This is a genomic window from Enhydrobacter sp. (genome assembly GCA_025808875.1).
GTDB lineage: Bacteria > Pseudomonadota > Alphaproteobacteria > Reyranellales > Reyranellaceae > Reyranella.
In genome coordinates this window covers 2,820,545-2,932,204 of sequence record CP075528.1, presented here as the reverse complement: position 1 = coordinate 2,932,204, position 111,660 = coordinate 2,820,545, and the positions used below count along the sequence as shown (strand labels likewise).

The 111,660-nt window shown below is 68.0% G+C and carries 106 protein-coding genes and 1 pseudogene (2 of these 107 only partly in view); 62 read left to right on the top strand and 45 right to left on the bottom strand.

Features of this window, described 5'->3' with window-relative positions:
* Window positions 1–788 carry the 3' portion of an L-histidine N(alpha)-methyltransferase gene (egtD, locus tag KIT25_14540; GenBank protein ID UYN93279.1) on the top strand. It extends 184 nt beyond the left edge of the window, so 788 of the gene's 972 nt are visible here — the last part of the coding sequence; the start codon falls outside the window, past its left edge; it ends in the stop codon at window positions 786–788.
* Window positions 789–980: 192 nt separating this feature from the next.
* On the opposite strand, the gene ligD is transcribed toward egtD, so the two are convergent.
* The 7 genes from ligD to KIT25_14505 all read right to left on the bottom strand — a co-directional run bounded on the left by ligD (window position 981) and on the right by KIT25_14505 (window position 9,390).
* Window positions 981–3,551 (bottom strand): DNA ligase D, encoded by a 2,571-nt coding sequence (ligD, locus tag KIT25_14535; protein ID UYN93278.1) that lies wholly within the window; start codon window positions 3,549–3,551, stop codon window positions 981–983.
* A gap of 13 nt (window positions 3,552–3,564) precedes the next feature.
* Window positions 3,565–4,065 carry a hypothetical protein gene (locus tag KIT25_14530; protein UYN93277.1) on the bottom strand — a complete coding sequence of 167 codons (501 nt, stop codon included), beginning with the start codon at window positions 4,063–4,065 and terminating at the stop codon, window positions 3,565–3,567.
* Complete coding sequence (locus KIT25_14525; GenBank protein ID UYN93276.1) at window positions 4,062–5,189, bottom strand: amidohydrolase/deacetylase family metallohydrolase; 1,128 nt, start codon at window positions 5,187–5,189, stop codon at window positions 4,062–4,064. The genes KIT25_14530 and KIT25_14525 overlap by 4 nt, the downstream gene beginning before the upstream one ends.
* Before the next feature lie 541 nt (window positions 5,190–5,730).
* Window positions 5,731–6,936, bottom strand: coding sequence for a YcaQ family DNA glycosylase (locus tag KIT25_14520; GenBank protein UYN93275.1), 1,206 nt, complete (start codon window positions 6,934–6,936; stop codon window positions 5,731–5,733).
* Between the two features lie 18 nt (window positions 6,937–6,954).
* Window positions 6,955–7,686: an adenylate/guanylate cyclase domain-containing protein gene (locus KIT25_14515; protein ID UYN93274.1), complete on the bottom strand. Its 732-nt coding sequence runs from the start codon at window positions 7,684–7,686 to the stop codon at window positions 6,955–6,957.
* 45 nt (window positions 7,687–7,731) lie between these two features.
* A complete protein-coding gene (locus KIT25_14510) occupies window positions 7,732–8,007 on the bottom strand; it encodes a hypothetical protein (GenBank protein UYN93273.1) in 276 nt (91 codons plus the stop codon).
* Between the two features lie 9 nt (window positions 8,008–8,016).
* A complete protein-coding gene (locus tag KIT25_14505; GenBank protein UYN93272.1) occupies window positions 8,017–9,390 on the bottom strand; it encodes an amidase in 1,374 nt (457 codons plus the stop codon).
* A gap of 29 nt (window positions 9,391–9,419) precedes the next feature.
* Here KIT25_14505 and KIT25_14500 point away from each other — a divergent pair, with 29 nt between their 5' ends.
* The gene (locus KIT25_14500) at window positions 9,420–10,088 is read left to right on the top strand and encodes a hypothetical protein (protein ID UYN93271.1); all 669 of its coding nucleotides are present in this window, start codon (window positions 9,420–9,422) and stop codon (window positions 10,086–10,088) included.
* A 6-nt stretch (window positions 10,089–10,094) separates the two neighbouring features.
* On the opposite strand, the gene KIT25_14495 is transcribed toward KIT25_14500, so the two are convergent.
* Both KIT25_14495 and KIT25_14490 read right to left on the bottom strand, forming a co-directional pair.
* On the bottom strand, window positions 10,095–10,409 hold the full coding sequence (locus KIT25_14495; protein UYN93270.1) for a hypothetical protein: 315 nt from the start codon (window positions 10,407–10,409) through the stop codon (window positions 10,095–10,097).
* A gap of 16 nt (window positions 10,410–10,425) precedes the next feature.
* Window positions 10,426–11,508 carry an amidohydrolase gene (locus tag KIT25_14490; protein UYN93269.1) on the bottom strand — a complete coding sequence of 361 codons (1,083 nt, stop codon included), beginning with the start codon at window positions 11,506–11,508 and terminating at the stop codon, window positions 10,426–10,428.
* A 71-nt stretch (window positions 11,509–11,579) separates the two neighbouring features.
* Here KIT25_14490 and KIT25_14485 point away from each other — a divergent pair, with 71 nt between their 5' ends.
* The 16 genes from KIT25_14485 to KIT25_14410 all read left to right on the top strand — a co-directional run bounded on the left by KIT25_14485 (window position 11,580) and on the right by KIT25_14410 (window position 30,613).
* Entirely contained in the window at window positions 11,580–12,506 is a 927-nt protein-coding gene (locus KIT25_14485) for a transglutaminase family protein (GenBank protein UYN93268.1), read from the top strand.
* Between the two features lie 49 nt (window positions 12,507–12,555).
* A complete protein-coding gene (locus KIT25_14480) occupies window positions 12,556–13,269 on the top strand; it encodes a hypothetical protein (protein UYN93267.1) in 714 nt (237 codons plus the stop codon).
* Window positions 13,270–13,331: 62 nt separating this feature from the next.
* Entirely contained in the window at window positions 13,332–14,804 is a 1,473-nt protein-coding gene (locus tag KIT25_14475; GenBank protein ID UYN93266.1) for an O-antigen ligase family protein, read from the top strand.
* A gap of 120 nt (window positions 14,805–14,924) precedes the next feature.
* Window positions 14,925–16,241: a sugar transferase gene (locus tag KIT25_14470; protein UYN93265.1), complete on the top strand. Its 1,317-nt coding sequence runs from the start codon at window positions 14,925–14,927 to the stop codon at window positions 16,239–16,241.
* A 28-nt stretch (window positions 16,242–16,269) separates the two neighbouring features.
* Entirely contained in the window at window positions 16,270–18,102 is a 1,833-nt protein-coding gene (gene asnB, locus KIT25_14465; protein ID UYN93264.1) for an asparagine synthase (glutamine-hydrolyzing), read from the top strand.
* Between the two features lie 7 nt (window positions 18,103–18,109).
* On the top strand, window positions 18,110–19,213 hold the full coding sequence (locus KIT25_14460) for a glycosyltransferase family 4 protein (protein ID UYN93263.1): 1,104 nt from the start codon (window positions 18,110–18,112) through the stop codon (window positions 19,211–19,213).
* Window positions 19,210–20,058 carry an ABC transporter permease gene (locus tag KIT25_14455; protein ID UYN93262.1) on the top strand — a complete coding sequence of 283 codons (849 nt, stop codon included), beginning with the start codon at window positions 19,210–19,212 and terminating at the stop codon, window positions 20,056–20,058. Before KIT25_14460 ends, KIT25_14455 begins: the two co-directional genes overlap by 4 nt.
* 2 nt (window positions 20,059–20,060) lie before the next feature.
* On the top strand, window positions 20,061–21,344 hold the full coding sequence (locus KIT25_14450; GenBank protein ID UYN93261.1) for an ABC transporter ATP-binding protein: 1,284 nt from the start codon (window positions 20,061–20,063) through the stop codon (window positions 21,342–21,344).
* Between the two features lie 7 nt (window positions 21,345–21,351).
* A complete protein-coding gene (locus KIT25_14445; protein ID UYN93260.1) occupies window positions 21,352–22,584 on the top strand; it encodes a hypothetical protein in 1,233 nt (410 codons plus the stop codon).
* The gene (locus tag KIT25_14440) at window positions 22,581–23,300 is read left to right on the top strand and encodes a methyltransferase domain-containing protein (protein ID UYN93259.1); all 720 of its coding nucleotides are present in this window, start codon (window positions 22,581–22,583) and stop codon (window positions 23,298–23,300) included. Before KIT25_14445 ends, KIT25_14440 begins: the two co-directional genes overlap by 4 nt.
* Window positions 23,300–24,346 carry a glycosyltransferase gene (locus KIT25_14435; GenBank protein ID UYN93258.1) on the top strand — a complete coding sequence of 349 codons (1,047 nt, stop codon included), beginning with the start codon at window positions 23,300–23,302 and terminating at the stop codon, window positions 24,344–24,346. Before KIT25_14440 ends, KIT25_14435 begins: the two co-directional genes overlap by 1 nt.
* A complete protein-coding gene (locus KIT25_14430; GenBank protein ID UYN93257.1) occupies window positions 24,343–25,638 on the top strand; it encodes a hypothetical protein in 1,296 nt (431 codons plus the stop codon). Before KIT25_14435 ends, KIT25_14430 begins: the two co-directional genes overlap by 4 nt.
* Window positions 25,635–26,786 (top strand): glycosyltransferase family 4 protein, encoded by a 1,152-nt coding sequence (locus tag KIT25_14425; GenBank protein UYN93256.1) that lies wholly within the window; start codon window positions 25,635–25,637, stop codon window positions 26,784–26,786. Before KIT25_14430 ends, KIT25_14425 begins: the two co-directional genes overlap by 4 nt.
* A complete protein-coding gene (locus KIT25_14420; GenBank protein UYN93255.1) occupies window positions 26,783–28,255 on the top strand; it encodes a hypothetical protein in 1,473 nt (490 codons plus the stop codon). Before KIT25_14425 ends, KIT25_14420 begins: the two co-directional genes overlap by 4 nt.
* Before the next feature lie 37 nt (window positions 28,256–28,292).
* A complete protein-coding gene (locus KIT25_14415) occupies window positions 28,293–29,243 on the top strand; it encodes a glycosyltransferase family 2 protein (GenBank protein UYN93254.1) in 951 nt (316 codons plus the stop codon).
* On the top strand, window positions 29,240–30,613 hold the full coding sequence (locus KIT25_14410; GenBank protein ID UYN93253.1) for a glycosyltransferase: 1,374 nt from the start codon (window positions 29,240–29,242) through the stop codon (window positions 30,611–30,613). Before KIT25_14415 ends, KIT25_14410 begins: the two co-directional genes overlap by 4 nt.
* Here KIT25_14410 and KIT25_14405 read toward each other — a convergent pair.
* Window positions 30,594–31,334: an SDR family NAD(P)-dependent oxidoreductase gene (locus tag KIT25_14405; GenBank protein ID UYN93252.1), complete on the bottom strand. Its 741-nt coding sequence runs from the start codon at window positions 31,332–31,334 to the stop codon at window positions 30,594–30,596. The two genes, KIT25_14410 and KIT25_14405, sit on opposite strands and share 20 nt — an antisense overlap.
* A gap of 120 nt (window positions 31,335–31,454) precedes the next feature.
* On the opposite strand from KIT25_14405, the gene KIT25_14400 reads away from it, so the two are divergent.
* The gene (locus KIT25_14400) at window positions 31,455–32,288 is read left to right on the top strand and encodes a hypothetical protein (protein ID UYN93251.1); all 834 of its coding nucleotides are present in this window, start codon (window positions 31,455–31,457) and stop codon (window positions 32,286–32,288) included.
* Window positions 32,289–32,305: 17 nt separating this feature from the next.
* Window positions 32,306–33,295, top strand: a complete 990-nt coding sequence (locus tag KIT25_14395; protein ID UYN93250.1) for a glycosyltransferase — start codon at window positions 32,306–32,308, stop codon at window positions 33,293–33,295.
* Here the strand turns inward: KIT25_14395 and KIT25_14390 are convergent.
* Both KIT25_14390 and KIT25_14385 read right to left on the bottom strand, forming a co-directional pair.
* A complete protein-coding gene (locus tag KIT25_14390) occupies window positions 33,292–33,939 on the bottom strand; it encodes a methyltransferase domain-containing protein (protein UYN93249.1) in 648 nt (215 codons plus the stop codon). The genes KIT25_14395 and KIT25_14390 overlap by 4 nt on opposite strands.
* Window positions 33,936–35,003 (bottom strand): PIG-L family deacetylase, encoded by a 1,068-nt coding sequence (locus KIT25_14385; GenBank protein UYN93248.1) that lies wholly within the window; start codon window positions 35,001–35,003, stop codon window positions 33,936–33,938. The genes KIT25_14390 and KIT25_14385 overlap by 4 nt, the downstream gene beginning before the upstream one ends.
* 69 nt (window positions 35,004–35,072) lie before the next feature.
* Here KIT25_14385 and KIT25_14380 point away from each other — a divergent pair, with 69 nt between their 5' ends.
* Together KIT25_14380 and KIT25_14375 are read left to right on the top strand one after the other, a co-directional pair.
* Window positions 35,073–36,260 (top strand): glycosyltransferase, encoded by a 1,188-nt coding sequence (locus KIT25_14380; GenBank protein UYN93247.1) that lies wholly within the window; start codon window positions 35,073–35,075, stop codon window positions 36,258–36,260.
* The gene (locus KIT25_14375) at window positions 36,257–37,411 is read left to right on the top strand and encodes a hypothetical protein (GenBank protein ID UYN93246.1); all 1,155 of its coding nucleotides are present in this window, start codon (window positions 36,257–36,259) and stop codon (window positions 37,409–37,411) included. The genes KIT25_14380 and KIT25_14375 overlap by 4 nt, the downstream gene beginning before the upstream one ends.
* An 8-nt stretch (window positions 37,412–37,419) precedes the next feature.
* Here KIT25_14375 and KIT25_14370 read toward each other — a convergent pair whose 3' ends face one another.
* Complete coding sequence (locus tag KIT25_14370; GenBank protein ID UYN93245.1) at window positions 37,420–37,974, bottom strand: hypothetical protein; 555 nt, start codon at window positions 37,972–37,974, stop codon at window positions 37,420–37,422.
* On the opposite strand from KIT25_14370, the gene KIT25_14365 reads away from it, so the two are divergent.
* The 7 genes and pseudogenes from KIT25_14365 (at window position 37,958) to KIT25_14335 (ending at window position 45,041) form a co-directional block, all read left to right on the top strand.
* Window positions 37,958–38,335, top strand: a complete 378-nt coding sequence (locus KIT25_14365; GenBank protein ID UYN93244.1) for a hypothetical protein — start codon at window positions 37,958–37,960, stop codon at window positions 38,333–38,335. The two genes, KIT25_14370 and KIT25_14365, sit on opposite strands and share 17 nt — an antisense overlap.
* A 152-nt stretch (window positions 38,336–38,487) precedes the next feature.
* Window positions 38,488–38,700 (top strand): annotated as a pseudogene (locus KIT25_14360) (hypothetical protein).
* Window positions 38,701–38,803: 103 nt separating this feature from the next.
* Window positions 38,804–40,363: an outer membrane beta-barrel protein gene (locus tag KIT25_14355; protein ID UYN93243.1), complete on the top strand. Its 1,560-nt coding sequence runs from the start codon at window positions 38,804–38,806 to the stop codon at window positions 40,361–40,363.
* A gap of 49 nt (window positions 40,364–40,412) precedes the next feature.
* Entirely contained in the window at window positions 40,413–41,021 is a 609-nt protein-coding gene (locus tag KIT25_14350) for a polysaccharide export protein (protein ID UYN93242.1), read from the top strand.
* A gap of 94 nt (window positions 41,022–41,115) precedes the next feature.
* On the top strand, window positions 41,116–43,575 hold the full coding sequence (locus tag KIT25_14345) for a polysaccharide biosynthesis tyrosine autokinase (GenBank protein UYN93241.1): 2,460 nt from the start codon (window positions 41,116–41,118) through the stop codon (window positions 43,573–43,575).
* Window positions 43,576–43,615: 40 nt separating this feature from the next.
* A complete protein-coding gene (locus tag KIT25_14340) occupies window positions 43,616–44,386 on the top strand; it encodes a serine/threonine protein phosphatase (protein ID UYN93240.1) in 771 nt (256 codons plus the stop codon).
* A 4-nt stretch (window positions 44,387–44,390) separates the two neighbouring features.
* On the top strand, window positions 44,391–45,041 hold the full coding sequence (locus KIT25_14335; protein ID UYN93239.1) for a methyltransferase domain-containing protein: 651 nt from the start codon (window positions 44,391–44,393) through the stop codon (window positions 45,039–45,041).
* Here KIT25_14335 and KIT25_14330 read toward each other — a convergent pair.
* Both KIT25_14330 and KIT25_14325 read right to left on the bottom strand, forming a co-directional pair.
* A complete protein-coding gene (locus KIT25_14330) occupies window positions 45,017–46,516 on the bottom strand; it encodes a hypothetical protein (GenBank protein UYN93238.1) in 1,500 nt (499 codons plus the stop codon). The two genes, KIT25_14335 and KIT25_14330, sit on opposite strands and share 25 nt — an antisense overlap.
* 100 nt (window positions 46,517–46,616) lie before the next feature.
* Window positions 46,617–47,897 (bottom strand): nucleotide sugar dehydrogenase, encoded by a 1,281-nt coding sequence (locus KIT25_14325; GenBank protein UYN93237.1) that lies wholly within the window; start codon window positions 47,895–47,897, stop codon window positions 46,617–46,619.
* A gap of 261 nt (window positions 47,898–48,158) precedes the next feature.
* On the opposite strand from KIT25_14325, the gene KIT25_14320 reads away from it, so the two are divergent.
* Window positions 48,159–49,709 carry a peptidoglycan DD-metalloendopeptidase family protein gene (locus KIT25_14320; GenBank protein ID UYN93236.1) on the top strand — a complete coding sequence of 517 codons (1,551 nt, stop codon included), beginning with the start codon at window positions 48,159–48,161 and terminating at the stop codon, window positions 49,707–49,709.
* A 15-nt stretch (window positions 49,710–49,724) separates the two neighbouring features.
* Here KIT25_14320 and KIT25_14315 read toward each other — a convergent pair whose 3' ends face one another.
* Window positions 49,725–50,111 (bottom strand): hypothetical protein, encoded by a 387-nt coding sequence (locus KIT25_14315; protein UYN93235.1) that lies wholly within the window; start codon window positions 50,109–50,111, stop codon window positions 49,725–49,727.
* 168 nt (window positions 50,112–50,279) lie between these two features.
* On the opposite strand from KIT25_14315, the gene KIT25_14310 reads away from it, so the two are divergent.
* The 4 genes from KIT25_14310 (at window position 50,280) to KIT25_14295 (ending at window position 55,886) form a co-directional block, all read left to right on the top strand.
* Window positions 50,280–51,380, top strand: a complete 1,101-nt coding sequence (locus KIT25_14310; protein ID UYN97942.1) for an acyl-CoA dehydrogenase family protein — start codon at window positions 50,280–50,282, stop codon at window positions 51,378–51,380.
* 19 nt (window positions 51,381–51,399) lie between these two features.
* Entirely contained in the window at window positions 51,400–52,611 is a 1,212-nt protein-coding gene (locus tag KIT25_14305; GenBank protein ID UYN93234.1) for an acetyl-CoA C-acetyltransferase, read from the top strand.
* A gap of 140 nt (window positions 52,612–52,751) precedes the next feature.
* Entirely contained in the window at window positions 52,752–54,998 is a 2,247-nt protein-coding gene (locus tag KIT25_14300) for an enoyl-CoA hydratase/isomerase family protein (protein ID UYN93233.1), read from the top strand.
* A gap of 90 nt (window positions 54,999–55,088) precedes the next feature.
* Entirely contained in the window at window positions 55,089–55,886 is a 798-nt protein-coding gene (locus tag KIT25_14295) for a hypothetical protein (GenBank protein UYN93232.1), read from the top strand.
* Between the two features lie 9 nt (window positions 55,887–55,895).
* Here KIT25_14295 and KIT25_14290 read toward each other — a convergent pair whose 3' ends face one another.
* A complete protein-coding gene (locus KIT25_14290; protein UYN93231.1) occupies window positions 55,896–56,243 on the bottom strand; it encodes a hypothetical protein in 348 nt (115 codons plus the stop codon).
* A gap of 111 nt (window positions 56,244–56,354) precedes the next feature.
* Between KIT25_14290 and KIT25_14285 the strand changes: the two genes are divergently transcribed.
* Together KIT25_14285 and KIT25_14280 are read left to right on the top strand one after the other, a co-directional pair.
* Window positions 56,355–56,837 (top strand): hydroxyquinol 1,2-dioxygenase, encoded by a 483-nt coding sequence (locus KIT25_14285; GenBank protein ID UYN93230.1) that lies wholly within the window; start codon window positions 56,355–56,357, stop codon window positions 56,835–56,837.
* A 15-nt stretch (window positions 56,838–56,852) separates the two neighbouring features.
* Window positions 56,853–57,842: a hydroxyquinol 1,2-dioxygenase gene (locus tag KIT25_14280; GenBank protein ID UYN93229.1), complete on the top strand. Its 990-nt coding sequence runs from the start codon at window positions 56,853–56,855 to the stop codon at window positions 57,840–57,842.
* Between the two features lie 4 nt (window positions 57,843–57,846).
* Here KIT25_14280 and dxs read toward each other — a convergent pair whose 3' ends face one another.
* The 3 genes from dxs to KIT25_14265 are packed head-to-tail and all read right to left on the bottom strand — an operon-like array spanning window position 57,847 to window position 61,122.
* Window positions 57,847–59,763 (bottom strand): 1-deoxy-D-xylulose-5-phosphate synthase, encoded by a 1,917-nt coding sequence (dxs, locus tag KIT25_14275; GenBank protein UYN93228.1) that lies wholly within the window; start codon window positions 59,761–59,763, stop codon window positions 57,847–57,849.
* A 27-nt stretch (window positions 59,764–59,790) separates the two neighbouring features.
* A complete protein-coding gene (locus tag KIT25_14270) occupies window positions 59,791–60,699 on the bottom strand; it encodes a polyprenyl synthetase family protein (GenBank protein ID UYN93227.1) in 909 nt (302 codons plus the stop codon).
* A gap of 18 nt (window positions 60,700–60,717) precedes the next feature.
* On the bottom strand, window positions 60,718–61,122 hold the full coding sequence (locus KIT25_14265; protein UYN93226.1) for an exodeoxyribonuclease VII small subunit: 405 nt from the start codon (window positions 61,120–61,122) through the stop codon (window positions 60,718–60,720).
* A gap of 118 nt (window positions 61,123–61,240) precedes the next feature.
* On the opposite strand from KIT25_14265, the gene KIT25_14260 reads away from it, so the two are divergent.
* Together KIT25_14260 and KIT25_14255 are read left to right on the top strand one after the other, a co-directional pair.
* Window positions 61,241–62,167, top strand: coding sequence for an IclR family transcriptional regulator (locus KIT25_14260; protein UYN93225.1), 927 nt, complete (start codon window positions 61,241–61,243; stop codon window positions 62,165–62,167).
* Window positions 62,168–62,183: 16 nt separating this feature from the next.
* Window positions 62,184–62,660: a PaaI family thioesterase gene (locus KIT25_14255; protein UYN93224.1), complete on the top strand. Its 477-nt coding sequence runs from the start codon at window positions 62,184–62,186 to the stop codon at window positions 62,658–62,660.
* On the opposite strand, the gene KIT25_14250 is transcribed toward KIT25_14255, so the two are convergent.
* From KIT25_14250 to KIT25_14235, 4 genes are all read right to left on the bottom strand, one after another.
* Window positions 62,635–63,357, bottom strand: coding sequence for a dihydrofolate reductase family protein (locus KIT25_14250; protein ID UYN93223.1), 723 nt, complete (start codon window positions 63,355–63,357; stop codon window positions 62,635–62,637). The genes KIT25_14255 and KIT25_14250 overlap by 26 nt on opposite strands.
* 41 nt (window positions 63,358–63,398) lie before the next feature.
* A complete protein-coding gene (locus KIT25_14245; GenBank protein UYN93222.1) occupies window positions 63,399–64,049 on the bottom strand; it encodes a 2'-5' RNA ligase family protein in 651 nt (216 codons plus the stop codon).
* 139 nt (window positions 64,050–64,188) lie between these two features.
* The gene (locus KIT25_14240) at window positions 64,189–64,848 is read right to left on the bottom strand and encodes a peroxiredoxin (GenBank protein ID UYN93221.1); all 660 of its coding nucleotides are present in this window, start codon (window positions 64,846–64,848) and stop codon (window positions 64,189–64,191) included.
* Between the two features lie 57 nt (window positions 64,849–64,905).
* Complete coding sequence (locus tag KIT25_14235; protein UYN93220.1) at window positions 64,906–65,649, bottom strand: SDR family oxidoreductase; 744 nt, start codon at window positions 65,647–65,649, stop codon at window positions 64,906–64,908.
* Between the two features lie 26 nt (window positions 65,650–65,675).
* Here KIT25_14235 and KIT25_14230 point away from each other — a divergent pair, with 26 nt between their 5' ends.
* Window positions 65,676–66,422 carry a TlyA family RNA methyltransferase gene (locus tag KIT25_14230; protein UYN93219.1) on the top strand — a complete coding sequence of 249 codons (747 nt, stop codon included), beginning with the start codon at window positions 65,676–65,678 and terminating at the stop codon, window positions 66,420–66,422.
* Here KIT25_14230 and KIT25_14225 read toward each other — a convergent pair.
* Together KIT25_14225 and KIT25_14220 are read right to left on the bottom strand one after the other, a co-directional pair.
* Complete coding sequence (locus KIT25_14225; protein ID UYN93218.1) at window positions 66,412–67,374, bottom strand: class I SAM-dependent methyltransferase; 963 nt, start codon at window positions 67,372–67,374, stop codon at window positions 66,412–66,414. The genes KIT25_14230 and KIT25_14225 overlap by 11 nt on opposite strands.
* A gap of 9 nt (window positions 67,375–67,383) precedes the next feature.
* Window positions 67,384–68,436 carry an alcohol dehydrogenase catalytic domain-containing protein gene (locus KIT25_14220; protein UYN93217.1) on the bottom strand — a complete coding sequence of 351 codons (1,053 nt, stop codon included), beginning with the start codon at window positions 68,434–68,436 and terminating at the stop codon, window positions 67,384–67,386.
* A 90-nt stretch (window positions 68,437–68,526) separates the two neighbouring features.
* Here KIT25_14220 and KIT25_14215 point away from each other — a divergent pair, with 90 nt between their 5' ends.
* On the top strand, window positions 68,527–70,857 hold the full coding sequence (locus tag KIT25_14215; protein ID UYN93216.1) for a xanthine dehydrogenase family protein molybdopterin-binding subunit: 2,331 nt from the start codon (window positions 68,527–68,529) through the stop codon (window positions 70,855–70,857).
* A gap of 362 nt (window positions 70,858–71,219) precedes the next feature.
* A complete protein-coding gene (locus KIT25_14210) occupies window positions 71,220–71,606 on the top strand; it encodes a hypothetical protein (protein UYN93215.1) in 387 nt (128 codons plus the stop codon).
* 28 nt (window positions 71,607–71,634) lie between these two features.
* Here KIT25_14210 and KIT25_14205 read toward each other — a convergent pair whose 3' ends face one another.
* Together KIT25_14205 and KIT25_14200 are read right to left on the bottom strand one after the other, a co-directional pair.
* A complete protein-coding gene (locus KIT25_14205; protein ID UYN93214.1) occupies window positions 71,635–72,567 on the bottom strand; it encodes a fumarylacetoacetate hydrolase family protein in 933 nt (310 codons plus the stop codon).
* Window positions 72,564–72,893, bottom strand: a complete 330-nt coding sequence (locus KIT25_14200) for a carboxymuconolactone decarboxylase family protein (protein UYN93213.1) — start codon at window positions 72,891–72,893, stop codon at window positions 72,564–72,566. Before KIT25_14200 ends, KIT25_14205 begins: the two co-directional genes overlap by 4 nt.
* Before the next feature lie 64 nt (window positions 72,894–72,957).
* Here KIT25_14200 and KIT25_14195 point away from each other — a divergent pair, with 64 nt between their 5' ends.
* The 3 genes from KIT25_14195 (at window position 72,958) to KIT25_14185 (ending at window position 74,573) form a co-directional block, all read left to right on the top strand.
* Window positions 72,958–73,905 (top strand): VOC family protein, encoded by a 948-nt coding sequence (locus KIT25_14195; protein ID UYN93212.1) that lies wholly within the window; start codon window positions 72,958–72,960, stop codon window positions 73,903–73,905.
* Between the two features lie 10 nt (window positions 73,906–73,915).
* A complete protein-coding gene (locus tag KIT25_14190) occupies window positions 73,916–74,266 on the top strand; it encodes an ArsC family reductase (GenBank protein UYN93211.1) in 351 nt (116 codons plus the stop codon).
* Between the two features lie 88 nt (window positions 74,267–74,354).
* Window positions 74,355–74,573 carry a hypothetical protein gene (locus KIT25_14185; GenBank protein UYN93210.1) on the top strand — a complete coding sequence of 73 codons (219 nt, stop codon included), beginning with the start codon at window positions 74,355–74,357 and terminating at the stop codon, window positions 74,571–74,573.
* A 1-nt stretch (window position 74,574) separates the two neighbouring features.
* Here KIT25_14185 and KIT25_14180 read toward each other — a convergent pair whose 3' ends face one another.
* A complete protein-coding gene (locus tag KIT25_14180) occupies window positions 74,575–74,916 on the bottom strand; it encodes a DUF2794 domain-containing protein (GenBank protein UYN93209.1) in 342 nt (113 codons plus the stop codon).
* 128 nt (window positions 74,917–75,044) lie between these two features.
* Here KIT25_14180 and KIT25_14175 point away from each other — a divergent pair, with 128 nt between their 5' ends.
* Genes KIT25_14175 through der form a run of 3 tightly spaced genes read left to right on the top strand, consistent with a single transcriptional unit; the run spans window position 75,045 to window position 78,444 of the window.
* Window positions 75,045–75,689, top strand: coding sequence for a tetratricopeptide repeat protein (locus tag KIT25_14175; protein ID UYN93208.1), 645 nt, complete (start codon window positions 75,045–75,047; stop codon window positions 75,687–75,689).
* On the top strand, window positions 75,690–77,012 hold the full coding sequence (locus KIT25_14170) for a PQQ-binding-like beta-propeller repeat protein (protein UYN93207.1): 1,323 nt from the start codon (window positions 75,690–75,692) through the stop codon (window positions 77,010–77,012). It begins immediately after the preceding gene.
* The gene (der, locus tag KIT25_14165) at window positions 76,999–78,444 is read left to right on the top strand and encodes a ribosome biogenesis GTPase Der (GenBank protein ID UYN93206.1); all 1,446 of its coding nucleotides are present in this window, start codon (window positions 76,999–77,001) and stop codon (window positions 78,442–78,444) included. Before KIT25_14170 ends, der begins: the two co-directional genes overlap by 14 nt.
* Here der and KIT25_14160 read toward each other — a convergent pair.
* The 9 genes from KIT25_14160 to KIT25_14120 form a co-directional block, all read right to left on the bottom strand.
* On the bottom strand, window positions 78,441–79,157 hold the full coding sequence (locus tag KIT25_14160) for an SDR family NAD(P)-dependent oxidoreductase (GenBank protein ID UYN93205.1): 717 nt from the start codon (window positions 79,155–79,157) through the stop codon (window positions 78,441–78,443). The two genes, der and KIT25_14160, sit on opposite strands and share 4 nt — an antisense overlap.
* 20 nt (window positions 79,158–79,177) lie before the next feature.
* Window positions 79,178–80,638: an amidophosphoribosyltransferase gene (locus KIT25_14155; protein UYN93204.1), complete on the bottom strand. Its 1,461-nt coding sequence runs from the start codon at window positions 80,636–80,638 to the stop codon at window positions 79,178–79,180.
* A gap of 64 nt (window positions 80,639–80,702) precedes the next feature.
* Window positions 80,703–81,275 carry a CvpA family protein gene (locus KIT25_14150; GenBank protein ID UYN93203.1) on the bottom strand — a complete coding sequence of 191 codons (573 nt, stop codon included), beginning with the start codon at window positions 81,273–81,275 and terminating at the stop codon, window positions 80,703–80,705.
* 32 nt (window positions 81,276–81,307) lie between these two features.
* Entirely contained in the window at window positions 81,308–82,750 is a 1,443-nt protein-coding gene (gene radA / locus KIT25_14145; GenBank protein ID UYN93202.1) for a DNA repair protein RadA, read from the bottom strand.
* A 21-nt stretch (window positions 82,751–82,771) separates the two neighbouring features.
* Window positions 82,772–83,545 (bottom strand): ATP-binding cassette domain-containing protein, encoded by a 774-nt coding sequence (locus KIT25_14140; protein ID UYN93201.1) that lies wholly within the window; start codon window positions 83,543–83,545, stop codon window positions 82,772–82,774.
* Window positions 83,542–84,288, bottom strand: coding sequence for an ABC transporter permease (locus KIT25_14135; protein UYN97941.1), 747 nt, complete (start codon window positions 84,286–84,288; stop codon window positions 83,542–83,544). The genes KIT25_14140 and KIT25_14135 overlap by 4 nt, the downstream gene beginning before the upstream one ends.
* Before the next feature lie 29 nt (window positions 84,289–84,317).
* Window positions 84,318–85,460, bottom strand: coding sequence for an alanine racemase (alr, locus tag KIT25_14130; GenBank protein ID UYN97940.1), 1,143 nt, complete (start codon window positions 85,458–85,460; stop codon window positions 84,318–84,320).
* 7 nt (window positions 85,461–85,467) lie between these two features.
* Window positions 85,468–87,000, bottom strand: coding sequence for a replicative DNA helicase (locus tag KIT25_14125; protein ID UYN93200.1), 1,533 nt, complete (start codon window positions 86,998–87,000; stop codon window positions 85,468–85,470).
* Between the two features lie 88 nt (window positions 87,001–87,088).
* A complete protein-coding gene (locus tag KIT25_14120; protein ID UYN93199.1) occupies window positions 87,089–88,327 on the bottom strand; it encodes a class I SAM-dependent methyltransferase in 1,239 nt (412 codons plus the stop codon).
* Window positions 88,328–88,514: 187 nt separating this feature from the next.
* Between KIT25_14120 and KIT25_14115 the strand changes: the two genes are divergently transcribed.
* On the top strand, window positions 88,515–89,531 hold the full coding sequence (locus tag KIT25_14115) for a Fe(3+) ABC transporter substrate-binding protein (protein ID UYN97939.1): 1,017 nt from the start codon (window positions 88,515–88,517) through the stop codon (window positions 89,529–89,531).
* Here KIT25_14115 and KIT25_14110 read toward each other — a convergent pair.
* From KIT25_14110 to rpsF, 4 genes are all read right to left on the bottom strand, one after another.
* Window positions 89,506–91,140 (bottom strand): iron ABC transporter permease, encoded by a 1,635-nt coding sequence (locus tag KIT25_14110; protein ID UYN93198.1) that lies wholly within the window; start codon window positions 91,138–91,140, stop codon window positions 89,506–89,508. The two genes, KIT25_14115 and KIT25_14110, sit on opposite strands and share 26 nt — an antisense overlap.
* An 81-nt stretch (window positions 91,141–91,221) precedes the next feature.
* The gene (rplI, locus tag KIT25_14105) at window positions 91,222–91,857 is read right to left on the bottom strand and encodes a 50S ribosomal protein L9 (protein UYN97938.1); all 636 of its coding nucleotides are present in this window, start codon (window positions 91,855–91,857) and stop codon (window positions 91,222–91,224) included.
* Window positions 91,858–91,879: 22 nt separating this feature from the next.
* Entirely contained in the window at window positions 91,880–92,113 is a 234-nt protein-coding gene (rpsR, locus tag KIT25_14100; GenBank protein UYN93197.1) for a 30S ribosomal protein S18, read from the bottom strand.
* Window positions 92,110–92,556, bottom strand: a complete 447-nt coding sequence (rpsF, locus tag KIT25_14095) for a 30S ribosomal protein S6 (GenBank protein ID UYN93196.1) — start codon at window positions 92,554–92,556, stop codon at window positions 92,110–92,112. The genes rpsR and rpsF overlap by 4 nt, the downstream gene beginning before the upstream one ends.
* 224 nt (window positions 92,557–92,780) lie before the next feature.
* Here rpsF and fabD point away from each other — a divergent pair, with 224 nt between their 5' ends.
* The 10 genes from fabD (at window position 92,781) to KIT25_14045 (ending at window position 102,020) form a co-directional block, all read left to right on the top strand.
* Window positions 92,781–93,722 (top strand): ACP S-malonyltransferase, encoded by a 942-nt coding sequence (gene fabD, locus KIT25_14090; protein ID UYN93195.1) that lies wholly within the window; start codon window positions 92,781–92,783, stop codon window positions 93,720–93,722.
* A gap of 11 nt (window positions 93,723–93,733) precedes the next feature.
* Window positions 93,734–94,471: a 3-oxoacyl-[acyl-carrier-protein] reductase gene (gene fabG, locus KIT25_14085; protein UYN93194.1), complete on the top strand. Its 738-nt coding sequence runs from the start codon at window positions 93,734–93,736 to the stop codon at window positions 94,469–94,471.
* Between the two features lie 136 nt (window positions 94,472–94,607).
* The gene (locus KIT25_14080) at window positions 94,608–94,847 is read left to right on the top strand and encodes an acyl carrier protein (protein UYN93193.1); all 240 of its coding nucleotides are present in this window, start codon (window positions 94,608–94,610) and stop codon (window positions 94,845–94,847) included.
* A 34-nt stretch (window positions 94,848–94,881) separates the two neighbouring features.
* Entirely contained in the window at window positions 94,882–96,138 is a 1,257-nt protein-coding gene (gene fabF, locus KIT25_14075; GenBank protein ID UYN93192.1) for a beta-ketoacyl-ACP synthase II, read from the top strand.
* A 70-nt stretch (window positions 96,139–96,208) separates the two neighbouring features.
* Entirely contained in the window at window positions 96,209–97,192 is a 984-nt protein-coding gene (gene mltG, locus KIT25_14070) for an endolytic transglycosylase MltG (protein UYN97937.1), read from the top strand.
* Between the two features lie 3 nt (window positions 97,193–97,195).
* Window positions 97,196–97,900: a hypothetical protein gene (locus KIT25_14065; GenBank protein ID UYN93191.1), complete on the top strand. Its 705-nt coding sequence runs from the start codon at window positions 97,196–97,198 to the stop codon at window positions 97,898–97,900.
* Window positions 97,901–97,963: 63 nt separating this feature from the next.
* Window positions 97,964–98,839: a UTP--glucose-1-phosphate uridylyltransferase GalU gene (gene galU / locus KIT25_14060; protein ID UYN93190.1), complete on the top strand. Its 876-nt coding sequence runs from the start codon at window positions 97,964–97,966 to the stop codon at window positions 98,837–98,839.
* Between the two features lie 4 nt (window positions 98,840–98,843).
* Entirely contained in the window at window positions 98,844–100,160 is a 1,317-nt protein-coding gene (locus KIT25_14055; GenBank protein ID UYN93189.1) for a UDP-glucose/GDP-mannose dehydrogenase family protein, read from the top strand.
* 25 nt (window positions 100,161–100,185) lie between these two features.
* Window positions 100,186–101,586 carry a phosphomannomutase/phosphoglucomutase gene (locus KIT25_14050; protein UYN93188.1) on the top strand — a complete coding sequence of 467 codons (1,401 nt, stop codon included), beginning with the start codon at window positions 100,186–100,188 and terminating at the stop codon, window positions 101,584–101,586.
* Window positions 101,583–102,020 carry a gamma-glutamylcyclotransferase gene (locus tag KIT25_14045; GenBank protein UYN93187.1) on the top strand — a complete coding sequence of 146 codons (438 nt, stop codon included), beginning with the start codon at window positions 101,583–101,585 and terminating at the stop codon, window positions 102,018–102,020. The genes KIT25_14050 and KIT25_14045 overlap by 4 nt, the downstream gene beginning before the upstream one ends.
* Here the strand turns inward: KIT25_14045 and KIT25_14040 are convergent.
* Window positions 101,989–103,392, bottom strand: a complete 1,404-nt coding sequence (locus KIT25_14040) for a D-alanyl-D-alanine carboxypeptidase (GenBank protein ID UYN93186.1) — start codon at window positions 103,390–103,392, stop codon at window positions 101,989–101,991. The two genes, KIT25_14045 and KIT25_14040, sit on opposite strands and share 32 nt — an antisense overlap.
* Window positions 103,393–103,436: 44 nt before the next feature.
* Here KIT25_14040 and KIT25_14035 point away from each other — a divergent pair, with 44 nt between their 5' ends.
* The 4 genes from KIT25_14035 (at window position 103,437) to KIT25_14020 (ending at window position 107,265) form a co-directional block, all read left to right on the top strand.
* The gene (locus tag KIT25_14035; protein UYN93185.1) at window positions 103,437–104,258 is read left to right on the top strand and encodes a hypothetical protein; all 822 of its coding nucleotides are present in this window, start codon (window positions 103,437–103,439) and stop codon (window positions 104,256–104,258) included.
* Window positions 104,259–104,324: 66 nt separating this feature from the next.
* Entirely contained in the window at window positions 104,325–104,741 is a 417-nt protein-coding gene (clpS, locus tag KIT25_14030; protein ID UYN93184.1) for an ATP-dependent Clp protease adapter ClpS, read from the top strand.
* A 32-nt stretch (window positions 104,742–104,773) separates the two neighbouring features.
* A complete protein-coding gene (gene clpA / locus KIT25_14025; protein ID UYN97936.1) occupies window positions 104,774–107,089 on the top strand; it encodes an ATP-dependent Clp protease ATP-binding subunit ClpA in 2,316 nt (771 codons plus the stop codon).
* Window positions 107,086–107,265 carry a hypothetical protein gene (locus KIT25_14020; GenBank protein UYN93183.1) on the top strand — a complete coding sequence of 60 codons (180 nt, stop codon included), beginning with the start codon at window positions 107,086–107,088 and terminating at the stop codon, window positions 107,263–107,265. Before clpA ends, KIT25_14020 begins: the two co-directional genes overlap by 4 nt.
* A gap of 456 nt (window positions 107,266–107,721) precedes the next feature.
* Here KIT25_14020 and KIT25_14015 read toward each other — a convergent pair whose 3' ends face one another.
* A complete protein-coding gene (locus KIT25_14015; GenBank protein ID UYN93182.1) occupies window positions 107,722–108,897 on the bottom strand; it encodes an N-acetyltransferase in 1,176 nt (391 codons plus the stop codon).
* A 40-nt stretch (window positions 108,898–108,937) separates the two neighbouring features.
* Window positions 108,938–111,660: the 3' portion of an efflux RND transporter permease subunit gene (locus tag KIT25_14010; GenBank protein ID UYN93181.1), read on the bottom strand. Its footprint extends 391 nt past the window's final position; 2,723 of the gene's 3,114 nt are visible here — the last part of the coding sequence; its start codon lies off the right edge, out of view; its stop codon occupies window positions 108,938–108,940.

The following is a 111,660-nucleotide window of genomic DNA, read 5'->3' as shown; positions in this document are numbered from 1 at the left end:
CCGAGACCCGCATCCTTCGCGACAATGCCGCCGAGATCGCCTCCCTCGCCGGCCCCGGCTGCGCGCTGATCGAGTTCGGCGCCGGCTCGAGCGTCAAGTCGCGGCTGCTCCTCGACGCAATGCTCGACCTCGCGCTCTATGCGCCGATCGACATCTCGCGCCAGCATCTCGAGCGCACGGCGGCACGCCTGCGCGCCGACTATCCGGAACTTTCCGTCGACCCGGTGTGTGCCGACTACATGGCGCCGGCGTCCCTGCCCTCGATCGGCGAGGGCGCGCGACGACGAGTCGGCTTCTTCCCGGGCTCGACCATCGGCAACCTGGTGCCCGACGAGGCGACGGCCTTCCTGCGCGCAGTGCGAAGTCTGGTCGGGGCGACGGGCGCGTTGGTGCTTGGCGCCGACCTGAAGAAGGACCCGCGCCTGCTGCACGACGCCTACAACGACTCCGCGGGCGTCACCGCCGCCTTCAGCCTCAACCTGCTGCGTCGCATGAACCGCGAGCTGCAGGCAACATTTGATCTCGCGGGCTTTGCCCACGACGCCTCCTACAATTCCGCCGAGGGACGCATCGAAATCTACCTGCGGAGCCTGCGCCGTCAGTCGGCCCTGATCGCCGGCCACGCCTTTGCCTTCGGCGAGGGCGAGCGCATTCACACTGAATATTCGTACAAGTACGACTGGCCGGCGATCGAAGCGATGGCCCGCAGGGGCGGCTTCGAGTTGGCGCGGCGTTGGACCGACAGGGACGGCCTGTTCGCGGTGGCGTTCCTGAAAGCGGTCCCCTGAATCAGGCCGCCCGCTCCCGAGTTTCCTCGGAAGCGGGCGTTGGAGCCGGGCGGGGAGGGTGGCATCGCTGAGCGGGGGGCAGGGGCGACGCCAGAGTACCCGGCCTGAAGAACCAACTCGCGGCGCGCCGGAAGGTTGCGCGGGCGGTTGAGAAAAGTTGGGGAAGGCCGTAAGTCCCGGAATTCGCGCCATTTATTTCGACTCGGCAAAGCGCTTTATGGCCCTCGAAAGCGGCGTGGCCGCCGCAGCGTAGCCCGTCCAGGGCCCGGTTCGACCCAGGAGTCTTGCCGCCGTCCGTAGGGTGAAGCGCCCGGGATCGAGCCCCCGGCGGACCTGCGACCATTCGATTGGCATGGAGACGGTCGCCCCCGGCCGTGCCCGCGGCGAGAGCGTCGCCACGGCGGTCGAGATCCGGTCGTTGCGCAGGTAGTCGAGGAAGATGCGGCCGGTGCGTTGTTTCTTCGCCATCGCCATCACGTAGCGCTCGGGCTCGTCGTCGGCGAGACGCCGGCAGACCTGGCGGGCGAACTCCTTGGCGATCTTCCAATCGAGGCCGCGCTTCTCGCGCAGGAGAGGCGCGACGACGTGCAGCCCCTTGCCGCCGGTGGTCTTGCAGAAGCAGGCGAGACCGAGCGCCTCGAGGCGCGCGCGCACGTCGTTGGCGGCGCGCACGACCGCATCGAAACCCACGTCCGGCGCGGGGTCGAGGTCGAAGACCAGGCGTCCGGGGACCTCCGGTTCGCCGGGTTGGCAGTTCCAGGGGTGAAGTTCGACGGCGCCCCATTGCGCCATCGCGATCAGGCCCTCGACGCGGTCGACCTGCAGGTAGGGCTTGCGGTCGCCCGACACCCGCACCGTCTCGATGAGATTGGACAGGCCCGGCATGGCATGGCGCTGGAAGAAGGTGCCGCCGTCGATTCCGTCGGGTGCCCGCACGATGGAGCAGGGCCGTCCACGCAGGTGGCCGATCATCCATTCACCGACGCTTTCATAGTAGCGCGCCAGGTCGAGCTTGGTGACCGGCGGGTCCTCGGCGGGCCACAGCGCCTTGTCGGGGTGAGAGATCGCGACGCCCATCACGATCGCCGATCCCGGCTTCGCGGTCGGCGTCGCGAGCGCGGTGCGCGAGGCCGCCCTGGCCGGCATTTCCGTTTCGACCTCCTCCGCGTCCTTGTCGGCGCGCAGCGCCTTGAAGGCAGCCTGACGCACCATGCCCGAGTCGGTCCAGCCCGCGAACTCAACTTCGGCTACCAACTCCGGACGCACCCATCTGACATTCGAGACCTTTCCCGGCGCGGTCGGGCCGCTGAAGGGGTTGTCCTTCGTCTGGATCGCCTTCAGCCGCTTGAGCAAGGGCCGCGCCTTGGCCGCGGCAAAGCCGGTGCCGACGCGACCGGCATAGACGAGCTTGTCGCCGCGATGCGTGCCGACCAGCAGCGACCGCAGTTTCGAACCGTCGGTCGTCCAGCCACCGATCACGACCTCCTGGCCGCCGCGGCACTTGGACTTCACCCAGTCGCCGCCGCGGCCGGACCGGTACGGGGCGTCGAGGCGCTTCGACACGATGCCCTCAAGGTTCATCCGGCACGCCGACTTCAGGACGGCGTCGCCCGCCGTCTCGAGATGGTCGACAGGGCGGATCGTGGGGTGGAGCTTGTGAGGCGCCAGCAGCTCGACCAGCCGCTTCTTGCGTTGCCGCAGCGGCAGCGGCCTGAGATCGACGCCCTCCAGGAAGAGGAGATCGAAGGCGTAGAAGACGAGATCGTCGGTATCGCCGTCCGAGAGCGCGGCCTGCAGCGCGCCGAAGTCGGGGGCGCCGGCGGCGTCGAGCGCCACCGCCTCGCCGTCGATCAGGCAGTCGGGCAGGCGCGCGGCGCGAGCGGCGATGCGATCGAACCTGTCCGTCCAGTCCAGGCCCTTGCGGGTCAGCAGCCGCGCTTCGCCGTTCTCGACGCGAAGCTGCAGGCGATAGCCGTCGAGCTTGACCTCGTGGCCCCATCCGGCACCGCCTGGCGCGCGATCGACCAGCTTGCACAGTTGCGGCTCGACGAAGTCCGGCATCGGCCTGGCGACGATGCGTGCCGCCCTCGGCATCGTCCTGGCGCGCCGCGTCATGAACGGCTGGGGCTTGCGGCCCTTGCCCGTCGCGATCTGTTCGAGCGTGCGGCCCGAGGCGATGGAGCGCGGATCCTTCAGCAGGCGATCTTCGTCGCCCTCGTGCGCGGCCTGGTCGCGGTGCTTGATCAGCAGCCAGTTGTTGCGCTTGGACTTGCCGTCGCGATCGCGCTTCATGCGCACCAGCACCCAGCCGCCCTGCAGGCGCTGGCCGTCGAGCGTGAACTTCAGGTCGCCGTGCTCGAGCCCGTCGTGCGGGTCGCCGTCCGGCGTCCAATAGCCGCGGTCCCACAACTGCACAGTGCCGCCTCCATACTGGCCGGCCGGGATGGTGCCCTCGAAGTCGCCATAGTCGAGCGGATGGTCCTCGACCTCGACGGCCAGTCGCTTGTCCCGGGGATCGAGCGACGGCCCGCGCGTCACCGCCCACGACTTGAAGACGCCATCGAGTTCCAGCCGCAGGTCGTAGTGCAGGCGGGTCGCATCGTGGCGCTGGATCACGAAACGAAGCCGATCGCCCGACCCGACCCGCCGGGCGCCGGATGGTTCGGCCGTCCGGCTGAAGTCGCGCTTGGTTCGATATGCCGCCAATCCCTTCCGGGCCGCCCCCTTCCGGGCCGATCTGGATCTGGTCTTGCGCGCGGCCATCACGACCGAAACGTCAACCGCGAGGCGGCAGTTCCCCGAGCAGGGCGCGGGCGCGGTCGATGTTGACCAGGTGCGCCTCGAGCATCTCCGAAAGGTCGCGATGCAGTTCGTCGTCGCGCACCTTGGGAAGCATCTCGCGGAGCCTGCGGACCACCCAGTCCTGGCCGCGATTCAGGAAGCTTATCCGTTCTTCGAGGTTCGCGATTGCCAGCGCCTTGCCCTCGAATGCGCCGATCCGTGTCGAAGCGGGCTCGCCCAGGCACCTGAGCTGCCGCAGCAGCATCGCGCACCAGCGCGCCTCGTCCTTGTGGACCGCGTTCAGCAGGTTGGCGAAGCGCGTGCCGGCCGCGTCGGCGCCGCTCTTGAGGGCGACGCCGGTGCCGGCGCGCTCCGCCTCCAGCAACTCGTTGAGGAACGTCGCCAGCTCCCGGCGGGTCGCGTAGCCCATGTAGGCATCGTCCGCCTCATGGGCGAGGCACGCGGGCGAGCTGGTTTCGGCCGGTTCACGGCTCATGTCGGATGCCACCATTTGCCGGCGAGCACGACGCCCGCCGAGAGCAAACGCCTGTCGCCCTCCAGACGCTCCCCGATCGAATCCGCATAGTCGAACCGGCCGGCCTTCTCCTCGATGACGGTCGCCTCGCCGACGCTGCCCACCGCGAGCGTGCCGAGATCGGGACGGCCGATCGCCGCCGCCGCATTGCAGGTCGCCAGCCTGACCACGGTCGGCAGGTCGACACCCAGGCACAGGAACTTCGACATGGTGGTCAGCAGGTCGAAGGCCGGACCCTCGATGGAAATGACATGCACGTCGGAGGAGATCACGTCGGGCAGGAAGCCGGCGGCGATCATCCTGCGAGTCGTGCCGAAGCCGAACGAGCCGCCGCCGTGGCCGATATCGAAGATCACCCCGCGCGCCCGGGCGGCCAGCACCTCCTCGTAGACCTTGCCGTCGGCGCGCACCGGTGCGTTGGGGAAGGGGCGGAAGCAATGGGTCAGCACGTCGCCCTTGCGCAGCCGGCGCATGACCTCGTGCCGCGCCGGCGGGCCGGCGTCGAGATGGGCCATCATCGGCAGGCCGGTTTCCTCGGCCACGTCGAGCGCGACGTCGAGCGGCATGATGCCGGAATCGCCGCTCGCCGACTTGCCGACGCGCACCTTGATGCCGATCACCAGATCCTCGTGCTCGCGCGCCACGCGTACCGCCTCGCGCGGATCGAGCAGGCGCATGTCCGAGCTTTCGCCCACCATGACCGCCTTGGAGAAGGCGAAGATGCCCGGGAAGGCGACGTTGAGATAGGGCAGGATGCGCACCGGCGACGGCTCGATGACATGCCGGCGGAAGCCGTGGAAATTCCCCGGACCGGCGCTGCCGGCGTCGATGAAGGTGGTGACGCCGCCGGTGCGTGCCAGCAACTCGGCCTCGACGCCGAGCGAGGTGCCGCCCCAATAGACGTGGGTGTGCAGGTCGATCAGGCCGGGCGTGACGATCTTCCCCCCGACATTGCGCGCGTCGGCGCCGGGGAGATTGTCGCCGATCGCCGCGACCTTGCCGCCGGCGAAGGCGATGTCGGTCACCCTGTCGATGCCTTGCGACGGATCGACGACGCGCCCGCCCTTGAGCACGAGATCGTTCATGGGCCGAGCCTCTTGATCGTCATGAAGAGCTTCTCCGTGCGAATGCGCTGTGAGACCTGCGAGAACCGACAGTACCTTGTCAGGGCGGGCCTGCCGACCTCCCCGACCCCCGTCGCGGAAATCGCGGAAATCGCGGAAATCGATCTCGGAAACCTCGGAAACCTCGCAAACCTCCGGCGGGGTGTCGCCGGACGACCGACGTCGCGGGCAGCCGCCCGAGACGCCCTCAGGGTGGTGTGCCTGCTCTCTGCCGGAATGCGTTGCGCAAACTGCGGGAACTGCGCAAATCCCCGGTCACGGGTCGGGAGGACGGGTCGGCGGGCGATTGGCGAAGCAGAACGTCGATACGGGAAATCCCGCACGGCCCTCGCGGCCGGGTGTGGTCAGGGTGCTCATGCGCGCATTTTACCTCGACGCGCCCTCAAGGACCTAATCGGGTCGATGGATTCCGTCCGATGAAGACGGCATCTGCATCGGACGGCCGTTCGACCCCCTCATTCAGGCCCTGCGCGGAGAGTCAGATTCGCTCCCTGAGGCGACGTTATCCTCTCAGCGCGCGGCCGAGCGCCCCGCCGCGCGGCAAGGCGATCGTCTCGAGACCGAGCCAGTCGGCCATCAGGCGCAGCTCGTCGCGCAGCGGGCCGGCCACCTCTTTCGCGTCGATGCCCGGTTCGACATGCGCGGCGGGCACGACCAGCCGCGAACCGGCACGGTCGGCCTTGAGGTCGACCCGCCCGACGAGGCGATCGCCCAGCAGGAAGGGCAGGACGTAGTAGCCGTGCTTGCGCTGGGCGAGCGGCGTGTAGATCTCGATGCGATAGAAGAAATCGAAGATGCGCTCGGTGCGATCGCGCTCCCAGATCAGCGGATCGAAGGGGGCGAGCAGGGCGCGCGCCTCGATGCGGCGCGGCTGGCGCGCATGGGGATCGAGATAGGCCGCGTGGACCCAGCTCTCGACATCGACCGGGACGAGGTCGCCGGCCTCGACCAGCTCGGCCAGCCGCGCCTTGGTGTCGGCGACGGGCAGGCGGAAATAGTCGCGCAGGTCGAATTCCGTGGCGACGCCCAGGGCGCGCGCGGAAATGCGCAGCAATTCGCGCTGGGCCGCCGCGACGTCCGGCGTCGGCGCCTCGACCACGGACGCCGGCAGGACTCGCTCGGTGAGGTCGTAGACGCGCTCGAAGGTGCCGCGCCGCGTCGCCGTGGTGACGATGCCGGCATAGAACAGCCATTCGACAGCGAGCTTGCCGTCGTTCCAGCCCCACCACGGGCCGCGGCGCTCGCCGCCGTTGGAGAGTTCCGACGCGGCGAGAGGGCCGCGATCCTCGATCTCGCGCCGGACTTCCTCGATGAAGGCCTTCTTGTCGTTGCGGAAGACGTTGAGCTTGCCCTTGGCCTGGCCGGTGAGCGCGCGCGCCATGCGCCAGCGCAGCAAGGGATGCGACTCGAGCGGCAGCAGCGAGGCCTCGTGCGCCCAGAACTCGAACAGCCCGCGCTGGCTCCGGCGGCCCCAGGCGATGCGGTCGAGCTGTGCGCTGTCGTAGTTGCCGAGCCGCGAGAACAGCGGCAGGTAATGCGCGCGCGTGAGCACGTTCACCGAATCGATCTGCAGCAACCCCAGGCGCTCGATGGCGCGGCGCACGTGGCCGGCATTGGTCGCGCCATCGGGGCGGGGCGCGCCGAAGCCTTGGGCGGCAAGGGTGATGCGGCGGGCGGCCGACGCCGACAGTTTCGTGGGACGACTCATTCGGACGAGCCGACGGCCTCACGCACGGTAGAGTGATATCGGAGTATCGAACCCCTTGAGTTGATAGTCGTTCGCCACGTCGGATCGAATCAGCGCCGGTGCGCGGTCATGCACGCCGCGGGTCACCAGAATCTGGCCAGGACTGGCCGCTGCCTGGGCACGCGCCGCGGTGTTGACGACGGTGCCGATGGCCGTGAGATCGCGGTGCGACCGGCCGAATTCACCGAATTTCATGGTGCCGGAGTCGATGCCGATGCCGACGCCGGGCTCGTGCTCCAGTCGATGGGCCTCGGCGAAGGCGGCGAATTTCTCACGACAGGATTTCTGAATCTCGCGCGCTGCCAAGACGGCACGTGCCGCATGGTTCTCTCGCTTGATCGGGAAGTTGAACACCGCCATGACGGCGTCGCCGATCGTCTTGTTGAGCAGGCCGTCCTGCGCCCAGATCGCCTCTCCGCAGGCATCGTAGAACGTGTCGAGCAGCTCCGACATCGCCTCCGGCGCCAGCGTCTCTGTGAGGCTGGTATAGCCGCGCAGATCGGCGAACATCACGGTGGCATCGATGGTGACGTTGCGTGCCCGCATGATCTTCTTGAAGGCGAGTTCGCAGAACGTGCACGTGTTGGGGTTCATGCGGCTTGGCTTGAGTCCGACGGCGCGATAGGGCAACGATGCGACACCGCGCAGCACGACCGGCACGTGCAGCTGTTGCCAGCAACCTATGCAGATCTTCGATTGAACCGCGGGCATTGCCCATTGTCGCCGATGTCCGTGCCGTTGCACATGGAAAATGACCTATCGGGTACTTCGGCCGGGTTTCGGCGTCGCAATGCGTTCCAGCGCATTCTCTATCGCTTCGACCTGCCGCGGGGAAAGATGGCGGTTGGCGCGGTAGTCGCGGCAGGCCTTGCGCAGGAAGGGGCTCTGCTCGGCGAAGGCCTCGGCGCGCTCGATCAGGGCATCGTGCTGGCCGATGGGCTTGCGGTTCTTGCTGGCGCGGTACAACCGGAACGCCAGGGCAAGGGCGAGGCCGGTGCCGACAGCGATCATGAGTTGCGTCGATGTGATCATCGCCCGACCTTACCTCGCCAGCGCGGTCTCCGCCCGCTGCGCCAAGGCGAGCAGCGGGCGGTCGTGCAGGCGGGGCGCCACGATCTGCAGGCCGACCGGCAGGCCGTCGCGGCCCGTGCCGCAGGGGATCGAGATGCCCGGCACCAGCGCGAGGTTGAACAGCGGCGTGAAGGCGGCATGGCCGCGCGGACCGACCTCGCGGTTTCCGATCACCCTGGGATAGACCTGCTCGACCGGCCAGGAGACACAGGCGGTGGTCGGTGTCAGCAGGTAGTCGTACTCGGTGAAGAACTGCGCCACGGCGCGGGCGCAGGAATCGGCGAAGCGGAAAGCGGCGACGACGTCGGTGCCGGCCACCGACCGGCCGCGCTGGATCAGGCCGGCGACGTTGTCGCCGAACAGGTCCTTGTCACGTGCCTCGCGCGCTCCGTAGAGCAGGGCGCTCGCCGCGGCGTTCACGGCGGCGAACGCCGTTTCGTTCGTGCTCTCCGGCCAGGCGACGTCGGCCTCCTCGATGCGCCAGCCGGCCGCCCGGAGCTTCGCGATGGCGGCATCGAAGGCGGACATGACGTCGGCGTCCACGGCGACGCCGAGGCCGAGTCTCGGGCTCACGGCGATGCGGGGATTGGCCGGCGGCGGCACGTCGAGCGTGGCGACCGAATGCGGATCGCGTGGATCGGGACCGGCCATCACCTCGAAGGCGACGCGCGCATCGGCGACGGTGCGGCCCATCGGCGCCGTGACCCCATACAACGGCCCGTAGGCGCCGCCGAAGCCGAACGGCGTCGGAATGGCGCCGGCCGAGGTCTTGAGTCCGACGACGCCGCAATGCGATGCCGGCCGTCGCCCCGATCCGCCGCCATCGGTGCCCAGCGCGATCGGCGTGAAGCCCGCGGCGAGCGCCGCCGCGGCGCCGCCCGACGAGCCACCCGGCGTCAGCGCCGGATTCATCGGATGGCGAGTCGGGCCGTAAACCTTGTTCTCGGTGTGACCCTTGGCGGCCATCTCCGGCGTATTGGTCATGCCGAGGAAGACGCCGCCCGCCTTCTTCAGCCGCTCGACGGCGACGGCGTCGCGCGGTGGCCTGAAATCCTTGTAGAGCAGAGAGCCGTTGGTGACGCGGCGGCCGGCGACCCAGGTGGTGTCCTTGACCGTGTAGGGCACGCCGAGGATCGGCCCGTCGAAGCCCTGCCTGCGCCGCGCATCGACGGCATCGGCGGCGGCCCGCGCCTCGGCAGGATCGAAGTCGACGATCGCGGTGAGCTGGCCGTTCCTCGCCTCGACGCGGGCGATCGCGGCCTCGGCGATGTCGCGTGCCGTGGTTCGCCCCGCGCGCACGGCATCGGCGATGGCGGCGGCACCCTGGTCCAGCAACTCGGTCATTCGTTATCCCCCGATGTCCTTCCGGCGGCATGATACGTTGCCGAGCCATGTCGTTGGAGAGCGACCTCTATGCGCCGGTGAAGGCGCTGCTCGAAGATCAAGGATACCTGGTCAAGGGAGAAGTCCGCGGCTGCGATGTCGTGGCGGTCCGCGGCGACGAGCCTCCGGTCGTGGTAGAGCTGAAGCGCACTTTCGGCCTTGGCCTCGTCCTGCAGGGCGTCGACCGGCTGGCGCTCACCGACGCGGTCTATCTCGCGGTCGGCCAATGGCCCAAGGCGATGAAGAACGTGCGCAAGCTCTGCCGGCGGCTGGGATTGGGCCTCATCGTCGTGACCGGCAGCCACGCCGACGTCGCGCTCGATCCGGGGCCCTATGCGCCGCGCAAGAACAGGCGAAAGGTCGGCCGGCTGCTCGGCGAGCATGCGCGGCGGGTCGGCGATCCCAATCGCGGCGGCTCGTCGACCAGGGTGCCGATGATGACGGCTTATCGCCAGGAGGCGCTGCGCTGTGCCGGCCTGCTGGCGAAGAACGGACCGATGAAGGTGGCGGCGCTGCGTCTCGCCGCGGAGGCGCCGCGCGCGGCCCGCATCGTGCGCGACGACGTCTACGGCTGGTTCGAGAGGGTCGAGCGCGGCATCTATGCCGTGACTCCCAAGGGCAGGCAGGGCCTCGAACTGTTCGACCGGACGGGCGGGTAGCCGCGACTATCCATCCGACGGCTCTTCGGCGGCGCCCATCGCCGCCGGCCGCTCCGGCACCGGCAGGCGGGCGTTTCGCACAAGCCGCTCCAGATCGACGATGCCGCGAGCGGTGTCGCCCTTCTCGCATCCGGCGCGCGCGACCTCGGCGCGCAGTCGCACGCTGCTTGGGCTTGAGGAGGTGGGCTTGAGCACGTAGTGCGACAGTGACTGGTAGAGCCGTGCGCAATGCGACTCGATTTCGTCCGCGGCGGAGGCCGGGCCCGTCGCGGCCAGGACGCACAGCGAAGCGAGAGAGACGACGGTCGGGAACGATTTCATCACGCCGAGAGAACGCTCAGCGGCGGCGGCGGCTCCCGTGCGACCCGAGTTTCAGCAGGCGTGCGGCATTGCCGCCGAGGACCGCCTGCCGCCCGGCGGCGGAAAGCTTCGTGCGCCCGAGAAACTCGACGGGCTCGTACATTCCCATGTCGTAGGGATAATCCGTGCCCATCAGGACGTGATCGACGCCGTAGGTGTCGACCAGATAGTCGAGCTGGCCGGGTTCGAAGACGATGGTGTCGAAGTACATCTTCTTCAGGTAGTGGCTCGGCTTCTTCGCGATGCAGAGCCGGCAGTCGCTGCGCGCGCCGTGCGCATGGTCCATGCGGCCGGCATAGGCCGGCAGGAAGCCGCCGCCATGGGCGACGCAGATTTTGAGCTGGGGATGGCGTTCGAGCACGCCGCCGAAGATCAGATGGCTGACCGCAACGGTCGAATCGAGCGGGTTGCCGATCACGTTGCTGAAATAGTGGTCGCTGAGGCGGCGGCCCTCGGTGAAGCCGCTGGGATGCAGGAAGACGAGGATGCCGAGCTCCTCGGCCTTGGCGAAGACCGGGCGGAACTTCTCGTCGCTCAGCTCGGCGCCGTCGACGTTGGTGCAGAGCTCGACACCGCGCAGCCCGAGCTGTCCGACCAGGCGCTCCAGCTCGGTGACGGCGTATTGCGGCGCCTGCATCGGCACCGTGCCCATGCCGACCAGGCGGTCGGGATGGGCGGCCACCGTCTCGGCGATGTTGTCGTTGACCAGCCGCGCCACCTCGCGGCCGACCTCGGGCGGTGTCCAATAGTAATACTGTGTGGGGGCGGGCGAGATCGCCTGGATGTCGACGCCCATCCTGTCCATGTCGGCGAGGCGGCGCTCGACGGAGGTGAGCTGTGGTCTCACCGATTCGGTCTGGGCGCGGTTCACGGCGCGCGTAGCCTCGTTGGAAAAGGCCATCATCGGCTCGCGCGGCGCGATGCCCAGTCCCTGGACCAGTTCGGCCGCCTGCGGCGCCACGATGTGGCAATGGATGTCGACGACGGGCCCCGCGGCTTTGCGCGGAGAAGGGCGCCTGGCGGCGAGCCTGGGTCCGGTCGGGCCGCAGGTGTAGAGCATGGCTTCTCCCCAACGGTTCGAGACCTCGACTCTACTGCAACCTCGGCCCGTGTCAGGCATTATCGGCCGGCATGTACAGGCTCGAGATCGCGCACCGGACTCGCTACAGCTATTCCGAGCCGGTGACGCTCGGCGAGTATCGCCTGATGTTCCGGCCGCGCGACAGCCACGACTTGCGCCTGCTCGACACCGCGCTCGCCATCGAGCCGGCGGCGCAGGTGCGATGGATCCACGATCCGTTCGGCAACTCGATCGCCATCGCGTCCTTCGAGGGCGCAACGCAGGTGCTCGAGTTCGTCAGCACGATCCAGGTCGAGCACTACGGCGTGCCGCCGGAGGCGCCGGTGATCGAGGACTATGCGCGCCAGCTGCCCTTCAGCTACCGGGCGGAGGAGGCGCCCGACCTGGCGCGCTATCTCGAGCGGCACTATCCCGATCCCAACGCCCAGGTGAGCAACTGGGTGAAGCAGTTCCTCGAGGGCGAACAGGGCACCGACACCTTTTCCGTGCTGATCCGGCTGTGCAAAGGCATCCAGGAGCAGCTCGAGTACAACATGCGCTTCGAGCCCGGCACCCAGTCGCCGGCGGTCACGCTCGAAACCGGCGGCGGCACCTGCCGCGACTACGCCCTGCTGATGATGGAGGGTGTACGGGCGCTCGGGCTCGCGGCGCGCTTCGTCACCGGCTACCTCTACGATCCGGCGCTCGACCCGGGCGACGGCAAAGCGGCGCCGACCTCGGCCCATCCCCATGCCTGGATGGAGGCCTACCTGCCGGGCGCCGGCTGGATCGAGTTCGATCCGACCAACGGCATGGTCGGCAGCGAGCGGTTGATCCGCGTCGCCGTCGGCCGCAGCCCCGAGCAGGCGATGCCGATCAAGGGCAGCTTCACCGGCTCGACCGGAGTCGCGATCGAGGCGCTGGTCGATGTGCAGGTCCGGCAGCTCGACGCGCAAGCTCCATCAATTTGCAGTAAGCCCGGAGCGGAAGCCCTTTGACATCGGACGGCGTCGGCTGGACAAGTGGCATCGTTGATCCGGCTGTCGTTTGGGGGAACGCCTGTCGACTTTCCTGACTTGGCTGTTGCGCGGGCTGATGGCGCTGGGCGGCGTCGCCCTCGTCGTGGTCGCCTGGCCGGTGATGCGTGGCGCGCTCGAAGCGCAGCGCGCCGATACCGTGGTCAACCAGATTCGCAATTCCCGGCAACTGTCCCTGCCCAATGTCGTGCGCGCGGTCGATGCGCTCGACCGCGCCGTGGCGGCCGATCCGGTCGCTGGCCGGCGACTGCAGCGCGCCGAGGTGACGATCAACGCGGCACTGTCCACCAGGCTGCAGGCATCGCCCGAGCAGCGGCTGGCGTGGATGAAGCAGGCCAAGGACGATCTTGATCGCGGCCTCGCCGAGGCGCCGGCACGCGGCATGGATTGGCTGAGGCTGGCAATCGCGCGCCAGGGGCTCGACGGCGTGTCGCGCGACGTGGTGCCGCCGCTGATGATGTCGATCGAGACGGCGCCGATGTTCGCGCCGATCTGGGAGCCGCGGCTGAGGGTGATCCTCGACAACTGGGGATATTTCACCGAGGAGCAGCGCCTCGAGATCCGGCGCTACATCCTGAAGACGTGGCGTCACACCGACGACCGGCTGTGGTTCGGCCGCGTCGTGCGCAATCCGATCGACGAGCTGATCCTGCGCCATGTGTTGCGCGACGAGCCCGGCGCCCTGGAGGAACTGGCGAAATGGATTCGGCATCTCCGGAACTGAGGCGCAGCTCGCGCCGTCGGCGTCGCCGTCACCGCCACGACGACCACGAAGGCGGCGAGCGGATGACGCGGGGCCTGCTGTCGGCGTCGGGCGGAATCCTGAGCGCCGCCGCCGTCGGGCTGTTCCTGCTGCTGATCGTGCTGGCGCCGCTGCCGATGGGGGGCAATCGCGACTGGGCGTGGTCGCCGATGGTGGTCGTCGTCGGCGGGATGTCGATGTTGTTCGCCGCCGGCATCGGCACGCGCGGCGGCTTCGAGGTGAGCGCGGAGGAGCGGGGGCCGCTGATGGTCCTGCTGGCGGCCTTCACCTTCTTCTTCCTGGAATCGCTCCTGCAGATGTCGACCCTGGCGCCCACCACGCCGAGCGCGTGGCTCTACGAGCGGGCGCGCGCGATCCTCGGCAAGGCGCACGATCCGGTGCCGACGCTGGCGATCGACGCCTCGCGCAACGTCCTGCTGAAGAGCATGGCGTGCGGCCTTCTGTTCCTGACCGCGCGCGCGTTGTTCGTCGATCCGCGCCGCGCCCGCTGGCTGCTGGGCGCGCTGGCGCTGAGCGCGCTCCTCGTGATGACATACGCCCTGATTTCGCAGGTCTCGACCAATTCGTGCCTGGTCGGCAGCTTCCTCAAGAAGCAGGGCGAGTACACCGTCGGCTATCGCTGCCTGATGTCCGGCACCTTCGTGAACAGCAACTCCTTCGCCTGTTTCATGGGCATGGGGCTGGTCGCCGTGCTCGCCCTGCTGCTCGGCCACCAGCCGCCGCGCCGGCGCCGCCATCACGACGACGGGGACGAGGATTTCGGCGGCGAGGAGAGCGTGCTCGACCGCATCACCGGCCCGCGCGTGGCCCTGCTGGCGCTCGGTTTCCTCTTCCTGGGCGGCCTGCTGATCTCGGGCTCGCGCGCCGGCCTGGCGGCGAGCGTGCTCGGCATCCTGATCCTGCTGTCGCTGTTCATGCGCGGACGCTGGGCATCGCGGTCGCAGATGGGGCGGGCGCTGCTGATCGGCGGCGCCGTCGTCGTGGTGATCGGCATCATCGCCGGCGGCGCCATGCTGCAGAAGCTGGCGCGCTTCTCCGAAGGCAGCTCGACCAATCGCATCTACATCTGGGAATCGACGCTCGAGGCGATCGCGCAGTCGCCGTGGTGGGGATGGGGGCGCGGCGCCTATCCCGACATCTATTCGATCCTCCAGCCGCTCGAGATTCCCCAGCCCAACGATCTTGCCCATTCGACGCCGCTGGAGACTATCGTCGAACTCGGCATCCCCGGCGCTGTCGTCGCCTTCCTGATCGTTCTCGTTCCCTGGGGCGTCTGTCTGCTCGGCGGCCTGCGGTCGGAAAGGGAACGGCTTCTGCCGGCAACGGCGTTCGCGCTGACGAGCGTGCCCATCCTCCATTCGTCGGTCGATTTCAGCCTTCAGATGCCGGCGATCGCCTTTGTCAGCAGCGCCGTTCTCGGCATGGGATGGGCCCAGGTTTTCGCCCGGCGAGCGGAATCGTCATCCGAGCGCCATCGGGGGCCGCACGACGAGTGAAAAGGCTTTGCAAATAAAGGGAATTTCAACTATATTCATCGCGGGTGTAATAATTGAGGGCGCCGTCCTTTGGGTGAGGCGGCGTCCTTGCTATCTTCACGCATCCGGAGGGTGATCGGCTTGCGCAGGGCAGTTTCCGCTGACGCGGACAATCCGCCGCTCGACTCGTCGCGGCCGGCGCCCGCCATCCGTTCCGCGCCCCAGCGTTTCTTCGAGACGTGGGCCGATTTCCTCGGTGGCTTCCTGTTTTGCGTGATCCTCCCGATCACGGTCTATGCGACAGGCGAGCCCTTCGCCATGGGCATCGGCGCCACGGAGCAGACGATTCTGGCGACGGCCGGCGCCTATGTCCTGGTCTGGTATGCCGGTCGCCGGCTCGACGCCTTCCCACGCGGCACCATCCAGGGAAACGTCGCCTACATCGCGCCGGTCGCCGCCCTGGCCTACGCCACGATCGCCGTCGTGCTGCTGCTGTTGCGGTCCGACTATTCGCGCGTCCAGCTCTTCGGCAGCGGCACGCTGGCCATCCTGTGGATGGCCTTCGCCGCCCAGATGCGTGCCCGCTATCTCATCCGCAACTACGCGGTGGTGCCGATGTCCTCGGTCGGCAGCATGCCGGCCGTGCGCACCTGCCGCTGGTTGTCGCTCGACGACGTCGAGAGCCAGGGCCTGCGCGTCGATGCCATCGTCGCCGACCTCGACGCCGACCTGACGGACCGCCAGGTGGCGGCCCTCGCCAACGGCGCCATCGCCGGGGTCCCGGTGCTCGATCGCCGCTTCATCGTCGAAACCCTGACGGGTCGAACGCCGCTCAACGGCCTGACGCCGAACGAGTTCGGCGCCTTGCTGCCGTCGCGCCAGTATCTCGTCATCCGCCGCGCCATCGAGCTTGCGATGACGGTGCTCGCCTTTCCCCTGTTCCTGCCGGTGCTGGCGGGCATTGCCCTCATCGTGCGTCTCGACAGCCGCGGGCCGATCTTTTTCGTGCAGTCTCGCGTCGGCCGGCGCGGCCGCGTGTTCCGCATGGTCAAGTTCCGCACCATGTTTCACGGCGCAGAGGGACCGAGTTTCACCGCCACCGCCGATCCGCGGGTCACCCGGGTCGGCCGCATCCTGCGGCGCTATCGCCTCGACGAGCTGCCGCAGGTGTTCAACGTGCTGGCCGGAGACATGAGCTGGGTCGGTCCGCGGCCGGAGGCCCTCAACCTCGACCAGAAGTACGTGCGGGACATCCCTCACTTCGCGCTGCGCGGCATCGTCCGGCCGGGTCTGACCGGTTGGGCACAGATCAACCAGGGATACGCGCACGACCCCGACGAAATGCGCTCCAAACTGGAGTATGATCTCTACTATCTGAAGCATTGCTCGTTGTGGCTGGATCTGGTCATCGTCCTGCGCACCTTCGCCGTCATCCTGGGCGGTACGGGCGCGCGCTGAGCGCGCCGCCCGCCCGCGACCCCTGATCATGTGTGGAATAGCCGGCATCTTCGCCTATCTCGACGTCGCCCCGGGCGTCGATCGCGCCGAACTCGCGCGCATGAACCTGCGCATGGCGCCGCGCGGCCCCGACGGCAGCCGTGATTGGTTCAGCCCCGATGGCCGTGTCGGGCTGACGCACCGGCGGCTCGCCATCATCGACCTCAGCGAAGGCGGCGCGCAGCCGATGCATTCGGCGGACGGCACGCTCACCATCACCTTCAACGGCGAGATCTACAATTACCGCGAGCTGCGTGCCGAGCTTCAGCGCAAGGGCTGCGTGTTCCGCTCCGATTCCGACACCGAGGTGATCCTTCAGCTCTACCTCGACCGCGGTCCCGCCATGGTCGAGGACCTCCGCGGCATGTTCGCCTTCGGCCTGTGGGACTCGCGCACGCACCGGCTTCTACTGGCGCGCGACCCGCTGGGCATCAAGCCGCTCTACTACGCCGACGACGGCTGGACCTTCCGCTTCGCCTCGCAAGCCAAGGCGCTGCTGGCCGGCGGCGCCGTCTCGCGCGATCCCGACCCGGCGGGCATCGTCGGCTTCCATCTGATGGGCAGCGTGCCCGAGCCGTTCACCGTCTGGCGGGAGATCCGGTCGGTGCCGGCCGGCGCGATCATGACGGTCGATGCCGCCGGTCCCGATGCGTCTCTGCGCTACTACGACGTGGCGGCCTCGTTGGCGCGGCGCGCGGCGGCGCCCGTCGGCGACCGTGCGGGCGCGCGCCGGGACATCAGGGCGGCCGTTCAGGACTCGGTGCGGCATCATCTGGTGGCCGACGTTCCGGTCGCGGTGTTCCTTTCGGCGGGCCTCGACTCCGGGGCACTGCTCGGCACGATGGCGGAACTCGGCGTGCGCAATGCCACGGCCGTGACACTGGCTTTCGAGGAGTTCCGCGGCGGTCCGCTCGACGAGGCGCCGCTGGCTGCCGAAGTCGCCGCGCGGTACGGCGCGCGCCATGTCGTGCGCACCATCGACCGGGCCGAGTTCGAGCGCGACCTGCCAGCCATCCTCGATGCCATGGACCTGCCGACGACGGACGGCATCAACACGTGGTTCGTCGCCAAGGCCGCGCACGAGGCCGGCGTCAAGGTGGCGCTGAGCGGATTGGGCGCCGACGAATGCTTCGGCGGCTATCCGTCTTTCGTCGACGTGCCGCGCAGCGTGCGCCTGCTGCGCCCGTTGCGCTTCCTGCCCGGCGCCGGGGCGCTCGTGCGTCGCCTGATGTCGTTCGGCATCTCCGCCGGCATCGGCATCCATCCCAAGGCTGCCGGGCTGCTGCAATACGGCGGGAACTGGGCCGGCGCCTACCTCCTGCGCCGCAGCGTCTACATGCCGTGGGAGCTCGATCGGGTGCTCGACCGCGGCTTGCTGGAAGAGGGGCTGAGGCGCCTCGCGCCGCTTGCGCGCATTGCCGGCGAGTTGCGGGCCGGGCGCTCGCTGTGCGACTTCGATCGCGTCGCCGCGCTGGAGACGTCACTTTACATGCGCAACCAGTTGCTGCGCGACGCCGACTGGGCGGGCATGGCGCATTCGATCGAGATCAGGGTGCCCTATGTCGACCCCTTCTTCCTCGCCGCCCTGCCGCCCGGCGACGTGATGGCCGAACTCGACGCCAAGGCGGCGGTCGCCGACATCCCCGTGCCGGCTCTGCCCGAGGCGAGCCGTGCCCGCAGCAAGACCGGCTTCGTCACGCCGGTCGGTCGCTGGATGAGCGAGGCGGCCGGCGGCTCGCCGAACGTGTCCTTTTCCAGCGCCTCGCGTGCTTGGGCGCTGCGGGTGTGGCAGGCGGGCTGGATCGAGCCGACACCTGCATGACGTGCCGATGAGCTCCCGCATCCTCGCCCTCGTCGGCGACTGCTATGGCGCCGGCGGTGGCATCGCCCGCTACAACCAGGACCTGTTCGAAGCCCTGGCGGCGGGGGGCGCAGATCTCGTCGTCCTGCCGCGCCATGGCGATAGCCGGGGCCTGGTGCTGCCGCGCGGCATCCTCCAGCTGCCGGCGGTGCTCGGCCGGTTCCGATACATCGTCTCGGCGCTGTCGGCGGCACGGCGGCATCGTCCATTCGACGTCGTGTTCTGCGGCCACGTCTTCATGGCGCCGCTGGCGTGGGGGATCGCGAGACTGCTGGGCGCGCGCTATTGGCTGCAGGGCCACGGCACCGACATCTGGTCGACGCGCCGCGGCATCGTGCGTCGCGCGATCGAGGCGGCGGACCTCGTGACCACGGTCAGCCGCGCCACCCGCCGATCGCTGCTCGGCTGGGCCGACCTGGCGCCCGAGAGGGCGCGCGTCCTGCCCGACACCGTGCGCGACATGTTCACGCCCGGTCCGAAGAGCGCGGCGCTCGCGGCGCGGCTTCTGCTCGGGTCGGGGCCGATCCTCCTGACGGTCGGCCGCCTCGCCGCCAGCGAACGCTACAAGGGGCATGAGGAGATATTCGCCATCCTGCCGGCCCTGCGCGCTCGCTTTCCCGGGATCGTTCATGTCGTCGCGGGTGATGGCGACGATCGCGCGCACCTCGAGCGCCGGGCGCGCGAGCTCGCCGGCCCCGATGTCGTCCGCTTTCTGGGCTTCGTGCCCGATGAGGACCTGCCCGACCTCTATCGGCTGGCCGACCTCTACGTCATGCCGAGCACGCAGGAAGGCTTCGGCATCGTCTATCTCGAAGCGGCCGCTTGCGGCCTGCGCGTGGTGGGCGGCGTGGGCGGCGGCAGCGCCGACGCCATTCCCGACGAGCGCATCGGCATCACCGTCGATCCCTCGGACGGCAAGGCGCTCGAGCACGCCGTCGTCCGGCTGCTCGACCTCGGCCGGTCCGATGGCTCGGCAGTCGAGCCCTATCGACGCCGCCAGTTCGCTGCCACGGCGAGGCTACTCCTCGCTCGCCTCGGTACGGGTTCGCGTCGTATGAAGGGCGAACCATGAGCTCGACGTCAAACGACACCTCACCGCCTCGGCTGATTCTCGAGGCGGGGCGCGCCGATCGGCAGTATTGGCTCGACATCTGGCGCTATCGCGAGCTGATGTTCATGCTCGCCTGGCGCGACGTCGCGGTGCGCTACAAGCAGACGGTCATCGGCGTCGCCTGGGCGTTCATTCGGCCCTTCCTGACGCTGGTCGTCTTCACCGTCGTGTTCGGCCAGCTCGCCAAGCTGCCGACGGGCAGCGACGTTCCGTACGCCGTCATCGTGATCGGCGGTCTCCTGCCCTGGACACTGGCGTCGACCGTGCTGAACGACGCCTCGTTCAGCGTCGTCGGAAACTCCTCGCTGATCACCAAGGTGTATTTCCCGCGCCTGATCATCCCGCTGTCGACCATCGCGGTCGCGCTGGCGGATTTCGCGGTCTGCCTGTTGATCCTCGCCGGCGTGATGGCGTGGTACGGCCTCGTGCCGGGCTGGCAGATCCTGCTGTTGCCGGTATTCGTCATGCTGGCGCTGCTGGCGAGCTTCGGCCCGGCGCTGTGGGCGGCCGGCCTGGTGGTCAAGTATCGTGACTTTCGATTCGTGATTCCTTTTCTGCTGCAGTTCGGCCTCTACGCCTCGCCCGTCGGCTTCTCCAGCTCGGTGGTCCCGGAGAAGTGGCGCGCCCTTTACAGTCTCAATCCGATGGTCGGTATCATCGACGGCTTTCGTTGGTCGATCGTCGGCGGCGACAGCCCCATCTACCTGCCGGGCTTCATCGTGAGCCTTGGCGTCGTCGCTCTCATGTTGTGGTGGGGCATCCGCCGATTTCGCGGTGCCGAACGACGCTTCGCGGACATGATCTGACCATGAGTGACCCCGTCATCCGCGCCACCGGGCTGGGCAAGAAGTTCCTGATCGGCCGTGCCACCCAGTACGACGAGCTTTTCGTCGACGCGCTGCGCCACCGGGTTGGGTCGCTTTGGCGGCGAACCCGCGACGTGCTCGCTGGACGGACGCCCGAGTTGAGCCATCGCCTCGAGGAATACTGGGCGCTGCGAGAGCTCGACTTCGAGATCAAGAGCGGCGAGTTGGTCAGCATCATCGGGCACAACGGCGCCGGCAAGACGACCTTGCTCAAGATCCTGTCGCGCATCACGGAGCCGACAGAGGGGCGGGTCGAGATCACCGGACGCGTCAACAGCCTGCTCGAGGTCGGCACCGGCTTTCATCCGGAGCTGACCGGCCGCGAGAACATCTTCCTGAACGGCGCTATCCTCGGCATGACGCGGGCCGAGATGCGCCAGCGCTTCGACGAAATCGTCGAGTTCTCGGGCATCGCCAAGTTCCTCGATACGCCCGTGAAGCGATACTCGGTCGGCATGTACATCCGGCTCGCCTTCGCGGTGGCGGCGCACATGGAGGCGGAGATCCTCGTCGTCGACGAGGTGCTCGCCGTCGGCGACGCTGAGTTTCAGGCCAAGTGCCTCAATCGCATGTCCGAGGTGGCGCACAGCGGCCGAACTGTTCTTTTCGTGAGCCACAATTTCGCGGCAATCACCGCGCTCACCAAGCGCAGCATCGTCCTGGAGCGCGGCAGGCTCACGTTCGACGGGCCGGTCGAAGCGGGCCTGGCACACTACACCTCGACGCTCGGCAAGGTCGGCAACGACCAGAAGTGGGAGCGCGGCACGGATGCCACGCTCGTCTCCGCCAAGCTGCTCGACCAGGAAGGCAATGCCACCGAGCGCTTCATGCCGGGCACGCCGTTGCGCCTGCATATCGTCGTCGACACGACCGGGATGCCGGGCATGGCGGTCGAGCTGATCCTGCGCGACCACCACAACCTGCCGATCTCGTTCTACTCGTCGTCGGCGTTCAACAAGATCAACCTGCCGTCGCGTCCGGGCCGCTATGAATGCGTGTTGTCGCTGGATCCCTATTTGCTGGGGGCGGGCGAGTACGGCATCGACATTCAGACGACCTACAGCCAGATCACGATCGACCATCTCGTGAGCAGCGCCGTCCGCTTCTACGTCGACGCCTGCAGCCCGGACGGAGTGTCGTTCGATTTCCGCCAGGATCTCGGCATGGGTCACCTGGCGATGAGGCTCAGCGCGCCGCTGCAGTTCACGCCCGTCGCTTCGACGTGACCCGGCGATGGCGCGCAGCGTGTGCCTCGTGTCGCCGGGCAATCTCGCATCGAACCCGCGCCTCGTGAAGGAAGCGGCGGCGCTCGAGCAGGCGGGATACGACGTGACCACCGTCGTCTGCCGGCAAGCCGGCTCGCTCGCTTCTTACGACGAAGACCTGGCGCGGCGCGCGACGTGGAAGGTGGTGGTGGCGGATCGCGTTCCCACGGAGCGCTTTTGGGGGGCTGCCAGCCGACCGCTGGCGCGGGCGATGGACGGTTTGCGGCTGCCGGTTCCCGTGTCGGTCGCCGCCGCCGCCTACGGAGGACTGGTCCGTACATTGCGCGATGCCGTCGCGCGCGTGCCGGCCGACCTGTACATCGCTCACTATGTTGCCGCCCTGCCGGCCGCGGCGACTGCCGCCGCACGGCATGGCGGCAGGCTCGGCTTCGACGCCGAGGATTTTCATTCGGGCGAGGGTTCCGACGGCGATGAAGACCGGTTTCGCATGCGCATGGTCGAGCGGGTCGAGAGGACCGTGCTGCCGCGCTGCGTCCACCTGACGGCAGCGGCTCCGCTGATCGCAGATGCCTATGCCGACAAGTATGGCGTCGCCGCCGACACGTTGTTGAACGTGTTCCCGCGAGACATGGCGCCGTTCGCTCCGCATCCGGCGTCGACCGGGGCGCTGCGAGCCTATTGGTTTTCGCAGACCATCGGTCCCGATCGGGGGCTTCAGGCCTTCCTTCGGGCAATGGCGCATTGCCGGGCCGACGTGGTGCTCGATGTGCGCGGCGACAATCGGTGGGGACACGGCGATCGCCTGATGGAGCTGGCGCGCGAGCTCGGCGTCGCCGCGCGGGTCAACATCCTGCCCATGGCCGCTCCGGAGGACATGGTCAGGCTGGCCGCCAGCTACGACCTCGGCCTGTCGCTCGAAACCGACGCGACGCTCAACCGGCGCATCTGTCTGACCAACAAGATATTCACCTATCTGCTCGCCGGCGTGCCGGTCCTGTTGAGCGACACGCCGGCGCAGCGCGCGTTGTCGCCCGATCTCGGGCGCGCGGCGCGTCTGATCTCGCTCGACGATCCGCAGGGAACGGCCGGCGTGCTCGACGCGCTGGCGGATCGCACAGCGCTCGAGGCGGCGAAGGCCGAGGCCTGGCAGCTCGGGCAACAGCGGTACAATTGGGACGTCGAGAAGGACGTGCTGTTGCGGTCGGTCGACAGGGCATTCGAGAAGGGCGGTCGGGCATGACGGTCAAGCAGCGCCTCGGTGCGTGGCTGATCCCGCGCTTGCCGGTGAATCCCTGGGTGTTTCGCACGTTCAGGGTCGAGCTCAACGCCATGCTCGTGAGGTTGCTGCATCGCCTTCATCCCGGCTGGGTGAGGCGTCGCCGCGCCCTCGAACGCCAGCGCGGTGCGCTCGTCAACATCGGCTGCGGGCCGTTCGGCCGCGAAGGCTGGCTGAATCTCGATCTGTTCATGGGGCCGGGCGTGACGATGCGCGCCGACTGCCGGCGAAAGTTTCCCCTCGGCGACGCATCCGCCCGCGGCATCCACGTCGAGCACTACTTCGAGCATCTCGAGCCCACGACGGAGCGCCCGCGCTTCCTCGCCGAGTGCCGTCGCTGCCTCGAGCCCGGCGGCATCCTCCGCATCGTCGTACCGGACATGCGCAAATACGCCGAAGCCTACCTCTCGCCAGGGTGGGGCATGCTGAACCGCATAGGCTGCGGCGGTGATGTCCCGGAGAAGACGTTCGCCACCAAGATGGAAGCCTTGAACCACGTCTTCGTGCAGGACGGCGAGCACTATGGCGGCTTCGACGCGGAGTACCTGGGCCGAACGCTGGAGCAGGCGGGGTTCACCGACATCGCGGAGGTGAACTGGCGAGAAGGCCGCTTCCCCGGTGGCGCGATCGATCGCGAACAGCATGCGCCGTACTCGCTCTACATGGAAGCTCGGCGCTGATGCGGATCATCCTGACCGCCGATCCCGAGATCGAGGTTCCGCCCGTCACCTATGGCGGCATCGAGCGGCTGGTCGACGGGCTGGTCAGGGAACTGCGCTCGCGCGGACACCAGGTCTGCCTGATCGCCAAGCCCGGCTCGCAGTGCGAGGCCGACATGTTCTTCGGCTGGCCGGGGCCGCGCTCCCAGTCGGTGCCCGACACGCTGGGCAACACCTGGACGTTGTGGAAGGCGGTGCGCAGGTTCCGACCCGACATCGTCCACAGCTTCTCCCGTGTGGCATATCTGACGCCCCTGCTGCGCGGCCGTGTACCGCTCGTCATGACCTACGAGCGCGAGCCGACGCTGCGGACGGTCGGCATGGCGGTCAAGCTCGCCGCGCGCGGCGTGCTCTACTTCACCGGCTGCAGCGACTACATCGCGAACAACGGGCGCCGCGCCGGCGGGCACTGGGAAGGCATTCCCAACTTCTTCGAAGTCGAGGCCCTCAAGTTCAGCCCGACGGTGGCGCCCGACGCGCCGCTGGTGTTCCTGAGCCGGGTCGAAAGCATCAAGGGCGCGGATTGGGCCATCGAGATCGCGCGGCGCACCGGCAGCCGGCTGATCATCGCCGGCAATCACGCCGAAACGGGGCACGAGGCGGTCTATTGGAAGGAGAAGATCGAGCCCTGGATCGGCCGCGACGGCATAGAATATGTCGGGCCCGTCAACGACGAGCAGAAGAACCGGGTGCTCGGTCAGGCGCGGGCGATGGTGGTGCCCATCCAGTGGAACGAGCCGTTCGGCATCGTCTTTGCGGAAGCACTGGCCTGCGGCACGCCGGTGATCTCCTGCCCGAGGGGATCTCTGCCCGAAATCGTGCGGCAGGGGGTTGAAGGATTCCTGATCCGCTCGATCGACGAGGGATGCGAGGCCGTGGGCAAGCTCCACACGATCGACCGTGCCGCGTGTCGACGCCGCGCCGAGCAGGAATACACGCCGAGAGTCGTCACCGACCGCTACTTCGACCTGTACCGGCGGGCCATCGCCGGCCTGAAGTCGACGTGACGCGGCGCGTGGCGCTCGTTACCGGCCACTTCCCGCCGAGCAATCTCGTCGGTGCCCATCGCGCGCGCCTGTGGTCGCGCTACCTGCCCGAGTTCGGCTGGGAGCCGATCGTGGTGACAGGGGATCCGGACCGCTACGAGGAGCGTCCCGACGCCGACCTAGAGCGGTTGGTAGCGCCCGGCCTGCGTGTCATCCATGCGAAGACCCTGCCGACCCGTCCGCTCAGGCTGGTAGGCGACATCGGCGTGCGCGCCTTCTGGGGATGCTATCGGGCGTTGTCGGATCTGGCGCGCCGCAGAGAGATCGACTTCGTGCTGACGACCATACCGTCGAACTTTCTCGGACCGGTCGGGCGGCTGGTGCGCGCGCGACACGGCATTCCCTACGGCATCGACTACCAGGACCCATGGGTCAATCGCTGGCCGGGGATCGACAAGCCCTTCACGCGCGCCTGGGGGTCCTATCGTCTGGCCTGCCTGCTGGAACCGTGGTCCGTCCGGCACGCGGCATTGATCACGGGCATGGCCCCGGGCTACGCCGCTGGAATGCTCGAGCGCAACCCCGAGGTGGCGAGGCGGGCGGTCACGGCGTTCATGCCGATGGGCCAGGCGCCCGAGGACTACGAGCTCGTGCGCAAGCTCGATCGTCCGACCTTTCTCTTCACCGCCGGCGGCGACCACTTCAACATGATCTACGCTGGCGCGTTGCTGCCGGCCGGACTTCCCGTGCTCGATGCTTTCCTGCGCGGGCTTCGGGCACTTCGTGCCCGGGCGCCCGCGCTCGCCGGGCGCCTTCGGGTTCATTTCGTCGGGACCGGCTCGTCGCCTGACGATCCTCGCGGGCATCAGGTCCTGCCGCGCGCGCGCGAGGTCGGGGTCGCCGACATGGTCAACGAGCATCCGCATCGCATCGGCTATATCGACGCCCTCAACCATGTCGAGCGGAGCGACGCGGTGCTGGTGATCGGCTCGACCGAGCGCCACTACACGCCATCGAAGGTCTTTCAGGCGATGCTGTCGCATCGGCCGGTGTTCGCCATGCTCCATCGTGAGAGCTCCGCCGTCGACATGATCCGCGCGACGGAAGCCGGCAGGGTGCTGACGCTCGACGAGGCGCACTTGCCGGCCGAGGAGGAGGTCGCCGCCGAGCTGGAGACGCTGATCGGCCAACCCGGCCGCTTCGTGTCGCGCCTGGATGCGGCGGCTTTCGAGCCCTATTCGGCGCGGCAGTCGACGCGCCAGCTTGCCGAAGCCCTCGACGCCGCCCATCTTCGGCACTCGCGGATGCCATGAGCCTGCGCATCGGCTTCCTGATCAGTCATCCGATCCAGTACTACGCGCCGATCTTCCGCGAGCTCGCGCGCCGATGTGATCTGGACGTCTTCTTCGCGCACAAGCAAACCGCCTCGCAGCAGGCGAGCGCGGGCTTCGGCGTCGACTTCGAATGGGACGTCGATCTGCTCTCGGGCTATTCGAGCCGCTTCCTCGCGAATGTCGCGCCGACGCCGTCGACGGACCGGTTCGGCGGCTGCAACACGCCGGAGATCGCAGACGCCATCTCGAGAGGAGGCTACGATGCCTTTGTCGTGCCGGGCTGGTCCCTGCGTTCGTACTGGCAGGCCGTTCTGGCCTGCCGTCGGGCGCGCGTGCCGGTGCTGGTGCGCGGCGATTCGCAGCTCGCCGGCCAGCGCGGCGGGCCGATGAGGCTGGCGAAGGCGGCGCTTTTTCCGACCTTGCTGCGCATGTTCGACGGCTATCTCCATGTCGGGAAGCGCAATCGCGAGTATCTGCAACACTATGGCGCGCCTTCCGATCGCCTCTTTTTTTCTCCGGCGTGCGTCGACAACGCCGCCTTCGCCGCCGCCAGCCGAGCCGTCCCGGCGTCGAGGGGCGATGGCGGCCGCATCCTGTTCGTCGGCAAGCTGGTCGGGCGCAAGCATCCGCTCGATCTCGTTCATGCGGCGGCACGGCTCGCCAGCAAGGGGCGGCGAGTGCAGCTCGTCTTCGCCGGATCGGGCGAACTTGCCGCTACGCTCGAGGCGGCGGCACGGTCGAAAGGCGTGCCGGCGCAGTTCCTGGGCTTCGTCAATCAGAGCCGGTTGCCGGCCGTCTATGCCGCCGCCGACGTGATCGTGCTGCCGTCGGACGGGCTGGAGACCTGGGGCCTGGCCGTCAACGAAGCCATGGCCTGCGGCGTGCCGGCGGTCGTGTCGGACATGGTGGGATGTGGCCCCGACCTCGTCGAGCCTGGCCGGACCGGGGAAGTGTTCCCGCTCGGCGACGTCCCCGCCCTGGCCGAGGCGATTTCCCGGGTTCTGGCCTTCGACCGGGCGGCTTGCCGCGACCGATTGGCCGAGCGGATGGAAATCTATTCGCCTAAACGGGCGGCAGAAGGTATCATTGAAGCTGCGAATAGACTTCGCCTGTCCGGAAACCGATGACCATCGCTGCCCTGCCGCGGACCGCTTCGGCGCCGACGCTGGACTACTCGCTGCTGTGCCGCGGCTTCGGTGGCTTCGCGGCCGTGGCCGTGCTGCTCGCGCCGTTTTCCAACGAGCCGTTCGCCATCGCGGTCGGTGGAATCGTGCCGTGGCTGCTGCTGCGGATCGTCGCCACGGACACCATGCCGGCGGCCGTCGCCTACTACTTCATATGGCAATGGGTGCAGGTCTTCGCCCGCGCACTGCAGGCCTGGATCGACGGCCAGCCGATGATCCTGAGCCTGGAGGGGCCGGCCGTGCCCCGCGCCTACTGGTACATGCTGGCGAGCCTCGTCGTCATGGCGTGCGTCGTCCGCCTGATGCTCGGCAGCGTCCGGCGCCCGACTCAATGGGAGCGCACCGCCCACTACTACTGGCAACCGGTCGACCTGATCATCCTCTACGGCGTGGGCTCGGCGGTCGCCATCGTGATGGGCATCGGTGCGCGTTCGGTCGGCTCGCTGGCCCAGCCGCTGATGGCGATCTCGCAGGTGAAGGTCGTGGCGATCTTCATGCTGTTCGTCTACGTCATGTCGACAGGCCGGGGGACGAAGTTCCTGTTCGGCGTCGTGTTGTTCGAGATTGTCATCGGCATCACGGGGTTCTTCTCGAACTTCCGCGGCGTGTTCATCTATCTCGGGATTGCGGCCATCGCCGCGCGGGTGAAGTGGCGCGCGACCACGACGATCGCGGCGGTCACCGGACTGACGGCGCTGGTGGGCCTGGCGCTGTTCTGGACGGCGGTCAAGGTCGACTATCGCATCTACGTCGCGCAGTCCGACGACGCGCAGGCCATCAACGTCCCGCTCAGCGAGCGCCTCGCCTACATCGGAAGCCGGTTTTTCTCGCTCGAGGGACTCAACCTGCAGCAGACCTCGTACACGCTGCTGTCCCGTCTCGCCTATACCGACATCTTCGGCGCGGTGATCGGCGTCCAGGAAGCGCATCCCGAGCCGATTCCCGCGCGGCAGTGGCGCGAAGCCATAGGCCACCTGACGATGCCGCGCTTCCTGTTCCCGGGCAAGGCGCCGCTCTCGGACTCGGAAGTCTACATGCGGCTCGCGCGCACGATATCGCTCGGCGAGGAAATACGGGCCGGCACGTCGATCAGCGTCGGCTACATGGGCGAGAATTTTGCCGATTTCGGATTCCCGGGCATGTTGTTCGGCGTGGCGATGGTCGCCTTCATCGTCGGCGGCGTGGCGCGCATCCTGATGGGCTTCCAGTTGCCCCAGGCGATGCGGGAGGGCGTGCTGATGGCGTTCTTCCACAATGTCTGCCACGACGGAGTCGAGGTCTCGCTGGCCAAGACGCTCGGCGCGACGGTGATGTTCCTGATCGGTTTCCTGCTGTTGAACAAGTTCGTCTTCCCGCGGGTGCTTCAGTGGCTGGAGCTCAGAAGCAGAGCGGCGCGCTACAAGTTGGCGTGATGCGCCTCGCCGTCCGCGTCCCGTAGGCCCAGCGAAGATGGTCGACGTCACGGTGATCGTGCCGACGTTCAACCGGCTGTGGGCGCTGCCGCGTGCGATCGATTCCTGCCGATCGCAGGGGTGCCGCGTCGAGGTGATCGTCGTCGACGATGGCAGCAGTGACGGGACATGGGACTGGTTGCAGTCGCAGGGCGATGTCGTCGGCCGGCGCACCGCCAATTGGGGCAAGGATTGGGCCGTCGTCGAAGCGATGAAGATCGCCACCGGCGAGTATGTGCGCTTCCTCGATTCCGACGACTGGCTCTGCCCCGGCGCCAACGAGGAACAGTTCCAGCTGGGACGGCGGGAAGGCGCGGACGTGGTGCTGGCCGGCTATCAGGATTTCCATGAAGACGCGGACAGGTTGGAACCGCATCCGTGGGTCGACTGCGACGACTTCGTCGCCCAGCAGTTCGGCGAGGCGCCGTTCTCGCACTACTCGGCCTTCCTGTTCCGCCGGGAATTCATCCGGGACATCCCGCATCGTCAGGAGTTCGCGCTGCGCGACGACCGCATGTTCATGCTCGAGGTCGCCATCGCCGGCCCGCGCCTCGCCGTGCACGGCAAGCCCGCTTTCGTGCACCGCCACCATCGCCGCGGCAGGCTTCAGGGCACGCAGGGCTTTCGCCGCACGCTGGCCGACTGGACCACCGTCGCGGTCTATCGCAAGGCGGTCGAGCTGTTGACGGCGAAGGGTGAACTGACGGCACGGCGCAAGCGCGCCGCCGTCCGGTTCATCTGGCCGGTGGTCCGCAGCCTGGCGCAGACCGCGCCGGACGAGGCGGCTGCCGCGGCAGAGTGGATATTTCGGCTCGATCCGGAGTTCGTGCCGCCGGTCCGCCCCAGCATCCGCGCCGGCTATCGGCTGCTGGGTTTCGGGGCGACCGAGCGGTTGATCGGCCTCGGGGGCTTGCTGCGCAAGCCGCCGCCGCGCAGTGTCGAGGGATGAACGAGGCCGTGACGGAAGCCGGCTCGGCCGGCGCGCTGCGGGTGACGCACTGCGTCGGCTTCTATTTCCCCGAGAAGATCGGCGGCACGGAAGTCTACGTGCGCGATCTCGCCACCGCGCTTTCGGGTTTTTCGGTGCACAGCACGGTTATCGCCGCGACCGACCGCAACGCGGAGGAGTACGTCTGGGCGCAGACTCCGGTGGTGCGTTACCCCACCAACTGGGCCGATCTGCGTGGGTATTCGGCCAACGCCGGCCGCGCCGGCCTCACCATGTTCCAGCAGCGCGTGGTCGACGACGCTCCCGACGTCTTCCACCTGCATTCCTGGACCGGCGGCGCCGGCCTGCGGCACCTCGAACAGGTCGCCCAACTCGGCATTCCCTGCGTCGTCACCATGCACGTGCCGTCGGCGCTGTGCCTGCGCGGCACCATGTTGCTCAACGGCGACCGCGCGTGCGACGGCCGCATCCGTGGCCAGCGTTGCACCCAATGCTGGGCGATCTCGCGCGGCCTGCCGGGTCCGCTGGCCTTCGGCGTTTCGCTGCTGCCGCCGATCAACTACATGGGCGGCTCGCTCTCCTCCGTGTGGCACCGCGGCGCGACCATGCTGTCGGGGCGCGCCCTGGCGGCGGAGCAGGCCCACGATCTGCGGGAGATGGCGAGGCACAGCGTGCGCATCGTCGCGCCCAGCCGATGGGTGGCGATGGCGCTGCTCGCCAACGGCATCGACGAGAGGAAGATCGTGGTCTCGCCGCAGGCGGTGGCGGAGGATCTGGCCGCGCGAGGCGCCCGCCGGACGCCGCCGCCGCCGTCGCGCGAGCTCCGTGTCGGCTTCATCGGCCGGATCGAATCGTACAAGGGCGTGCATGTCCTGCTCGACGCGATGAAGCGGCTTCCGCGCGACGTGCCGATCCGCCTGCTGGTCGCGGGCAGCGGCACCGAGCCCGGCTATCTTGCCGAGGTTGCCGAAAAGGGACGGTCGGATGCCCGCGTCGAGTTCCTCGGCTCGATAACGCACGACCAGGTGCCGGCCTTCCTGCAGCGGCTCGACGTCCTCGCGGTGCCGTCGAACTACATGGAAACCGGCCCGCTGGTGGTGCTGGAGGGATTCGCGTTCGGCCTGCCGGTCATGGGGGCCGACCTCGGCGGCATCAGCGAGCGCATTCGCGACGGCGTCGACGGGTGGCTGCTGCCGTTCAACGACAGCTCGGCATGGGCCCGTGCCATGCAGGCGGCGGCGCTCGATCGCTCCGAGATCGCGCGGCGGGTGGCGAACGTGGCGGTGCGGCGGACGATGAAGGATGTCGCCCGCGAGATGACCAATCTCTATCGCGAGATCGCGCAGCCGCTCATATCTCCAGCCGGTTGAACAGCGGCCGGGGGATGTGGCGGACGACGAGCATGATCGCCCGCCAGTACCACGGCGCATAGATCACCGGCCGGCCGCGGTCGATGCCCCGCACGATGGCGCGAGCCACGTCCTGCACCGCGGCGACGCGGCGGCCCTGCGCCTTGGCCGGACCGGCCATCGGCGTGTCGGTGGGCCCGGGCTTGGCGAGCACGACCCTGACGCCGGTGCGGGCGAATCGGTGCTGCATGCCTTCGGCGTAGCGCTCGACGAATCCCTTGGCGGCGCCGTAGCTGTAGTTGGCCTTGCGTCCGCGGTCGCCCGCCACCGAGCCGAGCAGAACGAGCGTGCCGCGCCCGGCGCCCGCGAAGCGGGCGGCGAACGCCTCGGCGAACAGGGCGGGCGAGACGGCGTTGACCTCGATCACGTCGCGGCAGGTCGCGAGATCGTCTTGGCAGTTCGCCTGCGGCGGCAGCCAGCCATGCGCGATCAGGGCGAGGTCGACGGGCGCGGCGTCCCACAGCCGCGCGACGGCGTCATCGATCGCGGCCGGGTCGACGAAACCAGTCTCGGTCACGCCGATGGTCGCGCGCGGATTGCGCGTGCGCAGGTCGGCGGCGATGCGCTCGCCGCGCCCGGCGTCGCGCACCAGCAGCTCGATGTCGACATCCTCGCGCTCGACCCACTGCCGGCAGCAATGCTCGGCGATCGATGAAGTTCCTCCGACGACGACGATTCGCACGCCTCTCTCCACTTCCCGTTCGCCCGGCCCGGCGATTAGCCGTGGTCATCGAGTACAATTCCCAGTATAGGCGAAGCGGGGAATGTCGGTCTCACACAGTTCGATCGGGACGCACTCGAAATGAGGCGGCACACGCAGACGCTCGGCGACGTGGTCGGGCGATCCTTTATCCTTGCCTACCGCGAGGACGTGTCGCCGCTGCAGGCAGCACTCGCCGCCGAAGGCCTCAATCCCATCGTCCAGCGCGCGCGGTACACGGACGAGGAGATGACCTACGCGAGGTGCGCGCGGACGTTCATCAACCATCACATGGCCTGGCAGCGCGCGGCGCAGGAAGACGGCTACACGCTGATCTGCGAATCGGACTTCGTGCCGTGCCGCGGCATGGGCGGGTTCGACGTCTTCTGGCCGACCGCGGATCCGATGGCCTGGGGCTATCTCTACCAGGGCAGCCCGCGCCTCTTCGCGGTGATCGGCACGGAGGCTTTTCTGCGCGGCCATTGCGCGCCGCTCGTCGCCTACGTGGTCAATGCGCCGGTGGCCCGCCTGTTCTGCGAGTTCTTCCAGGACGAGATGGGACGCTACGATCCGCGGAAGTACTTCACGTTCGACGCCCACCTGCAGTGGTTCGCGATGGGGCGGGGCAGCTCCGCCTACATCACGCTCAAGCACTACGGCGAGCATGGCGGTCTGCCCAACCCCGAGCATGCCGAAGCCGGCATGCCGCGCGCCGGCCAGCATCGTGCCGACAACCTTGCCGCACCGCTGCGGTTCCTGCCGCAATACGCGAGAGGCAGCCGGTGGGCCTATGCCGCCGTGCGGGCGCAGTCGCGGTGGCTCGGTCTCGCGCGTCTGCTCGCCAACCGCTGGTTCGTGGCGACCAGGGAGTATCCCGCCTCCCTCGGCGCAAGGCTGCGCATGTTCGGGATTGGCGTGCGACGTCTATGCACCTGAATTGCTGGATCTGACGGTTGAGCAGTCGACGCCCGCTCCCGCTGTTCTACGATGAGCCCGACCCGGACCGATGGTTGCCGGGCGACCGCTATCCGCGACGCCTGGTCCGCCGGATCGTGCGCGGCCCGTGGCAGCCGGGCGGCCCCATGCGGGTGTTCCTCCATCTCATGGCGGGCCTCGACCGGATCGGCGTTCCCTATGTCGTCAACGACTATCGCCACGTGCATGCCGATCCCGGTGGGCTCGTCGGGCTGATCGGCAAGCCGCATATACTGAAGAACTTCGACCGGCAGACGCCGCTGCTGTTCGGATCGTCCATCTACAATCACCCGATCGACGACGAGCACCTGCCGATCCGCCACAACATCCGGCAGGTGCTCGTCCCGAGCGCCTGGGTGCAACGCATGTTCTCGGAGGTATGGCCCGGCCTGGTCACGGTCTGGCCCGCGGGCATCGACGTCGAGCGCTGGCAGCCGGCGCCGGCGGCGAACAAGGACCTCGACATCATCGTTTACGACAAGATCATCCGCGACCGCCCGGAGGTCGAGGATACGTTGATCGATCCGCTGCTCGACGAGCTGCGGCGACGGGGCCTCACGATCGAGCATCTGCGCTACGGCTTCTATCTGGAGGAGCAGTTCCATCGTCTGAGCAGGCGGGCACGGGGCATGATCTACCTCAGTCGCCACGAGACGCAGGGCATCGCCGTCGAACAGATGCTCGCCGCCGATGTCCCGGTGCTCGCCTGGGATCCCGGCGGCGACTGGCAGACGCTCGAATACCTGTTGCGCGGCGTGCGCTACGGACCGGTGACGTCGGTGCCCTACTGGGACGACAGGTGCGGGGTGAAGTTCACCAGCATGAAGGACTTCCAACCGGCCTTCGAGGATTTCTGGACCGGCATCTCGTCGGGACGGTTCTCGCCGCGTCAGATGATCCTCGACAACCACCTGACCCTCGAGGAGAGCGCGGCGGCCTATGTCGCGCTGTTCGACAAGTATTCCTAGGCGCGCCGCACGTAGAAGTCGTTGACGTGAAACTCGCCGGGGAACGTCCGGCGAAAGCCCCACGGCGAATCGCGATCGGGCGCGAAGTGTTCGTCGAGGACGCCGAGTTCCTCGGGTGCGGCGTGCACGTCCGAATTCCAGCCCAGCACCAGCCGACCGCCGGGGCGCAGCGCGGCATGCAGCGCTGCCGCGACGGCGCGCATGGTCGGCGGATCGTCGACCCCGAAGCCGAACACGCCGTTCAGAACGACCGCGTCGAAGTGGCCGTCCGGCCGGTGACGGCCGATCTCCTGCACTTGCGCCACGATGTGGTCGCGTGCGCCCCAGACAGCCACGGCGGGATCGGAATCGATGGTGACGTACTGGTGCGGCGTGCGGGCGAACAGCTTCTCGTAGTGAACTGTGTAGGGCCCCGTGCCGACGAACAGGATCCGCGGGCAGGTCTCGCGCAGCCACGGCAGCACGTCGTGCTCGAGGAAGCGGCGGCTGGCGAGATCGGCGAAGGATTCGTAGTCGCGGTTGACCTCCAGCACCCGCAGGAGGATCCAGCGCTTCACCGGCTTGGGCAGAAGGCTCCGCAGACCGGGCAGCGCCCGGTTGAGCGCATGGCCGAGGCGCGCGAGAACGCCGCCCCCCGTGCTCATCGGAGCGGATCCGATGGCGCGTGGGTCCATTCCTCGCGCCAGTCGGTGACCCGCCCCTCGCGCCCGATCGTGCCGTCGTCGGCCGGCACCAGGAGCGCGGCCAGCCGCCGCGGCAGGAAACGGCGGCACGCCCAGGCGACGGCGAGGTAGGAGCCGCGAAGCGCGAACGGCTGTCGCCGGTCGGCGCGGCGCTGCCAGGGCACGAGGCGGTCGGGATAGCCGCGCGTGGCCGCAAGCCAGGCGCCGTTCTGGCTGACGAACGCGGCCAGCATGCGCTTCTTGCCGGCGATCTCGTCGGGGGCGAGGCGGTACTTGCGCACCCTGCGCCCGTCCATGCCGTCGGCGGGACCGTGATAGACAACGACGCCGAACAGCCAGCGCGCGAGCAACGCGATGGCGCGGTGGGGCGTGAAATGGAGCGACACGTAGGGGCTGTATTCCGGTGCCTCGAGGACCTCGAACCGGTCGTGCTCGGTGACGACCCGATCGAGCAAGCCGACGAGCTGGTCGTGATGCACGTGTCCGCCCTCGAACATCGGCACGACGACCACCGTCGGCTCGAACTCGTCGATGATCGAGCGCAGGCGCGCGACCGCCGCGTGCAGCTTGGCGGGATCGCGCTGGCGCAGCCGCGGCAGCAGGTCGAGATGCAGGAGCGCGTCGGCGGCGACGTCCGCGTCGCGCCACGCCGCGCGTGCCTCCGCGGCCCGGCGTTCCGCCATGCCGGGCAGTTCGTCGGGTGCGAGATAGACGACGCGCGTCGCGCCGCCCAGCCGTCGATTGCGCAGGGCGACGCCGCCGGCGGAGATCGCGCAGTCATCCTCGTGCGGCGCGAGGATGAGAAGACGGGCGGGATGGTCCCAGTCGGCCCAGCGTTCGAGCGCCGGGATGCGCGCCAGGGCGTAGAGGCCGGCGGCGAACAGCACGGAGTAGAGCAGGGCCAGGGCCAGGACGACGAACCACAACCACCCGCTGGCCGCAGCCGCGGCCATCCAGAACAGCGCCGTGACGCCGCCCAGCATCGCCGCGACGATCCACGGCCTGAAGTAGATGCGGATTTTCATTCGTCGCCCCTGACCGGGTCACCTATGCTATGGGAGTTCGACGAACTGCAAGCCCTCGGGCCGTTTCATTTGCGCCTTCTCCACGTCGTCCCCACCTACCTGCCCGCCGTTCGATATGGCGGACCGATCCGCACCGTCCATGCCCTGTGCCGCGCGCTCGTCGAGCGAGGCCACGACGTCCGGGTCTTGACGACCAATGTCGATGGCGAGGGCGACAGCGACGTGCCGCTCAGCCGCGCGGTCGATGTCGAGGGCGTCCAGGTAAGCTACTTTCCCAGTCGCGTGCTGCGCCGCCTCTACTGGTCGCCGCCGCTCCGCGCGGCCGTCGTCAAGGAAGCCGCGCAGGTCGATCTCGTTCACCTGCACTCGGTGTTCCTGTGGCCGCCGTGGATGGCCGCCCGCGTCGCCCGCGCGCACGGCGTGCCCTACGTCGTGTCGCCGCGCGGCATGCTGGTGCCGGAACTGATCCGCCGGAAGAATCGCTGGATCAAGCGGGCCTGGATCGAATGGGCCGACCGCCCCAATCTCGAACGGGCCGCCGCCATCCACACGACGTCCGCCGTCGAGGCGCAGCATCTCGCCACGTTCGGCTGGTCGCTGCCGCCGGTCTTCACCATACCGCACGGCGTCGACGATCCGCCGCCGCGTTCGTCGGAGCCGCTGTCACCGGATATCGTCGCCGCCCTGGCAGGCGAGCCCGCCGTGCTGGCGCTCGGGCGCATCAGCTGGGAGAAGGGGTTGGACCGGCTCTTGGCCGCGCTGCCCCTGGTGCCGCGGGCGCGCGTGGTGATCGCCGGCGACGACGCCGATGGGCACGCCGCCTACCTCGCCACCGAGGCCGCACGCCTCGGCGTGTCGGCGCGCGTCACCATCCTCGCCCGCCACGTCGCGGGCGACGACAAGGAGGCGCTGTTCGGTGCGGCGCGCCTTTTCGCCATGACCTCGCTGTCGGAGAATTTCGGCCTTGCCGCCTTCGAGGCGATGCGCCGCGGACTGCCCGTGCTGGTCACGCCCGATGTCGGCATGTCCGAGATCGTGCGCGAGGTCGGGGCGGGCGTGGTCGTCGATCCGTCGCCGCAGGCCGTCGCCCGCGGTCTCGCCGAACTCCTCGCCGACCCGGACAGGAGCAGGACGATGGGCGAGACGGGCAGGGCCCATGTCATGGCGCACTACGGCTGGGCCGCCGTTGCCGCGCGCATGGAGGAACTCTATCGCTCGGCGTTGGCGCCTCGATCGCGAATTGCGGCGGCCGCATGAGCGACCTGTTGGCGAACAGTCCGTTCGACCGGGCGACGGAACGTCGGATCGTCATCATGGCCGACTGGCTGCCACCCGATTTCGGTGCTGTCGGGCAGTACATGCAGATGCGGGCGGAGGCCCTGGCGCGACAGGGGCACGACGTGACTCTGATCGGGCTGTCGACCGCGCCGAGCGTAACCCGGGCTCAACCCATAGGAGAAGGTCTCCTCACCGAGATCCGTCTTCAGGCGAGCGAAGTGCCGCGGCGTTCCCTCGTCGTGCGCCTGCTGTGGACGATCTGGACCAATCTGCGTCTGGTCGCGGCGGGTTTCGGCCAGCTGCGTGCCGCCGACGGCATTCTCTTCACGGGATCGCCGCCCTTCCTCATTCACCTGCTGGCGCCGCTCAAGCTCTTGCTGAAGGGGCGGTTGGTCTATCGCATCACCGATTTCCATCCCGAGTGCCTGATCGCCGCACGCGACCACCCGTCCAGGTTGCTGTCGATGCTGCTGGCGTTGACCAACTTCTGGCGACGCCGCGTCGATCGTTTCGAAGTCCTCGGGCTCGACCAGTTAAGGCGCCTGCGCGCGACGGGCATTCCCGAGGAGCGCATCGTGCTGGTGCGCGATGGCTCGCCCGTGACGTTCGAGGCAGGGCAGCTTCCCGAGCCGTTGCCGTCGGACCTCGCGGGATCCTGCGTGCTGCTCTACTCGGGCAATTACGGCGTCGCCCATGAAGTGGAGACGGTCGCCGAAGGCTATCGCCTGCACCATCGGCAAGGTTCAGGCCGCGTGCGTCTGTGGCTGAGTGCGACGGGGGCGGGGGCGGCCGAGCTGACCGACCGGTTCGCCGCGATGGGATTGCCGTTCCACCGATCCGCGCCGGTGCCGCTCGAGCGGCTGCCCGGATTGCTGGTCGCCCCCGACGCTCATCTCGTCACGCTCAAGGATGGCTTCGTCGGCTTCGTGATGCCGTCGAAGATCTATGCGTGCGTCGCCTCGAAACGACCGATTCTGTTCGTCGGCAGCGCCGAATCGGACGTCGATCTGCTGGCGCGAGAGGGTCGCGCGGCCTATTGGCGGGTCGATTGCGGCAACGCGCCCGGATTTGCGGCGGCGCTGGAGGCGATGGCCGACGAAGCTGACAAATTGCGCCGAAACTTGGGCTAAGCGCCTGTCTATGCAGAAACATTTGTGCGCGTTTGCCCCCCAAACACAGCTTGGAATCCTTTCCGGGTTTGGGTATTTTGCGTGCAGATTCGGGTGGGACTGAGCGGGAGTCCGCTTTTGGCCGAGTCGCGAGATTTCGAGATTGCAGGTTTGGTTCGTGAGCCGGACGATCCGGGGACTGGGTGGAACTTATGAATAAAATTGCACTTCGAGCGCAGGGTGTAATCGCCGCCAGCGTGATCTGGTTCGGTGGCGCCGCGCTCGCCCAGGGGCTGCCTGGTCAACAGCAGAACCAGCAGAATCAGCAAGGCCAAGGTCAACAGCAGGGTGCTGGACCGCAGCAGGGACAAGGCGGCCCGTTCCAGGGCGCCGGTCCATTGCAGGGCGGCAATCCGGGGGGCGCAGGCCCGCTTCAGGGCGGCAATCCCGGAGAAGGAGCCGGCCCGCAGGGTGGCAATCCCGGCGGTGCGGGCCCGCAGCAATTCGGCGCGGGCGGCGCACCCGGTGGCGCTCCAGGCGGCGCGCCCGGTGGCGGTGCCTTGCAGGGTGCCGGCCCATTGCAAGGCGGCGCGCCCGGTGGCGCAGGCCCGCTTCAGGGCGGCAACCCGGGCGGTGCCGGCCCGCAGCAGTTCGGTGCGGGTGGTGGTGCGCCGGGAGGCGGCCTGCCAGGTGCCGGTCCTGCTCAGGGTGGCGGTGTCATCCAGGGCGCCGGTCCGCTTCAGGGCGGTGCGCCCGGTGGTGCCGGTCCGCAATTCGGGGCAGCGCCTGCGGGCGGTGCCGGCCCGGCTCCGGGTGGTGGCCCGCTGCAGGGTGCCGGCCCGTTGCAGGGCGCCGGTCCGCTTCAGGGTGCCGGTCCGCTTCAGGGCGCTGGGCCGCTACAAGGCGCCGGCCCGCTTCAGGGTGCCGGCCCACTTCTCGGTGTAGGTCCATTGCAGGGCGCGGGCCCGTTGCTGGGCGCCGGTCCGCTCCAGGGTGCCGGCCCGCTGGTCGGCGCGGGTCCCTTGCAGGGCGCCCCGCCGTTGATCACGGGAAACTCCGCCATCACGAGTGGTCCGGTCTTGACGGCGTTCAATGCGCCGCCACCGCCGCCGCCACCGCCGGTGAGTCTGTTGACGCCGCCGCCGCCCGCGCCGCCGCCGCCGCCTGCACCGCCGCTGCCGCCGATCGTCACGCCGCCGCCGCCCGCTCCTCCGCCGGCGCCCGAGCCCCCGGTGCAACCGGTTTGCGTGACGTGCGGTGGAACGCCGGAACCTCCCGGTCCGCCGCCGCCGCCGCCGATTAGTCCACCGGCGCCGACGTGCTTCAACGCGAGCTGCACGTAACCGACTCTTTGCCGTGCAGTGCTTTTTCCAACCGACGATAGGACCATTGCCGGGATGGCAAGCGGCGCCCATGTGGATTAGCGCGAATCGCTCCCATCTCGTCTGGACGCCGCTGCTTGGTTGGATCCTGCTGTCCTGCGCCGCGGCGTCGGCTCAGGTTCAGATGGCCCAGGCCCCGCCGGCGGCGGCCGGGGCCGCCGCCGGTACGGACGGCGGGGCCGCGACGCCGGCGACCGTCATTCCGCCGGGAGGCGCGGCGCCGGCGCCGCCTTCGACCCTGACCCGGGACGAGACGCCCGGCCGGCGGGACGCCGCGACTCCGGATCAGCAGACGACGCCGACCGGTGCCCGCGCCGGCAGCGTCATCGGCGGTTTCGGTCCGATCGGGATCACGCCGAGCGTGCAGTCGAGCATCTCGTCGTCGGTCGCCAGTTCGATCGCCACGTCGGTGCAAACGCCGTTCGGCGGCGGCGGCGCGCCGCGCGACGACCTCGGCGTCACGCTGGGGTCGTTCCGCCTCTTCCCGCAGATCGAGGTGAATGTCGGTTCCGACAGCAACGTGTTCGCGCAGAACGCCTCGCAGGGCACGGTCGGCTCGCTCTACACGTCCATCCTGCCGAGCCTCGAGCTCAGGTCGCAGTGGCTCAATCACGAACTGCGCGGCGTGCTCAACGGCGGGTTCGGCTTCTATGCCAACGCGCCGTCGCAGAACTACCAGAACTACACGGCCCGCGTGGACGCCAAGCTCGAGATCCAGCAGGATTTCTACGTGCCGGTTTCGGTGGGCTACCGGCGCCAGACCGAACCGCTGGGCACCCCCAACACGACGGCGGTGTCGGCGCCGACCGTGGTCGACATCATTCCCGTCCGGATCGGCCTCTACCAGCGCTTCAACCGCTTCTTCTACGAGGCGAGTGCCTCGGCGACGCGCTACTGGCATCACGACTTCAGCAACCTGGTCTCCGGCGGCCTGCCGGCCTCGAGCCGCGACCGCATCGAGTACGAGGAGAGGATCCGCCTCGGCTACGAGATCACCGACGATTTCGCCATCTTCATCCAGCCGGCGATCAACCAGCGCCGCTACACCAACTTCTTCAATGTCGCCGGGCAGGAGCGCAACTCCGACGGCTTCAACATGGGGGTGGGCTTCACCCAGAAGTTCACGGCGACCAGTTCGATCGAAGGCAACCTGGGCTACCAGACCCAAAACTACATCACCGGGCCGACGTCCGATTACACCTTCGGCCTGTCGGGCAACTGGACCGGATATGCCCCCCTGACCTTGCGGCCGAACATCTCGCGGTCGATCACGGAATCGGCGCTGAGCACCTACAAGAACATCGTCAGCACGGTGCTCGGCCTCGACTTCACCTACGTCATCCACGACGCCTGGACGGCCATCGGCGGGTTCTCGGTCAACAACGCCGAATACAATCCCGTCGACGCAACAGTCACACAGCCTCGCACCGACCGAATCTATCGTGGGCAGCTCGGCGTTCTTTATTCCTTCCGCCCGGAGTTCCAGATCGGCCCAGTGTTCGAGTACACCAAGGGCACGTCGACGGACAACGTGGGCGGGCCGGCCTATGATCGGCGGGTCGTGTTTCTCCGGTTGGTGGGCAAGCGGTGATGTCGTGGTGAACGCGCGCGTTTTCTTTTCCCGGGCCTTGGCGGCTGCCGTGGCGGTTTTCCTGGCCGGCTGCTCGGATCGGACGACCACGGGCATCTACGCACTGCCCCTGGCGCCGGAGACGGTGCCCCAGGTCGGCGTGCCGCCTCAGGTCGGTCCGACGAACGCGCCGGATCGCGAGTGCAAGCAGCAGCAGACCGAGTACAAGCTCGGCTCGGGCGACAAGATCAGGGTCGTGGTGCTGTCCGATCCGCAGTTCTCCGGGGACTACGAGGTCAATTCGGCCGGCACGATCAATGCGCGCATGCTGGGCAACATGTCGGTCACCGGGTCGACGACCGCCGATCTCGAGGAGCAGCTCAAGAGCCGCTATCTCTCGGCGGGCTTCCTGACCGATCCGCGCATCAGCGTCGAACTGGTGAGCTACCGGCCGTTCTTCATCATCGGCGAGGTCAGCCGGCCGGGTTCGTTTCAATACCTGTCCTGCCTGCGGGTCGTGCAGGCGGTGGCGGTGGCAGGCGGCTACACGAGGCGCGCGTCGCGCGCGCGCATCACGATTCGCCGCTTCTTTTCGAATTTCGCCGAGGAAGAGTACGTGACGGAGGACACTCTAGTCGAACCGGGCGATGTCGTCCGGGTGCCGGAGCGGTACTTCTAGTGAGCTGGATCAATGACACTGCCGGCGGATGGTGGGATCCGGTGGCACGTAGTGCAGGGAAACGGCGGCCAATGCGGCCGCGGGATGGTGTGTGATGAGCCTTCTGCCTAGGGTAAACCGTATTGGCGACGATTCCGGCGGCAACCGCCTGCCCGGCATGCTCGACCCCAACGCGCCTCCCGGCATCGCGCCGCCGGAGAGCGCGACCAACGAGCTGTGGGAATGGCTGCGGCTCCTCAACCGGCGCAAGGCGCTGATCGTCAGCTCAGGCCTCGTCGCCGTCGCCCTGATGGCACTGATCATCGCCCAAGCCACGCCGCTCTACAAGGCGTCGTCGCGTATCATGCTCGACACCCGCACCTTCAAGGTGGTGAACACCGAGTCGGCGCTGTCGGGCGTCGACACGCTCAACCTCGGCGCGATCCAGAGCGAACTCGAGGTCATCCAGTCGGAGTTCCTGATCGGCCGGGTCGTGGACCGGCTCGGGCTTGCTTCCAACCCGGATTTCAACGGCAGCCGTCCGCCGGGCTTCCTCGACACCACGCTCGCGCCGATTCGCGAGATCTGGCACTCGGGCATCGCCTCGATCCTCGCACCATCGCCTGAGGCGCCACCGCAGCCGCAACAGGCGGCGCCCGCGCGTCCGCAGCGCGGCGACGACAACGATCCCAACCGGCGCGCCGCCATCGGCGCGGTGTCGGGCGGCCTCAGCGTGTCGCTGCTCGGCCGCAGCTTCGTCATCGTCATCACGGTGGAAAGCCCGGATGGCGCCATGTCGGCGCGCATCGCCAATGCCATGGCGGAGGTCTATCTGGCCGACCAGGTCGACAACAAGAACGAGGCCAACCGGCGCGCCACGGAATGGCTCGAGGAGCGCCTGGCCGAGTTGCGCCGCAACCTGCAGGTCGCGGAAGAGGCCGTGGCCACCTACCGCCGCGACAAGGGCCTGTCGGGCAGTCCGGAGGCGGCCGTCTCGACCCAGACGCTCGCCGAGCTCAACGCCAAGTACATTTCCGCCAAGACCCGCCGCATCGAGAAGGAGGGCCGTCTGGTCGCGCTCGCCAAGGCGAGCCTGAACCCCAACGAGCTCGCCAACATCTCCGAGGTGGCGATGAACGCCTCGCTGACCAGTCTGCGCACCCAGGAACAGGAGCTGACGCGCAAGCTGTCGGAGTACTCGACCCAGTTCGGACCCAATCATCCCAAGGTCCAGCAGGCCAACGCCGAGCTCACGTCGGTGCGCAGCCGCTTCCAGACGCAGACCCAGAGCATCACGCTCGCGATTCGTGCAGAGCTCGACGCCGCCAAGGCCGAAGAGGAGGAGCTCAGGACCCAGGTCGAGCGCGCCTCGGTCCTGTCGGGTGCGACCAGCCAGTACGAGGCCGAGCTCAAGCAGCTCGAGCGCGAGGCGCAGTCGAACCGCGCGCTCTACGAGAGCTTCCTGAACCGCTTCAAGGAGCTGCGCGAGCAGCAGGACATCCAGCGCGCCGACGCGCGCATCCTGGCCTATGCCTGGCCGTCGGGCGTGCCGAGCTCGCCGAACTACAAGACCGGCCTGTTCGCCGCCTTCATCATCGGCTGCCTGCTCGGCGTCGCCGGCTCGATCGCGGCCGAGAAGCTCGACCGCGTGTTCCGCTCGGCCTCGCAGGTCGAGAAGGCGACCGGCGTGGCCGTGCTCGGCATGATCCCGCTGGTGCGCGGCGCGATGGGACAGCGCGCCTCGATCGTCAGCACCGTGCTCGACAAGACGACGTCGTCGGCGGCCGAGGCGATGCGCGCGGTGTTCACCGCGATCAGCCTCAGCAACCTCGACCGTCCGCCGCGCGTGCTCGCCGTGACGTCGTCCACGCCGGGCGAGGGCAAGACGACCTTCGCCGCGGCGCTGGGCGGCCTGCTCACCAAGATGAACGCCTCGCGGCGCGTGCTGCTGGTCGACCTCGACCTCCGGCGCGCCAACCTCGCCGTGGCGTTCGGCGTCAAGGATCGCGGCGGCACCATCGACGAGTACCTGATGGGTACCAAGACGCTCGACCAGTGCGTGCGCCGCCACGACCTGTCCGGCGTCGACTACATCTGCGCCCGGCCCGACACGCCGAATGCCCCGGAAGTGCTCGAATCGCACGCGATGAAGGCGGCGCTCGCCACCTTCGCCGAGCGCTACGACCTGGTGATCCTCGATAGCCCGCCGGTGATGGCGGTGTCCGATGCGCGCATCATCTCGCAGCTCGCCGACTACACGATCTTCGTCGTGCACTGGGCCAAGACCGCGCGCGACGTCGTCACCTCGGCCGTCGCCGCGCTGCGCAACGTCACCGACCGGGTCGGCATCGTCATCAACAAGGTCAACCTCGCCAAGCATGCCATGTACGAGTACGGCGACTACGGCGACTACTACTCGCGCTACCAGGGCTACTACGGTGCGTCGACGGCCACGTCGCCCTCCGGCGGCACCGGCAGCAGCAGGACAGGCGGCGACGCCGGCGAAGGCGGCGGCATTGGCGGCATGAGCGGCCTCGACAAGCTGAAGCGCATCGTGCCGCGGGTCGTGAAGTAGGCAGCGCGCCCCCGGCGGGGCGCGTGTAGTCTGGTTGGGCATGTTTGGACGTTGGTTTGGGCGCGGCACGGCGGCCCGGCCCGGCAAGGTTGCCGATGGCCGGGCGGTATATGCCGTGGGCGATATCCATGGCCGGCTCGATCTGCTCGACGATCTGCTGCGGCGGATCGGCGAGGATGCGGCGCGCCATTCGGGCGACCGCGAGAGGGTTCTCGTCTTCCTCGGCGACTACATCGACCGCGGCCCCGCGAGCCGCGGCGTGGTGGAGCGGCTGCTTGCCGATCCGCTGCCCGGCTTCGCTACCATCCGCCTGCTCGGCAATCACGAGGAGGCGATGCTCGATTTCCTCGACGGCCGCAGCGACGGGCTCGACTGGCTGTCCTACGGCGGGCTCGAGACGCTGCTGTCCTACGAGGTGCCGCTGAGGGCGTTGCCCAACACGCTGGCCGCCGTCACCGAGCTGCGCCGCGCGCTCGCCGCTGCGGTTCCACGGACGCACGAGGCCTTCCTGCGCGGCTGCATGCTCCGCCACGACGAGGGCGATTATCTCTTCGTGCATGCCGGCGTGCGGCCCGGTGTGCCGCTCGACAGGCAATCGCCGACCGACCTGCTGTGGATCCGCGACGACTTCCTGCGCGTGCGGGTGCCGCTGCCCGACCGCGTCGTCGTCCATGGCCATACGATCGTCGATTTGCCTCAGGATCGCAGCCACCGCATCAACCTCGACACCGGCGCGTTCGTCAGCGGCCGTCTGACGGCGCTCGCGCTGCGCGGCACCGGGCGCCGCTTCATTTGCACGCTGGACGCCTGACCCGATGGCGGTGCGCCTCAACATCGGCTGCGGCCAGACGCCGACCGAGGGCTGGATCAACTACGACAATTCGCTGGCGGTCCGCCTCGCCGGGGCGCCGCCGTTCGCCTGGGCGCTGGGCCTGTTCGGACTGCTCGACGCGGGCAACCGGGAGTTCGCCGCCTTCGCCCGCCGCCGCAACATCCGCTGGGCCGACGCGACGCGACGCATCCCGCATGCCGATGGCGCGGTCGACGTCGTCTACTCCTCGCACATGATCGAGCATCTCGACCGGCGCCAGGCGCGCGGGTTCCTGGCGGAATGCCGTCGCGTGCTGAAGTCCGGCGGGCTGTTGCGCCTCGCCGTGCCCGACCTCTGCCTGCCGGTGCGCGAGTACCTCGCCGACGGCAACGCCGACCTCTTTCTCGAGCAGCTCCAGTTCGACCTCGACCGACCGCACGGTTTCGGCGAGCGTCTGCGCCATTTCCTCTCGGGCGGCGGGCGCAATCACCACTGGATGTACGACGAGCGCTCGATCGCCCGGCTGGTGGCGGCGGCGGGCTTCGACGACGTCCGCACGCTGCCGGCCGGCAGCAGCCGCATCGCCGACGCCGGCGACCTCGATCTCGCCGAACGATCCGAGGAGAGCATCTACCTCGAGGCGACGCGCCCCTGACGCCGTGTCGCCCGTTCGTCGAGCCAGCGTAGGCCGACCGGATAGGCGAATTTGATCAGCAACGCATAGACGATCAGGAACATGACGGCGGTGCCGAGAATCTTGGGCAGCGAAAGCTCCACGCCCGTCCCTCCGACGGTGTAGAGGATCGCGGCCGCCGTGGCCTCCCGCACCATCCAGGGCAGCGGCGCGCTCATGACGTATCGCACGACGGCCGCCAGCAGCAGGCCCAGCACGAACACCCCGGCGAACATGGCCGGGACGCCGAAATCGACGTAATTCTCGGCGATGTAGCCGACGCTGATCGACGTGGTGCTGCGGATGGCATCGCTGGCGTCGCCGCGGGTCAGGCGGAGATAGACGTCGATGTCGGACAGCTGCGCCTTGTTGGGGAACAGGAAGCGGGGCTGGAAGACATGCTGGAACGCCTCGTTCCACTGCTGCATGAACGTCTGCTGGCGCGCTTCCTTGTCCACGGCGATCACGGAACCGAAGATGTCGACATAGGCGAGTCGGTGCAGCAGGGCATGGCTCGCCTTGGCCCAGTCGGTCTGGCCGATCGCCAGCGCCTGTCGGGCGACGTAGCCGATGCGTTCGCCGATCGGGATTTGCAGCGCCTGGGTTTCCACTCCCGCGGTGGCGACCCCTCGGTAGTCCTGCTTGATCGACGTCCAGAAGAGCGACATGACGAGCAGGAGGGCGGCCAGCATTCCGGCGACGATGCTCGCGGTGCCCGACCAGGATATTCGTGCCGCCAGCGCCGCCAGTGCGAGCACGATGAAGGGCGCCTTGAAGTCGCTGAGAAGACCGGAAAAGCCGACGACGACCTCAATGGCGATGGCGATCACGAGGAATGGAATCCCCCGCCGCGTCGTCAGGACGACCGCAAAGAGCAAGAAGAGCGCGGCCAGCTTGAACTGCGCGACGGCATTGATCTGCTGGTAGATGGCCGGCAGTACGCCGATCGCGTGGCCGGCCGCCATCGAGAAGCCCAGGGCGGCGAGATAAACCAGGAAGAGGTCGAACGGCCGCCATGTCAGGTGCGCGCGCTCGGTGTCCGGCGGAACGGGGCCGGAAGCCAGGACGAAGCGGAAGGCCAGCGCGAGCACCACGACCGACGCCAGCATGTACCAGTAGGCATCGGCGACCCACGGCCCGTAGATGCTGCTCGACATGCGCTCGCCCTCGACCATCCCGACGAACACCCGGCCGTAGACCTGGAGCCATTGCCAGAGCAGGTAGAAGGGAACGATGGCAGGAAAGCTCGGGCCGGTGGTGACGAGATGCAGCACGATCCAGGGCACAAGCCCACCTGCCACGGCCGCCAACGGGTCGGGCGAAAACGGTGCGATGAGCACGCCAAATACCGCCACTGCGCCCGACAGGCGCTGCAGCCGCGCGAAGTCGAGCGTTTTCGGCGCGTCCGGGCGATAGCGCGGGCCAGCCGCCGCCAAGGCTGCGGAGTAATCTTTCATTAAGAATGCGATTAGTGGGAATGTCTCCTCGACGCAAGAGGCTGGGACCGAGCCTCTTGTCGCAATCCCTCCTGCGCGGGTGGCCGAGTCCGACCGGCCGCTACAGCCGCCACAGGGTGACGCCCGCCGGCGTCGATGCGCGGTCGAGCAGGGCGGGCACGTCGGCGACGAAGCCGCCGTCGGGCTTCAGGAGCTTGCGGACCAGCCGCCATCCGCCCTCGCGGTAAGGTCGGTGCGCCACCGCCAGCACCACGGCGTCGGCGGGCTGCAGCCTGTCGGGCGGCGTGAGCTCGAGCCCGTACTCCTCCCGGAGGAGATCGCCGTCGGCCATCGGGTCGCTCAGCTGGACGGTGATGCCGAACTCGGCGAGCTCGCGGGCGATGTCCACGACCCGGGTGTTGCGGATGTCGGGCACGTTCTCCTTGAAGGTGACCCCCAGCACCGTGACCACGGGCCGCCCGTTGCCCGAGCGCCGCATGATCGAGCGCGCGACGCGGTTGGCGACGTAGAGGCCCATGCCGTCGTTGACGCGGCGGCCGGAATGGATGACGTGCGGATGGTAGCCGACCTCCTCGGCCTTGTGGGCGATGTAGAACGGATCGACGCCGATGCAGTGGCCGCCGACCAGGCCGGGCCGGAAGGGCAGGAAGTTCCACTTGGTGCCGGCCGCCGTCAGCACGTCCTGCGTGTCGACGCCGAGCCGGTCGCAGATCAGCGCGACCTCGTTGACCAGCGCGATGTTGACGTCGCGCTGGGTGTTCTCGAGCACCTTGGCGAATTCGGCGACCCGGATCGACGGCGCGCGATGGGTGCCCGCGCTCACCACCCGGCGATAGACGGCGTCGACGACGTCGAGCGTCTCGGGCGTGTCGGCAGCGACGATCTTCAGGATGCTGTCGAAGCGGCGCTCCTTGTCGCCCGGATTGATGCGCTCCGGCGAGTAGCCGACGTTGAAGTCGGTCTTCCACTCGAGACCGGAACTCTCCTCGAGGACGGGAATGCACACATCCTCGGTCACGCCCGGATAGACCGTCGATTCGTAGACCACGATGTCGCCGCGCTTGAGCACCTGGCCGATGGTGCGCGAGGCGCTGCGCAGCGGCTCGAGATTGGGCTGCTTGCTGGCGTCGATCGGCGTGGGCACCGTGACGATATGGAAGTCGGCCGCTTTCAGGTCCGTGGCCTTCGAGGTGAAGTAGAGCGCCGGCGCCTTGAGGGCGGCCGGATCGACCTCTCCGGTGCGGTCGTGGCCGCGGGTCAGTTCGGTGACGCGGCGCTGGTCGATGTCGAAGGCGACGACCTTGATGCCGGCGCGGGCGAACGTGGCCGCCACCGGCAGGCCGACATAGCCCAGCCCGATGACGGAGAGGCGGCGATTCATGTGAAGGTGGCGGAGCGTGGCGGTTGCAGGTGACCCGAAAGGACGCGTGCAGTCATTCTATCGGGGCGTCGCAAGGTCCGTCGACAAAAATGGCCGCAACGTCGCAGCGGCGTCCTCGGGACTTGCCTTGCACCCGCCTGCTGGGTCAGAGTAAAGCCAACGTCCTGGGGCGGCAGCGCCAGGGAACAAGGCAAGCGCCCGAGCACGGCGTCGCGCCACAAGAATACGCTCTCGATCCTCTTGCCCCCCAGGAATTCGAGGATGCTCGATCAACCTCACGGACGATTCGGCTCGAGATCGCCGGGTTCTCCTGTCGGCAGACCCTACCAGCGCACCGCCGCACTCGTCTGGCCGGACGTCGGCCGGCGTCCCACGTTCGTCGTCATCGAGCAGCCCCGCCGGCTTCGGCACGGCTCTCTGAAGGCGCTGCTCGTCGTCCTGGTCCTGCTTCTGCCGGCAGGCGCTGCGGCCTGGCTGTTCGTCGAAGTCGAGCGGTGGCGCGCCCTTCCCGCGCCGCGAATTGCCTGGGGGCCGGCCGTCTCGCCCTTGCCGGCGGCGGGCATCGAGGCGCCTGCGGCCGAGCCGTTCCGGGCGGAGAATTTCTGGCCGGCGCCGACGGTGGGTCCCGCGGAGTTCAGGGCGCCCGGCGCCCCGCCGGAGCCCGTGCAGGACGAGCCGCAGTCGACCGACAGCTACGAGACGGTCGTGCGGCTGGGCAAGGGCGACACCGTCGCCGGTCTGCTGGGCGATCTCGACTTTGCCCGCGAGGAGATTGCCCGCGCCGTCGCGACGCTCGCCGACCACGTCGAAATGCGCCGATTGCCGGTCGGCCTGTCGATGGCCGTGCAGGTGCGCGCGCCGGGCGAGGGCGAGGAGGCCAAGCCGATCCTGCAGGCCCTCACCATCCGCCCGGAGGCGCGGCGCGAGATCACGCTCGAGCGCGACGACAAGGGCGATTTCGCCGCGCGCGAGAAGGTGTTCGAGACCGAGGCCCGGGTCGAGCGCGTGTCGGGCTCGATCGACGGCTCGTTGATCGGCAGCGCCGCGCAGGCGGGCGTGCCGGCGCGCGCCATGGCCGAGATGCTGCGCGCCTTCTCGTGGGACGTGAACTTCCAGCACGACATCAAGGTCGGCGATCGCTTCGATGTCATGCTCGAGCAGTCCTGGACGAGCGACGGCAAGCCGGTCGATTCTGGGCGCGTGCTGTGGGCCAGCCTGACCACCGAGGGCGGCCGCAAGACCCACACCGTCTATCGCTTCCAGCCGCGCGGCGGCGAGGATTTCTTCTACGACGGCGAGGGCCGCAGCGTCGTCAAGTCGCTGCTGCGCACGCCGCTCAACATGAGCCGCATCTCCTCGACCTTCGGCATGCGCCGCCATCCGCTGCTCGGCTTTACGCGCATGCACACCGGCGTCGATTTCGCCGCGCCGACGGGCACGCCCATCCTCGCCGCCGGCAGCGGGACGGTGGCGCAGGCCGGCCGCAACGGCGGCTACGGGCTGTGGGTCCTGATCCGCCACGAGAACGGCCTGTCGACGGGCTACGCCCACATGCACGGCATCGCGCGCGGCGTCAGGGTCGGCACGCGCGTGCGCCAGGGTCAGGTGATCGGCTTCGTCGGCAGCACCGGCATGTCGACCGGCCCGCACCTTCATTTCGAGCTCCATCGCAACGGCCGCCCGGTGAATCCGCTCGACGTGGCACGCACCGAGATCCGCACGCGCCTGACGGGCGATGAGCTCGCACGCTTCAAGGTCGCGGTGGCGGGCATCGATCGCCAGCGGACGCAGGCGTCGAGCGCGGGGCAATAGAGCGCCGCCCGCCGCTCACTGCGGGCAGGCGGCCCGCTCCCAGACCACCATCGGCTTGCCGGCGCGCAGCAGCATCATCGCTTCGAGGCCGCGATATCCGGCCGGCGTCAGGTCGATGGCGAGACGGCCGCCGTCGAGGAAGAGGATGACGACCGCGCGGTCGGATTCCTCGACCGCGGCCACCACCTTGCCGACCAGTCTGTCCGGCGTCGTCACGGGTGGCGTCAATTGCCGGCGGTTGAAGATCGAGAGGCGAATGAAGGGCCCGAAGGCCAATCGCAGGTCGTCATCCGCCTCTCGCGCTTCGGTGACGGCGAGCCCGCGGAGGGATTGGGCGAGTGGGGTGGTCATGCGATCGCCAGCGTCGCCGGTGACGCCCGGGGTGACGGTGGCGAAACGCACAAAGCGCCGCCGATACAGGTTGACGTTTACGTAAAGGTAAACTACCTAACCGGGGCTGGCGGCGCCCGCCCGGCCGGCCCAAAGTCCCATTCGAATGGATGTTTTTGGCAGAGTTCGGAGGAACCGTTCGTGACCGCGTTGGCCGCCCATTTCACGCCCGAGCACCAGATGTTCCGCGAGACCTGCCGGCGGTTCTTCGAGAAGGAAGTCACGCCGTTCCACATGAAGTGGGAAGAGGAAGGCGTTGTTCCGCGCGAGCTGTGGCGCAAGGCGGGCGCGCAGGGCCTGCTCGGCATGACGATGCCGGAGGAATATGGCGGGGCCGGCGGCGATTTCCTTTACAGTGCCATCCTGATCGAGGAGCAGGGCCGCGCGATCGCCTCGGGGCCGGCCTTCTCGCTGCACAACGACATCGTCGTGCCGTACCTGCTGCACTACGGCACGGAAGAGCAGAAGAAGAAGTGGATCCCCAAGGCCTGCTCGGGCGATCTGGTCACGGCGGTCGCCATGACCGAGCCGGGCACCGGCTCCGACCTGCAGTCGGTCAAGACCAACGCCGTCATGGACGGCAACCAGTGGGTGATCAACGGCTCCAAGACGTTCATCTCCAACGGCCAGCTCGCCGATCTGGTGATCGTGGTCGCCAAGACCGACGCCAAGCTCGGGGCCAAGGGCACGTCGCTGATCGTCGTCGAGACCGATACGCCGGGCTTCAAGCGCGGCCGCAATCTCGAGAAGATCGGCATGAAGGCGCAGGACACGTCGGAGCTGTTCTTCGACAACGTGCGCGTGCCGGCCGATCACCTGCTGGGCGGATCGGGCATGGGCTTCATCCAGCTCATGCAGCAGTTGCCACAGGAACGCCTGGTCATCGCCATCCAGGCGATCGCCGCGATCGAGGCCGCACTGGCGCACACCGTGGCCTACACCAAGGACCGCAAGGCCTTCGGCAAGCCGATCATCGACTTCCAGAACACCCGCTTCAAGCTGGCCGAGGTCAAGACCAAGGCGACGGTGGCGCGGGCCTTCGTCGACGACTGCGTCGCCCGGCATCTCAGGAAGGAGCTGGACGTCGCGACCGCCGCGATGGCCAAGTACTGGACCACCGAGCTGCAGTGCGAGGTGATGGACGAGTGCCTGCAGCTGTTCGGCGGCTACGGCTACATGTGGGAGTATCCCATCGCCCGGCTCTACGCCGACAGCCGCGTGCAGAAGATCTACGGCGGCACCAACGAGATCATGAAAGAGCTCATTGGCCGCACGCTCTAGCGAGTTGAAGGAGAACGCCATGACCGACGCATACATCTACGACGCCGTCCGCACGCCGCGCGGCAAGGGCCGCAAGGACGGTTCGCTGCACGAGGTGACTCCGGTGCGCCTCGCGGTGACGGCCCTGCAGGCGATCCGCGACCGCAACAAGCTCGACACCCACCTGGTCGACGACGTCGTGCTGGGCTGCGTCATGCCGATCGGCGAGCAGGGCGCCGACATCGCCCGCACGGCCGCCGTGGTCGCCGGCTACGCCGAGACCGTGTCGGGCGTGCAGGTCAACCGCTTCTGCGCCTCCGGCCTGGAAGCCACCAACATGGCGGCCGCCCAGGTCATGTCCGGCCAGAGCGAGGCGGCGATCGGCGGCGGCATCGAGAGCATGAGCCGTGTGCCGATGGGCTCGGACGGTGGCGCCTGGCCGACCGACCCGGCCGTCGCTATCCCGATGTACTTCGTGCCGCAGGGCATCTCGGCCGACTTGATCGCCACCAAGTACGGGCTGAGCCGCGACGACGTGGACGCCTATGCCGTCGAATCGCAGAAGCGCGCCAAGCACGCCTGGGACAACGGCTACTTCAAGAAGTCGATCGTGCCGGTGAGGGACCAGAACGGCGTCGAACTGCTGGCCAACGACGAGCTGATGCGGCCCACCACCACCATGCAGACCCTGGCCGCGCTCGAGCCGAGCTTCAAGATGCAGGGCGAGATGATGCCGGGCTTCAATGCCGTCGCCATCCAGCGCTATCCCGAGGTCGAGAAGATCAACCACGTCCATCATGCCGGCAATTCGTCGGGCATCGTCGACGGCGCGGCGGCGATCCTGATCGGCACGAAGGAGTTCGGCCAGAAGGCCGGCCTCAAGCCGCGCGCGCGCATCCGCTCCTTCGCGTCCGTCGGCTCGGAGCCCGCCATCATGCTGACCGGTCCCGCGCCCTCGACCGAGAAGGCGCTGAAGCGGGCCGGCATGGGCGTGAAGGACATCGACCTGTTCGAGCTCAACGAGGCCTTCGCCGCCGTCGTGCTGCGCTACATGCAGATCCTCAAGATGCCGCACGACAAGATCAACGTGAACGGCGGTGCCATCGCCATGGGCCATCCGCTCGGCGCCACCGGAGCCATGATCCTCGGCACGCTGCTCGACGAACTGGAGCGGCGCAACCTCTCGACCGGCCTCGCCACGCTCTGCGTCGGCGCCGGCATGGGTACGGCCACCATCATCGAGCGCGTGTAGCAAGACCTCGCCGCCGCCCACCCGTCGAGACGGCCGCTGCGCGGCCTCCTCAGGGTGAGGCGGCGGTGGTTTCGAAGTAGTCCTCACCCTGAGGAGCGAGCGTCTCGAAGGGTGGCAACGCGAGGAATTCGGAGACCAACATGATCAACTACAACGTCGACGGCGACGGCATCGCCACCATCACTTGGGACATGCCGAACCGCACGATGAACGTGCTGAACGAGGCCTCGATGACGGCCTATGCCGGCGCCCTCGACGAGGCCCTCAAGGACGACAAGGTCAAGGGCATCATCGTCACGTCGGGCAAGGACAGCTTCATCGCCGGCGCCGATCTCGACATGCTGCTGAACGTCGACACGTCGGATGCCGCGAAGCTGATGGACCAGTTCAGCCAGCTGCAGAAGATGTTCCGGCGCCAGGAGACCGGCGGCAAGCCGATCGTCGCCGCCATCAACGGCACGGCGCTGGGCGGCGGCTTCGAGATCTGCCTCGCCTGCCACTATCGCATCGCCGCGGCCAATCCCAAGACCAAGGTCGGCCAGCCCGAGGTGAAGATAGGCCTGCTGCCGGGCGGCGGCGGCACGCAGCGCATCCCGCGCCTGATCGGCGTGATGAACGCGGCTCCCATCCTGCTGGAGGGCAAGGATCTCACGGTCGATGCCGCGAAGGGCCTCGGCCTGATCCACGAGGTCGTTCCCGCCAACGAGCTGCTCGCCAGGGCCAAGGCCTGGCTGACCGCGCCGGCGACCGAGCAGGTCGTTCCGGAATACGCCGGCAAGGGCGCCAAGCCGATCGACGGCCGGGCCGTGCAGCCGTGGGACCGCAAGGGCTTCAAGACGCCGGGCTTTCCCGGCGGCCAGGTATGGAGTCCGCCCGGCGTGCAGACCTTCATCGGCGGCAATGCCATGATCGCCGGCAAGACCAACGGCGTGTATCCGGCGCCCAAGGCGATCATGAGCTGCGTCTACGAGGGCCTGCAGCTGCCGTTCGACACCGGCCTCAAGGTCGAGACGCGCTACTTCGTCTCGCTGCTGCGCGATCCCGTCGCCAAGAGCATGATCCGCACGCTGTTCTTCGGTCTGCAGGAGGCGAACAAGCTCGCCCGCCGCCCCAAGGGCGTGCCGAAGCAGGAGTACAAGAAGATCGGCGTCCTCGGCGCCGGCCTGATGGGCGCCGGCATCGCCACGGTCTCGGTGCAGGCCGGCCTCGACATCGTGCTGGTCGATCGCGACCAGGCCTCGGCCGACAAGGGCAAGGCGCACATCGCCGACGAGCTCGGCAAGCTGGTCAAGCGCGGCCGCCTCGCGCAGGACAAGGCCGACGCCATGCTCGCCAAGGTGACGGCGACGCCGGACTTCGGCGCGCTCAAGGGTTGCCAGATCGTGATTGAGGCGGTGTTCGAGAACCGCGAAGTCAAGGCCGAGGCGACGAAGAAGGCCGAGGCGGCGCTCGCTGCCGACGCGGTGTTCGCTTCCAACACCTCGACCCTGCCGATCACCGGACTGGCCGAGGCCTCGGCGCGGCCGGCCAACTTCATCGGCCTGCATTTCTTCTCGCCCGTCGAGAAGATGCCGCTGGTCGAGATCATCGTCGGCACGAAGACCTCGCAGGAGACGCTCGCCCGCGCGCTCGACTTCGTGCAGAAGATCCGCAAGACGCCGATCGTGGTGAACGACAGCCGCGGTTTCTTCACGAGCCGCGTCTGCGGCGCCTTCATCTCCGAGGGCCATCGCCTGCTGAAGGAAGGCGTGCCGGCGGCGATGATCGAGAACTGCGCCAGGTTCGCCGGCATGCCGGTGGGCCCGCTGTCGCTCAACGACGAGGTGGCGATCGACCTGTCGTGGAAGATCATGGACCAGACGCGGCGTGATGCCGAGGCCGCTGGCCAGAAGTACGAGGGCTCGGGCGCCGACGATATTCTCGAGCTCATGGTCAAGAAGCTGGAGCGCTTCGGCCGCAAGAACGGCAAGGGCTTCTACGATTATCCGGCCGACGGCAAGAAGCGGCTCTGGCCGGACCTGCAGAAGCACTTCCCGGCCGATCCCAAGCTGCTCTACGGCGAGGGCGAGGACAAGCGCGCCAAGGAAACCGAGATCAAGAAGCGGCTGCTCTACGTCCAGGCCGTCGACACGGCGCGTTGCCTGGAGGCCAATGTGCTGACCGATCCGCAGGACGGCGACGTCGGCTCGATCATGGGACTGGGCTTCGCGCCTCAGACCGGAGGCGCGATCAGCCTGATCGACCAGGTCGGCGTCAAGCAGTTCGTCGCCGAGTGCGACGAGCTCGCCGGGAAGTACGGCAAGCAGTTCGAGGTGCCGAAGCTCCTGCGCGACATGGCAGCGAAGGGCCAGAGCTTCTACGGCAAGGCATCGGCAAAGGCGGCCTAGAACGCGCGTTTCGCGCGCGATCCGTAGCGCTTGCGTTGCCGGGGTGCGGCGGCAAATATCTCTCCCGAAATGTATTCGGGAGGGACTGCCGTGGACGCCAGGGAAATCGCCGAACTCGCCGACAGGATCGTCGACGGGCGTCGCAGCCGGAAGGTCATGGATTTTCTCGCCGACGCGACGGCGAGCCTGTCGGAAGCGGACGCTTACAAGGTGCAGTTCGCGGTTCATGACCGATTGGCCGCCGCCGGGGCCGATTGGCAGCAGGCGGGCTGGAAGGTCGCCTTCGCCGTTCCGGCGCAGTACGAGCCGCTCAAGCTCTCCGGTCCGGCGTTCGCCGGCATCTTCAGGAACGGCATTCGCCCCGACGGCGCCGTGTTCGAGAAGGGCTGGCCGCTGAAAGCCGGCGTCGAGTGCGAGATGGTCGCCCGGATCGGGCGCGACGCTCCCAAGGCAGGCGCCGCCTACACCGCCGATTCCATCAAGCCGTTCGTCGCCAACCTCTATTGCGGCATGGAGGTGGTGGAAAACCGCTACGGCGACGTGTCCAGGCTCGGCGGCCCCGGCCGCATCGCCGACGACATCCTCCAGGCGGCCTGCATCGTCGGCACGGAGATCAAGGACTGGCAGAAGCTCGACTTCGCCGGCGTCAAGGGGCGCTCGGAGCACGACGGCAAGGAACTGGCCGCGGGACCCGGCACCAACGTCATGGGCGGTGCGATGATTTCACTCGCCTGGCTGGCCAACAAGCTGATCGAGCACGGCAAGCACCTGAAGGCGGGCGACACGGTGCTCACGGGTTCCGTTCATCCGCCGCAGTTCCTGGCGGGTCCGGGCGGTGCCAAGTCGGAGTTCGTCGGCATTGGCAGCGCCAGCATCACGGTGAAGTAGGGCGATGTCCTAGCGCCCCAGCACCCTGGCGAGGTGCGAGGTCTCGACCGACCAGGCGACCGGGAGCTTCAGCTCCTGGCCGGGGGCGGGCGGCTGTTCGCCGTCGCCGAGGAAAGCGACGTCGACCCTGAAGTCTTCGTCCTGCTCGAAGGCGTGCCAATGGACGAAGTCGACCAAAGCCCGCCGGCCGTCTCGCAGCGTCAGCACGAAGCCGGCGTGGCTGCGATCCATGTCGCCGAATGTCCAGAAACACTCGACGCCGGCGATGTCGGCACGGGCGAAGCCGTGCGTCGCGCCGTCGAGGACGAAGAGGACGTGGCCGAGCTCGTAGACGCCCCGGATGAGTTCATTTGCCATCGGGCCAATGTAGTTCATTTTTCGTGACCTCCGCGCGCGGTTTACGCGGAGGGCCGGCGGGCCCTAGAGTGGAGACCAGGGCCGCGCCAGTCGGTCGGAGGAGGGGGCTCCATGAACACCGTGTTTGGATCGCTCAACGACTATCGCAAGGGTGGCATCGAGATCGTCAGTGGCGATCCCAGGCACTACGTCTTCTCGAACGTCTTCGAGGTCGCGTCGCGCTCGAAGCCGTACGAGCGCGTGGTCGTCGGCAAGAACCTCGAATACGTGCAGGAGGTCATGCGCGCCGAGGGGACGTCGCCCTGGTTCGCCTGCGGGCACGACGAGTTCGCCCTGTGCATGGACGGCGAGGTCGAGGTGACGCTGGTCAAGCTCGACGACCCGCCGCCGGCCGATCGCAACGGCGCCGTAGCGGTCGACGGCGAACCGCGTGGACGGCGCATGGGGCTGATCCGCCTCAAGCGCGGCCATCAGGCCTTGTTGCCCGCCGGGGCGGCCTACCGCTTCGCGGCGTCGAAGCCTGGCGTGGTGCTGCAGCAGACGGTGCTGGGGCCGCTCAGCATCCAGAAGTGGAACGAGATCTGCCTGAAGTAGGCGAGGGAGGGCAGCATGTCGAACGCATCCGCACAGGTCGTCGCCAGCGACCGCAGCAACGAGAGCGGCTATCGCGCCTTCCGGCTCGGAAAGTTCGAGCTGTCGCGCGACGAGTACTTCGTCACCATCCGGTGGCCGGCCAAGGGACAGATGCGTTCGCACCAGATGTCCGCCGACGCCTTCCTGCGGGCCTGCATGCGCGACGTCGCCTGGAACTTCTTCTACGGCTGGGTCAATTTCGACCACGTCGTCGGCACGCGCAATCACTACGGCCAGGTCGATCTCTACGCCGGATCGTTCAACGGCGTCATGAAGGAAGCCGGCGTCGACTACACCGAGCGCTTCGACGCCGAGCACATCATGGCGACCTTCAAGGCGATCCTGCGGGATTGGGTGAACGAGGGCTTCGACCCGTTCGCCGCGCCGGTCGAGACCGGAACGGCGTTCGGCACCAAGCACGGCGAGAACATCGGCGCCATCGAGCGCGTCCGCGTCCAGACGAGGCGCATGCCGGGCTTGCCGGGCGATTCGCCGCTGCGCGACGACCTGCCGGTCAATCGTGCCTTCGCCGACGTGCCGCAGGACGAGCCCGAGATCGTCGCCGAACCCGGCTTCGAGGGCGAACTGCACGCCTTCAGTCTGTTCAAGTATCTCAGCCGGTCGGATGTCACCTGGAACCCATCGGTGACCGCGGTGTGCCGGGCCTCGCTCGCCTGTCCGACGACCGAGGAATACATCCTGCCCGTGTTCCATGGCAACGACCGCGTCGAGTGGTTCATCCAGCTCTCCGACGAGATCGTGTGGGACGTGGCCGACAAGAACACCGGCGCGCCGCGCGCGCGCGTCACGATGCGCGCCGGCGACGTCGCCGCCATGCCGGCCGACATCCGCCATCAGGGTTACTCGCGAAAGCGGTCGATGCTCTACGTCTGGGAGAACGTCACGCCCGACTTGCCGCAGCGCTACGAACGCGGCGAGCTGTCGCCGTATCCCGTCGACTTCTGAACGATCAGCCGCGGGCGCGTTCGGCCTGCCGGCCGAGGGCGGCGAGCGCGGTGTCGACGATGTGCGCCGCGTCGAGGCCCGCCCACTGGTATTGACGTGCGGGCGCGGCGTGATCGATGAAGCGGTCGGGCAGCACCATCGGCCGCACCTTCAGGCCATGGTCGAGCATGCCGGAGGTCGCCAGCTCCTGCAGCACGTGGCTGGCGAAGCCGCCGACCGATCCCTCCTCGATCGTGATCAGCACCTCGTGCTCGCGCGCCAGCCGGCGGATCAGGTCGGTGTCGAGCGGCTTGGCGAAGCGCGCGTCGGCGACGGTGGTGCTGAGGCCCTTGGCGCCGAGATCCTCGGCGGCGGCCAGGCACTCCTGCAGGCGCGCGCCGAAACTCAGCAGGGCGATCTTGGTGCCTTCGCGCACGATCCGGCCCTTGCCGATCTCGAGCGGCGTGCCGCGCGCCGGCAATTCGACACCGTAGCCCTCGCCGCGCGGATAGCGGAACGACGACGGCCGATCGTCGATCGCCGCCGCGGTCGCCACCATGTGCATCAACTCGAGTTCGTCCGATGCCGCCATGACGACGAAGTCGGGCAGGCAGGCGAGATAGGCGACGTCGAAGCTGCCGGCATGCGTGGCACCGTCGGCGCCGACCAGGCCCGCGCGGTCGATGGCGAAGCGGACCGGCAGCTTCTGGATGGCGACGTCGTGCACGACCTGGTCGTAACCGCGCTGCAGGAACGTCGAGTAGATCGCCGCGAACGGCTTGTAGCCCTCGCAGGCCATGCCGGCGGAGAAGGTCACGCCGTGCTGCTCGGCGATGCCGACATCGAAGGTGCGCTCGGGGAAACGCTCGGCGAACTTGTCGATGCTGGTGCCCGACGGCATCGCCGCGGTGACGGCGACGATCCTGGGATCGACCTCGGCCTCGGCGATCAGCGCCTTGGCGAACACCGCCTGGTAGGCGGGCGCGTTGGCGGCGGGCTTGGACTGCTTGCCGGTGATGACGTCGAACTTCACGACGCCGTGGTACTTGTCGGCGCTCGCTTCGGCCGGCGGATAGCCCTTGCCCTTCTTGGTGACGACATGGATCAGGATGGGCTTGTCGAGCTTGCTGTCGCGGGCGTTCTTCAGGACCGGCAGGAGGTGATCGATGTTGTGCCCGTCGACAGGGCCGACGTAGTAAAAACCGAGCTCGTCGAACAGGGTGCCGCCGGCGACGAAGCCGCGCGCGAACTCCTCGGCGCGTCGCGCCGCCATCTCGAGCGGCCTCGGCAACGCCTCGGCGACGGAGCGGCCGAAGTTGCGCAGGGTCACGTAGGGTCGGCCGGAGAGGAGCCGCGACAGGTGCGCCGACATGGCGCCGACCGGCGGCGCGATCGACATGTCGTTGTCGTTGAGGATGACGATCAGGCGACTGCGCAGGTGACCCGCGTTGTTCATCGCCTCGTAGGCCATGCCGGCGCTCATCGCGCCGTCGCCGATCACCGCCACGACATGGTTGCTGCCGCCCGCCAGGTCGCGCGCCACCGCCATGCCAAGTCCGGCGGAAATGGAGGTCGAGGAGTGTGCCGCGCCGAACGGGTCGTACTCGCTCTCGCTGCGCCGGGTGAAGCCGGACAGGCCGCCTTCCTGGCGCAGGGTGCGGATGCGGCCGCGCCGGCCGGTGACGATCTTGTGCGGATAGGCCTGGTGCCCGACATCCCACAAGAGCCGGTCGCGCGGCGTATCGAAGACGTAGTGCAGCGCCACCGTCAGTTCGACGACGCCCAGTCCGGCGCCGAGATGACCGCCCGTCACCGACACCGCCGAGATCGTCTCCTGGCGCAATTCGTCGGCGAGCTGGCGCAGCTGGTCGGCCCGCAGCCGCCGGATGTCGGCGGGCAGGGTCACGGTGTCGAGAAGCGGTGTCGCACTCTGACCGGTCATGGAAACACTATACTCCTCGAAGCCGCGTCATGCGCGTCGCGTGACCACGAAATTGGCGGCCTGCTTCAGCAAGTCCGCGCGATCCCCGAACGGCTCGAGATGCGCGGCGGCCTGCCGCGCCAGCAGCGACGCCTGTGCCCGCGCCCGTTCGCGACCGAGGATCGAAACGAAAGTGGCCTTGCCCGTGGCCTCGTCCTTGCCCGGCGTCTTGCCGATCGTGGCGGCCTCGCCCTCGACGTCGAGCAGGTCGTCGACGATCTGGAAGGCCAGGCCGAGGTCGTGGGCATAGGCCAACAACGCATGGCGCAGGGGATCGGCTGCCTTGCCGAGGATGGCGCCGGCGGAGCAGGAAAACGAGATCAATGCGCCGGTCTTGAGGCGCTGCAGGCGGGTGATGGCGCCGATCGACATCTCGGTCCCTTTGGCTTCAGCCAGCAGGTCGAGCATCTGGCCGCCGACCATGCCGTGCGCGCCGGCGGCATGCGCCAGTTCCGCCACCAGAGCGGCCCGAACCGCGGGATCGCCGTGCGTGTCGGCGTGCGCCAGCACCTCGAAGGCGAGGGCCTGCAGGGCGTCGCCCGCCAGGATCGCGGTCGCCTCGTCGAACTGCCTGTGACAGGACGGGCGTCCCCGCCGCAGATCGTCGTCGTCCATCGCCGGCAGGTCGTCATGGACCAGCGAATAGGCGTGGACGAACTCGATCGCACTCGCCGTGCGCAGGGCCGACAGCGGCGCGACTTTGAAGAGCGTCGCGCCGGCCAGTACGAAAAAGGCACGCAGCCGCTTGCCGCCGCCCAGGCTCGCATAGCGCATCGCCTCGTAGATGCGGGCCTCGTCGGCGCTGCCCTTGGGTAGCAGCCGGTCCATGGTCTGCTCGACGGAGCTGGCCGCCGACGCGAGCGCGGCGTCGAACTGGCGGAACGACGAAAGAGGCATGTCGCCGGTGACGATCGATCAGGTCAGGTCGGCCGGTTGGGTGCCCACCGAACCGTCGGCCTGGAACACGATCTTCTCGACCTTCATCTTGGCCTCGGCCAGCTTCTGCTCGCAGTGCCGCTTCAGCAGGGCGCCGCGCTCGTAGGCCGAAATCGCCTCGTCGAGCTTCACCTGGCCGCGCTCGAGCTGCTGGACGATGGCCTCCAGCTCCTTCAGCGCATCCTCGAACGACAGGCTTGCGATGTCCTTGGGGACGGCGGGTTCCTTGGCCAATTCTACCTCTCGACAAGGGGTTATCGAATGGTACCCGCCTCGGCTCGAAGGTGCCAGCGCGGGCCTGTGGGAACGCGCGAATCTGCCGCGATTCGCGAGGATTTCGAACCCTTTCTCAACCCTTGCGGCTGAAACCCGCGCTCTCGTCATGGCCGCTTTGCATGTTCGCGGGACGAAACCCCGTCTCGCGCGTTGCGGCCACGGCAACCCGATGGCAGCTTCCGCGACACAGAAAATAAACGGCCATTCACACTAGGAGAAGAACGCCATGGGCAATGTCAGTCATCTCGTCACGCGAACTGCCGCTCTGCAAAGCTCGACCGAGAACGGCCTCGCCGAAGGCATGCCGGCCAAGGACCGGCAGTTCGTGACGGCGCTGGCTCGTGGCCTCGACATCCTGCGCGCCTTCCATGCCGGCGAGGGCATGCTGGGCAACCAGGAGATCGCGCATCGCACGGGCCTGCCCAAGCCGACGGTCGCCCGCCTCACGCACACGCTGACCGAGCTCGGCTACCTCAACTACATCCGTCGCTTCCGCAAGTACGAGCTCGGCGCCTCGGTGCTGGCGCTCGGCTACGCGGCGATCTCGAGCATGGACGTGCGTCGCGCCTCGCGTCAGCCGCTCGAGCAGCTCGCCCATGCGCTCAACGCCTCGACCGCGCTCGGCGGCCGCGATCGCCACTCGATGATCTATCTCGAGGCCTGCCGCGGTCCGTCGGTCGTCGCCATCACGCATGACGTCGGCACGCGCGTGCCGATGGCGAGCACGGCGATGGGCCGCGCCTACCTGTTCTCGCTGCCCGATGCCGACCGCAACAAGCACATCGACGCCATCCGCCGCCGCTGGCGCGACGACTGGTCGAAGGTGAAGACCGGCATGGAACGCTCGTTCAAGGAGCTGGCCGAACGCGGCTTCTGCGTCACCTGGGGCGAGTGGCTGCCCGAGCTGTGCGGCGTCGGCGCGCCGCTGCGCAACACCGACGGTACCGCGGCCTACGCCATCAACGCCTCGGCGCCGATCTACCAGATCAGCAAGGATCGGCTCGAGGCCGACTGGGGCCCGCGCCTGGTCAAGGTCGCGCGCGACATCCGCACCGGCATGGCGGCCCAGCCCGCCGCACCGAGCCCGGTGCCGACCGTCCGGCCGAACCTCAACGGCCAGCGGCCGCCGATGGCGGCGATGGCGCGCCGCTAGGGCCCGTTCGTCGGACATGGCGATCCAACGACCGGCCGACGCGCGGCCGGTCGCTCGCTACGCGTTTCGCGGCTTCAACGGGCTGATCGGGCATCGGGTCGTCGCCTGGCGACCGGGCTTCGTCGAGATGACGCTGAAGATCCGGCCCGAGCTCTGCAACGCCAACGGGCTGCTGCACGGCGGCGTGCTGATGACCCTGCTCGATTCGGCGAGCGGCTTCGCCTGCACCTTCAACGAGACCGCCACGGCACGGCGGCTGAGCGTCACGCTCGCCTTCACCACCCAGTTCATCAAGGCGGCGCGCGAAGGCGACACGCTCGCCATCCTCGGTGCCTGGCGGCCGTCGTCCAGCCAGAGCACCTTCGCCGCCGAGACCGAGATCTACGACCAGGCGGGCGACCTGGTGGCGACCGGCGCTGGCACCTTCCGCTACCTCAAGGGCGAGAGGAGCGACGGCGTGCTGACCTTCATCGACCAGAAGGCGGCTGATTGACCAGCCGGTAGCGCAGCCACACCGCGCCCTTCTCCAGCACGTCGTGGCTCACGAGCGTCATGGCCTCGATCGGCGCGGGCCCGAGATCGGCGTCGCCCGAGTTGAAGACGACGGGGCCGCCCGTGCTGCCGTCGATGGCGGCGCAGACGACGAGGCTCACCTCGTCGACCAGGCCGGCGCGCAGCAGGGCGCCGTTCGCGCCGCCGCCGCCTTCGAGCATCAGCCGTTCGATGCCGAGCTCGCGGTTCAGGGTCTCGAGTGCGGCCGCGAGGTCGATTTCGGTCCTGCCGGCGAAGATGTAGGAGACGCCGTCGGCGCGCAGGCCGGCCAGGTGCGAATCGGGGACAGCTTCGGTCAGGATCACCAGGATCGCGTCGCCGCCGATGTCGGAGCGCTCCCATACCGCCTTGCCGTGCGCGTCCAGGAAGATGCCCCACGCCTTGGCGTCGCGCCGCGCGAACCAGTTCTCGCGCGCGAATGTCTCGGCGGTCGGCGGATAGACCTTGCCCTTGCCGCGCGCGAATTCCTGGGCGGTGACCCGCCCGCACAGCCACGACCCGCCGCCGTGCTCGGCGACCAGCCGATCGTGCAGGGTCTCGAAGAGATTGGGGACGACGTTCGACCGGGGCCGCCAGCGGCTGCCCCAGATGCGGCCGTCGACGCTGCTCACCATGTGGCACAGGACGTAGGGCTTCATGCGCGGCATCCTAGCCGAAACCGCGCCCGCCCGCGGCGGGCCTAGTGCAGCGGAAAACGCGCGAGATGACGGTGCGTGGCGAGGCCGAGCATGCTGTGCACCAGCACGAGCTCGCTCGCGGTCCAGCCGATCGGCTCGATCGCCGTTTCCGCCAGCCGCTGCCTGTCGCGCAGCAGGGTCAGGTGCGGCTTGAAGCGGCGGGCCTGGCGCGGCCGCGCATCGAACGCGTCGCTCAGCCGCTGGTGCAGGATCTCGAGGCCGATGACGCTGTCGTCGCCGGCGAGCACCAGCGGGCCGCCCTTGAAGCTCATCACGCGGTCGAACTCGGCGCGAAAGCGCGGCATCGCCACGGCCTCGGTGCGCTCGATGGCCGTTGCAACCAGCCCCGGCGGCAGGCCGATGCCGTCGCCGACATGGAGAAGCGTCACGTGGAGATGTTCGGGCAGGATCGGCGCGCCGGTCAGGCCGTGCCGGGTCCGCAGACGCCGCGCCAGTTCGGCGATGCGCGCGGCGGTGTCGGGATCGGGCAGCACGGCGAAGAAGAGGCGATCGGTCGGCACCGAGCGCGGCCGGCTCATGCCGCCATGAAAGCGCCTGAGACGAGCCGTGGTCAGCGGTGGCGGGCTGCGATGCGACGGCGTGAACGCCAAGGACGGCGTCGTATCGCCACTGCCGGTGACCATGTCTCTCATCGCAGCCCCTCCAACCTGTGGGCGCGAATGTTCTCTATTTGTTCCGAATTGTCAACAGGCCTGAACGACGACCGGCCCGCTCGATCCGGGTCGAGCGGGCCGGCATGGTCTCGGCTCTATGCTTGCGGATGGGCCGTCGTCACTTCGGCATCGGCACGATGCGCAGATAGGGTTTCGGCGCCTTCCAGCCGTTGGGGTACTTGGCCTTGGCAGCCTCGTCGTTGACCGTCGGTACGATGATGACGTCCTCGCCGTGCTTCCAGTTCACCGGCGTGGCGACCTGGTGCCTGGCCGTGAGCTGGCAGCTCTCGAGCAGACGCAGCACCTCGTCGAAGTTGCGGCCGGTGCTCATCGGATAGGTGAGCATCGCCTTGATCTTCTTGTCGGGGCCGACGATGAACACCGAGCGCACGGTGGCGTTGTCGGCGGCGGTGCGGCCTTCCGACGTCGTGCCGGCGCCCTCGGGCAGCATGTCGTACAAGGTCGCCACCTTGAGCTCGGGATCGCCGATCATGGGATAGGTGACCTTGTGGCCCTGGGTCTCCTCGATGTCCTTCGACCACTTCTCGTGGTTGCCGACGGGATCGACCGACAGGCCGATGATCTTGGTGTTCATGGCGTCGAACTTGGGCTTGAGGCCCGCCATGTAGCCGAGCTCGGTGGTGCAGACCGGCGTGAAGTCCTTGGGATGCGAGAACAGGATCGCCCAGCCGTCGCCGATCCACTTGTGGAACTCGATCGGGCCCTGGGTGGTGTCGGCCTTGAAATCCGGCGCGGTGGAGTTGATGCGCAGCGTCATGGTGAATCCTCTCTGGAGCTTTGCGGGGCGTAACTCAGACCCAACGCGGGCCAAGGGTCAAGCCTTGGCCGGGATCCAGCTCAAAAGTCCTATGCCGCCATCGACTTCCACTGTGGTGCCCACCACATAGCGACCAAATCTTTCCGACAGGACGGCGACGGCCGCCTGGGCGATGTCGTCGGGAGTCCCCGCGCGGCCGAGGGGAATTTGGGCCACCAGCGCGTCGAGGTCGTCGGCGACGAAGCCGCCGCCCGGGATGGCGCCGGGCGCGATGGCGTTGACGCGGATGCCGTCGGGCGCCAGCACGCGCGCCAGCTCCTTCATCACCATGGTCATGCCCGACTTCGAGGCGCTGTAGTGCGGCAGGTTGCGGGCCGTCGAACGGTGCTGGCTGGTGATCAGCAGCATGCGGCCCTTGATCTTGTTGTCGCGCATGTGGCGGCCGATCTCGCGTCCGAGGAAGAAGCCCGAGCGCAGGTTGACGTCGACCATCGCGTCCCAGGTCTCCTCGGAGACCGCGAGCGGCGTGTCGACCTCGAGGCGGCGCGGGCTGGCCGAATGGACGAACAGCGAGATCGTGCCGAGACGGGCGACGGCACCGTCGAGCAGCTTCTTCCAGCCGTCGCGTCTGGAAAGATCCGACGGCAGAAAATCGATGCCGTCCTCCGCCGGCGGCGCGTTGATGTCGCTGCCGAGAACGGTGGCGCCTTCGGCCTTCAGCGCGCTCGCGATGCCCCGGCCGATGCCGCCCGAGCAGCCGGTGATCAGGGCGCGCTCGCCCTCCAGAAGTTTCATGCTCATGGGCGCCATGGTAGCAGGGGGGCACGATGGCGAAAGCGAAGACGCGTCTCGACGTGGCGCTGGTCGAGCGGGGGTTGGCGGAAACCCGCGCCGCCGCGCAGCGGCTGGTCATGGCGGGCCTGGTCTTCGCGGGCACGGAGCGGCTCGACAAGCCGGGCCGGAACGTCGCCGACGACGTCGCCCTCGAGGTGCGCGGCCAGCCCCACCCCTATGTCTCGCGCGGCGGGCTGAAGCTCGCCAAGGCGCTCGATCACTTCGGCATTGCCGTCGACGGCCGCGTCGCCCTCGATGTCGGCGCCTCGACCGGCGGCTTTACCGACTGCCTGCTTCAGCGCGGCGCGGCGAAGGTCCATGCCATCGACGTCGGCACCAACCAGCTCGCCTGGAAGCTGCGCTCCGACCCGCGCGTCGTCTCGATGGAGAAGACCAACATCCGCGACGTCACGCGTGCCGAGGTGCCCGAGCCTGTCGACATCGTCGTCTGCGATGCCTCGTTCATCGGCCTGCGCACCGCGCTGCCGGCGGCGCTGGCGCTGGCTGCGCCCGGCGCGCACCTGGTGGCGCTGATCAAGCCGCAGTTCGAGGTCGGCAAGGGCCGCGTCGGCAAGGGCGGCATCGTCCGCGAGCCCGAGCTGCACCAAGAAGTGTGCGACACGATCGCGGCCTGGCTCGCCGCTCAGCCCGGCTGGCGCGTGCTCGGTGTGACCGACAGTCCCATCGAGGGCGCCGACGGCAACAGGGAGTTCCTGATCGCCGCCCAGTTCACCGGATAGCGAGACTGACGCGGAACTTGTTGTTGTCGGCGAGCGTCTCGAAACTCGCGAAGTGCCGCTTCAAGGTCGGCTCGTACGGCAGGCCGCGGTTCGCAACCAAGTAGAGGCGGCCGCCCGGCTTCAGCGCGCGCCCCGCCGCCTCGATGACGCGCTGGCCGAGCTGGGGCTCGGCGGCGCGGCCGGCATGGAAGGGCGGATTGCAGACGATGGCGTCGTAGGTCGCGGGCGCCGGTTCGCTCGCAAGGTCGAGCCAATGGAACGAGGCGCGCGGGTCGGCGACGTTGGCGCGCGCCGCCTCCAGCGCGCGATGCTCGGCGTCGATCAGGTCGATCCTGGCGATCGCCGGCGCGCCGGCGAGAACCGCGCGCGCCAGATAGCCCCAGCCGCAGCCGAAATCGGCGACGTGGCCGGCGAGATCGTCCGGCAGGTGTTTCGCCAGCAGGGCCGAGCCGTCGTCGATGCGGTCCCACGAGAAGATTCCGGGCTGGCTGACGAACGAGCCGTCGCCGGCGGGCTGCAGCGTCGCGAGCTTCCGCCAATGGTCGGGCGGCGCCCGCTCGCCCTTGTCGAACCAGAAGACACGGCCGTGGAACTTGGGCAGCGATCCGGCGAGGCCGAAGGCCTTGCCGACGTTCTTCTCCAGCGTCGCCGCGCCGTCGGCGTTGGCGCCGGCGCAGATCAGCCGGCCACCCGGCGCCAGCAGCGCCCAGCCCCGCGCGATGTTGGCGAAGCTCTCCTCCTTGTGCCTGGTCAGGAGCACGAGCCCCTGTTCGTAGGCGCCCGATTCTAGTCGCGGCACGGCGCGCCGGAGCTTCAGGAAGTCGGGCCGGAACGATTGCTCGCAGTCGATGTCCTGCAGCGGCAGCGGCTCGGCGCGCAGGAAAAACGCCCGCCTCTGGGCGAGCGCTCCCGTCTCGAAGGCGTGGAGGAGGGCGTGGCCCGCCTGGCTCACGGCGGCGGGCTAGGGAACGAGGACGGCCCGCCCCATGATCAGGCCCTTGCGCAGCTCCTGCAGCGTGGCGTCGGCCTCGTCGAGCTTGCGCCTGACGATCGGCACGGGCGCCGCCTTGCCGGCGGTCACCAGGTCCATCATCTCCTTCATCTCGGCCGGCGTGCCGGTGACCGAACCCATCACCGCGTTGCCGGTGAAGGGGAACATCGGCAACGGCGTGGCGAAGGTGCCGCCGAACAGGCCGACCACGATCAACCGTCCGCCGCGGCCGAGCGCGCGCCAGCCGAACTGGGCGCTCGCCTCGGCGCCGACGAAATCGATCGCGGCGCCGACGCCGGCGCCGCCGGTCAGCTCCATGACCTGCTTGCGCGCTTCCTTCTCGCGCGGATCGACGACCGCCGAGGCGCCGTTCTCGAGCGCCAGCTTGCGCTTGTTCTCGTCGATGTCGGCGACGATCGGCTCGCGGCCCAGCACCGCCTTGGCGAAGCGCACGCCCATCAGGCCGACGCCGCCCGCGCCGATCACCAGAATCGGCTTGCCGGCATCCTGGCCGACCGCCTTCTTGACCGCGCCGAAGGCGGTGATGCCGGAGCAGGCGTAGAGGCAGGCGAGCTCCTCCGGCAGGTTGCCGTAGGGATAGAGGTACTTGGCGTGTGGCACCAGCACGTGATCGGCGTAGCCGCCGTCGTTGTTGACGCCGAGCGCGCGCGGCGAGGGGCAGAGGTTTTCCGTGCCGTTGTCGCAATACCAGCACTTGCCGCAGCCGATCCACGGATAGACCACCGCCTTGTCGCCGACTTTGGCGTCTTTCGCGTTCGGACCGAGCGCCTCGACCACGCCGACGATCTCGTGGCCCATGATGCGCGGCGGGTTCATGGTCTTGGCGGTCGAGTACTTGTTGCCGCCGCCCATGTCGAAGAAGCCTTCCCACAGATGGACGTCGGAGTGGCAGACGCCGGCGGCGGTGATGCGCACCAGCACCTCGCCGCCCTGCGGCCGGGGCGTCGGCTCCTCGACCTTCTGCAGCGGCTGTCCGAACTCGACGACCTTGTAGCTCTTCATTGGGCGTACTCCCGTGTCCTGTCGACGCCAGCATAGAGCATCACCCGACCCTTTGTGCTAGTGGTTCGGGCGCCAGGGGAGTGAAAGCGCATGGGCAAGTACGGCATCGGCCAGCCGGTCCTGAGGTTCGAGGATCCGCGTCTGCTGCGCGGACAGGGGCGGTTCATCAACGACGTCAACCTGCCGGGCCAGGCCCATGCCGTGTTCGTGCGCTCGCCGCATGCCCACGCGCGGATCCGCTCGATCGACACGGCCGAGGCCGCGAGGGCGCCCGGCGTGCTGGCGGTCTATACCGGACACGACGTCACGGCGGACGGCCTCGGCATGCCCAAGGCCAACATGCCGCGCAAACGGCCCGACGGTAAGCCGATGTTCGCGCCGCAGCGCCCGCCGCTGGTCACCGACCGGGTGCGCTATGTCGGCGATCCCGTCGCCATGGTGATCGCCGAGACGCTCGCCCAGGCGAAGGACGCCGCCGAGCTGGTCGCCGTCGACTACGAGGCGCTGCCGTCGGTGACGGCGACCGAGGATACGGTGAAGCCGGGCGCGCCCGCCGTGTGGGACGACTGCCCCGACAACATCTCCAACAGCGTCGAGCGCGGCAAGAAGGCGGAGACCGAGGCCGCGTTCGCCGCGGCGGCCAAGATCGTCAAGCGACGTTACGTCATCACGCGCGTGCACGCCCAGTACATGGAGCCGCGCGGCACGCTCGGCGTCTACGACCAGGGCGAGGACCGGCTGATCCTCTACGCCGACGTGCAATATCCCCATCGCGTGCGCAACATGCTGGCGCAGAACGTCTTCAAGGTGCCCGAGAGCAAGATGCGGGTGATCGCGCAGGACGTCGGCGGCGGCTTCGGCACCAAGGGCTGGCAGTATGTCGAGCATCGCCTGACGGTGTGGGCAGCGCGCAAGCTGCTGCGCCCGGTCAAGTGGACCTGCGAGCGCAGCGAGGCGGTGATGGCCGACGAGCACGGCCGCGACAATATCGGCGAGGTCGAGCTGGCTCTCGACAAGGACAACAGGTTCGTGGCGCTGCGCCTCGACATGCTGGCCAACATCGGCGCCTATGTCGGCTCCGACCGCAATCTCCTCTCGCCGTTCGGCCAGATCGGCACGGTGCTGGGCGTCTACCGGATTCCGGTGGCGCACATCAACGTCGTCGGCGTGCTGTCCAACACCAACCCGACGGCGCCCTATCGCGGCGCCGGCCGGCCCGAGGCGATCTATCTCATCGAGCGCCTGATCGACGACGCGGCGCGCGAGCTCGGCATCGACCGCATCGAGCTGCGCCGCAGGAACATGCTGCCCGAATCGGCGCTGCCCTATCAGAGCCCGGTCGGCCCGTTCTACGACTGCGGCAGGTTCGAGGAGAATCTCGACATGGCGCTGAAGCTCGCCGACGTGGGGGGCTATCCGGCGCGCGCGGCGGAGTCGAAGGCGCGCGGCCGGCTGCGTGGGCTCGGCATCGTCAACGCCATCGAGCAGGCGGCCGGCACGGCGCAGCCGGAGTACGCCGAGATCCGCTTCAACCCGGGCGGCACGGCGGCGCTGCTGATGGGCACCAAGGCGCAGGGCCAGGGCCACGAGACCATGTTCAAGCAGATCCTGAACGAGCGGCTGGGCATCGATCCCGCCGACGTGCAGTTCATCGACGGCGACACCGACCGGGTCGCCTTCGGCATGGGCACCAACGGCTCGCGCTCGACGGTGCTGGGCGGCTCGGCGCTGTTCATGGCGGCCGGCAAGGTGATCGAGAAGGGCCGCAAGCTCGCCGGCCACCTGCTCGAGGCGGGCGAGCAGGACATCGAGTTCGCCGACGGCCGGTTCACGGTCACGGGCACCGACAGGTCGGTGACCCTGAAGCAGGTGGCGATGGCGGCCTTCCAGCCCGGCAAGTGGCCCAAGGGCTTCGAGGGCGGGCTCTACGAGAACGCGACCTATCTCGGCCAGAAGGACACGTTTCCCAACGGCTGCCACGTCTGCGAGGTCGAGGTCGATCCCGACACCGGCACGGTGAGGGTCGACCGCTATTTCGTCGTCGACGATGTCGGCACGGTGATGAACCCGATCGGGCTCAAGGGCCAGATCCACGGCGGCGTGGCGCAGGGCATCGGCCAGATCCTGAGCGAGCAGGTGGTGTGGGACCGCGAGAGCGGCCAGCTCTTGACCGCGAGCTTCCTCGACTACGCCATGCCGCGCGCCGACACGGTGCCGAGCATGGAGATCAAGTCGAACCCGGTGCCGACGCAATACAACCCGCTCGGCGCTAAGGGTGCCGGCGAGGCCGGCACGGTCGGTGCCATGCCCGTCGTGATGAACGCCATCGTCGACGCGCTCGCCCCGCTCGGCGTCACGGACGTGGCGATGCCGGCGACGCCGGAGAACGTGTGGCGGGCGATACGGGCGGCGGGACGCTGATCCCTTTCGCGCGTCGCGGCGGCGTGAAAGGGCTGGACGGCGTCGTATGATGATCATACAATTATAGTATGAAACGACTATCCGGAAGCGGCCGCCGAATGGCGTTGCCGAGCGGCGGTGTGTTGGCCGGAAGGTGACGCTGTGCAGGCGGTTAATTTTGGCGATTTTGGCGATTTTGGCGACCCGTTTTGGTTCCGGGGCGGGACTATCCGGCGGGCGAATCGGACTTGTAGGGGAGGATTCCGTTTCGTGTGACGATATTTATACAGTTTGCGCGGTTTCCGCGGTTTCCGCGACGCCTTCCCGCCTCGACGCCCCGCTGCGGCTCAGGGGTGCTAATATCGGGCGAGGGGAGGGAGCCGATGCAAAGACTCGTCATGCTGGTGCTGCTCGCACTGGCGTTGCCGTTCGCCGCCGTGGCCCAGCAACTCAAGCTGCCGGACGGCATCTTCGCCTCGTCGGCCGACTACATCGTCGGCACCTGGAAGTGGGAACGCCAGCAGCCGCGCCAGACCGTGATCATGCGGTTCGACCGCAACGGCGCCTTCTACTTCCACAATTCCACTCTGCGGCTCGAACATCACGGCAGCTACGGCGTGGCGGGCGGCCAGTTCAACCTCAGGGTCAACAGAACTTGCGACAAGGGCCAGTGCGCCGACCGCAAGCCGCCGATGGACGTGAACTACGATTTCACCCCGGTCGGCGCCAGGGTCTTCCTGTCGAACGACGAGAGGTGGGAGCGCCAGTAGGCGCTCCGCACCCGCTCACTTCCCCGAGTCACGCCTTGGCGTACTTGCCGCCGGTCTGCGGCGTGTGCGGGCCGTCGCCGCCCTTGTCCTTGTGCTGGGCGCGCGTGGTACGCGCCCAGCTGCGTTTCAGCTCGTCCTTCACGCCGATGCGCAGCGTGCCCACCTTCTCGATGGTGAGCTCGATCCGGTCGCCGTCCATGAAGGAGTGCAGGCCGCGATGATTGGTCCCCGTCGCGACGATGTCGCCCGGCTCCAGCGTGTGGATCGAGCTCAGCCACTCGATGACGCGCGGGATCTGGTGCGCCATGTCGTCGGTGTTGAACTTCTGCATGGTCGTGCCGTTGTTCTTCAGTTCGACGGCGAGCTTCTGCGGGTTGGCGATCTCGTCGGCAGTGACGATCCACGGCCCGATCGGCGCGAAGGTCGCGCGCGACTTCATCTGGAAGAACACGTTGCCGGGCGGCGGCAGGCCGCGCGCCGAGCCGTCGATGAAGCAGGTGTAGCCGAAGATGTGCTTGAAGGCGTCGGCCTGGCTGACGTTGCTGGCGCGCTTGCCGATCACCAGCGCGAGTTCGGCCTCGCCCTCGAAGATGGTCGCCGGCACGTCGGGCAGCACCATGGTGTCGCCGTCGCCGATCACCGCCGTCGCCGCTTTGTGGAAGGCGTTGATGGCGGGCTTCTCCTTGAGCGTGCCGTCCTCCATGTAGTTGACGGCCATGCAGTCGATGTTGCCGGGTCGCGGCACCGGCGGGCGCAGCCGCACGCCGCCGAGCGCGACGCCGGCGCGGCCTTCGATCGCCTTGGCGATCCTGTCCCGCCAGCTTTCCCAGCCGTCGATCAGCGGCACGATCAGGTCGCGCGTGTCGCGATGGGGCAGGCTCTTCACGTCGTCGGTGACGTCGACGACCCGGTCGTCCCTGACGACGCCGAGGCGCCAGTCGTCGAAGTAGCAGAGCTTCACTTGGGTTCTCCCTCGAACACGCGCTTGGCGACGTTTGCCGCCGACATCGCCGTCGGCCAGCCCGAATAGAAGGCGAGGTGGGTGATGAGCTCGATCAGCTCCTCCTTCTTGACGCCGTTGTTGATGGCGCGCTGGAAGTGGCCGACCTGCTGCTCGGTCCTGTTGAGCGCGACCAGGGCGGCGCAGGTGATCAGGCTGCGGTCGCGCTTGGAGAGGCCGGACCGCTCCCACACGTCGGCGAACAGCACGTTGTCGGTGAGGTCGATCAGCTTGGGCGCGAAGGCGCGCAGGGCATCGCGTGGATTCGGCGGTGGCGGCTTGGACATTCATTCCCTCCTTTTCAACGCCCGGGCGGAACGCTAGCGTTTCGCCGCAGTTTGGGAGGAAGCCATGCCCGCGATCAAGGTTGCCGACTTCGCCTATCCGCGCATGGAGGCGCCGGACCTCGACGCGATGGAGGAATTCCTCACGCATTTCGGCCTCGTGCGCGCCGAGCGCACGCCTGATGCGCTCTACATGCGGGGCGCCGACGACCATCATCACCTGCATGTCACGCACAAGGGCGGCACCAGGTTCATCGGCTTCGCCTATCACGTGCGCGACGAGGACGACCTCGCGCGGGCCGCCAGGCTGCCCGGCGCGTCGGGCATCGAGACGCTGAACGAGCCGGGCGGCGGCAAGCGCGTGCGGCTGACCGAGCCCAACGGCTATCAGGTCGAGCTCGTCGCCGGCCTCGGCAGGGTCGAGCCGATCAGGCTCGGGCGCGACCTGCTGAACTCGGGAAGCGAACCCTTGCGCCGCGCCGGCCGGCTGATGCGGTTGACCAGGTCGCCCACCACCATCCAGCGCATCGGGCACGGCGTGCTGGCGACACCCAGGGTGAAGGAGACGGTGCGCTGGTTTCGCGAGACACTGGGCATGATCTGCTCCGACGACGTCTATGCCGGCGAGAAGGACAATCTGATCGGCGCGTTCAGCCGGCTCGACCGCGGCGACGACTATGTCGACCATCACGTGCTGTTCTGCGTGCACAACGAGAAGACCGGCCTCAACCACGTCTCGTTCGAGGCGCACGACATCGACGCCGTCTTCCAGGATCACGAGTACCTGAAGAAGCTCGGCAAGTACGAGCACATGTGGGGCATCGGCCGGCACCTGCTGGGCAGCCAGGTCTTCGACTACTGGGCCGATCCGTGGGGCCGCGTGCACGAGCGCTGGGCCGACACCGACCGGCTCAACGCCTCGACGCCGGGCAACCTGTTGAGCGCGGAGGAGGGCCTGCAGTCGCAATGGGGCGAACGGCCGCCCGACCGCTTCATCGGCCACGCCAGCCCGTGAGGCGCCGCGCATGGCGGCCAAGGTCACGATCTACGGCATCCGGAACTGCGACACGATGAAGAAGGCGCGCGCCTGGCTCGACGCCAGGGGAGTGGACTACCGGTTCCACGACTACAAGGAGTCGGGCATCGGTCGCGACAGGCTCGAGGCATGGGCGGCGCGGCTCGGCTGGGAACGGCTGCTCAACCGCGCCGGCACGACCTTCCGCAAGCTGCCGGACGGCGAGCGCGAGGGGCTGACGGAGAAGAAGGCGCTCGCCCTGATGCTGGCCCAGCCGTCGATGATCAAGCGGCCCGTGCTCGAGGCGGGCGGTGCGGTCGTGGTCGGCTTCAAGCCCGAAGACTATCAGAAGATACTGTAATTATTATATATAAATCATATAGTTATAAGAATTTATTGACGTAATCTCTGAAATTTTACAAGGTGCCTCATCCCTCTGAGGTACCAACATGAAAATCAGGTTCGTTGCACTTGCTCTCATTCCCGTGGCCCTGACGCTGTCCGCCTGCGGCGAGACCTGGGGCGAGCGGGCCGCGACTGGTGGTGCCATCGGCGCCGGCACGGGACTGGCGGTCGGTGCTATCGCCGGCTGGCCGCTGCTGGCGCCGACGCTGATCGGCGGCGCCGTTGGCGCCGGCATCGGCGCGGCCACGACCGAGAAGAAATAGGTCAGCTCAGCAGCAGGCGGAGCTTGCGGTCGAAGACGCTGAGCACGTCTTCGAGATTGTCGCCGTGGGCCAGTTTGCGCGGTCCGTTGTAGACCATGTAGCCGCCCGACCCGCCGGCGGTGGAGCCGGGCACCTTGGCGATGGCGAACAGCGGCTGTTCGGCGGTGTGGCGGAAAATCGAGAAGATCGCCATGCCGGGACGGAAGTCGATGGCATAGTCGCGCCACTCGCCGGTGGCGACCCTCATGCTGTAGAGGTTGAGCAACCGGCTGAGCTCGCGCCGGTCGAATGAGACGATCCGGCGGCGGGCCCGCTGGTCGGCCAACCGGTACAAGTTGCTCATGCGGCCGTGAATCGGGTCATGGCGGACGCGAATTGTTGCAGATGGCTGGCGGTTTGCCAAACCCCCATTGGGGGGCTATGAACCGCCGCGCAGCCCCTTGAAATTCCGTGCAAATCCGGGAGCCACGCGTGTCCGATCCGGCCGCCTTTCAGGAAATCGAAGATGCCGTCCGGCAGGACGATCTCAAGATATGGTGGAAGCGCTGGGGAAGCTGGGTGATCGGCGGTGCAGTGCTCGTCGTCGTCGGCGTCACCGCGCTGGTCGGCTGGCGCCATTATGACGCGAACCGGCGCGCCGCCGCGGGCACCGCCTATTCGGCAGCGCTGGCGATGATCGGCAGCGACAACGCCGCCGCCCGCGCGGTGCTCGACGAGCAGGCGACCAACGCCCCCGAGCCCTACCGTTCGCTCGCCGCGCTCATCGCCGCGCAGATGCGCGAGACTCCGGCCGAGCAGGTCGCGGCGCTGCGCGAGCTCGCGCCCAAGCTGCCGTCGGAGCTCGCCGATCTGGCGCTGGTGATCGCCGGCTATCGCGGGGTCGATGCCGGCAAGACGGAAGAAATGACCGGTCAGCTCGAGACCCTCGCCGCGGGCGACCGGCCGTTCCGGGTGAGCGCGCGCGAGGTCCAGGCGATCGTGGCCACCCGGAAGGGCGAGACCAGGCGCGCCCGCGAACTGTGGCAGGAGATCGCCAACGACCGCGCCGGTCCCGCCGGCGCCCAGCAGCGCGCCCAGATCATGCTCGCCTTCCTCGGGCCGGCGGAGGCGAAGTAGATGCGTCTGCGCGCCCGCGTCCTTCTCGCCGGCGGACTGCTCGCCCTGTCGCTGGGCGGCTGCGGCATCTTCGACAAGAGCAAGCCGCCGCTGCCCGGCGAGCGCGTCCCGGTGTTCACCAATCGCGGCGACCTCGAGCCTGACAAGGAGACGGCCGGGCAGCAGGTCATCCTGCCGGCGCCGGTGGTCAACGATTCCTGGCCTCAGTCGGGCGGCTTCGCCAACTACGCCATGCAGCACCTGCAGGTGGGCGACGCGCCGCAGATCATATGGAGCGCCGATGTCGGCGCGGGCTCGTCGAGCTCGCGCGTGCTGACGACGCCGCCGATCGTCGCCGACGGCAAGGTCTTCGCCAAGGACGCCCAGAGCACCGTCTCGGCCTTCGATGCCGAGACGGGCAGGCTGCTGTGGCGGGTCACGCTCAAGCCCGGCAAGGCGCGCGACACCGACGAGTTCGGCGGCGGACTGGCCTGGTACGGTGGCCGGCTGTTCGTCACCACCGGCTTCGCCGAGGTCTTCTCGCTCGATCCCAACGACGGCAAGGAGGTCTGGATGTCGACGGTGAGCGCGCCGGTGCGCGGCGCGCCGCTGGTGTTCGGCGACCGTGTCTTCGCCGTCAGCATCGACAACAAGCTGCATGCCCTGGCGGCGGTCGACGGCGCCGACCTGTGGTCCTTCTCCGGGCTGCAGGAGACGGCCGGCTTCATCGGCGGCAACAGCCCGGCCGGGTCCGGCAACTTCATCGTCGCGCCCTTCACCTCGGGCGAGCTGGTCGGGCTCCGCATCGACAACGGCCGCGCCGTCTGGAACGAGTCGCTGGTCGGCCCGCGCGGCGAGCTGCGCGCCTTCGGCAACCTCGCCGACATCCGCGGCCGCCCGGTGATCGACCGCGGCCTGGTGCTCGCGATGGGATCGGCCGGCACGCTCACCGCCATCGACCTCGACACCGGCCAGCGCCTGTGGGAGCGCAACATCGGCGGCAACCAGACGCCCTGGGTGGCCGGCCGCTACGTCTTCGTCATCACCGGATCGGCAGACGTCGCCGCCATCGAGCGCGAGACCGGCAAGATCAAGTGGGTGACGCCGCTCACCCAGTACGAGGACGACAAGCGCCGCCGTCCCATCCTGTGGGCCGGGCCGGTGCTGGCGAGCGACCGCCTGCTGGTCGGCGGCTCGACCGGCGACCTGCTCGCGCTCTCGCCCTATACCGGCGAGGTGCTGGGCAAGCTCGAGGTGCGCCAGCCGATCCGGCTCGGGCCGGTGGTCGCCAACCGCACCGTCTACGTCCTGACCGACGCGGGCAGGCTCATTGCCCTCCGCTGACACGCCGCCTCGGGTCGTCCCCAGGGTGGCCATCGTCGGCCGCCCCAACGTCGGAAAATCGACGCTGTTCAATCGCCTGGTCGGCAGCCGTCACGCCATCGTCGACGACACGCCGGGCGTGACCCGCGACGTGCGCGAGGCGCCGGCGCAGCTCGGCGATCTCAAGTTCACCCTGCTCGACACCGCCGGCTGGGAAACCGCGGACATCGCGCGCCTCGAGGGGCGCATGCGCCGCTTCACCGAGCGCGCCGTCGACAGCGTCGACGCCGTGCTGTTCCTGATCGACGCGCGCGCCGGCGTGCTGCCGCTCGACGAGGCCTTCGCCAACTGGCTGCGCAAGCGCCACGAGAAGGTGATCGTCGTCGCCAACAAGTGCGAAGGCCGGGCCGGGCAGACCGGGCTCGCCGAGGCACACGCGCTGGGTTTCGGCCAGCCGATCCCGGTGTCGGCCGAGCACGGCGAGGGGCTGAGCGATCTGCATGAAGCGATGGCGCGCCTCGTCCCGGCGGTCGAGCCGGAGGAAGAGGAGTCGGAAGACGCGATTCCCGACGAGGTGAGCGAGAAGCACGCCGAGGCGGCGGCCGCCGCGGCCGCCCGGCGGCCGCTGATGCTGGCCATCGTCGGCCGGCCCAATGTCGGCAAGTCGACGCTGCTCAACCGCCTGGTCGGCGAGGAGCGTGTGCTGACGGGTCCCGAGGCGGGCATCACGCGCGACGCCATCCGCGTCGAATGGCAATGGCGCGGCCGCAAGATCAGGCTGATCGACACCGCCGGCATGCGGCGCCAGAGCCGCATCGACCATCGCCTGGAGGCCGCCTCGGTCGCCGACACGCTCGACGCGGTGCGGCTGGCCGACGTGGTGGTGGTCGTGCTCGACGCCGCGAACATGGCTGAGAAGCAAGACCTCGCCGTGGCCGGTCGCGTCATCGACGAGGGGCGCGCGCTGGTGGTCGCGGTCAACAAGACCGACCTTCTCGCCGAGGACCGCGCCGACGCCACGCGCGCCTGGCGCAAGCTCAACGACCGCCTCGAGGCATCGTTCGCCCAGGTCAAGGACGTGCCGATCGTCGGCTTCTCGGCGCTGAACGGGCGCGGCGTCGAACGGCTGATGCCCAAGGTGTTCGAGACCTACGACATCTGGAACAAGCGCGTCGCCACGCCCAGGCTGAACCGCTGGCTGCGCGAGATGGAGACGCTGCACCCGCCGCCGCTTGCCAGGGGCCGGCGCATCCGGCTGCGCTTCATGACGCAGATCAAGACGCGGCCGCCGACCTTCGTGCTCTCGGTCAGCCAGCCCGACGAGCTGGGCGACGACTACCTGCGCTTCCTCACCAACCGCCTGCGCGACGATTTCGGCCTGCCCGGCGTGCCGATCCGGCTCGCCATGCGCAAGCCGAAGAACCCCTACGCCGGCCGGGCCAGGAAGCGTTAGGCGCCGAGCGCCTCGTCGCCCGCCACCCACTGGCCGTTCATCGTGCACTCGGGCAGGGCGAGCCCGATGAGGTTCTCGTCGTGCGCCTCGGGCGGCGGCAGCGACGCCGGATCCTCGCCGGGAAAGGCGAGCGCGCGCATGGCCGTTCGCATGGGGCCGGGATTGTAGAGGTTGACGCGCAGCCTGGTGTGGGCGCTCTCGGCGGCGTAGATCGACGCCAGCATGTCGAGCGCGGCCTTGCTCGCGGCGTAGGCGCCCCAGTAGGGCACGGCGCGGCGCGAGATGCCCGAGGTGACGAAGATCGCCCGGCCGGCGTCGGACTGGCGTAGCAGCGGATCGAGCGAACGCATCAGGCGCCAGTTCGCGGTCACGTTCACCGCCATGACCTGCTCGAAGATGCGCGGCTCGAAATGGCCGACCGGCGAGAGCGTGCCGAGCACGCCGGCGCAGGCGAGCAGCACGTCGAGCCTGCCGTAGCGCTCGTGGAGCGCCGCCCCCAGCCGGTCGATGCCGGGTCCGTCGGTGACGTCGAGCGGCACCAGTGTGGCGCTGCCGCCGATCGACTTGATCCGGTCGTCGACTGCCTCGAGCCCGCCCACGGTGCGGGCGACCAGGATGCAGTGTGCGCCTTCGCGGGCATAGGCGAAGGCCGCCGCCGCGCCGAGACCGCGCGAGGCGCCGGTGATCAGGGCGATCCGGCCTTGGAGTCTCATGCGCGTTCCGTCGGAGGGGCTTACGCCGTTTCGGCGAGCAGCGAGAGCTGGCGGTCCTCGCTGCCCATCAGGTCGTCGAGGGGGATCGGGTAGTCGCCTGTGAAGCAGGCGTCGCAAAAGCCGGGCGCCTGAGGGTCGCGGCCGGGCAGGCCCATGGCGCGATAGAGGCCGTCGATCGACAGGAAGGCCAGAGAATCGACCTTGATGAACTTGGCCATGCCGTCGACGTCGTAGTGCGAGGCGAGCAGCTTGTCGCGCTCGGGCGTGTCGATGCCGTAGAAGCAGGAGTGGGTGGTCGGCGGGGCGGCGATGCGCATGTGGACCTCGCGGGCGCCGGCGTTGCGCACCATCTCGACGATCTTCATCGAGGTCGTGCCGCGCACGATCGAATCGTCGACCAGGATCACCCGCCTGCCCTCGATCATGGCGCGGTTGGCGTTGTGCTTCAGCCGCACGCCGAGATGGCGGATGTGATCGGCCGGCTCGATGAAGGTACGGCCGACATAGTGGTTGCGGATGATGCCGAGCTCGAACGGCAGGCCGGACTCATGAGCATAGCCGATTGCCGCCGGCACGCCCGAATCGGGCACCGGCACGACCAGGTCGGCCGCCACGGGGCTCTCCTTGGCGAGTTCCATGCCGATGCGCTTGCGCGCCTCGTAGACGCCGACGCCCTCGATCCTGCTGTCGGGGCGGGCGAAGTAGATGTGCTCGAAGACGCAGAACCGACGCTGTTGCCTGCCGAACGGCTTGATCGAGCGCAACCCGCTGCCGTCGACGATGACGATCTCGCCGGGCTCGACGTCGCGCACGTAGCGCGCGCCGATGATGTCGAGCCCGCAGGTCTCCGAGGCGATGATCCAGGAATCCTCGAGGCGGCCGATCACCAGCGGGCGCACGCCCATCGGGTCGCGCACGCCGATCAGCGCCTCGTTGGTGAGAATGAGCAGCGAGTAGGCGCCCTTGACCCGTCCGAGCGCGTCTATCAGCCGGTCGACGACGGTCGAGTAGTTGGAACGGGCGATCAGGTGGTTGATGACCTCGGTGTCGGTGGTGGACTGGAACAGGCAGCCCATGCGCACCAGTTCGCGGCGCAGCAGGTAGGCGTTGGTGAGGTTGCCGTTGTGGCAGAGCGCCAGGCCGCCGAAATCGTAGTCGGCGAAGATCGGCTGGATGTTGCGGTCGTTGGTGCCGCCTGTCGTGGCGTAGCGGTTGTGACCGATGGCGCTGTAGCCCTGGAGGGTGGCCATCACGGCCTGCTCGCCAAAAACATCTCCCACCAGGCCGGGGGCGCGGTGGGAGTGGAAATGGCGTCCGTCGAAGGTGACGATGCCGGTGGCTTCCTGCCCTCGGTGCTGCTGGGCATGCAGCCCGAGCGCGGTATGGGCGGCGGCGTCCGACGTGCCGTAGATGCCGAACAGCGCGCATTCCTCGTGGAACTTGTCGCTGTCGCGATCCAGGGGGGCGGGGGCGTTCAGCACGGCGGGGTTATATCTGGGGCGGGGCCGCCATGCATCAAGGATAAGTGCCTGCGACCCTTTGTGGTCATTCGGTCTTCTTGATGATCTCCGCCGGCGAGGGGATCGGGATATCGGCCGGGTCGAGCGGTCCCCTGTTCTGCATCCGGGTCCGGAAGCCAGGCGGCAGGTGTGGCTCGACGAACATGGCCATTTCCTTGATCAGGGGAAACGTCGCGCCGGCCTCGACCGGAGGCGGCAGCTGCTTGGGGCCGAGATAGGTGTAGAACAGGAAGGCCGTGCCCAGCGCCGCCCAGGCGCAAAGCACGCCGAAGCCGGCGCCCAGGATGCGGTCCGGCCGTCCCAGCGGGCTGGCGCGGACCGAGCGCGAAACCGCGTTGGTGAGCATCACCAGGACGATCAGCGCGCCGACGAAAACCACCAGCAGGGAGATGAAATAGGCGAGCTCGGTGCTGCCCACGAGCGTCTCGATCTCGGGCTGGACGACCTTGGCGAACCGCCAGGCGACCCAGCCGGCGCCGATCCAGGAGGCGATGAAGAGGACGGCATGGGCGAAACCCGCCGACATGCCGATGGCGGCGCCGAACACGGCGACGGCAATGACCGCGACGTCGAAAACGGTGATGCCGAGCTGGTCCATCAGCGATTGCCCTCTAACCCGATGCGTGCGGTTCAGTCACGCCTGCGATCCGCTGCGCCCTCCCGCCGCGGTCGCTTGAGGGGTCGGTCTGCCGGCTGGAATCGCGCGACAAGGTCGGACAGATGCTCGATTTCGTCAATGGCGATGCCCTCGGCCGTCCGTGCCGGCGCCGGCCCCGTGCCGGCGCGGCCACGCGGCACCAGCGCGCTGCGAAATCCGAGCTTGGCCGCTTCGCGCAGCCGCGCCTCGCGCTGGCCCACCGGCCGCACCTCGCCGCCGAGGCCGATTTCGCCGAACACCGCCATGTCGGGCGGCACCGGCTCGTCGGCAAGCGACGACACCACGGCCGCGGCAACGGCGAGATCGGCGGCCGGCTCGCCGATGCGCAGGCCGCCGGCGACATTCAGGTAGACGTCGTTGGCGCCGATCGACACGCCGCAGCGGGCTTCCAGCACCGCCAGTACCATGGCGAGGCGGTTGGAATCCCAACCGACGACCGCGTGGCGCGGCGTGGCGAAGGACGACGGCGCCACCAGCGCCTGGATTTCGACCAGCACCGGCCGCGTGCCCTCGATGCCGGCGAAGACGCAGGCGCCGGACACCTGGCCGCGCCGCTCGGCAAGGAACAGCGCCGAGGGATTGGCGACGTCGGCCAGTCCGCGATCGGACATCTCGAAGACGCCGATCTCGTCGGTCGGACCGAAGCGGTTCTTGACGGTGCGCAGGATGCGGAACTGATGGCCGCGCTCGCCCTCGAAATAGAGGACGGTGTCGACCATGTGCTCGAGCACGCGCGGGCCGGCGATGGCGCCGTCCTTGGTGACGTGTCCGACCAGCAGCACGGCGATGCCGCGCCGCTTGGCGAGCTCGACCAGTGCCTGCGCCGAGGCGCGCACCTGGGTCACGGTGCCCGGCGTGCTGTCGACGGTGTCGAGCCACATGGTCTGGATCGAATCGATCACCGCGACCTTTGGCGCATCGGGCCGCTCGAGCGTGGCGACGATGTCGCGCACCGACGTCGCGGCCGTGAGCTGCACCGGCGCCGCGCCGAGGCCGAGCCGCTCGGCGCGCAGCCGCACCTGGTCGAGCGCTTCCTCGCCCGAGATGTAGGCGCAGGCGGTGCTTTGCCTGGCGAGCGCCGCCGCGACCTGCAGCAACAGGGTCGACTTGCCGATCCCGGGGTCGCCGCCAATCAGCAGTGCGGAGCCCACCACCAGCCCGCCGCCGCAGACACGGTCGAATTCGGCGATGCCGCTGCGGTGGCGCGGCGGCTGTGGTGTCGAGCCGGTGAGGCCGGCGAACTCGAGCAGGCGCCCCTTGCCGGCGCGGGTCAGCCCGCTGCCCGCCGGCCCCGGCGTGGCGCCGGCTTCCTCCGCGATGGTGTTCCACTCGCCGCAGCTCTCGCAGCGCCCACTCCACTTGGTGGTCACGGCGCCGCACGACTGGCAGACGAAGCGTTTGGTGACGCGGGCCACCTCAGTTCCCCGGCCGACGGGTCACAGCTTCCGCACCTGCATCTGGATCGGCCCCTCGGCGCGGCCGTGGATGAACTGGTCGACATGGGCGTTGCCTGAACGGTCGATATCGGCGACCGGGCCCTGCCAGATCAGCTTGCCGTCGTAGAGCATGCCGATGCGATGGCCGATCTTGCGAGCGCTCGCCATGTCGTGGGTGATCGAGATCGCGGTGGCGCCGAGGTCGCTGACGCACTTGACGATCAGGTCATTGATGACGTCGGCCATGATCGGGTCGAGGCCCGTGGTCGGCTCGTCGAAGAAGATGATCTCCGGTTCGCGGGCGATGGCGCGGGCGAGCGCCACGCGCTTCTGCATGCCGCCCGACAGCTCGGCCGGGCGCAGCTGGCCGATTTCCGGTGTGAGCCCGACCGCGCCCAGCTTGGCGATCGCGACCTCGCGCGCCCGGGCGGGATCCATGCCGTCGCTCTGGATCGGGCCGAACGCGACGTTCTCCCAGACGCGCAGCGAGTCGAAGAGCGCGCCGCCCTGGAACAGCATGCCGAACTTGCGCATGACCCGGGCGCGTTCGCGGTCGCTGAGCCCGGTGACCTCTTCGCCGTCTATGCGGATCGAGCCCTCGTCGGGTTGCAGCAGCCCCAGGATGCACTTCAGCAGGACCGACTTGCCGCTGCCCGAGCCGCCGATGACGACCACGGATTCCTGCGGCTGGACGTCGAGGTCGATGCCCTGCAGGACCTTCTTCGGCCCGAACGACTTGGTGACGCCGCGCAAGGAGATCTTGGGCGTCGTCATCGCGCGAAGAACGCTTCGGTGATGAAGTAGTTGGAGGTCAGGATCAGGATCGAGGCCGAGACCACGGCGTTGGTGGTCGCCATGCCGACACCCTGGGCGCCGCCCTTCGAGGTGTAGCCGTGGTAGCAGCCCATCAAGGTGATCAGGAAGCCGAACACGGCCGCCTTCACCAGGCCCGAGAAGACGTCCTGGAACTCGAGGAAATCGATCGTGTTGCGAAGATAGGCGATGTCGTTGAAGTCGAGCTTGTAGACGCCGACGATGTAGCCTCCCAGGACGCCGATGATGTCGGCCACCAGGACCAGTATCGGCAGGGTGACGACCCCGGCGATCAGCCGCGGGGCCACCAGATACTTGAACGGATCGGTCGACAGGGTGGTCAGCGCATCGATCTGTTCGGTAACGCGCATGGTGCCGATCTCGGCCGCCATGGCGGCGCCGACGCGGCCGGCCACCATCAGGCCGGCCAGCACCGGGCCGAGTTCGCGGGTCAGCGACACGACGACCACGTTGGGAATGGCGCTCTCGGCGGAGAAGCGGGCGAAGCCGGTATAGGACTGCAGGGCGAGCACCATGCCGGTGAAGATCGCCGTCAGGCCCACCACCGGCAAGGAATAGTAGCCGATCTCCAGCATCTGGCGGAGAATCTGGCGATGATAATAGGGCGGCTGCACGGCCTGGCGGATCGCCTGGAAGGCGAAGGTCGTCACGGTGCCCGTCGCCGCCAGAAAGGCGAGCGTCATGCGGCCAAGGATCGTCACAAGCGGAATCGTCACGTCGCGGTCCCCCCACTCTCGACATAGACTCGCGCGTGGCGGCGGCCAAGGGCCGTCATGACCTCGTAGGCGTTCGTCCGCGCGTTCTCGGCCAGGTCGTCGGGCGTCATGTGGGGGCCCAGCACCTCCACGGTCGTGCCGAGCGGGCAATCGGCTTCGGGTACGTCGGTGACATCGACGGTGACCAGGTCCATGGAGATGCGGCCAATCACCGGCACGCGGTGGCCGGCGAGATGTACGTGCGTGCGATTAATGAGGGCACGAAAGTACCCATCGGCATATCCCAGCGCGATCGTGGCCACGCGACTTGGGCGCGCCGCACGCCACGCCCCACCGTAGCCAACGGTCTGAAACGCATCGATCTTGCGCAGTTGCAGGATGCGCGCTTTCAGCGTCACGACGGGCAGCATCGGATTGGCACGTCCGGGCAGGGGGTTGATGCCGTAGAGCGCGGCGCCCGGCCGCAGCAGATCGAAGTGATAGTCCGGCCCGAGGAAGACGCCCGAGGAATTGGCGAGCGAGGTCGGCGCGCCGGGCATGCTCCGGACGAATGCGCGGAAGCGCGAGAGCTGCTCACCATTGGCCGGGTTGTCGGGCTCTTCGGAAGCGACGAGATGGCTCATCAGCAGGGCGAGCCGCAAGCCGCGCAATCGCCCGCGCTCGTTGATCAGCACCTGCGATTCGTCGGCGTCGAACCCGAGCCGGTTCATGCCCGTGTCGACGTGGATCACGGCGTCGAGCGGCCTGTCGAAGCGCTGGGCGGCGGCGCGCCAGGCGTTGAGCTGCCCGAGATGGTTGAGGGCCGGGGTCAGGCGATGTTCGACGAAGTCGGCGTCGGTCCCGGGCAGCAGGCCGTTCAGGACGTAGATCGCCGGGTCGGGCAATACGGCGCGCAGCGCGACGCCCTCGTCGACGTGGGCGACGAAGAAGTGGCGGCATCCCTCGGCCGCGAGGCGGGGGCCGACGACGGCCGCGCCGGTGCCGTAGGCGTCGGCCTTGAGCACTGCCGCACAATCGACCGGCCGTCCCTGCGCGCGCCCGGCATCGCGCAAGCCGCGCCAGTTGGCGGCGATGGCGCCGAGATCGACGGTGAGAATCGCGCCCGCCCGCCGCAGGGCTTCGTCGCCCGCCGGAGTCATGCCGCGCCTAGAAGGCGGGTCCATCCGACGAACCTGCGTCCGCCGGAAGATTGCCGAACTTGGTGAACTGGCCCTCGAACGAGAGACGGACGATGCCGGTCGGACCGTGCCGCTGCTTTGCGACGATGACTTCGGCCTTGCCGTACTGCTGCTCGCAGCGTTGCCTCCAGTCGTCGTGACGCGCATTGTAGTGCTCGGCGGTCTCGTTGTCGCGTCGCTTCGGCTCCTCGCGCTGAAGATAATAATCGTCGCGATAGATGAACATCACGACATCCGCATCCTGCTCGATCGAGCCCGATTCGCGCAGGTCGGCGAGCTGCGGCCGCTTGTCCTCGCGTTGCTCGACGGCCCGGCTGAGCTGGCTGAGGGCCAGAACGGGTACGTCGAGCTCCTTGGCGAGCGTCTTCAATCCGCGGGTGATCTCGGACACCTCTTGCACGCGATTCTCCTGACGCGTCCGGCCCGAGGGCGCGAGCAGCTGGAGATAGTCGACGATGATGAGGCCGAGTCCGTGCGTGCGCTTGAGCCGGCGCGCGCGCGTCCGCAAAGCCGCAATCGAGAGTGCCGGTGTGTCGTCTATGAAGAAGTTGAGATGTTCCAGTTCGTGGCTCACCGACAGGACGCGGTCGAAGTCGGCGCTGATCAGTTCGCCCTTCCGTATCTTCTCGGAGGGGATTTCGGCCTGCTCGGAGATCATGCGCGTGGCCAGCTGTTCGGCCGACATCTCGAGAGAGAAAAAGCCGACCACGGCGCCGTCGACCACCTTCGGCCGGCCATCCTCCCCGAGTTCCTCCCGATAGGCCCGGGCGGCATTGAAGCCGATGTTCGTGGCGAGCGAGCTCTTTCCCATCGCCGGACGACCGGCGAGGATGATCAGATCCGACTTGTGCAGGCCGCCGAGCAGCTGATCGAGCTGGAACAGTCCGGTGGCCACACCGGTAAGCTGGCCGGCCCGGTGATAGGCCGCCTCGGCCGCCGCCATGGCCTCGGTCAAGGAGGCGCGGAACGGCTTGAAGCCGCCCTCGATCTGGCCGCTGCTGGCGAGATCGTAGAGCTTCTTCTCGGCGACCTCGATCTGCTGCAGGGCCATTTCCTCGACGTCGGGGCTGAATGCACCGTTCACCATACCCTCGCCCACGTCGATCAACTGCCGGCGAAGATAGAGGTCGTGGACGCTGCGGCCGAAGTCCCCGGCGTCGATGACATGGACGGAGGAGGCGACCAGGCGGGCAAGATAGGCCGCGCCGCCCGCCGTCTTGATATCCTCGTCGTTCTCCACGTAGGTCTTGAGCGTGACGGCGCTGACGAGCTGGCCGCGCTCGATCAGCTTGCCGAGCGTGTCGAACAGCTTGCCGTGCAGCGGATCGGCGAAGTGCTCCGGCCGCAGGAACTCGGCGACGCGCTGGTAGGCGTGGTTGTTGATGAGAATGGCGCCCAGCAGCGCCTGCTCCGCCTCGAAGTTGTGCGGCGGCTCGCGCAGGCGGATGTCATCTGCGCCGGGCAGGCGCGTGACGTTCGACGAGTCTTTCAGCGGCTCCATGCAGAGCCTTCTAGTGAAACCGAGGGGCCGGCCACCATCCCAAAACCCGCCACTCTATTCAACGGTGGGTAACTACGGGGAAAACCGGCTATTCGGCCGCCATGGAGCGGGAAACGCCGACGTCACGTTCGGCGTCGACCATGTAGTCGCGCGTCAGTGGCACTGCGTCCTGCCTGCGCGCTACCTGAATCTGGAACACCATCTGATTCATGTAACGGAACGCCACTTCGCAGCCGGCGAGATAGAACTCCCACATGCGGCAAAAGCGATCGTCGTAGCCTTCGATCTGCTTGACCTTGTCGAGGTTGGCGAGGAAGCGCAGGCGCCAGTGGCGTAACGTCTCGGCGTAATGCAATCGGACGATTTCGATATCGGTGACGTATAGGCCGACATTCTCGATGGCTGCGAGAACCTCCGAGAGAGCCGGCGTGTAGCCGCCCGGAAAGATGTACTTGCGCAGCCACGTGTTTGTGCCGCCGGGCGGCTCCATGCGGCCGATCGAATGCAGCACCAAAACGCCATCGTCCTTCAGCAACTGCTTGATCTTGGCGAAGAACTCGACGTAATGCGCGGCTCCGACATGCTCGAACATGCCGACCGAAACGATCCGGTCGTAGGTTTCGGGCTCCTCGCGATAGTCCAGCAGCTTGAAGCGCACGCGGTCGGCCAGGCCGCCCTCCAGCGCGCGGCGGCTCGATACGCCGTGCTGCTCCTTCGACAGCGTCACGCCCGTGACGTCGGCGCCGAACTCGCTACCGAGGAAGAGCCCCATGCCGCCCCATCCCGAGCCGATGTCGAGCACCTTCATGCCCGGCCGCAGCAGCAGCTTGGCGGCGATGTGGCGCTTCTTGTTGACCTGTGCCTGTTCGAGCGAGTCCGACGGCGACAGGAAATAGGCGCAGGAGTACTGGCGGTCGCGGTCGAGGAAAGCGTCGTAGAGCCGATCGTTGAGGTCGTAGTGGTGAGCGACGTTGCGTTGCGCCTTGCCAATCGGATTGTATTGCTCGAGGAACCGCAAGACCTTCTGCAGGCCGTAGGACCAGCGCAACAACGGCATGGTCTCGATGGCGGCCATGTTGCGTCCGAGCAAATCCAGCAAGTCGTAGAGGTCGCCGTCCTCGACGGTGAGCCTGCCGTCCATGTAGGCCTCGCCGAAGGCGAGCCGGGGACGCAGGGCCAGACGCAGGCCGGTCCAGCGGTCGTGAAGCCGCATGGTCACCGCCGGGCCGGGTCGCGAACCCTGCAGGCGGTGCGACCGTCCGGTGGCGTCGATGATGGTCAACTGGCCTACGCCCAATACGCGGCCAAGGCCCTTGGCTAGCAGCATCGTCGTACCCTCAGGAGCGCAAATGTTAGTCCAAACGGCAATTTCAAGGCAAAGGCCGGAACAAACCTGGGATTTGACCCAGATCAAAGTATTGCGAGCGATTTGCAGTAGCGATTGTGGGGTGCTATAGATTTCGTGATTGCAAGTCATTCGCAGATGGAGAGTGAACGTGAAGCGGCGAGCCTTGATGACCTCGGGGATGGCGTTCGGTGCGGGTGTGATGATCTCGAGAGGGGCGCTCGCCCAGGCAGCGACGCTCAATCTCTATTCGGCGCGCCACTACAACACCGACATCGCGCTCTACAACAACTTCACCGATCTCACCGGCATCAAGATCAATCGGACCGATGCCGCGGCGGATGCATTGGTGGCCAAGCTCAAGGCTGAGGGCGACAAGAGCCCGTGCGACGTTTTCATCAGTGTCGACGCCGGCCGCATCGAGCGAGCCCGGGCCGATGGCTTGCTGCAGCCCGTCTCCTCGCAGGTTCTGACCGCGGCGGTGCCGGCGCATCTGCGCGACCCCGACAACAATTGGTTCGGCTTCTCCAAGCGCGCGCGTGTGATCTTTTACGGCAAGGAGCGTGTGCAAGCGGCGAATGCTCCCCAGACGTACGAGAACCTCGCCGACGCCACATGGAAGGGCAAGCTGCTCATCCGCTCCTCGGGCAACATCTACAACCAATCGCTGACGGGTTCGATCCTGGCGGCTCTTGGACCGGAGAAGACCGAGGCGTGGGCCAAGGGGGTCGCGGCAAACATGGCACGGCCGCCACGGGGCGGTGACACCGATCAGATCAAGGCGGTAGCGGCGGGGGAAGGCGACATCTGCGTCGCCAACACCTACTACTTCGTGAACCTCATGCGCTCCAAGAAGCCGGAGGATCGCGAGGTCGCGGCCAAGATCGGGGTGATCTTCCCCGATCAGGCCGGTCGCGGGACGCACGTGAACATCAGCGGCGGCGGCGTTGCCAAGTACGCGCCCAACCGAGAGGCAGCGGTGAAGTTTCTCGAGTATCTCGTGTCGCCGAACGCACAGCGCTACTTCGCGCAGGGCAACTCCGAGTACCCGGTGTTGGCCAACGTGGACATGGCGCCGGAACTCGCCTCACTCGGCAAGTTCAAGGAGGATCAGCTCAACGCCCGCGTCTTCGCGCGCAACAACGCCGAGGCCCTCAAGATCATGGATCGCGCCGGCTGGAAGTAGGCTGCGGGCTGGCGATCGCGCGGCTCAGCAGGATCACCGGTGCGAGCGATACGGCGACGATCAGGACCGCCCCCACGGCGGCCTGAGCAAGGCGCTCGTCGGAGGCGTAGCGATAGATTCCGACCGCGAGCGTGTCGAAGTTGAATGGCCGGATGAGGAGCGTCGCCGGCAACTCCTTGACCACCTCGACGAACGCGAGCATCGCGGCCGTCAACGCTGGCGCCTTCAACATCGGCAGATGGATCCGTCGCAGAATCTGCCGTGGTTTCGCCCCCAGCATCTGCGCGCTGGCATCCATGGCCGGATCGATCGCTGCGAGTGCCGGCGCCACGTTGGCAACGCCCACGGCCAGGAAACGGATGGTGTAGGCCATCAGCAGGGCGAAGGCGGTTCCGCTTAGAAGAAGGCCCGTCGAGACGCCGAAGACTGCGTCGAATGCCGCATCGACCGCGTGGTCGACGGCGATCAACGGCAACAGGATGCCGGCTGCGATCACCGCGCCGGGGATGGCATAGCCCAGCACGGAAAACTCGATCAGGCGATTGAAGGCGCGCCGCCGCACCAGCCGGCCGGCATAGGCAAGGAACAGCGCCAGTGCGACGATTGCCAGCGCGGCGATCGTCGCCAGCACGAGGCTATGGATGGCCTCGCGCACGAAGCTTTCGTCGGTCAATCCAATGCCGGACACGACTGCCAGCCTGATCAGATGCGCTGTCGGCAGAACAAAGCCGAACACCACCGGCAAGCTGCAGACGATCGAGGCGGCGAGCGCGCCCGCCGGCGACAGCGCGGAAGGCGATGACCGCTGCCGAATGTTCGCCGCGACATGGACGCGTCGTCTACCGCGACTGTGGCGTTCCAGCAGGAGCAGGCAGGCGGCAATCACGAGCAGGACCATGGCGATCTGGGCGGCGCCCGTTCGATCTCCCATCCCATACCACGTGCGGTAGATGGCGGTCGTGAAGGTGGGGACGCCGTAGTACTGCACCGTTCCGAAATCGGCGAGGGCTTCGAGCAGCGCCAGGGCGGCTCCAGCGGCAATGGCCGGGCGGGCGAGCGGCAGGCCGATGCGTCGGAACGTGCTGAGCGGGCCGTGCCCGAGGATGCGGCTGGCATCGAGCAGGGCCTGCGATTGGGCGAGGAAGGTGGCCCGCGCGGCCAGGTAGACGTACGGGAAGAGGACCAAAGTGAAGAGCAGCGCTACGCCCGTGGCATTGCCGAAATCGGGAAACCAATAGTCGTCGCGCCGCCATCCGGTGAACTCGCGCAGAGCGCCCTGGATCGGGCCGGCGAAGGTGAGCAGATCCGCATAGGCATAGCCGATCACGTAGGTCGGCATCACCAGAGGCAGCAACAGCGCCCATTCGAGCGTCCGGCTGAACGGGAAGCGATGCATTGTCACCAGCCACGCCGTGCCGGTTCCGATCAGCGTCGTGCCGACACCGACGCCGATCAGCAGTACGACCGTGTTCGAGACGATGTCCGCAAGCGTGGTCGTGGCGAGGTGGGCCCACAATTCGCCGCGCCAGTCGAACAGGCTGGCCACGACGCCGAACACCGGCAGCGCCACCAGCGCTGCGATGGCGATGGCGCCTGCACGCCACATCATCGGAGGCTCAAACGAAGACGCATGCCACTGGCAGGCAATGGCATGCGTCGGATCGCATCGCGGGGCGCAAGGCCGGCGGCGCTACTTCTGTTCGGCTGCCGCTTCCTCGGCGGGGACCGCAGCTTCGGCAGCCTCGCCCTCCGCGGCGGGCTTGGCCTCGAACAGCGCCGCCGCCTGCGCCTGCGCGCGCTGAGCGGCTTCAGCCGCCTCCTGGGCCGCGCGCTCGGTCTCGGCGACCAGGGTGCCGCCCTTGGCGAGGAACTCGGCTTCGTCCGGCGAGCGGGCGACGAGGGCGAGGATCTCGACCGTCACCTCGGGATGGAGGTGGATCTTGATCCTGTGCGCTCCCAGCGCCTTGATCGGCTTGTCGAGCTCGACCTGACCGCGTTCGATCTTGACGCCGGCGGCAACCGCGCCCTCGGCGATGTCGCGCGACGTCACCGAACCGTAGAGCTGCAGCGCTTCCGAGGCCTGGCGGATGAGCGTGACCTTGAGGTCCTTCATCTTGTCGCCGGCCTTTTCCGCCTCGCTGCGGCGCTCGAAGTTCTGGGCCTCCAGCACTTTACGCTGCGATTCGAAGTAGGTGATGTTGTCCTTGGTGGCGCGCAGGGCCTTCTTCTGGGGCAGCAGGAAGTTGCGGGCGAAGCCGGGCTTCACCTTCACGACATCGCCCATCTGACCGAGCTTGGGCACGCGCTCCAGCAGGATGACGTTCATCGGCATGGTTCGTCTCCCGTTCTCAGGCGATCAGATAGGGAAGGAGCGCCAGGAATCGCGCACGCTTGATCGCCTGGGCGAGCTCACGCTGCTTCTTCGACGACACCGCCGAAATGCGGCTCGGGACGATCTTGCCGCGCTCCGACACGAAGCGTTGCAACAGCCGCACGTCTTTGTAGTCGATCTTGGGGGCGTTGGCGCCCGAGAACGGGCAACTCTTGCGCCGGCGGGTGAAAGGTCGACGGGCGGCGCTCATTCCTCATCTCCGATGCTGGGAGTTGCTTCGTCGCCGAATCGTGGACGTTCGCGCCGTGGCCCGCGATCGCCCCAGCCACCACGCTCCGGACGGTCGCCGCCCGGTCGGTCGGACTTGTCGGCGCTGCGTTGCATCGCCGCCGAGGGGCCTTCCTCGAGCTCGTCGACGCGCACCGTCAGGAAGCGAATGATGTCCTCGTTGATCGACATCGTGCGCTCCAGCTCCTTCACGGCAGCGGCCGGCGCGTCGATGTTCATCAGAGTGTAGTGGCCCTTGCGGTTCTTCTTGATCCGGAAGGCGAGGGACCGCAGTCCCCAATGCTCTTTCTTGGAAACGGTTCCGCCCAAGCTCTGGATGAGCTCGGAGAACTGGTTGGTCAGGGTCTCCACTTGCGTCGCCGGCACGTCCTGGCGCGCGATGAAGACATTCTCGTACAATGCCATCTGACTGAGGCTCCTTATGGCTGTTGGCGACCCGGAGTTGACGAACCGGCCGGGTCTAGCCGCCCCGTCGCGATCGTTCGGGGAGCGGCAAGGAGACGGCGCCGATTTAGGCCCCGAAGAGCGGCGGTTATACAGACAAATACCCCCGAATCAAGGCGTTTCGGCCCTGGCGCGACTGGGGTATGAGGGACCCGCTTCAGGCCAAGAACCGGGGGAATTTGCCCATGAGCCGCGCTTTCGTGTTTCCGGGACAAGGTTCCCAAGCCGTGGGGATGGGCGTCGACCTTGCCGGCGCCTTCTCGACGGCTCGCGACGTATTCGCGGAGATCGACGAGGCGTTGAAGCAAAACCTTTCCCGGTTGATGCGCGAGGGGCCCGAGTCCGACCTCGTCCTGACTGAGAATGCCCAGCCTGCCTTGATGGCGGTGAGTGTCGCGGTGATCCGGGTCCTCGAGAAGGACGGCGGAAAGCCCTTGGCAAGCTTCGCGAGCCATGTGGCGGGCCACTCCCTCGGCGAGTACTCGGCCCTGGCGGCCTCGGGCTCCCTGCAACTCGCGGATGCCGCCCGCCTGCTCAAGCTGCGCGGGCAATCGATGCAGAAGGCCGTGCCGGTCGGCGTCGGCGCCATGGCGGCATTGCTCGGCATCGAACTGGAGGCGGCGCAGGAGGCCTGCCGGGAGGCCGCGCACGGCCAGGTCGTGACGGTGGCGAACGACAATGGCGGCGGCCAGATCGTCATCAGCGGCCACAAGGAAGCGGTGGAACGGGCCGGCGAGGCGGCGAAGGCGCGCGGCTGCAAGCGTGCCATGCCGCTGCCGGTGAGTGCGCCCTTCCATTGCCCGCTGATGCAGCCTGCCGCCGACGCCATGCAGAAGGCGCTGGAGGAAGTGACGCTCGGCACGCCGCAGGTACCGCTCGTCGCCAACGTGCTGGCGTCGGAGATCACCAACCCGGCCGACATCAAGATCCGCCTGGTCGAGCAGGTCACGGGCCTGGTGCGCTGGCGCGAGAGCGTCCAGTACATGAAGTCGGGCGGAGTCGATGCGTTGGTGGAATGCGGCTCGGGCAAGGTGCTGTCGGGCCTGGTCAAGCGCATCGACAAGGAGATGACGGGGCTGGCCCTCAACACGCCGGCCGATATCGAGGCTTTTCTGAAGACCGCCTGAGGAGCAGCGCGATGTTCGATCTTTCCGGCAAGTCGGCGCTCGTCACGGGCGCTTCAGGCGGCATCGGCGGCGCCATCGCTCGCGCGCTGCATGGCCGTGGGGCGGCGGTCACGATCTCGGGCACGCGCGCCGACGCCCTCGAGCAGCTCAAGGGCTCGCTCGGGGAGCGTGCGCATGTCGTCGCCGCGCGCATGGACGATGCCGCCGATATTGACCGGTTGGCCAAGGAGGCCGAGGCGGCGATGGGCAAGATCGACATCCTGGTCAACAACGCCGGGATCACGCGCGACAACATTTCGATGCGCATGAAGGACGAGGAATGGGAGAAGGTGCTGCAGGTGAACCTCACCGGCACCTTCCGCCTCACGCGGGCGGCGATGCGGGGCATGATGCGCCGCCGTTTCGGTCGGGTGATCAACATAACCTCGATCGTCGGCGTGACCGGAAACCCGGGCCAGGCCAACTATGCGGCCGCCAAGGCCGGCCTGATCGGCCTGTCGAAGTCGCTCGCGCTGGAGCTCGCCTCGCGCAGCATTACGGTGAATTGCATCGCGCCCGGGTTCATCGCCACGCCGATGACCGACGTGCTCACCGACGAGCAGAAAAAGGCCATCCTTGCGCGCGTGCCGGCCGAGCGTCTGGGCACGCCCGACGAGATCGCCGCGGGAGTCGTCTACCTCGCCAGTGACGAGGCCGGCTACGTCACGGGGCAGACCCTGCACATCAACGGCGGGATGGCGATGATCTGAGGGCGAATCCTCACAAGTGCCTGATTTTGTAGGATTTCCGGCCCTAGCCTTGGCCGGGGAGCTATGTTAGGAGGGGCCGATTCGCCTGCCCCTTGAGGCGACCCCAATCCGGGAAGACACGGGAAGGAAGAGCAAAATGAGCGATATTGCCGAGCGCGTTAAGAAGATCGTCGTGGAGCATCTCGGTGTCGAGGCCGCGCAGGTCAAGGAAGACGCCAAGTTCATCGACGACCTCGGCGCGGACAGCCTCGACACGGTCGAACTCGTGATGGCCTTCGAGGAGGAATTCGGCATCGAGATCCCGGACGACGCGGCCGAGAAGATCCAGACCGTGGGCGACGCCATCGGCTTCATCAAGAGCAACGCCAAGTCCTGAACGCCTGTCCGCTTCGACACGAGGAAGGCGAACGATGAGGCGAGTTGTCGTAACCGGCATGGGCATGGTGACGCCGCTCGGCGACGGTGTCGATACCAACTGGCGCCGCCTGATGGCGGCCGAATCGGGCATCCGCGCGATCCAGGCATTCGACACGACCGACCTCGCGACCAAGATCGCCGGCGAGGTGCCGGTCGGCGACAAGGCCAACGGCCACTTCAACGCCGACGCCTACATCGCGCCCAAGGACCAGCGCAAGCTCGACAAGTTCATCGTCTTCGGCATCGCTGCCGCCGAGCAGGCGGTCGAGGATTCGGGGTGGAAGCCGCAGGACGACGAGGGTCGGCGCCGGACCGGCGTGATGATCGGCTCGGGCATCGGCGGCCTGCAGACGATCTACGAGACGTCGCTCGTGCTCAAGGATCGCGGCCCCCGCCGCGTCAGCCCGTTCTTCATCCCGTCGGCGCTGATCAACCTCGCCTCGGGCCAGGTGTCGATCAGGTACGGCTTCAAGGGCCCGAATCATTCCGTGGTGACGGCGTGCGCGACGGGGGCCCACGCCCTCGGCGACGCGGCGCGGCTGATCCAGCTCGACGACGCCGACGTCATGGTGGCCGGCGGCGCCGAGGCCGCGATCTGCCGCATCGGCATCGCCGGCTTCAACGCCTGCAAGGCGCTGTCGACCGACTTCAACGACACGCCCGCCCAGGCGTCGCGGCCGTGGGACAGGCGGCGCGACGGGTTCGTGATGGGCGAAGGCGCGGGCTGCGTGGTGCTCGAGGAGTACGAGCACGCCCGCAGGCGCGGCGCCAGGATCTACGCCGAGGTGATCGGCTACGGCCTGTCGGGCGACGCCTATCACATCACCGCGCCGTCCGAGGACGGCGACGGCGCGATGCGCGCCATGCAGGCGGCGCTGAAGCGCGCGCGCCTCGGCACCGACCAGATCGACTATGTGAACGCGCACGGCACGTCGACCATGGCCGACGTCATCGAGCTCGGCGCCGTGAAGAAGACGTTCGGCCAGGACGCCTACAAGCTTTCCATGTCGTCGACCAAGTCTGCGACCGGCCACCTCCTGGGGGCCGCCGGCGCGATCGAGGCCATCTACGCCATCAAGTCGATCGTCGAGCAGGCCGTTCCGCCAACGCTCAATCTCGACGAGCCGGACGAGGGCTGCGATATAGACTTGGTGCCGAAGCAGGCCAAGCAACGCAAGGTCCGCCACGCGCTCAGCAACTCGTTCGGTTTCGGCGGCACCAACGCGTCGCTGATTTTCGGTCCGGTGTGATCATCGGAGGCTGAGGGTGCTCAGCTTTTTTCGTTGGGTCCTGTTTTTCGTCGTTCTGCTCGTCACCGTGATGGGTGGCGCGCTGCCGCTCGGCCACACGCTGATCGTCGCCGAAGGCCCGCTCGATTCGCCGCGCAACGTCGTCATCCCGCGCGGCGCCGGCCCGGCGACGATGGCCAGGGTGCTGCACGAGGAGGGCGTGGTCGCCTATCCACGGCTGTTCCGCGTGGCGCTGATGATCGATCCCACGCCACGGCCGATCAAGGCCGGCGAGTACGAGGTCCCGGCCCGCGCGTCTATGCTGGCGATCATCGAGCTGCTGCAGTCGGGCAAGCAGGTCCAGCGCCGCCTCACCGTGCCCGAGGGCCTGACGACCGCCGAGATCCTCGACCTCGTGCGCAGGACCGAGGCACTGTCGGGCGAGATCACGATCGATGTCGCCGAGGGCGACCTGCTGCCCGAGACCTACTTCTATTCGCGCGACGACACCCGCGACGGGCTGCTGCTGCGCATGAAGGAGGCGATGGCCAAGACCCTGGACGAGGCGTGGCGCAAGCGCGCCGCCGGCCTGCCGCTCGCCAACCGGCGCCAGGCCTTGATCCTCGCCTCGATCATCGAGAAGGAGACGGCGGTGCCGGCCGAACGCGCCAGGGTCGCCGCGGTGTTCGTCAACCGTTTGCGGGCCCGCATGCGGCTCGACAGCGATCCAACGACGATCTACGGCCTGACCCTCGGCAAGGCGCCGTTCGGCCGTGAACTGACGCGCGCCGACCTGCAGTCTGATTCGCCCTACAACACCTACCAAGTGGCCGGCCTGCCGCCCGGCCCGATCTGCAACCCGGGACGCGCCGCCATCGTCGCCGCCACCCACCCCGCGCCGCGCGATCGTTCGATCTATTTCGTCGCCGACGGCCAGGGCGGCCATGCCTTTGCCACGACTCTCGCCGACCACAATCGCAACGTCGCGCGCTGGCGCGAAATTCAGCGCGAGCGGCAGGAGCAATCGCCGGGCGCGCCGTCGCGACCGGCCGGCCCACCGCCGGCGCGGCGATAGGAGATGATGTACGCCGTCGCGGCCGCTCTGTCGCTGCTGGCCGTGGCCGCGGTCGGCGTGATGTGGTTCCTGCGCGCCAACCCGTCGACCGTGGCGCGCCGCCTCAGGCTGCTGTTCGCCATAATGGCCGTGCTCGGGGCGGGCGGCCTGCTGATCTTCGGCATCCGCTTCCTGCCTGGCCTGTTGCCCGAATTGTTCGGCCTGGCCGGGGTGGCGATCGCGGCGCTGATCGCGCGGGCGATGCGGTCGCGCCCGTCGGGCGGCTTCAGCACGCCAGGCACGGGACAGCGCACACAGGTGCGAACGGCGTTCCTCGAGGCCTGGATCGATCATGCGACCGGCGATGTCGGCGGCAGCGTGCTGGACGGGCGGTTCCGCGGCCGCACTCTGGATTCGCTCGGCGACGGTGAGTTGCTCGATCTCCATGCCGAGTGCGCCGGCGATCCGGATTCGGCCAAGGTGCTGGAGGCCTATCTCGACCGTCGCCTCGGCGCACAATGGCGGAATTCGCGGCCGCCGCCCTCGGCGCCACGCGGCGACATGAGCCGCGGCGAGGCGCTGGCCGTGCTCGGCTTGGCGGATGACGCGAGTGACGACGACATTCGCGCGGCTCACCGCCGTCTCATCCAACGCATGCACCCCGACGCCGGCGGCAGTGCCGATCTCGCCGCGCGCATCAACCGAGCCAAGGACGTGCTGCTCGGCTGACCTTGCCAGCCCCTGCGCCGCTGTGGCATCAACCGCGTCCCTCCCTGCAGCGAGGTCGATGAAATGGCGCAGCGCGTTCGCAAAGCCGTCCTGCCGGTGGCCGGGCTGGGTACGCGATTCCTGCCGGCCACCAAGGCGGTGCCCAAGGAGATGCTCACGGTCGTCGATCGTCCGCTGATCCAGTATGCCGTCGAGGAATGCCTCGCCGCGGGCATCGAGCAGTTCGTGTTCGTGACGGGCCGCAACAAGGGTGCGCTCGAGGATCACTTCGACGCCGCCTACGAACTCGAAGCGACGCTCGAACTGCGCAAGAAGGCGCCCGAGCTGAAGCAGACGCAGGGCGCCACCATCGGCGCCGGCAACGCCGTCTTCACCCGCCAGCAAAGGCCCCTCGGCCTCGGCCACGCCGTCTGGTGCGCGCGCGAATGGGTGGGGCGCGAGCCGTTCGCGGTGCTGCTGCCGGACGAGCTGACGATCGGCTCGCCGACCTGTACCGCCCAACTCGTCGCCGCACACGGGAAGACCGGCGGCAGTGTGGTTGCCGTCATGGACGTGCCGCGCGAGCAGACCAAGAGCTACGGTATCGCCGCCGTCTGCAACGAGAAGGACGGATTGGCCGAGATCACCGCCATGGTCGAGAAGCCCCGGCCGGAGGAGGCGCCGTCGACCCTGGCGATCATCGGGCGCTACGTGCTGCTGCCCGAAGTGTTCGATCATCTCGACCGGCACGAGAAGGGCGCGGGCGGCGAGATCCAGCTCACCGACGCCATGGCCCGCATGATCGGCGGCCAGCCGTTCCATGGATTGCGCTACGGTGGTCTACGCTATGATTGCGGCAGTCGCGCGGGCTTTCTCGAGGCCAATGTCGGGGTGGCGTTGCATCGCGCCGACACGGCGGCGGAGACGCGGGCGATGCTGACGCGGCTGCTGAAGGGCTGATCCAATGCGCATCGCGATGGTCGGGTCGGGTTATGTCGGTCTGGTCTCCGGGGCATGCTTCGCCCAGTTCGGGCACGACGTCGTGTGCGTCGACAAGGACCCGGCCAAGATCGAACGGCTGCGGCGCGGCGAGATCCCGATCTACGAGCCGGGCCTCGATCGGCTCGTCGCCGACAACATGCGGGCCGGGCGGCTGTCGTTCGGCACCGGCCTGGTGGACGCGGTGGGCGGGGCCGACGCCGTGTTCATCGCCGTCGGCACGCCGACGCGGCGCGGCGACGGCCATGCCGACCTGAGCTACGTCTATGCCGCGGCCGCGGAGATCGCCTCGGCCATCCGCCGCTACACCGTGGTCGTCACCAAGTCGACCGTCCCGGTGGGCACCGGACGCGAGGTGGCGCGCATCATCCGCGAGACCCGGCCTTCGGCGCAGTTCGACGTGGCGTCCAACCCCGAGTTCCTGCGCGAGGGAGCGGCGATCGAGGATTTCATGAAGCCCGATCGTGTCGTGATCGGCGTCGAGAGCGAGCGTGCCCGCGACGTCATGGCGGCGATCTATCGGCCGCTCAACCTGATCCAGACGCCGATGGTGTTCACCAACATCGAGACGGCGGAGGTGACGAAGTACGCCGGCAACGCCTTCCTCGCCACCAAGATCACCTTCATCAATGAGATCGCCGACCTCTGCGAGAAGGTCGGCGCCGACGTCCACGACGTGGCGCGGGGCATCGGGCTCGACGGTCGCATCGGCCGCAAATTCCTGCACCCCGGGCCCGGTTTCGGCGGCTCGTGCTTCCCCAAGGACACGCTGGCGCTCGCCTACACGGCGCGCGAAGCCGACGCGCCGCAGACCATCGTCGAGCAGGTCATCGAGGTGAACAATGCGCGCAAGAAGCGGATGGCGCGCAAGGTCATCGACTTCTGCGGCGGATCGGTCGCCGGCCTGACCGTCGCGGTGCTCGGCCTGACCTTCAAGCCCAACACCGACGACATGCGCGACGCGCCCTCCCTCGACATCGTCCCGGCCCTGCAGGCGGCCGGTGCGAAGATCGTCGCCTTCGATCCCGAGGGCATGACCGAGGCGGCGAAACTGCTGAAGGACGTCGCCTATGCCAAGACCGCCTACGAGGCGGCGTCGGGAGCCGACGTGCTGGTCGTGATAACGGAGTGGCACGAGTTCCGCGGGCTCGATCCCCGGCGTATCAAGGAGGCGATGCGCCTGCCGCGCATCGTCGATCTGCGGAACATTTTCGATCCCGAGGAGATGCGCGGTCTCGGATTCGCCTACGAGTGCGTTGGGCGCCCCAGGCCGCGCGTTTGAGCGAAGCCAGTCCGGAGTAAATTGCATGAACCAGAAGGCGCACAAGTTCGATCCGACGATCCTGCGCGAGTACGACATCCGCGGCATCGTCGGCAGCACCCTCAAGGTGGCCGATGCCGCCGCGATTGGCCGGGCTTTCGGCACATTGGTGCGTCGCAACGGCGGCAAGCGGGTGGCGCTGGGCTACGACGGCAGGCTGAGCTCGCCCGAGCTGGCGGCGGCCTGCATCGACGGCCTCACGGCCGCGGGCGTCGACGTGACCGACATCGGCTGCGTCTCGACGCCGATGCTGTACTACGCCGTGTGGCATCTCGAGATGGACGGCGGCATCCAGATCACCGGCTCGCACAATCCGCCCGACTACAACGGCTTCAAGATGATGATGGGCAAGAAGTCGTTCTTCGGTGCCGACATCCAGACGCTCGGCGCGATCGCGGCCGGGGGGGATTTCGAGAGCGGCAAGGGAGCGCTCGAGAAGAAGAACATCCTCGAGGCCTATGCCGAGCGCCTGCTGAAGGACGTCAAACCCGGGCGCAAGCTCAAGGTCGCCTGGGATACCGGCAACGGTGCGGTGGGCGTCTCGATCCGGGCCGTCGTCTCCAGGTTGCCCGGAGAGCATTTCATCCTGAACGAGACGGTCGACGGTACCTTCCCGTCGCATCACCCCGATCCCACGGTGCCGAAGAATCTCGAGCAGCTCGTGGCGGAGGTGAGGAAGCGCGGCTGCGACCTCGGCATCGCCTTCGACGGCGACGGCGACCGCATCGGCGCGGTCGACGGCAAGGGCCGCATCCTGTGGGGCGACCAGCTCATGATCCTGTGGGCGCGCGACGTGCTGAAGGGCCACGCCGGGGCGACGATCATCGCCGACGTCAAGGCGAGCCAGGCGCTGTTCGACGAGATCGCGCGCGCCGGCGGCACGCCGCTCATGTGGAAGACCGGCCATTCGCTGATCAAGAGCAAGATGGCGGAGCTCGGCGCACCGCTTGCCGGTGAGATGAGCGGGCACATCTTCTTTGCCGATACGTTCTACGGCTTCGACGATGCGCTGTATTGCGGCCTGCGGCTGCTCAACATCGTCGCCGCGACCGATGAGAGCCTGGCCGAGATGCGCGACAAGCTTCCCCAGCTTGTGAACACGCCGGAGCTGCGCTTCGATTGCGCCGAGGAGCGCAAGTTCAGGATCGTCGACGAGGTCAAGGCGCGCCTCGAGCAGGTGGGCGCCAAGCTCTCGGACATCGATGGCGTGCGCGTCAACACGCCTGACGGCTGGTGGCTGCTGCGTGCCTCGAACACCCAGGCGGTGCTGGTCGCGCGCTGCGAGAGCGCCAGCGAGCCGGGGCTGGAAAGACTCAAGGGCGAGCTCAGGGCGGCCCTCGCCGCGAGCGGCGTCGAGTTACCCGAGGACGCGTCGGCCGGCCATTGATGCGCTTCTTCTTCTACGGAACGCTGCTCGACCGCGACGTCATGGCCCTGGTCATCGGCCGGCGCCTCTCGCCTGCCGCGTACCGGCCGGCCTGGTTGGCGGGCCACGTCAGGCGCCGCGTCAAGGGCGCGAGCTATCCGATCGTCTTGCGCGATCCACGCGCCGAGGTCGCGGGCATGGTGGTGGGCGGGCTGAGCGGCCGCGACGTGGCGCGGCTCGCCGCCTACGAAGGGCCGGGCTACAGGATAGCGCCGCTGAAGGTGAGGCTGGGCGGCCGGTTGACGACCGTGGCGGTGTTCGAGCCGGTCCAGCATCGCTTCCAGCCGACCGATGGCGACTGGATTCTGACCGCCTGGCAGTGGCGTTACAAGCGGGCGTTCGTCGACAGGCTGCGGCGCGCCTTCAGCGCGCACCCGGCGTATTCCAGGCAGTGACCTCGAGGGCGGCGCAGTAGATTTTCCGCGCCTCCAGACGCTTGCAGCCTTCCAGTGCCTCTTCCTGCGAGAGGTTGGTGACGCGCGCGCGGTGGAATGTCTTGTGGGCCATCTGCACCTCGTCGACCGAGATGGCGCTGTTGGCGCGAATCGGGTCGGGGAGGGCGGACGACGCCCGTTGCAGGGCGAGTTCGGCGGCGCGCGAATCGGCAAACGAGCCAACCTGGATCACCCAGCTTCCGGCCGAAGGGGTGGCGCCACCATCGCCAACGGGCGCGGCGTTCGACGCCGGCGCGGCACGCATCGACGCCAGCACGGCCTCGACCTGGGTGGGCGATGCCGGCTGCGGTGCGCGCGCGAGGGCAGGGCCCGCGATTCCCGGCACGAAGTGTGCCGCCTGGTAGCGCGCGCGCGCCGGCATCTGCGGCCACTGCCAGCCTGCAAGCCGCAACGCGTGGGCATGAGCGAAGCCGCGGTCCATCAAGTCGGCCATCTGGCGGTCGCGCTGGAACGCGGTGTTGCCGCCCATGACCACGCCGATCAGCCGGCGGTCATCGCGGACGGCCGACATCACCAGATTGAAGCCCGATGCCGCAGTGTATCCGGTCTTGAGGCCGTCGGCACCGGCGTAGTTCGCCAACATGCGATTGTGGTTCTCCAGCACGCGTCCGCGATAACCGTAGCTCTGGGCGGAGAACACCGCGTAGTAGTGCGGAAAGTCGCGCAACAGGGCATGGGCGAGGCGGGCCATGTCGCGCGCGGTCGTCACCTGCTCGCGGCTGGGCAGCCCCGAGGCGTTGCGAAATACCGTCGATGCCATGCCGAGTTGGCGCGCTCTCTGGGTCATCAGCCGGGCGAAGTTGTCCTCCGAGCCGGCCATCGCCTCCGCCAGCACGATGGCGGCGTCGTTTGCCGAGCGCGTGATCAGGCCCATGGCGGCGTCACGCACCGTGATGACTGCCCCCCTGCCGACTCCCATCTTGGTCGGCGGCGCGTTCGCTGCCTGAACGGAGACCGGCAGGGTGTCGTCGAGCGACAGACGACCCGAATCGAGCGCCGCGAACGTTAGGTAGAGCGTCATCAATTTGGTGAGCGATGCGGGATGGCGCAGCTCCTCGGCATGATCCGAAAGCAGTTCCCGCCCGGTCGTGGCGTCGACGATCAGATAGGCATCCTTGGCGCGGACCGCGGGATTGGGCGCCCAGGTCGAGGCGGCAGGGCGTGCAACCTTGGTCGTGCGGGCCTTCGTGGAGGCGCGCTTGACGGCCGACGTCTGCGCTTCGACAGCGGTCGGCAGGGTCGTGGCTACAAGAAAGAGACAGGCGGCAAACCAGAACAGGCCTGCCGCCGGGCGCGCAAAGGGGTGTGTCATTGCCGAAACGCCACTGACTGGACTAAAATTCTTATGCCGAACCAATGAGTTGCGGCTATTTCTTACAGGATAGTGGAAAATTCCGTCCCGTGCAACGATTTCCCTGCCGCGCAGATGCCTCACTTGGTTCGGAAACTGCTTCCTCTGTTCTCGGGAGGGCGTCGATGAGGCTGGTGATGGCGCTTCTGCTGGCGACGGTGGCGATTGTGCCGGCGATGGCCCAGCGGCCGGACCGCAACGTCGATCAGCCCATCGTTCGCAGCTTCCATTGGTTCTCGTACGTCGCCGGCGACGACATTCGCGAGGCGTGCGTGCCCGGCGGACGCAATCGCGTGAGGCTCGTCTACAACGCGATCTGGGAGGAGCAAGTCCGCACCTACGAAATCTTTCTGCAACCTGACGGCGTTGCCGGTCTCAATATCGGCGTGCTCTCCGATCAGGGGCGGGCCAATTCCATCTCCATCGGCTCGCCTGGTGACGTCACGGCGCCGTGGCGAATGAAGCGAGGCCAGCGACTGCTGCTCGAGGCAGAGACCCGCGAACTCGTGGGGTTGCTCGACGCGAGTGCGGCGTTCGGCCCGCCACCGGACGGATTGCGACTGCCCGACAACGATTTCTGGTGGACCGTCGCTTCGTGCCGCAACGGCACGTGGGGCTTTCAAGCCTATCACCATCCGACCGACGGCTTTGTGAGGGTTCGCTTCGCGGAGAAACTTTTCGCATGGGACAACGTTCCCGTCCCGATCAATCGTCCGCGCAAGCTCGAACCCGCCGAGTTGCGGCGCGATCCCAACATGCGGCCGGGCCGCGAAACGGCCGACCGCTGGCAGTTGGTCGTGGGGAAGGATGGACTGCGGCCGAGGTAGCGGAACCGTTTGGGCTGCCTATATAATTCCCGGGTGACGGGGACAGGAGACGGTATCGGAACGGCGATGTCAGTGCAGAGCACCGCAAGCGATTGGCACGGCGACGGCAGTCGGCTGGGTGGCCCCAAGGAGCCGCCCGGCGGTCCGCCGCAGCAACCGCCGCGCCGCGACGATGGCGACAACGAGGATGGGCGCGCCGGTGCACTGACGCTGACCCGCACCCGCACCAAGAAGCCGTCGATGTACAAGGTGTTGATGCTGAACGACGACTACACTCCCATGGAGTTCGTGGTCGACGTGCTTCAGCACATCTTCCAGAAAAATCGGGAAGAGGCGACCAAGATCATGCTGCATGTCCACCAGAAGGGCGTCGGCGTGTGCGGTGTGTACACTTACGAGGTCGCCGAGACCAAGGTGACCCAGACGGTCGACTACGCGCGCAAGAATCAGCACCCGCTGCAATGCACGCTCGAGAAAGAGTAGAGTTCATCATCTAGTCGAGGTGTTCGATGTCCATGTTGTCCAAGAACCTCGAGAAATCCCTCCATCGGGCGTTCGCGCTGGCGGGCGAGCGTCGGCACGAATATGCGACGCTCGAGCACCTGCTGCTGGCGATGACCGAAGACGATGACGCGACACCCGTGCTCAAGGCGTGCGGCGTCGATGTCGACCGCCTGCGGCACGACCTCGAGACCTTCATCGACAACCGGCTCAAGGGCATCGTCACGCAGACTCCGAGCGAGCCGCTGCCGACGGCGGGCTTTCAGCGCGTTGTCCAGCGCGCCGCTGTCCATGTGCAATCGTCGGGCCGCAAGGAAGTGACCGGCGCCAACGTGCTGGTTGCGCTGTTTTCCGAGCGCGACAGCCATGCCGTGTCGTTCCTCGAGAACCAGGGAATGTCGCGGCTCGACGCCGTCGACTACATCAGTCACGGCAAGGCCAAGGTTCCCGGCCGGGCGCGCGCGCGCCGGGTCGCGGGGTCGGACGAGGAGAACGGTGGCGAGGCTGCTGCCAAGCAGGGCAACGAGGCGCTCGCGACGTACTGCGTCGATCTCAACCAGAAGGCGCGCGAAGGCCGTGTCGATCCGCTGATCGGCCGCGAGCACGAGGTCGAGCGCACCATCCAGGTACTGTGCCGGCGTACCAAGAACAACCCGCTCTATGTCGGCGAGCCCGGTGTCGGCAAGACCGCCATCGCCGAAGGGCTGGCGCGAAAGATCATCGAGGGCGAGGTGCCGGACGTGCTGAAGGAATCGGTGATCTACGCGCTCGACATGGGCGCGCTGCTCGCCGGCACGCGTTACCGCGGCGACTTCGAGGAGCGGCTCAAGGCGGTCCTCGCCGAGCTCAAGAAGAAGCCGAACTCGGTGCTCTTCATCGACGAGATCCACACCATCATCGGCGCCGGGGCCACGTCGGGCGGTTCGATGGACGCGTCGAACCTGCTCAAGCCCTCGCTCCAGTCGGGTGAGCTGCGGTGCATCGGCTCGACCACCTACAAGGAGTATCGCAACTACTTCGAGAAGGATCGCGCCCTGGTGCGGCGCTTCCAGAAGATCGACGTGCCGGAACCCTCGATCGCGGATGCCGTGCAGATCATGCAGGGCCTCAAGCCGGTCTACGAGAAGCACCATCACGTCACCTACACGGACGATGCCATCAAGGCCTCGGTCGAGCTGGCGGCGCGCTACATCCACGACCGCAAGCTTCCCGACAAGTCGATCGATGTCATCGACGAGGTCGGCGCGGCGCAGATGCTCCGCCCGGCGGACGCGCGCAAGACCATGATCGACGTTCCCGACATCGAGGAGATCGTCGCCAAGATCGCGCGCATCCCGCCCAAGAGCGTGTCGAAGGACGACACCGAGCTGCTGCGCAACATTGATCGCGATCTGAAGACCGTCGTGTTCGGCCAGGACAAGGCGATCGAACAGCTCGCCGCCGCCATCAAGCTCGCGCGCGCCGGCCTGCGCAATCCGGAGAAGCCCATCGGCAGCTACCTGCTGGCCGGCCCGACCGGCGTGGGCAAGACCGAGGTGACGCGCCAGCTCGCGCGTTTGCTCGGGCTCGAGCTCATTCGCTTCGACATGTCGGAATACATGGAGCGCCACAGCGTCAGCCGCCTGATCGGCGCGCCGCCGGGCTATGTCGGTTTCGACCAGGGCGGACTGCTCACCGACAAGGTGAACCAGCATCCGCATTGCGTGATCCTGCTCGACGAGATCGAGAAGGCGCATCCGGATGTGTTCAACATCCTCCTGCAGGTGATGGACTACGGCAAGCTGACCGACCACAACGGGCGCACGGTGGACTTTCGTAACGTCATCCTGTGCATGACGACCAACGCCGGGGCGGCCGACCTCGCCAGGCCCGCGGTCGGCTTCGGCCGCGAGGTGCGGATCGACGAGGACGACGACACCATCAATCGCCTGTTCGCGCCGGAGTTTCGCAATCGTCTCGACGCGATCATCAAGTTCGCCAATCTCGGTCCCGAGAGCATGGGCAAGGTGGTGGACAAGTTCGTCGCCGAGCTCGAAGTGCAGCTCGCCGATCGCAAGGTCTTCATCGAGCTGTCCGAGGGTGCACGCCGCTGGCTGGCGGAGAAGGGCTACGATCGCCTGTTCGGTGCCCGGCCGCTCGCGCGAATCATCCAGGAGCACGTGAAGAAGCCGCTGGCCGAGGAAGTGCTGTTCGGCAAGCTCTCGGGCGGCGGCACGGTGCGCGTCGACGCCGAGGGCGACGGCGATGGGCGCAAGCTCGTCTTCACCTTCCTGCCGCCCGAACGCGGGGCGCTGCCGCCGGCCAGCCAGGAACCGGTGCTGGTTGAGTGAAGGCGTTCCGTCCGCTCTGGGTTGCACTCCGGGCCGCGGTGCTTGCCACCGCGGTGTTCTGGGTGGCGCTGATGTTGATCGACAGGATCGGTTGGCAGGCCCCCCTCGGCATGACGGAGCCGCTGGTGTTCTTCGTCGTGTTCTTTCTTGGCATTTTGATGGTCGGTGCCGGCTGACGAAGAGAGTCAGATTCGCGTCCGGCGCCGGAATCGGGGGGTCGAATCGCCCTCCGATGCAGACGCCATCGGCATCGGACGGAATCCATCGACCCGATTAGGTCCTCAAGGGCGCGTCGAGGTAAAATGCGCCCATGAGCACCAAGACCACTTCCGGCCGCGAGGGCCGCGCGGGATTTCCCGTATCGACGTTCTGCTTCGCCAATCGCCCGCCGACCCGTCCTCCCGACCCGTGACCGGGGATTTGCGGTATTTCCGGTATTTCCGGCAGCGTTTTTCCGTATGTCTACATACAATTGCCCTACTGGCGGGCATTGGCCTCCCGGGGTGAGTGCCCGCGATGTCGGTTGTCCGGCGACACCCCGCCGGAGGTTTGCGAGGTTTCCGAGGTTTCCGAGATCGATTTCCGCGATTTCCGCGATTTCCGCGACGGGTCGAAGAGGCCGACCGGGGCGGCTACTCGTTCTCCTTCCGGAACGGTGTGTATTCCTTCAGGCCCTCGATCTCCTGCTCGACCGCGAGGCGTTCGCGCTCGAGGTAGTCGTCGACGGCGCGGCGGAAGCCGGGATCGACAATCCAGTGCGCCGAGTGGGTCGCCACCGGCAGGTAGCCACGCTGGATCTTGTGGTCGCCCTGGGCGCCCGCCTCGACACGCTGCAGCCCGTGGATGATCGCGTAGTCGATGGCCTGGTAGTAGCAGGCCTCGAAATGCAGAAAGGCGTGGCTTTCGAGGCAACCCCAATAGCGGCCGTAGAGCGTGTCGTCGCCCTTGAGGTTGAGCGCGCCGCCGACAGGCCGGCCGTCGGCCTCGGCCATCACCAGCACGATCTTGTCGGCCATGGTGGCGCCCAGGATGTCGAAGAAGGCGCGCGTCAGGTAGGGCGAGCCCCATTTGCGACCGCCGGTGTCCATGTAGAAGGCGAAGAAGGCGTCCCAATGCTCGGGCCGGATCTCGTCGCCGCTCAGCGGCCGCACGCGCAGGCCGTCGCGGCGCACCGCTTCGCGTTCCTTGCGAATCGCCTTGCGCTTGCGCGACGACAGGGCGGCGAGGAAGTCGTCGAAGGTGCGGTAGCCGTCGTTGTGCCAGTGGTACTGTTGCCCGAGCCGCAGCAGCCAGCCGCGCGCGCCGAACCGGCGCCAGTCGGCCTCGCTGCAGAAGGTGGCATGAACGGAGCTGATGCCGTTGTCGTTGGCGATGCCGGCCAGCATGTCGATCATGGCGTCGCGCACCGCGTCCTCGAGCGGGCCGGGCCGGGCGAACAGGCGCGGCCCCGGCACCGGAGTGAACGGGATGGCGAGCTGGAGCTTGGGATAGTAGCGGCCGCCGGCGCGTTCGAAGGCCTGGGCCCAGCCATGGTCGAAGATGTACTCGCCTTGGCTGTGGCTCTTCATGTAGAGCGGCGCGGCGCCGACGAGGGTGCCGTCCGCCGCCTCGGCCAGCAGATGCTGGGGCGCCCAGCCGGTACGGCGCCCGACCGACTTGGAATCCTCGAGCGCCTTCAGGAAACCGTGGCTCAGGAAGGGGTTGCCGGCGGCACCGGGGGCGAGGGCGCAGGCGTCCCACTGGATCGGGTCGACCGCGGCGAGCGAATCGACGACGCGCAGACCGATGGTCGGGAGGTCGTCTGGCATATTCCAAGCATAGCGCGAATCGTGCCGGGATGAGGGCAGGCTACTCGGCCGGCTTGTGCATGGCAGCCGCCTCGTCGGCGGACCGGCTGAAGTGGCGCTTCGCCCATTGGCCGGCCCGGTCGATATAGACCAGCACGACTGGCACCACGACCAGGGTGAGCAGGGTCGAGCTGATCAGGCCGCCGATCACGGCATGCGCCATCGGTGCGCGCTGGCTGGCCCCCTCGCCGAGGCCGAGAGCCAGCGGGATCATGCCGAAGATCATGGCGAGGGTGGTCATCAGGATGGGCCGCAGCCGGATCGAGCCGGCTTCCAACAGCGCCTCGTCGACCGCCATGCCGCGGGCGCGCGCCTGGTTGAAGAAATCGACCAGCAGGATGGCGTTCTTGGTCACGAGGCCCATCAGCATGATGAAGCCGATGGCGGAGAAGATGTTGAGCGTCGTGCCGGCGATCAGCAGGCCGAGGAAGACGCCGACCAGCGACATCGGCAGCGACATCATGATGGCGACCGGCTGCAGGAAGCTGCCGAACTGGGACGCCAGGATCAGGTAGATCAGGATGACGGCCAGCAGGAGGGCCTGGCCGGCATACGCGGCGCTTTCGTTCATGTCCTTGGTGGAGCCGCCGAACACGAACCGGTAGCCTGGCGGCAACGGGGTCGCCTCGAGCACCTTCTGCAGATCGCTGCTCACCTCGCCGGTCGAGCGGCCCGACGCGTTGGCGGTGATCTGAACCTCGCGGTTGAGGTCGCGGCGGTTGATCTGTGAGGCGCCGACGTCGCTCTCGATGTCGGCGATCTGGGCGATATGGACCATGCGCGGCAGTCCACTGGGCTCGGTGCCGGCGGTGAACCAGATGCGGTGCAGGTCGGAAACGCCCGACCGGTCGTCGAGCGGCAACCGCACCATGACGGTGTAGTTCTCGCCGTCCGGCGCGCGCCACAGGCTGGTTTCGTCGCCGGCGAACAGGGGGCGTAGCGACTGCGCCACCATCGCCGTGCCGAGGCCGAGGTCGGACGCCGCGTCGCGGCGCAGGCGTACCGACAGGATCGGCTTGGCGGCCTTCAGGTTGCGGTCGAGGTCGACCAGGCCGGGAATGGCCGCCGCGCGGGCCATCACGTCCTGCGAGATCGTGTCGAGGACGGTCATGTCGGGGCCCTGCAGCGAGAGCTGCAGCATCTTCTGGACGCCGCCGCCGGGGCCGCCCGGAATATTGATCGATACGAGGATGCCCGGAATGCGCGCCAGGCGCTCGCGGATCGGCTGGGCCAGGCGTTCAGGCGAGCGCGTGCGCTGGTCGAGCGGCTTCAGCTTGAGATAGAGGCTCGCCTGGTTCTTGCCGTTGGCGTAACCGGTGTTGACGGTGCCGTAGGTGTATTCGATCTCGGGGAACTCGCGCAGCGCCGCCTCGACCTGTCGCAGCTTGGCCTCGGTGTAGTCGAGCGACGAGCCGACCGGCGTCTCGATCGACACGACCTGCTCGCCGAGGTCGGCCTGGGGCACGAATTCGAAGCCGATGTACTTCGGCAAGGCGAACGAACCCAGGAAAATCGTCGCGGCGATCAGCAGCGTGCTCTTGGGCCGACGCAGCGACCAGCCGAGGATGACACGGTAGATGCCGGCGACGCGGTCCTGGACGGCGTTGACGATGCGCGCGAAGCGCCCCGTGCCGTGCGCCTGCGGATCGTACCATACCGACGACAGCATCGGGTCGAGGGTGAACGAGACGAACAGCGAGATCAGCACCGCCGCCGTCACCATGACGCCGAACTGGAAGAAGAAGCGGCCGATGATGCCGCCCATGAAGGCGACGGGCAGGAAAACCGCGACGATGCAGAATGTCGTGGCCAGCACGGCGAGCCCGATCTCGTTGGTGCCGTCGAGGGCGGCCTGCCGATGGCTCTTGCCGAAGCCGATGTGGCGCGTGATGTTCTCGCGCACCACGATCGCATCGTCGATCAGGATGCCGATCGCCAGGCTCAGCGCCATCAACGTCAGCACGTTCATGGTAAAGCCGAAGGCGGCCATCACCATGAAGGCGCCCATGACGGAGATCGGCAGGGCGAGGCCGGTTATCACCGTGCTGCGCCATGAATGCAGGAACAGGAAGACGATGGCGATAGTGAGCAGGCCGCCTTCGATCATCGTACGTTGCACGTTGTCGACCGAGCTCTGAATCCCGCGCGAGCTGTCGCGCACGATGTCGAGCTTCACGTCGGGCGGCAGCGTCTTCCGCAACTCGGCGACCGCCTGGCGCACGCCGCGTGCCACCTCGATCGTGTTGGCTCCCTGCGTCTTGACGACGTCGACGGCGAGCGCCGGCGCCCCATTGAGGATGGCGACGTTGTCGCGCTCCTGCTGGCCGTCGACGACGGTGGCGACCTGGCGGAGATAGACGGGTGCTGCGCCGCGGCGCGCGACGATCAGGTCGGCGAACTGGCCAGGCTCGACGACCCGGCCGGTGACTTCGACGATCCGGTCGTCGTTGCCGCGCTGAACGTTGCCGGCGGGGAAATTCTGGTTCTCCTCGCGAATCGCCTGCATGATGTCGTTGACGCCGACGCGCAGCGCCTGCATCCGCTCGGGATCGAGCTCGACGTTGATCTGGCGTTTGACGCCGCCGGCGATCGTCGCGCGGCCTACGTCGCGCACCGTCTGGAGGCGTTTGAGGATCACCTGGTCGGTGAGCGTCGTCAGCTCGCGCACGCCGCGGATGTCGGATCGCACCGCGATCGACACCACCGGCTGGTCGTCCGGATTGA

Excerpts from the sequence above, each read along its gene's own strand:
- KIT25_14450 (UYN93261.1), top strand. The coding sequence starts at position 20,061 with ATGAGTGACCCCGTCATCCGCGCCACCGGGCTGGGCAAGAAGTTCCTG.
- alr (UYN97940.1), bottom strand. The coding sequence starts at position 85,460 with ATGACTCCGGCGGGCGACGAAGCCCTGCGGCGGGCGGGCGCGATTCTC.
- KIT25_14410 (UYN93253.1), top strand. The coding sequence starts at position 29,240 with ATGAACGAGGCCGTGACGGAAGCCGGCTCGGCCGGCGCGCTGCGGGTG.
- KIT25_14345 (UYN93241.1), top strand. The coding sequence starts at position 41,116 with ATGAGCCTTCTGCCTAGGGTAAACCGTATTGGCGACGATTCCGGCGGC.
- KIT25_14305 (UYN93234.1), top strand. The coding sequence starts at position 51,400 with ATGACCGACGCATACATCTACGACGCCGTCCGCACGCCGCGCGGCAAG.
- KIT25_14240 (UYN93221.1), bottom strand. The coding sequence starts at position 64,848 with ATGACGCTGCGCATCAACTCCACCGCGCCGGATTTCAAGGCCGACACC.
- KIT25_14185 (UYN93210.1), top strand. The coding sequence starts at position 74,355 with ATGAAAATCAGGTTCGTTGCACTTGCTCTCATTCCCGTGGCCCTGACG.
- clpS (UYN93184.1), top strand. The coding sequence starts at position 104,325 with ATGTCAGTGCAGAGCACCGCAAGCGATTGGCACGGCGACGGCAGTCGG.
- KIT25_14330 (UYN93238.1), bottom strand. The coding sequence starts at position 46,516 with ATGAAAGATTACTCCGCAGCCTTGGCGGCGGCTGGCCCGCGCTATCGC.
- KIT25_14300 (UYN93233.1), top strand. The coding sequence starts at position 52,752 with ATGATCAACTACAACGTCGACGGCGACGGCATCGCCACCATCACTTGG.
- KIT25_14505 (UYN93272.1), bottom strand. The coding sequence starts at position 9,390 with ATGACCGAGTTGCTGGACCAGGGTGCCGCCGCCATCGCCGATGCCGTG.
- KIT25_14210 (UYN93215.1), top strand. The coding sequence starts at position 71,220 with ATGCAAAGACTCGTCATGCTGGTGCTGCTCGCACTGGCGTTGCCGTTC.
- KIT25_14050 (UYN93188.1), top strand. The coding sequence starts at position 100,186 with ATGAACCAGAAGGCGCACAAGTTCGATCCGACGATCCTGCGCGAGTAC.
- fabG (UYN93194.1), top strand. The coding sequence starts at position 93,734 with ATGTTCGATCTTTCCGGCAAGTCGGCGCTCGTCACGGGCGCTTCAGGC.
- fabF (UYN93192.1), top strand. The coding sequence starts at position 94,882 with ATGAGGCGAGTTGTCGTAACCGGCATGGGCATGGTGACGCCGCTCGGC.
- KIT25_14080 (UYN93193.1), top strand. The coding sequence starts at position 94,608 with ATGAGCGATATTGCCGAGCGCGTTAAGAAGATCGTCGTGGAGCATCTC.
- KIT25_14415 (UYN93254.1), top strand. The coding sequence starts at position 28,293 with ATGGTCGACGTCACGGTGATCGTGCCGACGTTCAACCGGCTGTGGGCG.
- KIT25_14355 (UYN93243.1), top strand. The coding sequence starts at position 38,804 with ATGTGGATTAGCGCGAATCGCTCCCATCTCGTCTGGACGCCGCTGCTT.
- KIT25_14520 (UYN93275.1), bottom strand. The coding sequence starts at position 6,936 with ATGAGTCGTCCCACGAAACTGTCGGCGTCGGCCGCCCGCCGCATCACC.
- KIT25_14425 (UYN93256.1), top strand. The coding sequence starts at position 25,635 with ATGAGCCTGCGCATCGGCTTCCTGATCAGTCATCCGATCCAGTACTAC.
- mltG (UYN97937.1), top strand. The coding sequence starts at position 96,209 with ATGGGTGGCGCGCTGCCGCTCGGCCACACGCTGATCGTCGCCGAAGGC.
- KIT25_14400 (UYN93251.1), top strand. The coding sequence starts at position 31,455 with ATGAGGCGGCACACGCAGACGCTCGGCGACGTGGTCGGGCGATCCTTT.
- KIT25_14115 (UYN97939.1), top strand. The coding sequence starts at position 88,515 with ATGACCTCGGGGATGGCGTTCGGTGCGGGTGTGATGATCTCGAGAGGG.
- KIT25_14455 (UYN93262.1), top strand. The coding sequence starts at position 19,210 with ATGAGCTCGACGTCAAACGACACCTCACCGCCTCGGCTGATTCTCGAG.
- KIT25_14385 (UYN93248.1), bottom strand. The coding sequence starts at position 35,003 with ATGAAAATCCGCATCTACTTCAGGCCGTGGATCGTCGCGGCGATGCTG.
- KIT25_14500 (UYN93271.1), top strand. The coding sequence starts at position 9,420 with ATGATACGTTGCCGAGCCATGTCGTTGGAGAGCGACCTCTATGCGCCG.
- KIT25_14245 (UYN93222.1), bottom strand. The coding sequence starts at position 64,049 with ATGAGAGACATGGTCACCGGCAGTGGCGATACGACGCCGTCCTTGGCG.
- KIT25_14230 (UYN93219.1), top strand. The coding sequence starts at position 65,676 with ATGGCGAAAGCGAAGACGCGTCTCGACGTGGCGCTGGTCGAGCGGGGG.
- KIT25_14120 (UYN93199.1), bottom strand. The coding sequence starts at position 88,327 with ATGCTGCTAGCCAAGGGCCTTGGCCGCGTATTGGGCGTAGGCCAGTTG.
- KIT25_14220 (UYN93217.1), bottom strand. The coding sequence starts at position 68,436 with ATGAAGAGCTACAAGGTCGTCGAGTTCGGACAGCCGCTGCAGAAGGTC.
- KIT25_14290 (UYN93231.1), bottom strand. The coding sequence starts at position 56,243 with ATGGCAAATGAACTCATCCGGGGCGTCTACGAGCTCGGCCACGTCCTC.
- KIT25_14265 (UYN93226.1), bottom strand. The coding sequence starts at position 61,122 with ATGACGAGAGCGCGGGTTTCAGCCGCAAGGGTTGAGAAAGGGTTCGAA.
- KIT25_14420 (UYN93255.1), top strand. The coding sequence starts at position 26,783 with ATGACCATCGCTGCCCTGCCGCGGACCGCTTCGGCGCCGACGCTGGAC.
- rpsR (UYN93197.1), bottom strand. The coding sequence starts at position 92,113 with ATGAGCGCCGCCCGTCGACCTTTCACCCGCCGGCGCAAGAGTTGCCCG.
- KIT25_14485 (UYN93268.1), top strand. The coding sequence starts at position 11,580 with ATGTACAGGCTCGAGATCGCGCACCGGACTCGCTACAGCTATTCCGAG.
- KIT25_14260 (UYN93225.1), top strand. The coding sequence starts at position 61,241 with ATGGGCAATGTCAGTCATCTCGTCACGCGAACTGCCGCTCTGCAAAGC.
- KIT25_14055 (UYN93189.1), top strand. The coding sequence starts at position 98,844 with ATGCGCATCGCGATGGTCGGGTCGGGTTATGTCGGTCTGGTCTCCGGG.
- KIT25_14180 (UYN93209.1), bottom strand. The coding sequence starts at position 74,916 with ATGAGCAACTTGTACCGGTTGGCCGACCAGCGGGCCCGCCGCCGGATC.
- KIT25_14335 (UYN93239.1), top strand. The coding sequence starts at position 44,391 with ATGGCGGTGCGCCTCAACATCGGCTGCGGCCAGACGCCGACCGAGGGC.
- KIT25_14320 (UYN93236.1), top strand. The coding sequence starts at position 48,159 with ATGCTCGATCAACCTCACGGACGATTCGGCTCGAGATCGCCGGGTTCT.
- KIT25_14150 (UYN93203.1), bottom strand. The coding sequence starts at position 81,275 with ATGGACCAGCTCGGCATCACCGTTTTCGACGTCGCGGTCATTGCCGTC.
- KIT25_14390 (UYN93249.1), bottom strand. The coding sequence starts at position 33,939 with ATGAGCACGGGGGGCGGCGTTCTCGCGCGCCTCGGCCATGCGCTCAAC.
- KIT25_14040 (UYN93186.1), bottom strand. The coding sequence starts at position 103,392 with ATGACACACCCCTTTGCGCGCCCGGCGGCAGGCCTGTTCTGGTTTGCC.
- KIT25_14530 (UYN93277.1), bottom strand. The coding sequence starts at position 4,065 with ATGAGCCGTGAACCGGCCGAAACCAGCTCGCCCGCGTGCCTCGCCCAT.
- KIT25_14435 (UYN93258.1), top strand. The coding sequence starts at position 23,300 with ATGCGGATCATCCTGACCGCCGATCCCGAGATCGAGGTTCCGCCCGTC.
- KIT25_14325 (UYN93237.1), bottom strand. The coding sequence starts at position 47,897 with ATGAATCGCCGCCTCTCCGTCATCGGGCTGGGCTATGTCGGCCTGCCG.
- rpsF (UYN93196.1), bottom strand. The coding sequence starts at position 92,556 with ATGGCATTGTACGAGAATGTCTTCATCGCGCGCCAGGACGTGCCGGCG.
- KIT25_14525 (UYN93276.1), bottom strand. The coding sequence starts at position 5,189 with ATGAACGATCTCGTGCTCAAGGGCGGGCGCGTCGTCGATCCGTCGCAA.
- KIT25_14170 (UYN93207.1), top strand. The coding sequence starts at position 75,690 with ATGCGTCTGCGCGCCCGCGTCCTTCTCGCCGGCGGACTGCTCGCCCTG.
- KIT25_14445 (UYN93260.1), top strand. The coding sequence starts at position 21,352 with ATGGCGCGCAGCGTGTGCCTCGTGTCGCCGGGCAATCTCGCATCGAAC.
- KIT25_14340 (UYN93240.1), top strand. The coding sequence starts at position 43,616 with ATGTTTGGACGTTGGTTTGGGCGCGGCACGGCGGCCCGGCCCGGCAAG.
- KIT25_14160 (UYN93205.1), bottom strand. The coding sequence starts at position 79,157 with ATGAGACTCCAAGGCCGGATCGCCCTGATCACCGGCGCCTCGCGCGGT.
- KIT25_14490 (UYN93269.1), bottom strand. The coding sequence starts at position 11,508 with ATGCTCTACACCTGCGGCCCGACCGGACCCAGGCTCGCCGCCAGGCGC.
- KIT25_14235 (UYN93220.1), bottom strand. The coding sequence starts at position 65,649 with ATGAGCATGAAACTTCTGGAGGGCGAGCGCGCCCTGATCACCGGCTGC.
- ligD (UYN93278.1), bottom strand. The coding sequence starts at position 3,551 with ATGGCCGCGCGCAAGACCAGATCCAGATCGGCCCGGAAGGGGGCGGCC.
- KIT25_14065 (UYN93191.1), top strand. The coding sequence starts at position 97,196 with ATGATGTACGCCGTCGCGGCCGCTCTGTCGCTGCTGGCCGTGGCCGCG.
- KIT25_14215 (UYN93216.1), top strand. The coding sequence starts at position 68,527 with ATGGGCAAGTACGGCATCGGCCAGCCGGTCCTGAGGTTCGAGGATCCG.
- KIT25_14140 (UYN93201.1), bottom strand. The coding sequence starts at position 83,545 with ATGACGACGCCCAAGATCTCCTTGCGCGGCGTCACCAAGTCGTTCGGG.
- KIT25_14440 (UYN93259.1), top strand. The coding sequence starts at position 22,581 with ATGACGGTCAAGCAGCGCCTCGGTGCGTGGCTGATCCCGCGCTTGCCG.
- KIT25_14310 (UYN97942.1), top strand. The coding sequence starts at position 50,280 with ATGTTCCGCGAGACCTGCCGGCGGTTCTTCGAGAAGGAAGTCACGCCG.
- KIT25_14015 (UYN93182.1), bottom strand. The coding sequence starts at position 108,897 with ATGCCAGACGACCTCCCGACCATCGGTCTGCGCGTCGTCGATTCGCTC.
- KIT25_14375 (UYN93246.1), top strand. The coding sequence starts at position 36,257 with ATGAGCGACCTGTTGGCGAACAGTCCGTTCGACCGGGCGACGGAACGT.
- fabD (UYN93195.1), top strand. The coding sequence starts at position 92,781 with ATGAGCCGCGCTTTCGTGTTTCCGGGACAAGGTTCCCAAGCCGTGGGG.
- KIT25_14035 (UYN93185.1), top strand. The coding sequence starts at position 103,437 with ATGAGTTGCGGCTATTTCTTACAGGATAGTGGAAAATTCCGTCCCGTG.
- KIT25_14510 (UYN93273.1), bottom strand. The coding sequence starts at position 8,007 with ATGATCACATCGACGCAACTCATGATCGCTGTCGGCACCGGCCTCGCC.
- KIT25_14190 (UYN93211.1), top strand. The coding sequence starts at position 73,916 with ATGGCGGCCAAGGTCACGATCTACGGCATCCGGAACTGCGACACGATG.
- dxs (UYN93228.1), bottom strand. The coding sequence starts at position 59,763 with ATGACCGGTCAGAGTGCGACACCGCTTCTCGACACCGTGACCCTGCCC.
- KIT25_14110 (UYN93198.1), bottom strand. The coding sequence starts at position 91,140 with ATGATGTGGCGTGCAGGCGCCATCGCCATCGCAGCGCTGGTGGCGCTG.
- galU (UYN93190.1), top strand. The coding sequence starts at position 97,964 with ATGGCGCAGCGCGTTCGCAAAGCCGTCCTGCCGGTGGCCGGGCTGGGT.
- KIT25_14255 (UYN93224.1), top strand. The coding sequence starts at position 62,184 with ATGGCGATCCAACGACCGGCCGACGCGCGGCCGGTCGCTCGCTACGCG.
- KIT25_14280 (UYN93229.1), top strand. The coding sequence starts at position 56,853 with ATGTCGAACGCATCCGCACAGGTCGTCGCCAGCGACCGCAGCAACGAG.
- KIT25_14475 (UYN93266.1), top strand. The coding sequence starts at position 13,332 with ATGACGCGGGGCCTGCTGTCGGCGTCGGGCGGAATCCTGAGCGCCGCC.
- KIT25_14200 (UYN93213.1), bottom strand. The coding sequence starts at position 72,893 with ATGTCCAAGCCGCCACCGCCGAATCCACGCGATGCCCTGCGCGCCTTC.
- KIT25_14270 (UYN93227.1), bottom strand. The coding sequence starts at position 60,699 with ATGCCTCTTTCGTCGTTCCGCCAGTTCGACGCCGCGCTCGCGTCGGCG.
- KIT25_14195 (UYN93212.1), top strand. The coding sequence starts at position 72,958 with ATGCCCGCGATCAAGGTTGCCGACTTCGCCTATCCGCGCATGGAGGCG.
- KIT25_14135 (UYN97941.1), bottom strand. The coding sequence starts at position 84,288 with ATGACGCTCGCCTTTCTGGCGGCGACGGGCACCGTGACGACCTTCGCC.
- rplI (UYN97938.1), bottom strand. The coding sequence starts at position 91,857 with ATGAACGTCATCCTGCTGGAGCGCGTGCCCAAGCTCGGTCAGATGGGC.
- clpA (UYN97936.1), top strand. The coding sequence starts at position 104,774 with ATGTTGTCCAAGAACCTCGAGAAATCCCTCCATCGGGCGTTCGCGCTG.
- KIT25_14125 (UYN93200.1), bottom strand. The coding sequence starts at position 87,000 with ATGGAGCCGCTGAAAGACTCGTCGAACGTCACGCGCCTGCCCGGCGCA.
- asnB (UYN93264.1), top strand. The coding sequence starts at position 16,270 with ATGTGTGGAATAGCCGGCATCTTCGCCTATCTCGACGTCGCCCCGGGC.
- KIT25_14515 (UYN93274.1), bottom strand. The coding sequence starts at position 7,686 with ATGCCCGCGGTTCAATCGAAGATCTGCATAGGTTGCTGGCAACAGCTG.
- KIT25_14495 (UYN93270.1), bottom strand. The coding sequence starts at position 10,409 with ATGAAATCGTTCCCGACCGTCGTCTCTCTCGCTTCGCTGTGCGTCCTG.
- KIT25_14460 (UYN93263.1), top strand. The coding sequence starts at position 18,110 with ATGAGCTCCCGCATCCTCGCCCTCGTCGGCGACTGCTATGGCGCCGGC.
- KIT25_14250 (UYN93223.1), bottom strand. The coding sequence starts at position 63,357 with ATGAAGCCCTACGTCCTGTGCCACATGGTGAGCAGCGTCGACGGCCGC.
- KIT25_14285 (UYN93230.1), top strand. The coding sequence starts at position 56,355 with ATGAACACCGTGTTTGGATCGCTCAACGACTATCGCAAGGGTGGCATC.